The organism is Paraclostridium sp., assembly GCF_051657365.1.
Classification (GTDB): Bacteria; Bacillota; Clostridia; order Peptostreptococcales; family Peptostreptococcaceae; genus Paraclostridium.
Genome location: NZ_JBOFKN010000023.1, coordinates 1 through 88,570, shown reverse-complemented (window position 1 = coordinate 88,570; position 88,570 = coordinate 1). Strand labels below are relative to the sequence as shown.

The following is an 88,570-nucleotide window of genomic DNA, read 5'->3' as shown; positions in this document are numbered from 1 at the left end:
GTTTTTAATTCTATTTTGAGTATTATATTTTTTATATGTTGTATGAATTGTTATATCTTTTTTTATTATTTCTATATATGTAATTTCTTTTATATCTATCTTATGAGTTATTCCATTTTCTTTAATCATTATGAAGTTTTCTCTTCTTTTTATAATATCTGAGACACAACTCAAAATATTTTCTTTTAAATCTTCATAGCTTACTGGCTTAAGTAAGTATCTGTATGCTCTAACTTTATAACCATCTTGTATATGTTCTAATAATGAAGTTATAAAAATAATTTCAGATATTTTATTTTGTTCCCTAATTTTTTTAGCTAAATCCATTCCATTTAATTTATTCATTTGTATATCCAAAAAATATATATCAATTCCTTCTAAGTTAGCTTCTAAAGCTTCTTCTCCCGAACTAAAGTCAAAGACTTCAACATTATTAGATATTTCCTTGAATATTTTAGATATGAAATTATTTAATTTATTTCTTTGTAAATCATCATCCTCACAAATAACTATCCTATACAAACACTCGCCCCCTTACTTTTTTAACAATGTTAATTCAACTTTGTTAATATTACCATAAAATACCACAAATCCACAATCTTTGTGTTATTAAAAAACAAAGGGGTACCGTTTTGGTACCCCCCCTTGTTTTTTAATAATTTTCATGACTATTTTTTTGTATCATTAAAAATAATTGTAGCCTTGAATAAATCCCCTTCTACGTCTATTTTTATTTTACCACCTTGAACTTTCACCAAATTATTAACTATACTTAACCCTAATCCATATCCTTCACTATGTCGTGATTTATCACCTTTTACAAATCTATTTGTTAATGTATTTTCATTTGTATCTATCTCATATTTGCATACATTTTTAAAGTTTAGCTCTACCTTGTCATCTTTATTTTCTAAATCTATATAAACTCTTGTACCCTCTAATGAATACTTAATTATGTTATCTAATAAATTTTCAAAAATTCTAGTTGTTTTATCTTTATCTAAATTAAGTATTATGTTTTCTTCTTCTATATTAAGCCTTAAATCAAGATTACTTTCTTCTATCCTATCTTTGAAGTTTTCTATAGTATTTTCTAGTAAATTTCCTATATACAAACTTTCCTTATTCACTACAATTACTTCTTCATCTGAATTTATAATATCATTCATATTTTTTATAAGAGAATTTAATCTATGAGTTTTATTTTTTAATATGTTTATTTGATCTATTTTTTCTTCTTCATTTAGTTTCTCAGTTTTTAATATATAAGTTGAATTTATTATGGATGTTAAAGGGGTTTTTAGGTCATGAGATAAATTAGTTATTAACTGAGATTTACTATTTATACTTATATTTTCACTTAAAGTAGCTTCTTCTAATTTAAATAATAATAACTTTAACCTATTCGTTATTGCTATATATCTAGTTCCAAAGAATAACTCAACTCCATCATCTATTTCTAAAAATTCGTTTATATCTATTTGTTTAATATTTTCTTCATCTACATTTTCAGTAACATTTTCTAAAGTTGCTTTTATCATAGATAAACTTATTTTACTGCCAATTATTTTTAATATTAGTCTTACTATATTTAAAAATAATACAGATATAAATATCATGCTTCTAAAACTATCCCCATCTAAATATCCTATATATCCAAATACAAGCATTAAATTTCCAATTAATGATATCCATTTTTTCACTATATATTTTGAATATATAGCTGTTTTACTATCATCATCTTCTTCTACCTTTAATCTATACCAATATACAGACCTAGCTAATACCATTATTAAACTTATTCCTAAAACTAAACATATACAACCTCCAATTAACCACATAAAGTTAGAAAAAATAATAGAATAAGTTAAATAAAACATGTTATCATTAGCAACCATGCTTATAAAGAATATCAAAAGTAATATATACCACCATGCTTTTTGTATAAGTAATGGTTTTGTAAGTGCTAATCTAATTTTTAAATCTTCTTCATCAAATATATTGTATTTATCATTTGATTTGTATAAAAATGCTTCAAACATATTCGCCACCTACTCTTTAAGACTTTCTATATTTTTAAATTTCATTTCCACTTTAAACATATCCCCATCTATAACAATATCTACTTTACCACTTTGAAGTTCAGCCAAACTACAAGCTATAAAAATTCCCATCTGCTTTTTATTACCACTACTTAAATTTTGCAAAAATTGTTTTGTGCTTATATTTAATTCTTCCCTAGATATATTTATAAGTTTTATAAAAACTTCATCCTTTTCTTTGTAAAGTTTCACATGTACCCTACTATTTTCTTTTGAATATTTAACTATATTGTCTAATAGTATTTCAAAAATTCTCCACATCTTTTGCCCATCGCAATTTATATATGTTTTTTCTTCTTCTATATCGCTTTTTATAATTAATTTACTATCAGCAAATCTACCTTCATATTCTGCTATTGATTGTTTCAATATGTTTTTTATATCTAGTTTTTCCATTTCTATATCTATGTCATTATTTACAGCTTTTGATAATTCAAATAATTCTTCTATGTTGTGTTTTAATAAATTAGATTTTTCTTCTAAATTATTTATAATTTCATAATCAAAGGTTTTCTCTAGCTCATTAGTATTTTTTACAATTTCTGATACAGGCTCTTTTAAGTTTTTAGCGACTCCTAAAATCAATTCATTAGTCATATTTTTATTAGTTTTTTCTTTGATTTTACTATCATATATATACTTAGAAACTTTATCTAAATGTTTCATTATTCTATTTCTATCTTTACCTAGTATGGCACTTCTTCCATCATATCCACCTTGTATTTGTTCAAATATATCTAAAGTATCTTCAGACATTTGAGTTATTTGATGTATTTCTTGAAAAAGTGCTATATCTCTTATCCCATTTATAAAATTTTCTGCCATAAGTGCAATAGTTATTATAATCATACTTATTGTTATAGCTAAGAATTTATCATAGCCTAAAAGAAATGTACTCAAAATTATTATACCTACTAATACGTATATTATTTTTTTTATTAATTTTGCCTTATTAAATACCTCTGCAAACTTATCTTCTTTTAATTTTGTCGAATTTATATCCAATTCCCCACACCACCTTTAAATATATTGGTTCTTTAGGATTAATTTCTATTTTTTCCCTAATCCTTCTAATGTGAACCATCACTGTATCCGTATTTATACAATAATCATTCCATATTTTTTCATATATATCTTCTGCTGAAAAAACCTTACCTGCATTTCTCATAAGTAATTCTAATATTTTATATTCCATAGGCGTTATTTTTTTCAAAACACCATCAACTTCTAGTTCTTTGCTATTTGTATCAAGCTTAATCCCTCCTATTGCAACAACTTCTTCACTTTCTTTGTTTTCATAATTACCTAAGTTAACATACCTTCTTAACTGTGATTTTACCCTAGCTACTAGCTCTAATGGATAAAATGGTTTAGTGATATAATCATCTGCTCCAATATTTAAGCCTAGTATTTTGTCACTATACTCAGACTTAGCGCTAAGAATAATTATAGGAATATTTTTATCTTCCCTAATCCTCATAGTAGCTTCTATTCCATCCATATTTGGCATCATGATATCCATTAAAATTAAATGAATTTCTTCCCTTTCAACAATATCTAAAGCTTCCTTTCCATCATAAGCTTTGAATACCTTTATCCCCTCATGTCTTAAGTATCTCTCTATCGCATCAGGAATTTCTTTTTCATCATCAACAACTAAAACGCTATATTCACTCATAAATTCCTCCCCAATAGTTAGCTATAAACTTATATTAGCATATAAATCTTACAATTCACTTTGCTCAATTCTTAAATTTTTCTAAACAAATTAATTTAAATCTTATCAAACTTTAAAACTCTTATTTTAAATACTTTTATGCTACTTTATAATACAAAAAAGCCCTTGATTTCTCAAGGGCTTGTATCTACTTCAGTACATATTTTAATATTGCTAATCCCCATAGATGTAATGGGTAAAATACGTAGAATAAATATTTACTAAATTTATTATTTAAACCTCTTTCTCCATTGTATAAAAGTATCAATGGAACAGCTAATATAAACAAGAAATCACAGTTAAGCGGTAACATTAACATAGCTTCTTTCATTGAAGGATATGGCAAATAAGTAAAAAGCAAGAATGATATAACTGATAATATTATATATCCAATAACTAGTTTTTTATTATTACCTCTAAAGAAGTATGTTACTAATATAAATGGTATTACTGCCATACCCCCTTCTGTAAATGGTGCTAATGGAATTAATATTATTGCTGCTAATAATATAATTAATTTTTTAGCAAAATGCTTTTGCTTACTATATTCTATTAAATTTATAATAGTAAGTCCTAATGCTAGCGTTAAAAATATATTATTATTAACTACTACCTCTTTTGATTTAAGTGCCATATTTATCAACGTATCTCCAACTTGCATAAATACAGCCCATCCAATTAATCTCAAATTATATTTTAATTTATTTCTAGTATGAAAAAGTCCCTCTACCACTAAAAACGCAAATATAGGTGATACTACTCTCGATACCGGGTGAACCCACATTGGAAATACATGTGGGAAAAACTCTCTTAAATGGTCAAACAACATAACTATAAGTGCAAATACTTTAAGTTCAAATGCATTAATTTTCTTCATAAAAAATACCTCCTGTTTTTTAGTACTAAGTCATTTTAACTTAAATTCAAAAACAGAGGTATTTAATTACCTTACACCTATATTACAATTTCGTAATGTGATTATAAAGTTATATATATTAATTTTTATTAACACTCAACATTAATTTTATTGCCTAATTCCATTCCTTTTAAAGCTTGATTTGTTTTCTTTGCATAAAATACTGTTAATATTACTGTAAAGAAATCTGATACAGCTTGAGTAAGTAAAACTCCATCCATCCCTAGTAACTTTGGAAGTATTATAATAATTGGCAAAAAGAAAATACCTTGTCTAGCTGTTCCAACTATTAAAGCCTCTTTAGGCATACCTAGAGATTGATACAATACTGCATATAATTGAGTAAACCCTAAGAAAGGATATAATAATAATGTAGCTCTAAGTGTTTTAGCTCCTATATCTATAACAGCTGGGTCATTACTAAATAGTTGTATAGCTTGTGGTGCAAATACCATTAAAGTTATAGTAGCTAATGTTGAAAATATTGTAGTTCTTTTTATAGATATTTTTATAGCTTCTCTTAATTTTTCATATTTCTTTGCTCCATAATTGTAACTAGCAATAGGCTGGAATCCTTGATTATACCCTAATACAACAAACATTACCAATGAAGATAACTTTAAGGCTATACCAAATGAAGCTATTAATTCATCTCCATAGGGCTTTGACGCTATATTTAAAAGTCCCATAGATATACTTATTAGAGCCTGTGTTAAGAAAGTAGCCGTGCCAACTGAAACTACTTCACTATATATTTTCTTTGAAAATTTAAATTTCTTAATTTCTACTTTTAAGTAACTCTTCTTTGTTATAAAATATGATAATAACAATGCAACTGATACAAATTGACTAAATACTGTAGCTACAGAAGCTCCAACTACTCCCATATTAAAGTTAAACATCAATATTGGATCTAGTACTATATTTATAACTGCACCTAAAGCTACTGCTGTTGCGCTCAATCTTGTATTTCCTTCTGACCTTACTATATTTGCAAGAGTTGGCATCATTATAGGTAAACTCGCACCTATAGCGATAGGTTTTGCATATTCAAGAGCATATGGCATTACGCTATCTGTTGCACCTAATAATCTTAATATTGGTTCTAAAAATATTAGTATCAATATAGTAAATACAAATCCAATTAATATAGAAGATATTATAGCCGTTGATGCTACTTCATCTGCGCTATCTTTATCTTTAGACCCTAAAAGCCTTGCGATATATGATGAAGACCCTACTCCTATCATTTGCCCTACTGCATTTATTAAAATAAATAAAGGAAATACTACTGATACCGCAGCCATTGCCAATGTATCATTTAGCATGCCTATAAACCCAGTATCCACTATGTTATATATTGCACTTATTAAACTGGCTATAATTCCTGGTATTGCAAATTTCCATATTACTTTACCTATATTGTCATCATCCATTATACTTGATGTATCTATAATTTTATTCATTCAATCACACTCCTTAGTTAATAACATCATATTAATATGATATCAAAACCATGGAGTTATCGTTAATATGTATATCTTATTACTAGTTATAACTAAAACTTATAACAACTCACCTGTTTTTTACATTATCTAAAAAAACTTCCAAAAATAATTTTGCTTCTTCAGATAATTGTTCTTTTTTCCTTTTCACCCATCCTATAGAGAATTCTACATTTTCATTTTCAAGGGGTATAGCCTTTACTCCTCTTATTCTTTCAATTTGATTAAATCCTGATCCAATTACATATGCATTAGTTTGTAACACAAATTGAATTATAGTTTCCTTGTCATTTAGATATATAGTTCTATCTTTGTTAGAAAACCCTAGTGAATCTAATTCTATGCTGTATGTAAGTGCATTTATAGGTTCTTCTGATAAATGTACACATATATAATCATTTAATTCTTCTGGCTTTACAGATTGATTATTATATAAAGGATTATTTTCTCCTACATAAATATATAACTTATCTTTTAATATAGGATTAAATTCTAGCTTTTTAGCTTCTATTACATTTTTCCATACTCTTTCTTGCATATTAGAAATAGCAAATATTCCGATTTCTGATTTCATACTAGCTACATCATCTATTACTTTTTCTTTGTAAGTTTCTTTTATTGATATTTTTATTTTATTTGCATCAATCTTTTTATATAATTCACTCAAAACAATACCTAAATCAAATAATTTACCACTAGATATTTCTAATGTAAATGCTTTTTCCTCTGATAAATTTGAATATATATTTTCTATATTATCAACCTGGCTTATTATATACTTTGCATAAACCAAGAAATCTTTTCCTTCTTTAGTTAACTCTACACCTCTATTTGTTCTATTAAATATCTTTATATTAAATTCCTGTTCTAAGCTCATTATTGCATTGCTTAAATTAGGTTGTGATAAAAATAAATTTTTAGAAGCTTTATTCATAGACCCTGTTTCTGCTACTTCTATTAAATACCTTAATTGATTAAGTTGCAAAATATAACCTCCATTATTTTTAAATATTTTTTATAGTTTACCACATTTTGTGTATTTGTATAAAAAAAGAGCTTATAAAAGCTCTTAATCTTCATCTGTAAAATTATTATTAAATCTCATTTTAGCTATTCTAAGCATTTCCCCTAAATTGTACCCTTTTAGCTTACATCCACACTTTGGACAGTATTCTAGTTTTTTAGAAACTACTGCCCTACAACTAGCCTCAGGACATCTTACTTTTTCAGTTACTTTACCAACATCAAGTCCACATCTTGGACAAATAGTTCCTGGTCTATTTGAAACTTCCTTTCCACATCTTGGACATTTTATCACAATTACCCCTCCCCATAAATAATATAAGAGTTGATACTATATACTATGGTAAATTCTATATTTGTGATATATGTTTATATAAAAAAATACACTTTCTATTTTCATAGAAAGTGTATTTTAAATTAATATTTATTTAAGAGTTACTAATCCATCTTCTGCTACTATCTTTTGCCCTTCTTCACTTAATATAAAATCTACAAACTTTTTACCATTTTCTGTTAATGAAACTTCTTTGTATACTAGTAAGAATGGTCTAGATAATTTATAGTCTCCGCTCTTAGCATTAGCTGGTGTAGGATCTACTCCATCTACTTTAACTGAACTTATGCTATCATCTAAGTAACTAAATGATGTGTATCCTATTGCATTTTCATTTCCCGCTACTGTTGATTTTATATTTCCATTTCCATCACTTATTTGAGCTTCTTTTGTTAATTGTGTTGAGTCATATCCAACTATTTCTTGGAATGCATCTCTAGTTCCTGATCCATCTTCTCTTGAAACTACTACTATAGGTGCATCTTTACCTCCCACATCTTTCCAGTTAGTTATTTTACCTGTATATATATCTTTTATCTGATCCATTGTAAGAGATTTTACTTCATTATTTTTATGAGTTATTATTCCTATTCCATCAACTGCTACTTTAGTTTCTTTAAGTCCTGCACTTTTTTCTTCATCTTTTAAATCTCTAGATGCCATTCCTATTTCTGCTACTCCATTTATTGCATCTTTTATTCCTGCTGATGATCCTAATTGATTTATTTCTACCGATACTTTCGAATCTACTGATTTATATGCTTCTGCTTCTTTTTCAATTAATGGTCCTACTGAAGTAGATCCTGATATTGATATTTTAGCTGAATCTCCTCCAGAATCTTTTGATCCACATCCTACTGCTAATGCTCCTACCATTATCGTACTTGCTAATAAAACCCCTATCTTTTTCTTAAACATAAAAGTACCTCCGCCTTTGGATAATTTCATTATTATTTTCCCATTTTTACTATTTTTTATTCTTTTGTTTGAATCTTCTTTATATTTTAATAATAATGCTTTTATGTTAAATCCAAATTAGGTTCGTGTTAACTACAAGTAAATAACATTAAGATTATGTAAAAAAGGATATCTCAAAATATAAGTCTCTTGAGATATCCTTTTAAATTTATTTTAAGTTTTTATTTATTGTTTTTTATTGCTGCTTGAGCTGCAGAAAGTCTAGCAATAGGTACTCTGTAAGGTGAACAAGATACATAATTTAATCCAGTCTTGTAACAGAACTCTATAGAAGATGGTTCTCCTCCATGTTCTCCACATATACCTAATTTAAGGTTTGGCTTAACACTTCTACCTAACTTAGCTGCCATTTGAACTAATTTACCAACTCCATTTTGATCTAGAACTTGGAATGGATCTTTTTCTAAGATTTCACTATTTACATAATCCCCTAAGAATTTGTTAGCATCATCTCTTGAATATCCAAAAGTCATTTGAGTTAAATCGTTAGTTCCAAAACTGAAGAAGTCAGCTTCTGTAGCTATTTCATCAGCTGTTAAGCAAGCTCTAGGTACTTCTATCATAGTTCCTACAGTGTAATCTACTTTAACTCCTGATTTTTCTAATTCTTCATTTATAACAGCTATAACATTTTCTTTTATAGTTTTTAATTCCTTAACTTCACCTACTAAAGGTATCATTATTTCAGGATTAACTTCTACACCACTTTCTTTGGCTGCTATAGCACCTTGTATTATAGCCTTAGCTTGCATCATAGCTATTTCTGGATAAGTTATAGCAAGTCTACAACCTCTATGTCCAAGCATTGGGTTTAATTCTTGTAAATCAACTATTCTTTTTCTTATTTCTTTAACTTCTATGCCCATAGTGTTTGCTAAAGCTTCTATAGCTTCATCATCATGAGGTAAGAATTCATGTAGTGGTGGATCTAGTAATCTTATGTTAACACTTCTTCCATCCATTACTTTAAATATTTCTGTAAAGTCTTCTCTTTGCATTGGTAGTAATTTTTCAAGAGCTACTAATCTTTGATCTACTGTTCTTGATAATATCATTTCTCTAACTGCTGGTATTCTATCTTCGTCAAAGAACATATGCTCAGTTCTGCAAAGTCCTATTCCTTCTGCTCCAAATTTTATAGCAACGCCTGCATCTCTTGGAGTATCAGCATTAGTTCTAACTTGTAGAGTCTTGTACTTATCTACCCATTTCATAAGAGTTTCAAAGTTACCTGTAAGTGCAACATCAGTTTTTTCTATTTCTCCTAAGTATACATATCCTGTCGAACCATCTAAAGATATATAATCTCCTTCTTTTATAACTAATCCATCTACAGTTACTTCTTTGTAGTATTCATCTACTTTTATTTCTCCACATCCAGCTACACAACATTTACCCATACCTCTAGCAACAACCGCTGCATGAGATGTCATACCACCTCTAGCTGTAAGTATACCCTCAGCTACAACCATACCTTCTATATCTTCAGGTGATGTCTCTAATCTTACAAGTATAACTTCTTCACCTTTTTCAGCAGCTTTAACTACATCATTAGCATTGAAATACACCTTACCACAACTAGCACCAGGAGATGCTGGTAATCCTTTAGCTATAAGCTTAGCATTTTTTAAAGAAGTTTCTTCAAAGTTTGGATGTAATAACTGATCTAATTGATTAGGTTCAATTCTCATAATAGCTTCTTTTTCATCTATTATATTTTCTTCAACTAAATCAACTGCAATATTTATAGCAGCTTGAGCAGTTCTTTTCCCGTTTCTTGTTTGAAGTATATATAACTTTTCATTTTCTATAGTAAACTCTATATCTTGCATATCTTTATAATGATTTTCAAGTATATGAGTTATCTTTACAAATTCATCATATATAGCTGGCATAGCTACCTGTAATGTTTCTATATCTTGAGGAGTTCTAATACCTGCAACAACATCTTCACCTTGTGCATTTATTAAATACTCACCGAATAATTTATTTTCTCCAGTAGAAGGATTTCTAGTAAACGCAACCCCAGTCCCACTAGTTTCTCCCATATTACCAAAGACCATAGATTGTATATTAACAGCAGTTCCTAAGTTATGAGGTATATCATTTAACTTACGATATATATTAGCTCTTGGATTATTCCAAGACTTAAATACAGCCTTTATAGCTAACATTAACTGCTCCTTAGGATCTTCAGGGAAGTTTTGTCTTAATTCTTTTTTGTATATCTTCTTATATTCCTCAACTACAACCTTTAAATCATCAGTAGTAAGGTCAGTATCAAACTTATGACCTTTCTCTTCCTTAATTCTATCTAACACATTCTCAAACTTATACTTTGGAACATCCATAGCAACATCTGAAAACATCTGTATAAATCTTCTATAACTATCATAAGCAAATCTTTCATTTTGAGTATTACTAGCTAAAGCCTTAACAGAAGTATCATTTAAACCTAAGTTTAAAATAGTATCCATCATCCCAGGCATTGAGAAAACAGCACCTGAACGAACAGATAATAATAAAGGATTTTCGCTACAACCTAACTTCTTACCTAAAGAAGCCTCTAACTCAACTAACTTTTCTTCAATTTGCATATTTATAACTTCACTTATACTCTCATTGTTCACATAATAATCATTACACGCTTCAGTACTAATAGTAAACCCTGGAGGCACTGGTAAGCCTATCTTAGTCATCTCGGCTAAATTAGCACCCTTACCACCTAAAAGACTTTTCATTTCCTTTGAACCCTCACTAAAACTATAAACAAACTTACTCATGAAAAACTCCTCCTAAATATAATTTTTTAGATACAATACATACTGTATATTGTATTCACGCCTAAATATTTTGTTATACCTAAAAATCTATAAATAAAATAATACCTAAAACTCCTAGTTATTACTTTCTAAATGCATAGTTAAACGTTTTTTGTCCATCTAACTTATCCCACAAAATCTTAATCTGACTTAAACTTTTAGATTGATGTAAATTTATTTGTTGAAGTAAGACTTAAAGACCGCTCTTTTTAGGTCTTTGTCTGGATGAAACAAGTAAATTTACATCAATCTCCGTTGAGACAAATAAGATTTACACTACACATCGAAAGTTTTTTGATTATTTTTCCGATGTGCACTAAAATCCTATTTATCACTGTCTTTAAATATTTTAAGACCATTTTCTCTCATTATATCCATTATAATTCCAGCAGTTTCCTCTATAGCTTTATTAGAAACATCTATAACAGGACACCCTACTTTTTTCATAATCTTATCAGAATAATCTAATTCCTGAAGTATTCTATCAAATTTAGCATAATTAGCATTACTTGATAATCCTAAAGACTTTAATCTTTCTTGTCTTATCTGATTTAACTTCTCTGGAGTATTAGTAAGACCAATTATTTTCTTTTGATTTATCTCAAATACCTCTTTAGGTATTGGAATTTCTGGAACTAAAGGTACATTTGCAACCTTTATATTTTTATTAGCAAGATACATACTAAGTGGTGTCTTAGAAGTTCTTGATATACCTAATAAAACTACATCAGCTTGTAATATTCCTCTTTGATCTTTTCCATCATCATACTTAACTGCAAACTCAATTGCCTCTACTCTCTTAAAGTAGCTTTCATCTAACTTTCTTATAATACCTGGTTCTCTCTTTGGCTTAACACCAATCTTATTAGTTATTTGCTTTAATATAGGTGTCATTAAGTCTACACAACTTAAATTTTCCTTAGCACAATAATCTTCTGTAAATGTTAAAAGCTCTTTCTCAACTAATGTATATATAACTATTGCATCTTCTTCTTTAGCACTTTTTAATATTTCATCTAAAAAGTTAACATCTATAACATAAGGAAATCTTCTTATCTCATAGTCATCATTTAATTTAAATTGTGATAATGCAGCTTTTGTAACTTGCTGCGCTGTCTCCCCTACTGAGTCTGATATTACATATATGATTAAATTCTCCATATACTCCTCCTTAATTATCTGCTATTTCTAAAAATAATTTTGTTATATTAGTTTTAGAAATTCTACCCACAACCTTATTTATTATTTTATTATCCCTTTTTATCTCTTCTACAACTGGAATTGAATCTACTTCATGTTCTATTATTCTCTTTGCTGCTAAAACAACAGTATCTTCAAGTGTAACAGTTACAACATTAGGTGTTCTTGTCATAATCATACCTACTGGTATTTTATTTATATCTCCTCCACCTATAGTTACTTTTAGTAAATCTTTTCTAGAAACTATTCCGCATAACTCTTCACTATTGTCTATTATAAATATACTACCTACATCAGATAAAAATATGTTAACTATAGTATCGTACACATTAGTATCTTGAGTTACCATAATTGGCATACTCATTATATCCGCTACTGTTTTATTCTTTATTGTATCTCCTAATAAATTAACTTTGTCTAACCCTGAATAAAAGTACCCAACCTTTGGTCTTGCATCTAGTACTCCGGTCATAGTTAAAATAGCTAAATCTGATCTTAATGTAGCTCTAGTTACATTAAGTATTGATGCTATATTCTCACTTGTTATAGGCTCATTTTCTTTGACTATATCAACTATCTTTAGTTGTCTGTTATTAAGTTGAATAATAACCACACTCCTTTTTATTGTGATATACTATTAATCCGTTTTTCTTTATATAGTATATTATATATTTTTTATAGTATAATGTAAATACAAAAACTAAAAACCGAGGAAAAATTCCCTCGGTCATTTAAACAGATTACTTATATACTATCTTAGATAGGTCACAAATATTTAACATTGTGTCATATATTTGCTTTAATATAGCTAATCTATTATTCTTTATAGCCTCGTCCTTGTCCATTATCATAACAGAGTCAAACATACAGTCTATTGCTGGTCTTAATGATGCAAATGCATCAAGTCCTTTAGTATATTCCTTCTCCGCTAATAGATATTCAACATTCGAACGCGTTTCTTGGAATTGTTGATATAAATTAAATTCAGCTTCTTCTCTCATTAAGCTTATATTAACTTTATCAGTTTCAGCTTTTTGAGCTAATGTTGCAACTCTGTTAAATGCTGTTAGCATTTCAACTAATTCATCTTTATCTATCCAAGAGTTTAGAGCTACTGCTCTAGCATGCATATCAGCTATATCATCTATCTTAGAGCTTAATACTGCATCTATAACATCGTATCTTATTCCTAAGTCTCTGAATAAATTCTTTATTCTATCTTTGAAGAATTCCATTATTTGTTTCTTAACTTCATTCTTATCAAATTCTATGAATGAATAGTTATCTAGAGTTAATTCTACAAGTTCACCTAAACTTATATCTAGATTATTATCCATTAATATATTTATTATTCCTAAAGCTTGACGTCTAAGTGCATAAGGGTCTTGAGAACCTGTTGGTTGTATTCCTATTGCAAAGAATCCAGCTATAGAGTCTAACTTATCTGCTATAGATAGTACAACTCCTGATTTAGTTTTAGGAAGTATATCTCCTGCAAATCTTGGTAGGTAATGTTCAAATATAGCATCAGCTATATTTTCATTTTCTCCACTTACTTTTGCATATTCTCTTCCCATTACACCTTGAAGTTCTGTAAATTCAAATACCATACCTGTAACTAAGTCTGCTTTACATAACTCAGCTGCACGAACTGTATCTTCTTTTATAGCTTCTTCATTTAATTTATCTAAAATATCGCTAGCTAATTTTTCTATTCTTAAAGATTTATCATATACTGTTCCAAGTTTAGCTTGGAATACAACAGTCTTTAATTTTTCTATGTAACTTTCTAAAGGCTTTTTAGTATCTTCTTTGTAGAAGAATAAAGCATCTGCAAGTCTAGCTTCTAGAACTTTTTCATTCCCTGCTTTAACATTGTCTATTCTATGGCTATCACCATTTCTAACAGCTATAAAGTTTGGAAGTAATTTACCATCTTTTAAAACTGGGAAGTATCTTTGATGTTGCTTCATAGGAGTTATTACAACTTCTTTTGGAAGCTTAGCATAATCTTCATCAAACTCTCCATAGAAAGCTGTTGGATATTCTACTAAATGAGTTACTTCTTCAAGTAATTCTTCATCAAATTCTATTTCTCCACCTAAAGATTTAGCAACTTCTTCACATTGTTTCTTTATAAGTGCTTTTCTCTCATCTTGGTTTAGTATTACAAAGTTTTCTTCTAACTTAGCTAAGTATTCATCTAAAGAATTAACTTCAAATTCACTTTGCCCTAAGAATCTATGTCCTTTAGTAACATTAGATGATACTATTCCTTCTAGTTCTATATTAAGTAGTGAATCATTTAATATACAAACCATCCATCTTATAGGTCTTATAAATCTCATGTTCTTTCCACCCCAACGCATAGCCTTAGGGAATGTCATAGATTTTATAACCTCTGGAAGTATAGTTGTTAAAACTTCGCTAGTTAATTTACCTTCTTGCTTTATTTTACCGAAAGCATACTCTTCTTTGCCAACTTGCTTAAAGTATAAATCTTCTTCTTTTATACCTTTGCTTTTCATAAATCCTAAAAGTGGCTTAGTGAAGTTTCCATCAGCATCAACAGCTATTCTTTTAGCAGGACCTTTTAGCTCTTCTTCTAAGTCAGATTGTCTTTCACATATATTCTCAACTATAACAGTTAATCTTCTTGGTGTAGAGTATACATTAACACCATCAAAAGTTATTCTGTTTTCGTTAAATGCTTTAACTACATTAGTTTTTAATTGTTCCATTGCTGAGTTTACATATCTTGCTGGTAATTCCTCAACACCTATTTCAAATAAAAGGTAATTATTCATTATCTGTCACCTTCCTTTAAAAGTGGGTATCCCATTTCTTTTCTTAATTCTACATAAGCTTTAGCTACTGTTCTAGCCATGTTTCTAACTCTACTTATAAATGAAGCTCTTTGGCTTACACCTATAGCTCCTCTAGCATCTAGAGTATTAAACGTATGAGAACATTTTAACACGTAATCATATGCTGGAGTTATTAAGCCTTTTTCCATAAGTTTTAAAGCTTCTTTTTCATATACATCAAATAAGTTAAATAGTAAATCTGCATCACACTCTTCAAATGCATATACAGAGTTTTCATATTCTGCTCTTTGGAATACTTCTCCATATGTAATTTCGTCATTCCATTTTAAATCATATACACTTTCAACTTCTTGAATATACATTGCTAATCTTTCTAGACCATATGTTATTTCTCCAGTTTCAAGTTCACACTCTATACCACCAACTTGTTGGAAGTAAGTAAACTGAGTTATTTCCATACCATCTAGCCACACTTCCCATCCAAGTCCCCAGGCACCAACTGCTGTTGCTTCCCAGTTATCTTCAACGAATCTTATATCGTGTGCTCTTGTATCTATTCCTATAGCTTCTAAGCTTCCTAGGTATAACTCTTGTATATTATCTGGAGATGGCTTTAATATAACTTGGAATTGGTGATGTTGATATAATCTGTTAGGATTCTCACCATATCTACCATCTGCCGGTCTTCTAGACGGTTCTACATAACATACTTTCCAAGGCTCTGGTCCTAAAGATCTAAGGAATGTATTTGGGTTCATTGTTCCTGCACCTTTTTCTACATCATAAGGTTGCATCATTATACATCCTTGCTTAGCCCAGTATCCTTGTAATGTTAGTATCATATTTTGAAAATTCATACGAATACCTCCTATATTAAAAACAAAGCCTTTCGCACTATACGAAAGGCCATTAAATGGTTATTTTCTAACTTTTAGAATATCAAACTCTTTTGGTTTTGTCAATACACTTAAACATAGCATTGTCAACACTTTGATTAGAATTTAGGTGTGTCATCGTTTTCTTCTTGTATTAACTCATCAGTTATATCTTTTTCATCTTTTTTATTGTCTTTTACTACTTCTGTAACTTCCTTCGCAGTACTTGTTAACATATTTTTTAACATATTTAATTTTTCTTCGTTTAATTCTCCTAAATCAACAACTGTTTTATCTTCTTCGTTTTCAACTTTTATATTAAATTTACCTATTACAGCTGCTGAAAGACCTACTAATGTTACTAATGGTCCTAGTGCTAACCCAACTACTCCAACTGTTAGAGGTATGTTCATTATTGTTTTATTATCTTTTTCAACTATTATTCTTATTACATTACTTCTTTTTAACATTTCTTTTAGTTGACACTTTAATTCTTCTGCATCTTTTCCAATTGCATTTTCCATTTTAGCTTTAGCTTTAGTTTTTACTTTTGCAGCTTTTTTATTTTGTTCTAAATATATTATTGCATCTAATATATTTCCATCGCTAACAACTAATGCTTCCTTAGCTTGTGCATAGCTTGCACTTGGAACTCTTTCTAATACTTGATCTATTTTTTCTAATGTTATATCAATCATTGATATCAGCTCCCTTATTATTTTCTAGTCCCTGTAATAAGTGTAATGATTTTGTATTTGCGTTGTCAACGTAAACTTGAATATATACTTTTAAAATTTTGCTTAATTCGTTAACTATATATTTAGATACTTTTGCTTTACTACAAGTTAATATATCATTTTTAAATATATAATCCATAAGCTTTATAGTTGTGCTGTCTATTTTAAAATTATATACATGATTTTCTTTACACTTTTCACATAGTATTCCACCTTCGTCAACATTAAATACACTATTTTTAAGATTAGCATCGTTGCAGTTGACACATTTGTTTACTATAGGTTTAAAACCTGTATAATCTAAAAACTTTAGTTCAAAAGCTTTAGTTATATATTCCTTATCTACATCAGGTTGTGTATATAAATAAAGAGTTTGTGCTAATAAAACAAATAATCTATTGTTAGTTTGATTTTCATATATAGACCCATCTACTAAACCTGTTATATATGTAGCATATGAAAAAGCTTCTATATCATAGGCTATATTATAAAAACTTTTAATTGTTTCACTTTGACTTACTCTATACATATTACCTTGTTTTTTTAAGGTAAAGTTTGAGTAAGAAAAAACTTGAGAAGAAGATAGTAAGGCGCTTTTATTTCTTTTAGCTCCTTTTGCTATAGCTGATATCTTCCCAAGTTTTCTAGTAAATATAGTTAGTATTAAATCACTTTCTTTATATCTTGTTGATCGTAGTACTATCCCCTGGGTGTTCAAAATTATCATAGTCGATTTCTATCTCCCTATTTATATTATTGCTCTCACTTACATTGATGCTGTTTTTTAAGTATAGATATGCTTCTATACTTCCAGTTCTTTTAAAAACTTCCCAACACAAATTGTTCATTTTTAAAAACCCCCTTCTTACTCTTATATTATATTTTTAGTAAGAAAGGGGGAAATAATGCATTAAGTTGTTAGACAATTTTTGACAATATAATAGTTGTCGTTAAAAAATAAATCGTCATCCCAATTATATCAAGGGCTGTAGCTATTAATGGAGCCGACACGATCGACGGATCTACATCCATTTTTTTAAATAACATAGGCATTGATGAACCTATCATAGCCCCAATTATCATATTTATAAATAAAGATAAAGAAACTATTAAAACTATATTTATATCCTTGACAAAAACATAAGTTGCTATACCTATAATTAAACTGCAAATTATTCCTGTAAATACACCAACTAATCCTTCTAATAAAACATTCTTAAAATTTAAGTTTTTATTAGATAATGCCATTACTGTAAGTGCTGACGCTTGTGTACCTATATTTCCACTCATACCTGTTACTAAAGGCACGAAATACATTAACGGGAAGTATTTTGAGTCAATTACATAATCAAAACTTGATAATATAAGTGTTGCTAAAAAACCACCGATTAAAGTTACTATAAGCCATGGTATTCTAGCCTTAAATGAAGATATAACTTGATCTTTTGGATCTACGTTAGTTTGTTCTATAATATCTCTTTCTTGTTCTGAAGTTCCAGCAAATTTATACATATCTTCACTAGCTTCTTCTTCTATAACATCAATTACATCATCAACCGTTATAATCCCCTTTAGGATTTCATCTCTACTTACAACCGGAATTGCTATTAAGTCGTATTTAGAAACCAATTTAACGGCTTTTTCTCTATCTTCATCTACGTATACAGATATTATATTTTCACTCATTAAATCTTCTACTATACTATCATCTCTTGATATTATAAGCTCTCTTAATGATAATACACCTACTAATTTTTCAGAGTTGTCTACTACATAGATATAATATATAGTTTCTGCATCTATTGCATGTTCTCTCATATAATCTATGGCTTGTTTAGCAGTCATATCTTTATTTATAGATATATAACCTGTAGTCATTATCCCACCTGCTGATTCTTCTTCGTATATAAGAAGTTCTTTAACATCTTGGGCATCTTCTTGATTTAGTAAATTTATTATCTCTTCTCTTTCATTTTCTTCTAGTTCAGCTAAAATATCTGCCATATCATCTAGTGACATCATTTCTAATATATTAGCTTTATGCTCTGCATTTAACTTAGATAGCATATGCTTGAAAAACTCAGAGTCAGTTTCATCAAGTATTGATGCTGCCATATCTATTGGCAGTATTTCAAATAATTTTATTTGATTTTCATCATCTAGTCTTTCTAGAATATCAAAAATATCTCTATTGTGATATTCTTCCATTAGTTCTCTTAATTCTAATATTTTATTATTTTCTATTAAATCTTCTACTTGATTTAATAAGTATTTGGAATGCTCGTCTTTCCTATCCATAAAACCCACCTTTTATTATTTATCAGTATAGCCAAAGTTATTTATAAAGCTTTGTAAGTTTCTCCAGTTTTGTTTAACTTTAACCCATACTTGAAGGTTAATTTGAGACCCTAATAATAGCTCTATTTCTTCTCTAGCTGATTTACCTATACCTTTTAACTTTCTACCATTTTTACCTATTATTATACCTTTGTGTGAATCTCTTTCACAGTATATAACAGCTGATATATCTATTATATCTCTATCTGGTCTTTTTTTCATTCTTTCTATTTCTACAGCAACACCATGAGGTATTTCATCATGAACATAGTGAAGTACTTTTTCTCTTATAAGTTCAGATATTAAAACTCTCTCTGGTTGGTCTGTTATCATGTACTCAGGGAAGTATTGAGGTCCTTCTTCTAAGTATCCTGCTATTACTTTTAATAATCTATCTGTATTTTTTCCTTTTAATGCTGATATTGGCACTACTGCTTCAAACATATTCTCAGCATCATACATTTTCATTAAGTCAAATAATTCTTCTTCACTTAACATATCTATTTTATTTAATACTAATATCTTAGGAGTTTTTATACCTCTTAAGCTTTCTATTATCATTCTGTCTCCTGGTCCTATTTTCTTAGACTCATCAACAACGTATAAAACTACATCTACATTTTTAAATGCATCTGTTGCTGATTTAACCATGAACTCACCTAATTTATTTTTAGGTTTGTGTATACCTGGTGTATCTAAAAATACCATCTGACATTCTTTATCTGTGTAAACTGCTTGAATAGTATTTCTTGTAGTTTGAGGTTTATCACTCATTATTGCGATTTTTTCTCCTACAAAGTTATTCATAAGAGTAGATTTCCCAACATTTGGTCTACCTACTATACTAACAAATCCTGATTTAAACATTCTAATTCCTCTTTTCAATTTGTCTTTTGTGTTTTTGATTTTATTTATTTAAAGTCACTACCTGAGAAATAATGTGGAACTAATTGAGCTATAGTATGTTCCTGTATGTCTCCTTTTGAGTATCCAGTTATTATTCTTATATTTGGGCCAAACTCAATTATTACTTGCCTACATATTGCGCATGGGTATGTAGGTTCATTTTTTTCTGAGTTAGTACTAGCTATTGCTATGGCTTCTATATCTTTGTGTCCTTCAGAGATAGACTTAAATATTGCAGTTCTCTCTGCACAGTTCGTACCTGAAAAAGATGCACATTCTATATTACATCCTGTAAATACTTTTCCACTCTTAGTTAAAAGTGCAGCACCAACTTTAAAGTTTGAGTATGGTGAGTAAGAATTTTCTCTTGCTTTTTCTGCTATTTCTAATAGTTCTTTATTATTCATCTATTTACCCCTCCATTAAAGACACTGTGTATCTTGATATTTTAAGTAGTACATTACATTATACCAAAATAGAAATAAAGAAAAAAGTATATTTCTATTTAGTTTCAAAAAAAGCGGGAATAAATTTCCCACTTCTTAATACTGAGCTATCTGTAAAACAAGCATAGCCACTAAAATTCCTAATAAAGCCCCTGCTATAGTTTCCCAAAAAGTATGTATCTTTCCTTCTATCCTACTTTGTGCTACTAACCCTGCCATTAAATATGCAAGTGTTGATGCAACAACTCTTTCAGTCATAAAAGTTACAAGAGTAGCAAGTGCAAAAGCAAGAGCTGAATGTCCACTTGGCATTCCTCCTTGCATAGGCGTTCCTGTTGCAGTTAGTGACTTAACTACTACTACGGCTATTAAAACTAATACTATACATATAAGTGTAACATGTATTGGAGATTTTCTAATGGCAAAGAATACTGGCTCTCCCATAGCTTCTAGTTTATCATAAAATAATAAATATCCAACTACACAAGCATTTAAACTAGCTATTAGAACTCCTCCAGCTGCAACATCTTTTGCTATTTTAGCTAGTGGATGATAAGTATCTGTTATCATATCTACAGATTTTTCTATAGCTGTATTAAACATCTCAGATATTACTACTAAGCTTATTGTAAGAAGTAAAATCATCATTTCAAATTTATTAAAGTCACAAAACAAACTAAATGTAAGAATTACTGCTGCTACAAAGTAATGTATCTTCATATTTCTTTCATGTTTAAAGGTATATAATATTCCCGCAATAGCTGCATTGAACGCTTTTATTATACCTTGCTTAGATTTTTTTTTACCCATAAATTTACTCCCTTGTTATATTAAGCTTGTTTAATACATCTTCTTCTCTTTTTCTCATGTCTTTAGTATTTTCTTCTGTATCATGATCATACCCTAATAAGTGGAACATACTATGACATACTAAGAAACATACTTCTCTTTCAAAACTATGATTATATTCTTCACTTTGTTCTAAAGCTCTCTCTAATGATATGACTATATCTCCTAAAGATTCTTCTTCCATTTCAACATCAAATTCATCTGTTAAAAGTGGAAAAGATAAAACATCAGTTGCTCTGTCTACTCCTCTGTATTCTCTATTTAACTCATGTATCTCTTCATTATCAACAAAAGATAAGCTTACCTCATAGTTATCTTCATATCCTTCATAATATAGACTTTCTACTATTATGTCATGAATTTTTCCTAAAAGCTCTTCACTTACTTTTAATTTATCTTGTCTATCGTCTAATATAATTTCCATAATATATATCCTACTTTCTTCTTATGTTTTCATTTTTGTCAAACGTCTCATTTAATTATACCTTTTCTATTGTTCCTTTGTATCCTTATCTTTTTCATTTTTATCTTTATTTATATCCTTAAATTCATTTCTTATGTCATTTATGGGTCTTTTCTCCGGATTTGAAGGAATTGGCTGTGCTTCTTTTTCTTTTTTTTCATTTTCTTGTCTAATTAATTCTTCTGCTTCTGATTTACTTAAAGGATGTACCTTAGCTATATTTTCTAGAGTATCTACAGTTACTGTATATTCAAGTACACCTTTTTTTACTTTGTGTTGATGTTTAACATCTTTGTATCTTGCATCTACAGGAATTTTATATTCTAAGTCTTTAAGTGCCTTTTCCTTTAAATCTTCTTTGACTTGTTCTTTATCTTTTTTAACTTCTTTTATATTAACCTCATTAAAAACACTAGCTTGTATCTTTATTGGGAAAGTGTAATTGCCTATTTTAAGTTCATAGTTTTTATTTTCTATTTCATAATTTTTAAAATCTATATTTCGTCTTAACGTATATTTTTTATCATAAAAACTAAGTGAGTATACTGTCTTTTTATTCCCCGTTTTTATTTTTGTTTGTTCTATGTAATTTGCGCTTTGTTTTGACTCGTAATAAGTTACTGCCCAAACCTCTGGTATGGACTTTGTATTAGCTCCAGAAACCAACACATCCCCTTCTCTTACTATATCTCCCACATTACTTACTTGATTGCCACTTCTTGGTATTACCTTATTTATTATACCATTTTTTTTAGCAATTATATTACAATAATTCGTTTCTTTTTTCTCTGTCAACGATTCATCTTTTTTAGTTACTGTAACAAATATATTTGTTCCTTTAACATTTATAGATATATATGCAATATCTTCAAACTCACTCATTATATGGTCTCTGACTTCTTTTCGCTCTATACTTTTTTTATAAACCCCAGGTTTAACTCCAGCCTCTCCAAGTTCTTTCCTTAGCGCCCCTTTATCAATCCCTTCAGGCGCTTGTATATATACATCTGTCACAAATAAAGATGTGCTCATTAATAAGAACAATGAAATTATAGCACAAATCCACATTCCTTTGTGTTTATATACGCGCCTAGCAATAAATGGAATCCCCATATTTTGTTTTACCTTAACATCATATTTACTATTTCTATATATATTTTTTAAAATTTTAATATCTTTTTTATCTACCTTAAACTCAAGTTTAGCATTAGATAGTCTTTTAACTTCATATACATTTACTTTGTTTCTTATCAGGGTATTTAAAAATATCTCCGTATTTATACCCTCTACAGTTATCACATAGTATCCCCTAATATAACTTATCAAAAGTCGCTCCCCCTTACGTAGTGTACTCTACACTATATATAATTCCTTTTATTCCTATTTCTGTATCTGTAATGTATTTTAGATATAGTTTATCTCCACTTATTTTTATAGTGCTTATCTTTGTTTTTATTTTAATTAAGTTTACATCATATTCAAGAATAGATTTATAGTTTTCTATACTTATGAATGTATTGCTCAAAATAGTTACTGTTGGTTGATTTACCTGTAAATCAGTTGGAACCTCCATCATACTCATACCCCCTTAATATATTCTATGTACTTTTATAATTTTAATTACTTGTATTAATGCTTGAGTCCTATATAATACTATGTACTAAATATAAATTTGGGGACCTTTTCTTAATAAAAAAATAAAGCCAAGCTGGCTTTTATTTTTTATTATCTATTTATCGACCATACTACGTAATTTAAGAAGAAGGCATAAAACAACCAAGCTAAGTATGGTAAATTCAAATAAGCTGCTCTTTTATCAATTTTAGCAAATTTAATTATCATTGCTGTAACCACTAATATCATAAGCCCTATAACAACCAACGAAGTAAATCTAAGTCCTAAACCAAAGAACAGTATAGACCATATAAAGTTTAATCCTAATTGTAACCAGTAGTAAAACATAGCATCTCTAACTTTAAGGCTGTTTGACCCTTTTTTAGAAATTAGGTATGCTGATATCCCCATAAGTATATACAGTATAGTCCAAACTATTGGAAATATGTATGCCGGTGGGAAAAAACCTGGTTTTATTAATTCTGCATAATACACGCTTGAATCTGTTTTGCTTAAAAACTGTGCTATAGCGTTACTTGAAAAACCTAATATAAGCGGTATTAAAACACTTACTATAAAGTTTTTTACATCCTTCGTAGATATAATCAATTAATTCACCCTTTCCTCATCCTCTATTTAGTTTATAAATATGTACATACTTTAAATATTATTCCTATTTTTTTGGACAAAGCAAAAAGCCTAGATCTATTGATCTAGGCTTCTCTATCTATTGTAAGTTAGATTTAACTAACTCATTTATCATTTTTCCGTCAGCTACACCTTTTGTTTTAGGCTTTATAGCTGCCATGATTTTTCCCATATCTTTCATAGAAGTAGCTCCTACTTCAGATATAGTTTCTTTGACTATCTCATTTAATTCTTCTTTGCTCAGCTGTCGAGGTAGGTATTCCATTAATACGCTAATCTCAGCTTCGGCTTCTTGAACTAAATCATCTCTTGATGCTTTCGCAAATTCAGTCATTGCATCTCTACGTTGCTTTAACTGTTTTGTTATTACGTCGATAATCTCGTCGTCACCAAGTTCTGTTCTAGTGTCAACTTCGCGCTGTTTGATTTCAGCTCTTATTAATGTAACAACAGATTTTTTTACTTTATCTTTGTTTTTCATAGCAAGTTTTAAGTCTTCTTGCAACTTTGCTTTAAGGGACATCTCCCTTCACCTCTTATCTACAAAAATTATTTCTTAGCGTTTTTTCTTCTTGCAGCTTCAGCTTTTTTCTTACGTCTTACGCTTGGCTTATCATAGTGTTCTCTTTTTCTTACTTCAGACATTATGCCAGACATTGCACATGAACGCTTAAATCTTCTTAAAGCGCTGTCTAATGTTTCATTTTCTCTTACTCTTACTTCTGACATTCTTCTTCCCTCCCTCCGATAGCGCAAATTATGCTGGGACTGTAACTCGATTATATCTGCACAATATGCATTACAACCTCACACTTTGTTTATTATAAACTAATATTTTTATTTTTTCAAGTATTTTTATGAATAATACTTGTAAAAATTTTATTTATATAAACTTAATTCTCAGCATCATACCAATCTAGTTTTTTTCCAGCTAGTACATGGTAGTGTATATGCTTAACTTCTTGGCATCCATCACTTCCACAATTATTTATTATTCTAAAACCAGTCTTATCATATCCTTTTTCTTTTACTATTTTATTAATAACATTATGAATATGTGCAATTATTTCCATGTTATCTTCATCTATATCTATTATAGATTCATAGTGTTTTTTAGGTATCACCAAAACATGAAGTGGTGCGACTGGGTTTATATCATTAAAAGCTAAGACTTTATCATCTTCATAAACTTTATTTGATGGAATTTCTCCATTTATTATCTTACAAAATATACAACTCATAATTAACACCTCCTATCTATAAGAGTTATTATTTCTACATATTATACTAAAATTCCTTCTACATATTCATCTTTTACATCAGATATTTTAGTTTTTAATATTTGGCCATGTATATCTTCATTACTTTCTACAACTACACGTATATAATTAGGTGTTAATCCTTCATATTTATTGTCTGATATGTTTTGTTCAAATAAAACTTCAAACTCTTCACCTATAAACTTCGTTGCAAAGTTAGAGAAGTTTTTCTTGTTTAAAGCTATTAATTTATCACTTCTTAATTGCTTCATTTGAGGATCTATTTGGTTTTCCATAGTAGCAGCTGGAGTTCCTTTTCTTGGTGAATACTTAAATATATGCATTTGTGAAAGTTCTATATCACTTAAAAATTCATAAGTTTTATTGAATTCATCATTAGTTTCTCCAGGGAATCCTACTATTACATCTGTAGTTATTGCCACTTTAGGCATTTTTTCTCTTAATTTATCAACTATTTCCTTATATTCTTTTGTAGTATATCTTCTGTTCATTCTATTTAAAGTTTCATCACATCCACTTTGAAGTGATAAATGATAGTGAGGACATACTTTTGGCATTTTAGAAACTGTATCTATAAATTCATCAGTCATTAATATAGGCTCAACTGAACTTAATCTTATTCTTTCAACACCATCTATTTCATTTATAGCTTTTATAACACTCAATAAGTTTATATCAGCATTAGCTACATCTTTTCCGTAAGATGCAACGTGTATACCTGTTAAAACCATCTCTTTATAGCCATTAGCAACTAATTTTTTAGCTTCACTAACAACACTTTCTAAATCTCTACTTCTTACTTTACCACCTCTAGCATAAGGGATTATACAGTAAGAACAGAATCTATCACACCCATCTTGTATTTTCATAAATGCTCTAGTTCTTCCGTTAGCTTGATTTATTTCTATTTCTTCAAAAGCTCTAACTTTCATTATGTCATCAACTGTACTTGCTTTTTTAGAAGCATCTAGTTTTTTAATTTCCTCAACTATTTGTCTTCTTTCGTTAGTACCCATAACTAAGTTTACTTCTTCTATTTCAAGTATCTCCTCTGGAGAAACTTGAGAATAACATCCAACAACTGCTATTATTGCATCTGGATTTTTCTTTTTCATTCTTCTTATATATTGACGTGATTTTCTATCACTCATATGTGTTACTGTACAAGTATTTATAACATAAACATCAGCAAACTCTTCGCTGTCTACTTGAGTGTATCCATCTTTTTTAAACATCTCAAGCATAGCTTCTGTTTCATATTGATTTACTTTACATCCTAAAGTATAAAAAGCTACCTTTTTCACTACTGATTTCCTCCTAAGTCGCTTAATTCGTATAACACTATAGAAGACGCTACAAGAGACGCCGTTTCAGTTCTTAATATCCTAGGTCCAAGAGAAACTGATTGTCCTCCTATTTCCTCTATAGCCTCGATTTCAGTATCTTCAAATCCACCTTCTGGACCTACAAAAATACCAACGTTATTTATATCTACACCTTTTATGGCTTGTTTAATCGATTTTGTTCTTTCATTTTCATATGGTGCTATATTAAAGTCATTTTCGCTCATATCAGCTAAAGCTTCTTTAAAAGTTAAAACACCTCTTAATGTAGGAATTTTACCACGTTTACTTTGCTTTGCAGCTTCGTAGATTATTCTTTCCCATCTTTCTATTTTTTTATCTTCCTTTTTGTCATCAACTTTAACTACTGTTCTTTTAGTTTGAACTAATATTATTTCGTCAACTCCAACTTCAGTTAATTTTTGAAGTATCATTTCCATTTTAGGACCTTTTGGAAGACCTTGATATACCTTTATTTTTAAATCCGATTCTCTTTTTATATCAACACGCTCTAATATATCAAGTTCAACTTGTGATTTATCTATATTAGTTATTTCGCATATATATTCATTGTTGTCATTATCACATATTTCTAATTCTTCTCCAATTCTACATCTTAAAACCTTAGAAATATGTTTTACATCTTCACCTTCTATAATACATTTGTTGTTTTCAAGGTTCACATTTTTCTTTTCTACAAAAAATCTATCCATAAATTACACCTACTTTGCTATTTTAGATACTATAGCGTTCCACTCACCTAAAGATTCTACATGTACTATTTCAAGTCCATTTTCAGTTAAAGCTTCTTTAACTTCATCTACTTTAGCGTGTATTATTCCTGATGATATGAATATTGCATCATCTTTCATAAATTGCTTTATATCTTTAGCTAATAATTTTATTATGTCAGCTATTATATTAGCTACTACTATATCAGCTTTATCTGTTACAACTTCCATTAAATTTCCGTGAAGTGCACGTACACTTCCTTCTACTTTGTTTAATTCTATATTTTCCTTAGATACTTTTACAGCAACTTCATCTAAGTCAACTGCTAATACATCTTTAGCTCCCAGCTTTGCAGCAGCTATACCAAGTATTCCACTTCCACAACCTATATCAAATACTTTAGATTCTGGTTTAACGTATTTTTCTAGCTCTCTTATACACATACTTGTAGTTTCATGTGTACCTGTTCCAAATGCCATACCTGGGTCTAATTCTATTATTAAATCAGTGTCAGCTGCTTCATATTCTTCCCAAGTTGGTTTTACTACTATTTTTTCACCTATTTTAGTTGGCTTGTAGTAGTTTTTCCACTCATTAGCCCAATCTTCTTCATCTACTTGAGAAAGCTCTACTATAGCTTCTCCTACATCTATTCCGAACTCTTTTAAACCTTCTATTTTTTCTTTTATTAAATTGATGTCATCCGTAACATCTCTTTCTTCTGTTATATAAGTTTTTATTATAACTCCATCATATCCACTATTGAATATTTCTTCTTCAACGAAATCCCAATCGTAATCATGTTTCTTTTGGAATTTAAAATCCTTAGGGTCTTCTATAGATACCCCACCTACATTTTGTTCATATAATATATTAGTTATGGCTTCAACTGCTTCAGTTGTTGTTTTAATAGTTATTTCTGCCCATTTCATTTATGTACACGCTCCTTTTAAAATTCCTGTTTTTCGTAAATTTTATTATATCATATTTAGTATTGTCTTTTAAAATAATCTTTTATACTTTTACACACTATTTATGTGATTAGTTTTTTATATTTATTCTATTTCATGTTTAAATTACTATTGATTTAACATTTTATAGAAATTTTTAATAATTAAATAAAATAAAGGAACTACCTCAAAATATATAACTCGTCGTTAATATATTTTGAAATAGTCCCTTATTTATCAAACTAGGTTGAGGAATTATTTATAATTATAGCACTTGTAGTTGCTGTTATGATTGCAATATTCATAGCTTGATTTATATCATCTATTATTGTATTTATTATAAAACTATTTATATCTAGTTTTTTTGTATATTCGGATATTATAATAATTGCACATATCATATTTCTATAGTTTTCGCCTAAAGAAAAATTGCCATAAGATTTATGTTGTTTTAAATCATTAGATAGTTCTTTAATTTTTTCAATTATATATCCTACATCATTTAATTCAAGAAGTGCCATTATTCCTATTAATGGATATCCAAATTCATGAAGCTTACATTTTTTTATTTCTAATTCTTTTTTTATGTATATACAATTATCCCACACTGTTTTTTTATGTGTATAAGCAAGTATTTGTGCTAAACTTTGTAGGGTATTACTTCTATGAAATCCATTTTTATTTAAATATTCATATGCATCTTCCATATTTTTCAAATCTTCTTCAATATTTGTTGAATTTATAGCCATTGTACATGCACTCATATAATCATCTACAGAAGTTAAAAATGGATGATTTTGTCTCATAGATTCGTATATATATTTCATTTTTCCAATACATTCATCTATATTTATTCTGTTTTTATTTTCAAATATAGTATTTGCAACTAATGCTAAGCAGTCTCCTGAGTAAAATTTATTTTGTTTTAGTTTTTTGTGAATTTCTAAGATTTCTTCTAGGCTTGATTTTGGGTTAGGTTGAAGTGATAATATTATAGCTGTATTTACTGAACTATTACCTCTAAAATCTGAAAATATAGAGGTGTTGTCTCTTATTAGATCTATGCATTCATTTACTAATTTAACATTTATCTCTTTATCTTTTAAGGTGTAGGTAAGCGCACAGCCATGTAGTATTATTCCCATCCAGGATGCCGCTTTAACTTTTTTTAATGATTCGTAATTCTTAGTTAAAAGGTTCACTTTATACTCCATAGCTATCCTCCCATCGAATTTAATTCATATTTTTATTTTATTATATTTTGGTTGTATCTTCCCATTATAATTTCATCTATATATTGTCCATCTTTTATAGCTGAATATTTTTTAAGACCTTCTTTTTCAAATCCTAATGATTCATATAATTTTATAGCTTTTATATTATCTGGGTACACACCTAATTCTACTCTAACTAACATAAGCCAATTATCTGCTAAATCTAATAGTTCTTCCATTAATTTAGTGCCTATGCCTTTACCTTGATATTCTGAGTGTATGCTTATTCCAACACTTGCACTATGTCTAATTCTTGGCGACACATTTACATTTAAAGATGCTACTCCTACTACTTTTTTATCACTATTTTCTATTATTTCTGCTACTATTATATGGCTGTTTGTATCTAAGTTTTCTGTTATTCTTTTAGTTCTCTCTAATCTTTCTGAGCTTATTGCTAGTGTATTTTCTTTTACACCTTTCATTCTTCTTATTTCATTTATAGCTTCTGAATCTTCTATTTTTACTGGTCTTATTATTAGTTCCATAGTATCCCCCCATTTTTCTATTGTTTTATTATAATTCTAGTTTATATTTTAATTATTTTCTTTGGATTGTTAAAAATTTATATATAATTTTTTTTATATTTGTTTATATAACAAAAGGGAGTCCCAAAACGGAACTCCCTATATTTAAATAATTATTTTTATTTTACTTTTTATTTTTAACCATATCTTTTAATATTGGTGTACGCTTTTCTATATTAAAATATAAATTTCTAATTTTTCTACTTAAAAATTTATTATAAAGAATACTTGTTACAATAGCTATTATGTATGATCCTAGTACATGCTGTGCATAATGATGTCCCACATATACTCTGGAAATTCCAATTAATATCGATAAACATATTGATACTATTCCAAGAACTCTACTGTATGCATTTAAACCTAGAGCTATACTCATACTAGCTAGTGAATGATCACTTGGAAATGATGAATTTGCTTTGTGTGGGTATAATACAGCAGTTGTATCATCTTTTACAAAAGGTCTCGGTGCATACCATATATTCCCTATTATTGCAGATAAAATCATATTTAACATTGTAAATATTACTGTATTTACTGCTACTTCTCTTGCTTTCTTGTTTTTATTTACAATACCAAAAATATACAATACTACTACTCCAAGTGCTAATATTATAGGTAGCTGTTTTGAACTAAAAAGCATTATATTGTCTAGTATAGTACTTTTTCCTGCTAATCCGTTTATTGAATAAAATACTATGTCCCAAAAACTCATAGTTTTTGCCTCCCTTGTTGCTAAATAATTATTTTTTAATATTATATATACAACAACTCTTTGTCAATATTAATGCTTAATTTTCATTGTAAAAATATTGTAACGTGGTAAAAAATTTTATAAAATTTTATAATTTGGATAAAAAGTTTCACAGCTTCCAGTTCTTGTATTTATTTTTATTTCTTTAGCTTTGCATTCTTTATTATTATTGTATTCACAGTTCTTAGCAGTGCATCTTACTTCTACAGTTTCTGCAAGATATGCTTGTAATTGACTTGTAAAGTTATTGTTTTCACCTTTTTCATAATTTTTACATCTCGCTTCTGATGTTGTCATAGCTGATGGGTTTCCTACTAAAATCCTCCCTGCTTGACACTTCAAATTACTATTATACTTACATTTATCTGCATAACAACTTAATAATTTTTCTTCCATGGCAATCTCCTTTACTTTTTCTATTATGATTACCATGTATACTTTCCTATATACTAACGTCTTTATATAAATCTCCCGCTAATTTCGTTAATATTTCTTTATTAATAACTCTATATCCAACATTATCTTTATCTAAAACCCCTTTTTTACATAAACCATTTAAAGTTCTTAATAAATGCCTATAACTACTCCCTAAAAGTTCTGCTATGTTGATTAAGTTCTCATCAAATTCTACATATTCTTTAGGGTTTTTTCCTTTCATAGAAACTAAAGATTCGTTTATATAACTAGCTAATCTATTTTCAAGTGGATAAAGTAAGTTTATAGAGCTATTCATACTTATTACAGAAAGTTTTTCTGCCAAACTCTCACAAGTAAACTTTAAAAATCTACTATCTTTAGTTAGTTCTTCTCGAGCTTTTTCCATAGAAATAACTAAACAATAACAATCACTCAATGCTTGAATCGTACCTGAAGCAGCTTGATTTTTTACAATCTCTATATCTCCAATTACTTGAAGTGGTTTATAAAAGCTTAAAAGCAAGGTTCTTCCATTTGGCAATGTTTTGAATACTTTAGCCTTTCCTTCTATAAGAAATATAAAATAATCCATATTTTCTCCTTCTCTGCATATATACTCATTTCTTTTAAACTCGAACAGTTTTATGTGCTTTTTTATATCTTTATTTAAAAAACGGTTCATTTTAAGTTCATTGTAATAACGTTCTATAACAAATAAGTCTTCTATTTTTTTCACTTTATCTTGTCCTTCCACTTTATAGTTGTTTATTATATTTTTCATTTTACATATTAAGGTGACATATGTCATTCTTTCTATTAATTATTTATGGTATTTTATTAATTATTCTAGGGAAAGGGCGTATTAATAATGAATTATATTATTTCAATTTTTACAGGTGCATTGCTAGCCTTAATGGTTTCTTTAAATGGTACTGTTGGAGAAGCTTCTGGTAATTATGCTTCAAGCGTAATAATACATATTATAGGACTTCTTGGAATTGTAGTAGTTCTTATAATAACAAAATCAAAAATTAAAGATTTAAAGAATATACCTTTTTATATGTACTTTGGAGGGCTTATAGGAGTTTTAACAGTTATATTTAGTAATTCAAGTTTTTCTAAATTAGGTGTTTCCCTAACTTCGGCTCTTTGTTTACTTGGTCAATTAATTACATCCATAATAATAGATCATTTTGGATACTTTGACTTTCCAGTAGTTAAGTTTAATAAGAAAAAAATAATAGGACTTAGCATCATTATATTAGGTATATTTTTGATGACTATACAATAAGGAGGATATCATGTTTTATATAATTATTGCAGTTTTATCTGGAGTTACAATTGTTACTTCTAGGTCTATAAATTTTGTTTTAGCTGAGAAAATAGGTATGTATCAAAGTACATTTTTTAATTATGTATTTGGGCTTATTGGTTCGTTTTTATTGTTATTATTAAGTGGTGAAACTTTTCAACTTTTTAGTACTCAGTCTTATGATGCTACATGGTTTGCTTATACTGGAGGGCTTATTGGTGTTGTAGTTGTTACTTTATCTTCATTTTTATCTTCTAAGGTTTCATCTTTTTACTTAACACTTTTATTATTTGTAGGACAACTGTTTACTGGAATTTTAATAGATTATATAGCTAATGGTTATATTTCTATATATCAAGTAATTGGAGGTATCTTAGTAGTTATTGGTCTTGGATATAACCTTTTTATAGACAATGCAAAACAAGACAGTGTTAATTAACCATACCACTGTCTTGTTTAGGTGTTAATATATATGAAACTTATTCGTATCACAACTTTCAAAAATCTCTTGAAGTTTAGCTATTCTCCTTGAGTCGTCAAAACTTGTATAAAAATAGTTATTTTATATTTACTTAAAACTGTTCATTATCAAAAAACATTTTGGTATCACAGTATTTTCCTTCACTATCTTTTAAGCTAAACTTAGCTATAAGTTGTTCTAGCATTTGAGCTTGACTTGATAATTCTTCACTTGCAGCAGCACTTTCTTCAGCAGTAGCTGAGTTAGTTTGTACAACTACAGATATTTGTTCTACACCAGTGTTTACTTGACTTATATTTTCTGCTTGTTCATTACTTGCATCTGCTATTTTTTGTATAACATCAGCTGATTGCTTAGCACTATCTACAACTTCTTCAAGAGATTTTGCAGTTTCTGAAACTATTACAGTCCCATTTTCTATAGCTTTAAGTGCCTTTTCAATTAACTCAGCTGTATGTTTTGCACTTTCAGCAGATTTTGCAGCAAGGTTTCTAACTTCATCTGCAACTACTGCAAATCCTTTACCAGCTTCACCTGCACGAGCTGCTTCTACAGCTGCATTAAGAGCTAATATGTTTGTCTGGAATGCTATGTCATCAATATTTTTAATTATATTTCCTATCTCATTTGATGTATTACTTATTTCGTTCATAGCAAAAATCATTTCATCCATTTGTTTTTTCCCTTTATCAGTTGCAACGCTTGATTTTACAGATATAGCTTTTGCTCTTACTGCATTTTGAGCAGTCTGTTGTATTTGTTCAGAAACTTCACTTATAGTTGCTGAAAGTTCTTGTACTGAACTTGCTTGTTCTGTTGCTCCTTGCGAAAGCATTTGTGCTCCCTCTGCTACTTGAGTTGACCCTATTGAAACTTGTTCACCTGCAAGATTTATTTGAGATAATGTACTGTTTAAGCCATCCACTATTTTGTCTACTGATATTAACATAGGTTCAAAATCATTTATAAATAAAGATCTTAACTTTTCACAATCCATATTAACATTTAAGTTTCCATCACTTATTTCAGCTAGTACATTTGTTAATGCATTTATCATGTCTCTAAAGTCAGTAACAATCTTGCCTGTTGCATCTGCCACTAATCCAATTTCATTGTCTTCATCTACCTTAGGAATTTCTGAATTTAAATCTCCTTCAGCTAGTTTTTTAAGTCTTTCACTACATTCCTTTAGTGGATTTCCTATTTTATTAGCAAATCTAAATGCTCCAATAAATGCTACTATAGTAAATAGTATAGATATTATAAATGTTATTAAAATTGAACTATACATTTGACCTAAGAAATCACCTTTATTTATCATTATACCCATACCCCAGTTATTACTATTTTTTACTGGAGCATAGCCTAGTATCCAATCTTCACCTTGCGATTTAACATGTGAATATCCTGTTTCACCTGAAATAAGTTTTTTATCTATTTCTGCATATGATTTTAATTCTGGATTCGACTCTGAATCTTTTATAGTATTTTCTACCCCTACAAGGCTAGCATCTTCATCTGCAATAGTTGTTCCTTCATGATCTATAAGATATGCGTAACTATTTTCACTTATTTTTATATTTTTAACTATATCATTTAAGAAGTCTTTGTCTGTATCAAAAGTTACGATACCAACTACCTTGCTACCTTGCACTCCATTTTCCCAAATAGGTGCTGCAACTACAAGTGTAAGTTCTCCTGTTACTTTACTTTTAACAGGGCTTCCCATATATGCTTTTCCACTCATAGCTATTTTAAAATAATCTCTTCCTGAGTAGTCTTTTCCACTAAATAAGTCTTTTCCACTTGCATCTATTATTTGACCTAGTGATAGTCCATATAACTTTTCTTGTCTTGTTATTATATTTTTCTTTTCTTCTACGCTTATTTTAGGATCTGAAAGTTCCTTTATAATACCCGTTTGAATTGCTGCATTTTTTACATTTGTTAACTTTTGAGAAACAGTATCCGCTGCTTGTTTTGTAGTTTCTACTGCTGTTTTTGATAAAATTTCATTAGAGGTTTTATAGTTTAGATAACTTGTTATTACTCCTAAAGATAAACAACAAACTACTGCAAAACATACCATAGTTAAAGTAAGTTGATTTTTTATGCTTTTACTTTTGTTTTTGTCTTTGCTCTTATGTCCTAATTTAAATTTCATGCTTTATTTATCTCCCGTTATTTTTTCTATTAAGTTATGATTTACAAGCCTATTTATTAAAACAACCTCCTTTACTAAAAATTTTAATCACTAAATTAGCCTGCTTTTTTAAATAATAAATTTTTATAACTGACTAACTTAAAAGTCCCTATAGCTTTGCATAACCGCATCAAATCGGATTTGCTTATTTAATTGTGTTATTAGGAACTAAACTATTAATTTGTATGTACTAATATTTTTTAATACATCCTATTTAATACGACATAAACTTAAATAACAGAAGTTAAAATTCGGTAAAATTTTACATAATCCAATCTAAATTATCTTTTTTTATAATTTAATTTTATTTTTACATAAGTCAAACTTTTGTTTTAATATTTCACTTTCAAATATTAAATCTAAGTATCTATCATCACACATCCTAAAACAAAACTTTTTATTTTTATTTATTATTAAGTATGTATCCATTTTTTTTATATTAGATTTTATATCAAATATATGTATTGACCTTGAAGTTACTTCACCCTTTATAATCATAACTAAGATTTAGATATGGAGGTAATGTAATGGAAGGAAATATATTAGGAACTGGTAAAATTTCAAAACTATTTATTAAATTTTCAATTCCAGCTATAATTGCAATGGTAATAGCTGGAATGCAGACTGTAGTAGATGGAATATTTGTAGGAAACTTCATAGGCTCAAATGCAATGGCTAGTATTAGTTTAGGGAGTCCATATATTCAATTTGTAATAGGTTTTTCAATGCTAATTAGTGTTGGTGCTTTAAGCTTTATGGGTAGAAGCCTTGGTGAAGGTAATAAAAAATTAACACAAGATATATTCAAAACATCATTTGTATTGCTAAGCATAGGAGCTATTTTTTTTACAATAATAGGAATTGTATTTAGTAAAAATATAGGTTTAGCTCTTGGTGCAAATGATATCTTAATAAATGATGTTTCATCATATATTAAAACAATTTCAATATGTATATTGCCAATGGCTCTAGCCTTTTTAATAGGTTTTGCAGATAGACTTGTTGAAAAACCTGATTTATACTTTAAGGGAATGCTTGTAAGTTTAATAATAAATATAACTTTAAATTATTTATTAATTAAAAAACTACAACTAGGTATACAAGGTGCAGCTCTTGCAACTGGCTTATCGTATTCATCAGTTTTTATAATAGTTTTATCTCCAATGATAAAAAAATCTAATGTTATAAATTTATTTGTAGGAAAGTTCAATAAAAAAACTATAATTCCTATTTTATACAACGGTTCATCTGAAGCAATGTCTGCTTTAGCTACAGTTGTGTCTGCCTATCTATTTAATAGTGCTTTTATAAAAATAGCTGGTGAATCTGGTGTTGCTGCTTTTACAAGCATTAACTATATTTCACAGTTTGGAGTTCTAATTATATTTGGAATTGCAGATGGTATAACTTCTATAATAAGTTATAATTATGGAGCACAATATTTTGATAGAGTAAAATCAATACTTCTACTATCATTAAAAATATCTTTTGTGATATGTATAGCTACATTTTTAGTATTATTCTTCTTTAGTAAAAATTTAGTAACTTTATTTGTAGCTTCAGATAAGTTCGTACTCGACTTAGCTATAAATGGTTCAAAATTATATGCCTTTGCATTTATCTTAAATGGTTTTAACATAATATGTTCTTCATATTTTACAGCAATCGGTTATGCTAAAGAATCTATAATAATAGCTCTAAATAGAGGTTTAATATTTATAATTCTAGGAATTACAGTAATACCTAGAATATTGGGTATGAATGGAGTATGGTTAACTGTGCCATTTGCAGAAATTGCTACATTCATTATCTCTTTCTATTTAATGAATAAGTATAAGTTGCCATGCAATAAATCTTGTAAACAATCTTTAGAATACTAATATGCAAATTTAAAAAGTTCAAAATACATTGGAATTTAAGTTTCAATGTATTTTAAGTTATATAAAATACTATAAAAAGGGGTGATTAAATTGAGACTTTCTATTGGAGAAGTTAGTAAAATTTTTGGCATAAGTAGAGAAACCTTAAGATATTATGATAAGATAGGTATTTTAAGTCCTGAAGTTAATCCAGATAATGGTTATAGATATTACTTATTTAAGCATTTAGAAAAATTAAGCCTAATTCTTGGAATAAAACTTTTAGGTATATCCTTATCTGATATAAGAAATACCATAGATAGTGAAGATATAAACGAATACAAAAGTCTAGTAATTCGCCAAGAAGAAATACTTAAAATTAAAAAAAACGAATTACAACAACTAGAAAATCATCTTAATAAAAGCAAGCATATATTAGATATAATAACAAGTTTTAATAATGAATATGATTTTAAAAACCTTAAAATCAAAGAAAAAAATTATAATTTATATGCTCTTGACATGAAAAACATATTAAATTCAAATTTATATAAAACTGATAATTTAACTTTGGAAAAAGAGTTAACTAATTTAAGTGAACAAACTTATGTATATATTCACAACATACTAGAAAACACATATGTAGAAGATGATGAGGATATTATTTTCATCACAGAAAATAATCAAAATACAAATTTAATAAAAAAATATTTTAATGATAATACTATAAAATCCTTGCGTAAAAATATAAATGGTAAAATTTTATCCGTTAATTTTTATGGAACAATAAAAGAAATAAATGAGTATATACTCTTACTTAATAAATATTTTAAATGTCCTAAAAATAATAGTGCTTATGTTACCTATGAATTTTATTTACCTAAAAAAATTGAAGATGTAATGTATTTTGTTAATATCAACTTGCAAATTTAGATATTAACAAAATAGTTTTAATTCCTAGAGATTACTAATAAAGTAGGGAGTTCCAAAACGGTACCCCCTACTTTATTAATAATTTAGATATCTACTTTTGTTACAGTTATCACACTTTCATTTTCAATTAATGAACTTACAACTTCATTTATACCTATTAACTTAGATTTACTTAAAGTATATATACATTCATTATCTGAAACAACTTCTATACTTTCAACCCTTAGGTTATATTCATCTATAGATTCTTTAATTTCTTTTATAGCTTCACTTTTTGATTTATACTTAACTTTTAACATTATAGTACTAGCCTTTATTATAAATTTATCTTCTATTTTCTTTAATAATACAAGAACTATTATTATACTAAGCCCACCAATTAGGCTTATTCTATAAAACCCTATACCTATTGCTATTCCTATACATGCAACAGACCATATTGATGCTGCTGTAGTTAACCCTCTTACAGAACCTTTTGTTTTAATTATCGTTCCTGCTCCTAAAAATCCTATACCAGATATTACTTGCCCAATAAATCTTCCATCATTTATTTTTATAGCTCCTGCAAGTTCTGGAGTTTTCGTTATTTCACTTACAGCTAGTTGTCCTAGTTCTATTTGGATAAGCCCTGCAATAGTAGCTCCCAAGCATACTAAAGCATGGGTTCTAAATCCTGCTGATACATTTTCACGCTCTCTGTTGTATCCTATTGTTCCTCCAATAAGTATTGCTAATAAAATCCTTATAATTATGTCCTGTATATTCATAAATTTGCTCCAATCCATAATTTATTCTTTATTTAAATTTTAATATTTTATATATACCCTCACTTAAAAACTACTATCATTTACTTACTCAATAAAAAAACCGCATCATTTATTTATGATACGGTTTTTATTTACATTAGTTTATCATTTTCCATAATTATTGGTTTTGATGCTCCATTATCTGCACTATTTACATCTAATCTATCCATTAAATATTTTTTCACTTCTTCTTTATCTTTAAACTTAGATGCTTGATATGGTAAAGATAGACCATATTTTTCAATAAATAAGAACCCGTCTTTCTCTTTTACTAAAACACCTGCATGTCCTACAAATACACTACTATCTTCTGGGGCATGTAAAAATGCATTTATCATCGATACTGTAGGATTATCTATAAATGATATCTTTCTTTTTTTCCACTCAGTTATTATTGCTTCTGAGTGCTTTTTTACATCCTTTGAATTTTCAACTGGAATAGCTCCATATAAATTTACAAATTTATCAGCATCTTCTTTATTAAATACACTAATAGGATTATTTTCTATTGCATCTAAATCAAACATTAAAGTTGAATTATCATTTTTAAACTTTCCTTCTGATTTAAACAAATCTTTAAAAAGTGTAAATGCAGTCAATCTACAATTAAAATCCGTATAATTTAATTTGTTATAATCCCAAATTTCACCTAAGTAACCTTCATCATACGGTACTTGTTGTGTTTTTATAGAAGTAAACCCATCCACTGAAGTTTTCAACTTATTTATATTTGATTTATCATTATAACTTTCAACCAATTTAATAAAATAATCAGCTTGTTTTTTATCTATTTTGTTATTTACTAATGTATAATTTATTTCATTTTGAGTTTTTTTATCTATTAAATTTGAATAAGTAAGTTTTTTATTTTCTTCTTTATCATTTTTATCTATATTAGTATTTGAACATCCTGTAATCATTAATACTCCCGATATAATTACGGGCATAAGCTTTTTTATCATCTGTAATCCTCCACAATAGTTTATAATAACTTGTCGACATATTTAGTATAAACTATGGGATTAAGAGCTTTCAATGTATTTATAATTACAAATTTGATATAAGTTTTTTTAATTTTTTTAAAACTTTTTAGACATATATTTTTACAAAATCTATTTAAATGATTTTTTATATAAATACAATTCTCTCAATTTATCTAATTCATTTTTATCTAATCCATATTCAGCCTTAAAATATTTTTCATATGTAGTATATTTATTTTTTATTGAATTTAAACTAGCTTCTATAAATGATTCCTTAACACCTAATATCCCCTCAATCATTTTTTTAGTTTCTTCATCTTTTATATAATCTTTACAAGCTTCCATTATTTTTTTATTAAGTTTTTCTCTATTGTTATTGCTTTCTAAATAATCTTTTATAACTATTTTCTCATCTACATTAAGTGCAAGTAAAATCAATGCAGATCCAACTCCAGTTCTATCTTTTCCTGCTGTGCAGTGTTGAAGTATAGCTGTATTGTCAGGATTTTTAAATAAATTAAATAGTTCTTTATATGCAGGATTATCTAAAGGCATAGTTTCATATCCTTGTCTAAGTAATTCTTCAGGATTAATATCTGTTTTATTTCCCTCTAATATTCCTTCAACATAAGTTGTCATATCTAAGTTGTCATTTCCATTAATATTCATGCCTGATATATTAATATCTTCAACTGATTTAACTTGAACATCAGGATTTTTTAAAACTTCATCTTTTGATCTGTAATCTAGTACATATTTTATTCCTAAAGTCTCAAAATATTTTAAATCATCATCTTTAAGCTGGGAAAGATCTTCTGATCTATAAAATAATCCCCACTTAACAAATCTACCATCCTTTGTTTCGTATCCACCTAAATCCCTAAAATTACTAAAGTTATTTAAAGGCACTACTCTTTCTGCCAAAATAATTTCTTCATTTTTAGATTTCACTTTATAAAAAGTTCTATTTTTAGGATTTGGATCTGTAAATTCAATTTTATTAGAATTTGTAAAATCCATTAAAAATGTATCTGTATTTTTTAAATTGTCCTTATAAAATACTTTCCCACTTTCAACTATATTATTTAATTGTATTATTATCTTATTATCTTTTTCTCTGATTATTTCACCTTTTAGTTCTTCCATTTTTATTACTCCTTTCAAATTTCAATTCTAATATTTATCTTAGAAATCAATATTCGTTGAGTAAATTTAAAATACTTCTTATAGTTAAAATTAAGTTTTTAACTACAAGAAATACTTTAACTTTTTGCTAATACTTATTTTCTCAACGTTTATTTTATACCCTCCTATAACTGTATATAACATTTTGTAATCCATAGTTTTCGCTGTTTTATTTATTAATTTTATTTAGTTGATTGTTAATTTGTTTATTTATATATCTAATTTTATATTTAAATGTATTAAACACCACAATGTAAACTATAATAAAGTTTAATGTAAAGTAAAATTTACCCATAAAACCTTCAGGCATCCATCCTATACAATAAGCTATTGGAAAATATATTATAATCATACATACAAAGTTTACAACAACTTGTTTTAATAAGCTCCAGCTATCAATAGAAAAAACAACACTCAATCCTATACAATAAAACCCTATAAACGCAGAAGTTAATAACTGCATGAAAAACTGATTTGTAGTAGTTTCAAATACATAAATTCCATTTGATAATAAACTTATGGAAAATACTACTTGTCCAATAAATACTCCTACAGGTATACCTGTAAAAACTCCTCTAGTTATAAATTTTTTAATATATTTATTCATTTTAAAAACCTCCATTTTTTAAATAATCTTTTATTTTTGATATGTATCTCCTTGATACAGTCTCTTTCTTATCATTTATAAAGTTCATAGTTAAATTACCATTAAAGTGCATATCTATGTTTCTAACTTTTTTAATATTAACTACTGCAAACTTTGAAACCCTTATAAAGGATGTATTTTTAAAGTTTTCTTCTATTTCATATAATCTTTCATCTACCTCATATCTACAATCTTTGGTTTCAACAAATACTTTTTGATTTTCACTATAAAAAATATATATTTCATTTACATCTACTATATATATCTTCTTTTCCTTTTTACCAAGAACATATTTAGCTTTTTTAGATTTTAACTTTTCTAAAATTTCCAAGGTCTCTTCATCCATATCAGGAGACCTTACTATCACTTGAATTTCTTTGTACTTGTTATCAATATCAACGTCAATTTTCACAACCCTCATCCTCCCTGTTTGTCTTAATTATACAAGATAAGATTTTTCTATTATATAGAATCTATCTAACAGGTTTATTTTCAGCACTAAAAGGTATTATTTTAAATATAAAAATAAGGGGAGTACCAAAACGGTACTCCCCCATACTATTAACTCAAAATAATTAAATTTTTCTCTCTCATACTACTAAAAACTTTCTTAGAAGTAATTGCTATTACACTACAAATTAAAGCTGTTCCAAATACAATTACATGTGGATTACCTTTAAGTATTTCAAATAAATATCCATATATAATTTGCCCAATAGGTTGCGAACACATTGTCATAGCTAAACAAAATGAAATAACTTTTCCGATTAAAATATTTGGTGTTTCACTTTGTATAAAAGTTAGAACCTGAATACTAAACATAGTTGATGTTAACATTATTAAAAAACAGCACGCTGTAATAACAATATAAGAAATCATAGGAGAAACTCCAATCATAAGTACAAATCCCATAGGAATTAAAGCTAGTACTGCCATCAATAATATTCTATGGCTATAATAAATCTTAATTTTATTTACTAAAACCCCAGTCATAATCCCGCCACATAATCCCCCAAACGCTAGCATACCTTGAGTTATTCCATAGGCTTGACTTGGCATATTTAAAATTTTAGTAATAATTACTGGGATTCCAATAATTATCATAGATGTCAAAAATAAATTGAAGAAAGAGATTATTATAATTGTCTTGAAAATTACTGGTTTATCTTTAAATATAAAACTTATACTAGTTTTAAAATCTTCTTTTACAATAGAAATTGCGCTATCTTTAGTTTCTCTCTTTGTATAAGGTATGTTTATAAACACTTCCATAACAGCAGATATAAAAAAGCAAATCATACTAGCTATTAAAATAGGTTTAAGTCCATAAAACCCATAGCAAATACCACCTATTACAGGACCTAATAATCCCGCAAGTGAATTAACTTGATTTATAATCGCATTTCCTGGTAACAAATTTTCTTTATCTACTAAAAGAGGTATGCTAGCTTGAACAGTAGGTTGATAAGCTCCTTGTATTCCATATAAAGCCATTAATGTAACTATTAGCATAAACACTAAGTTGAATTTTCCAATAGAAAGTGTAAAAACAATAATTAGTAAAGCTGTTAAAAAATCTAAAAATACCATAATATTTCTTTTGTTAGCTCTATCCGCAATAATTCCACCAAAAGGAGTTACTGCAATCATTGGAATTAAGGAACAAGCAGATACTGCTCCAAATAAAGCTGCAGAATTGGTAGTATCTAGAAGATACAGTGGCAATGCAAATCTTAAGATTGAATTTCCAAATATAGAAATTATTTGACCTATTATCATTAAAGTAAAATCTTTATTAAAAAGTTTTGTTTTATTATTCATTTTCTAACCCCCATATATTTTTTATAATCCCTTTTGTTTTAGATACATTCATCCGGTATGTAAAAGATTAAAATTAAACTGCCTCCAAGGGCAGTATTTCATACTACAAATATTTTTACTTATTCTCCATTTCTATAATAGATCTATATTTTTCTATTACCTCAAGAATACTATCATCTAGTACAGGAACTCCTAAATCAGATAATAATTTTCTTAAAAATATAAATTTATTTTTAAGTTCTTCTTTCGTTGAATTGAATATCGCTGGATTTATCCATATATTCATTAAAAGCATAAAAGTCTCTGCAAGTTCTTTTGGATGTTCACTTACTATAGACCCATCTTCTATACCTTCTCTAATCATAGGTTCTACAAGTTGAGGAACAACTTCATCTATTGTACTATATAGCTGTTGAGTTAAAAATCTAGGATTTTTCATTAAATTAGGTGCAGCCTCTGCCAATTTTTCTTGCCCTGGATTTTTCAAAGAAATAAGAAGTATTTTATTAAGTTTCTCTAATCCTGTATAATCACTAGAATTTTTTATTTCTAAAAGATGATTATCAGATGAAGCATAAAGTCTTGGTATAACAGCTTCTATAATTTCTTCTTTTGATTTAAAGTGATGATAAATTGCTCCTTTGCTTAAATCGCCTAAATCATCTACTATATCCTGAATAGTAGTATTATCATATCCTTTTTTTAAAAATAGATCCATTGATGTATCGAGAATACGGTTTATTGTAATCTCCGGATTTTTATTTCTTGCCATTTCAATTCTCCTTTACATACTTTCGTTCGGTATGTAATGATCGTAGCATTCATTTTTTCAGTTGTCAACAAAAACGTATTCCTATTTTATAATTAAAAACAATGCGAATCAAAAATATTTCATAATCTTCGCAATGAATTTAAATTATATGTAAATTACCTAGGTAAATTTTCCATATATTATTTTGTACTAAAATCTTAATTACTTCTTACTAAATCTAGTTGCATAACCACATTTTCTACATAAATCTTCAACAGCTCTTCTTCTAGAAAATCCATCATATATATTAGTTGCTCTTTTTTCTTCTAATATTGATTTAAAAGATTTTTCAAATATGTTTCCAAGTGGTATATTCCCATCGCTATCTAAACAACAAGGCACTACCGTTCCATCAGCTAAAACACCTATTTGATTTCTAAGTCCATGGCAGAAAACATCTTCTCCCATACTCGCTATTTCAATATCTGGCCACTCAAATTTTTCTGCCATATTTAAATAAACTTTGTCCTTAAGCTTAATCTTATTAACTTCTTGAAGTTTTTCTCCTAAAGAAAAATCTAGATTTAAATTTTTTTCTAACATTTTTAAAATATCGCTATTTAATCCATTAGCTCCCTTTAAATCTTCATTATCCATATTCCATAATCTTATAGAACAAATTATATTTTTACTTTCACTAGCTTTATTAACAAATTCAGTAACATTATTTATATATTCTTCAAGCTCTCCATTTTTTTCATTTGCTTCAAAGCTGTGAAGTGATATATTAACTTGTCTAAGAGATTTGGAATTAAGTAATTTATCTGAGTTTTGATTTAACAAAGTTCCATTTGTAGTTAAATTAACCTGCAAATCATTCTTAGCACTTTCTTTTAAAAAATGTTCTATATTTTCATTAAGTAATGGCTCACCCATTAAGTGAAAATATATTTGCTCAGTAAAAGGCTTAATTTCAGCTATTATATGGTTAAATTCACCTTTATCCATAAACTTATATTTTCGCTTAGTTTTTGGACAAAAATCACAACTTAAATTACATACATTTGTTATTTCTATATATACTTTTTTAAATCTTTTCATTTTTATTTCCTGCTTTCTGTCTATATGTTAACCTTAGGTGTCTGACTATTTAAAAGCAAAGAAAAAAGCACCCATCTAGAAAAGATCAGTGCTTAATGCTTAAGATTAAATACATTTTATATAATCTTAAAATAAGTTTTCTAAGGATACTTAGCGTTGACGTACTAAGCATTTTTCATTGATATAATTATTATATCCTATTTTTATAAATCCATGTTGTTTAATATTTTCTTAAGTTCTCTTAACTCATCATTACTTAAAGTTAATCCCTTACCCATCTTTTGATGATCAGCATCCCAATCTCTTATATCAAACTTAGCTGGTCTGTCATTCCAACTTACTAAATTTAACTCTTTTGTCCATCCATTTCCAGACTCTGAAATCACTCCACAATTTTCTTGTATATCAAATTTTATACCTGCCATATCCTTCACCTCTTGTTATTTTCCTGTATATAATTCAAACCTATAATTTTGATTAGTTACATTATCTTCTCTACCATCTTCAACTTTTTCCTTAAACATTTCAAGCGGTCTTACATACATATCGTAAGGAGGATACAACATCTGATATGATACCAGCTCCTCGCCAGTTTCTGAATGTTTCACTATACTATGTACATAATATAAATTTCCTTTAAAATGTCTATATGGTCTTTGTACTTCTATTTCTCGACTCATTAAAACACCTCTTTTATAATTTATTCAACATATATTTTATACCCATTTTACATGTATCTATCTGATATATTATACAACATTTTACATATTAATTCTTATAATAATGATAATTTAATTCCCCTTAACTATTTATCTAAATTTTTAAATATATTTTCTTTATTTACATATTCCCATTTTCCATTATAGCCTTTGCTCTTTGCTCCTAATTGGAAATGTAGCATTGATATTCCTAAATCTATTTCTTCGAATCCATGATTTTCTTTTGTTGTATAAGCTTTTACTTTATTATCTTTAAATGAATATCCAACAGGTTGCTTATTTACCGCAGATGGAGCTTTTATAACTGAATTTATACCTTCCTTAACCCAATCTGGTACTTCTACATCTTTTTCAATTAAAATTTCATCAAAACTTTTTCTACCTTTATTTAATCTACTTATAAACTTTTCTCTAAAACTTTTGCTATCCTCAGTATACCCAATAGCTATAACACAAACTAATTCTTCATCTTCATTTATATTTATATACTTTTCACATTCTTTTTTATCATAAGTACCACCTAACCAACAAGTTCCTAAGTTTATATCAGTAGCTTCTAAAACTACCATTTCACCATAATATCCAATCTTATTTTTAAAGTTTTCAATATTTTTATTTCCAACCAATGCAATACATGAACTTAATCCTTTTATCATTCCATAAGATGCTGAAAATCCTTTAAAAAGCTGTGAGCAATCTTGTAATAATTGAAGATTTAACCCACTTTCTGTATTTATATTTTTTATTAAATTATTAATAAGCTGTACACTTTGTTTATCTAATGGTTGTTGATTATATGTTCTTCTTGATACTCTATACTTTTCGGATTCTATCCATTGTTCCTTAATTTCCATAAAAGCACCTCCATATGAACTTATTATTTCATATATTTTTCTATACAATCTAATTTATTTACTAAGTCATCAAATTCCTTTAAGTATTTTAAGTACTCATCTTTATCGATATTAATATTACATGCCAAGTTTTGTGGAATATTTTTAGCTTTATCCTCTAGTTCTAGCCCCTTTTGAGTAATAGCTAAACAAATTTTTCTATCATCGTTTTTATCTTTTACTCTTTCTAAATATCCTTGATCTTCAAGCTTACTTATAATAGGAGTTAGTGTACCTGTTTTCATTTTCAACTTACAACTTAAATCCTTAAAAGATATTTTATTATCTTCCCATAAAACCATCATAGTCAAATACTGGGGATATGTTAAATCTATTTTTTTTAATAATGGCCCATATATTCTAACTATACTCTTTGATGCTGAGTATATCTTAAAGCAAAGTTGATTTTCTAATTTTAAATTTGAATTCATATTACTTCCTCCTATTTTTCCAACTTACTAATTTTATTTTATAACTGCATAACTTTTTTCTCTTTCAAAGCAACTAAACTCTCTGGAGTATGAGTTGATAAATATACAGTTTTATTTTCTTTTACAAACTCTCTAACATTTTCTAAAGTCGCTTTTGCTAAATCTTTATCTTCAAGCACTACTGAAAGTGCATTTTTTCTAAGTGCCTCATCTGTATAAGTTACATCTCCATGGAACATATAATGTAATCCTTCATGTTCTAATATAGCCAAAGAATTTCCTTTTGTATGTCCATAAGCTGGTATCATATATATTTCTTCAGCTATTTTTTGACTTTGATTAAAGTTTTTATATTGCCCATCTTCAAAGTTAACTCTAACTATATTATCCCCATCTAAATTCATTGTATCTGCTTCTATTTGTGATATATACACTTTAGCATGTTCAAATAATCTAAGTTCTCCTGTGTGATCTGGGTGTTTATGTGTAACTATAACTTTATCTATATCTTTTGGTTCATAACCTGCTTTTTTAAGTGCATCTACAAAATTATTAACTTTTTCCCCAGTATATATCATTTGATCTGGCTTTTTAGACATATCTGGTGTTTCAACTGGAACTCCTGTATCCACTAGTATAACTTCTTTACCTGTATCTATCAAATAATTTTGAAGACTTGATTTATAAAGTTTATTTTGATCTAAATTTTCTTTTTCTATTGACCCTCCAAAAGCAAATACTTCTTTCATATATCCATTTTTATAAAATTCTAATGCTGTTATTTTCATTTTTAATATCCTCCAATAATTTTTATATTTTATATCGTATACGATTAATCTTATACGATTATTTTACATTCAAACTTTTAATATGTCAATGCTAAATTTAATTTAATTTCTAACTTTTATTTTTTCATATAAAAAAGGAGCTATCTCTACTACTAAGACAGCTCCTTTTTTTATATAAATTATTTATTACTAGAGTATATAGCTCCACCAATTAATTCTTCTTCTTTTTCTAAATATGCTCCAACTTTTGGATTTATTGCTTTAAAGAACATATTTATAAAGTTTAATAGTATAAAGAATACCACATATGTTGCTATAAATATCTCTATATTTCCTAGCAATTCAAATATATTTCCTAATTTTGCATATCCTATTGCTCCAAAATATGTTGATAATTTAAAAGCTGCTAGTGTTGCAATTGCTAATGGGAATGTAAATGATGCATATGCTGGTTTAAATCCTTCTTTGAAAAGTTTTAATATATATCCATAAACAACTACTAAAAGTATTAATCCAGTTACTATTAACCAAGTTAACATATATATATTTGGATTTGGATCTATAGTTAATATACCAACTACTCCAAGTGGCGCTGGTGAGCAAACTATACCAACAGTAGGTAATTTTTTATCATCTAATATCTCGCTTTTAAATACTATATAAAGAACTACCGGTAAAAGTATTGTATAGAATATGAAACCAAACATAAGCATGAAATATGCTATTGATGGAATTATTCCTCCCATACCTTTACTTGCTACACTTCCTGTTATCATACCTGTATATACGATAAAGCAAGTTGGCATTATATTGTTAAAATTCTTTTCTTTAATTCTTATTACTGTATAATATACTACAATCGCATAATGATATACTACTGCCCCTAACCATAATGCACTACATACAGTTGGAAATTGTGGGTAGAAGAACCCAGAAACTAACCAAGTTACCATACCTAAAGTTGGATAAAATGTTCCTGTAACCGGATCTTTTAATTCTTTTAACATAACCTTTGGAAATCTTATAAATCTCATTAGCATTAATGAAAGCATTATTACTGCTATAGCTATTGAAATTGGTTTTAGATACCCGATATCCTTAATCAACCAACAATTGCTAAGTGTTATAAATGCCAAACACGTACCACTAATTCCTATGTGTAAATTTTCAAGTTTGTCTAGATATTTATTCATAAAATCACTCCTTAATTCATCATTTTAATTTATACTTAATTTTTAACTTCGATCTTGTTTATGTTTATACTATACCACCATTTTCATCAATTCGTTTATTTGTCTTTTTCATATCAACCATTTATAAAATAAATGATTATAGTTGTAACCATTCATTTTACTTATATTCAAATTATTTATATACTTAATAAATTTTTTAAAATATATTGCAAAATCCTTGTATAATTCTAAATCAATATGTAATTTGTGCAAAATTAAAAGAGTATAGGTTAAATGAATTTCATTTAATCTATACTCTTTTAATTAATTTATTTATTATTTATACGCTTTTAATTTTTATGATTTTTCTGTGGTATGAAATTACCAACTATACCTCCAACTATTGCTGGAACTATCCAGTTAAATCCTAAATTAGCAAAAGGTAATTTATGTATAATCGATATATTAATTCCCATGCTATCAATAACTGTAAGTATACTTATTATTAAAGCTACATACGTTGCCCCTTTAAATGCATTATCATTTTTAATTTGTTTATTAAATAATGTCATTAATACTAATACTATTGTAGCAGGGTAAATAACTGTTAATATTGGTGCTGAGAATTCTATTATTGTACTTACTCCAAAGTTTGCTATTACTGCACTAAATATACACACTCCAACTACTATAGTTTCATATTTCACTTTTCCATTAGACATTTTGGTAAAATATTGAGCAGTTGCTGAAACAAGACCTATTGAAGTTGTTAAACAAGCTAATGCTACTATTAAAGCTAACACTATTTTTCCTGGTTGCCCTAATAGCTGTTCTGTTATGTTTACTATTAATGCTGTTTGATTTATATCGGCTGGGTTTAAACCCTCAAATTGATGTGCGACTGTAGATCCTAGATATGCAAGTCCTCCATATACTATAAATAAAGCTACTGCTGCAACAAGTCCTGCTTGAAGTGTTAACTTTACTTTTTCTGATTCTTTTTTATAACCTTTTTCTCCAAGTGATATTATTACTACAGCTGACAGTGCTATTGCACCTAATGGATCCATTGTTTGATATCCTTGAGATATTCCTTCTGCAAATATACTCTCTATCATAGGTGGTTGATTTAAATCTCCAAGTGGAGATATAATTCCCATAATAATTAGAAATATTAATGCCACTAATAATGCTGGCGTTAAATATTGACCTATAATATCTACAACTTTAGATGGCTTTATTGTAAGTATAAGTGTTAAACCAAAGAATATTACTGAAAACAATATTGGGCTAAATCCACCAATAATAGGTGCTACACCCATTTCAAACGTTGTTGCTCCTGTTCTAGGTATTGCTAAAAGTGGCCCTAAACAAATCATAATTGACGTCGCCAATATTTTAGATAACGTTTTCCCACTTCTCGATAAAACGGCGCTTATATCACCTTGACATTTGGCTGCTGCTAATATTGCTAGCAATGCTAATCCAACATCTGCTATAACAAATCCGGTAAATCCTAACATCCATTGATTCCCTGATACTACACCTAAATATGGTGGAAATATTAAATTTCCGGCACCAAAGAACATGGCAAATAAGGCAAATCCTACAACTACAGTATCTAGATATTGTTTTTTCATATAATCCTCCTGTAATAATTTGGTAAGTATTTCCTATTTTCAAATTATTATATACGAACATCATTATATAAGTCAACATTTTTCGACAAAGTTTAACCTAGTTTTAACATTTACTCATTACTATTAATTCGTATAATACTTTACTATTTTTCTGAATTTGTTTAATATAATAAACTTTGTATATCACCTATACTTATCTTAATAAAACAAATGGAGGTGATTTAAATGGCAGTTTCAGAAACTAAAAACCCATCTACTTTAAAACTTAAATTCGATTGTGGATTAGATGACAATGGAAAAACTATAGTTAAAAACAGATCTTATTCTAATGTTAAGTCAGATGCAAATGCTCAAGATAGTAAAATAGTTGTAACTGATACTAAAGACTACTACTTAGTAGTATAATACAGTGTATATTCTTCCAAAGGATGGTACACACTTTATTTTACAAACCCGATATATTTTAAAGATAATCACTTTTTATTTTGTCATTGAAATATTCACTTATATTTATAATTAATTTTTAACGTAATACATCTTTTATAAGTTCTTTCTAATTGGTATCCATACTTCAAATTTTGAATTCATTGGGTCTTGATTTAAATATAGTTCAATATCCGGCGCATCTGCATATTCATATCCTGATGTTGGCAACCATTCTGTAATTTTTTGTTAGTCTTCGATTTCTTATATATTCAGATATAGGTGTGCCTGCTATATATGAAAACATCCTTTGAAAATGGTATGTTGTGCAACAAGCTATTTTAGCTGCTTCTTCATATTTAATTTTCCCGTCTAGATTACCTTCAATATATTGTAGTGCTTCATTTAGTTTTTCTAACCATTCCATTTAGCTATCTCCTTATAAATAATAGTATAATAAATCATAAATTTAAAAACCTCTCATTTGATGCACAGATATGAGAGGTTTTTATCCAAATTATAGCATATTATATTTGTTTAATATAGCAAATCCCGGTGCTTCTTACTTATGATACTCTTCACCTTTTCATATTCTAAAAAATAAAATTTCAAAATATCACTTTTTTCAAATTTCAAACCATTATAACTTCCTTATCATTAAAAAATGGCGAGTCCCAAAATGGTACCCCCCATAATAATCTTGTTATATATATCTCTTTCTTTCAATCATAACTTTAATCTTAAATACACAATAAATAACAAATGATATAACTGGTAAACAAATAATATATATTAAATTATCATAAATAAAATTTGAGACAGTTGCATCTACATAAACTTGAGGATCTACTACATTTCCATATTTATCTAATATCCCATTTGCACCTAGCCCCATAGAACTTGAGGCAGTTTTCATCCATGGATTCATTTTAGTATCAGCAATTTGATAAACTAACTTTGAAAGCATCTTATCAACATGTGTATTTTTATTTCCTTCCTCCATATCTGCCACAAACACTTCTACATTATTTACATTTTTATATTCTTTCTTCTCTAAAAGTAATCTAAGATCCTCTTTATACTCATCTATATTAGTCATATCATGCTTAGAAGCCAATTTTGTAAAATCTGTTTTTATATGATTGCTTATTGAGTTATAGTGTTTCTCTGTCATATATAAATATCCAAATGAAAGTAAACCTAAGATAAATGTACCTATAGTTATATTTCTAAATACCTTAGCTAGTATATCACTCTTTGACTTATTTTTCTTTAATGTTTTATGTAACTCATCTAACATTTCACTTCCACCATCAAATTTTTCAATCGCTTTTTTTGATGCCTCTTCCTCATCATAACCCAAAGCTATAAATTCCTCTGCTGATAATATTAAATGTTCACTTAGCTCTTCTTTTAATTCTAACACTTCTATTCTTTTATCGTTTTTATATAATGAATCTATGTAATTACTAATCCTTACATATCTATTTATTTCTTCCATTGTTCTCTCTCCCATCTAAAAACTGATCTATAATATTTTTCACAAAATTCCACTCTTGCGCTTTTATATCCAATGCTTCTACTCCCAATTTTGTTATTTTATAGTACTTACGTCTATTTCCAGGTCCATTATTACTTTGCCAGTAAGACTCTATTAACCCCTTCCCTTCAAGTCTTTTAAGTGAAATATACATAGTTCCATCTTTTAACTCAAACATAGTTTTATCTAATACTATTTTTGCTATTTCAAATCCATAAGAATCATTTTTTTCTAGTATTGCTAAAATCAATGTATCAATATGACCTTTTAAGACTTCTTTGTTTAACTCCATTTTTTCACCACCTTAAATTAACAAACCTCGTAATGCAAGTATTATTTTTAAACCAACCCTCGTATTACAAGTATTAAAATTCAAACTATCCATATATTTTAATTTTAAAAAGAATATAAGTCTTGAAATAACTAAATTTGAATACTTATATTCTTTTTAATTTTTTTAATATACTTCTTATATTTTTTTAAATTTATGTTGTGGTCTTCCAACTTTTCCATACTCCACAAATTTTTCTAAATACCCTTCCTTCTCCATATACTCCAAATATCTTCTAACCGTAACCCTTGCTACCTTTATTCTTTCTGACATCTCTTCAGCAGTAAAATATTCATTATCCCCTTTTTCAATTTCTTTCCATATAGATTTATAAGTATACTTATTAAAACCTTTTGCAAGTCCTTCATCTTTTTGACTTACCTCACAATTTGAAATTAACTTATCTAATTCACTTTGTTCAATTTCTTCCATCTTTTCAAACTCATAATATCTTTCCTTAAACTGAATAAGCGACTCTTTAAATCTATCAAAATCAAATGGCTTTATTAAATAATCTATAGCTCCATATCTAAAAGCTTCTTGAACTCTTTCTATTGTCTTGTCTGCCGTAATTAGTATTACATCAATACCAATCTCTTCATTTCGTAACCACTTTAAAAGATCAATTCCATTTTCATTTGGTAAAAACACATCTAACAATATTAAATCTGGTTTCTTTTCCTCGATAAATTTTTTTGCTTCAGATAAATTACCTACTGCTTTATACAAATTAAAACTATCAACTCTTTTTAAAAATCTCGAGTTAATTTGTCTTACCATAGGATCATCTTCAATAATCATTACTTCAATCAAACTACTCACTCCTTACCATAGGTATAGTAATATCCCAAATAACACCTTTTTCTACCTTCATTTCAATAGTTCCATTAGCATCATCTACTATTTGTTTTACAATGTACATGCCATGTCCCCGCTCACCTTCTTTAGTTGTAAATCCTTGTTCATAAATTTTGTCTATGTGTTCTGCTTTGATACCAGGACCATTATCCTTAACTTTTATTTTAAGATACTTAGTTTGTTGTTCTATTTTTATATAAATTTCTCCATCTCCATCATTACTAACTGCATCTAAAGAATTTTCTACTAAGTTGCCTATTATAGATACAATTTCTTCAGAATTCATAAACTGGGGAAGCTTTGTAATCATAGAATCTTCGTCTATTTTAAATTTAACTCTATTTTCTTCAGCTTTATTATATTTTGAAAATAGTATTGCTGATAAATATGAATCTTTTATATTTTTAGTTAAAATACTACTTATTTTATTTCTACTTTTAGCTACATCCGATATAAATTGTACAGCTTCATCATATTCTTCAAGTTGTATTAATCCTGTAATAGTATGTAATTTATTCATAAACTCATGGTTCTGAGCTCTTAATGACCATGCCATCTTTTTAACTCCTGTAAGTTCTTCTGCTAATTTTGTCAATTCTGTTTTATCCCTAAAAGTAGCAATAGCTCCTACGATTTTGCCTCTATCAATTATAGGTATTCTATTAGTCATTATTACCGTATTGTTTATTCTTTGTTCTTTTTCAAATTCACCTTTTCCTGTTTCTAATACTTTAAGTAATCGTGTAGTTGGGAAAAACTCAGCTATATCTGTTCCTATAATTTCATTTTTATCAACTTTATTTCCATAGTGTAATATATTTAATGCTGAGTCATTTATTATTGTAATTTTACCTTTATTATCAATAGCTACTAGCCCTTCATAAACTGCATCTATAATTCCAGTTTTTTCATTATAAAGCCTTGTTATTTCTTCTGGTTCAAGTCCTAGTAAAATATTTTTTATATTTTTCGCCAATAAAAATGCACCTATAATTCCTACTGTCAATCCACCTAATGCTGTTAAAATTATATATACTATTGCCATATGCTTTGTCTCTCCGATACTCTGTAAAAGTGTACCTACACAGACAAAACCTATTTCTTTTTTAGTTTGTGTATCGTAAATTGGTATAAAAGCTCTTAGAGATTTTCCAAGAGTTCCCGTAGCTTCAGAGATGTATGTATCTCCTTGTTTGACTACTCTTCCTTCATCTCCACCAACAAATTTTTGACCTATCATATTTGAATTAGGGTGAGAATACCTCGTTCCATCATTATCAACTACTATTATATATTCAATTTCATCTAAATTTTTAAGTTGTTTATCAATATATGGCCCAATCTCTTTGTTTGGGTCTTTTTTATTTAGTCCATCTATGACAGGTTTTGAATTTGCAACCATTTCAGCTACATTCATAACATTAGTTTTTGCTGTGCTTTCAATATTTTTATTCATCCAAGAGGCAACAAAAAAAATGATTATGGATATTGATATAAATACTACTGTAATAATTAGTATGGTAAGTTTAGTTTGCAATTTCATCTTTTTTCTCATATTTATCACCTCAATTTTTATATGTTAACATATATCTTTTATAATCAAAAAATTAAAAAACACGGACCTATGAAAGACTATGCATACGGATAGAAATATAAATATAGGAAACCTTTGCCCATTCCCTATTATATAGTACTTCTCTCACATTTGTCTTCCATTTTTCCGTGTTTTCTACCTTTTACCCCAGTTTAGCTTTATCAGGCCACAACCTGGCTATCTATTTTTTTCATTTGTCTCTTTTTAGCAAGTTTAAATACATAAGAAACAATAAATGGACAAACTATAGCAGATACTACACATGATGCTGCAACTTGTGCTGTTGCTACTGTTGCTATAGCTGCTACTGTTGGATCTATTGCTGTAACTGCTGCCGGAGTTGCTACTGCATTTCCAGCTGTTGAGCCTGTAGCTAGTCCAATTATAGGCTCTTCTTTAAATAATTTAAGTAATACATAAGCTCCTATTCCTGTTAAAGAAGCTATTATACCTAATAATATTCCTGGCCCTCCTGCAGTTACAATAGTTTCTAAGTTCATTCCAGCTCCTAATGGGAATGAGAAAAATGGTATTAATAATAACTTACTACTTCCAAGGAAAGTTCTCATATCTGAGTCTAAATTTCCTAAAATCATACCTATGATTATTGGAATCATTACTGCCACAAGCGACATAATAGGAATTTGAGCAAGTCCTGATGCTCCTAGTGCAACTAATGTGAAAAATGGACCATCTTTTAAAGATAACAAAGCATATGCACCTACATCAGTTTCATCTCCGTATTGTGAAGCAAGAGATGCATATAAACCCCCGTTGCAATTTGTTAGCGCTGAAAGGATAGCTAATGGTGATAATCCTAAAACTCCAGCAGGTCCAAAAACTTTACCTACAAATATACCGATTCCTGCACCTACTATAAATTTACCTGTAATTAATATTGCACCTTTTTTTAATGCCTTTGGTGCTAACTTAAAGTTTATTTGGGAACCGATTAAAAACATAAAACAAGCTAAAATTGTTGATGATGCCTTTGGCCCAAATAATGCAGTTGTAAAACCACCAATTTTTAAAACTTCAGGGAAAAATGTATTAACTAATACTCCTAAGAAAAGGGGAACAACCATCATCCCCCCTGGAATTCTATCTAACGTCTTTTTAATTGGAATTTGCATATTGATTTCCTCCCATTATATATTTATATTCTAGCTACTCCACTTTCAATTGCAGCTTTTTTTATAGCCTCAGCTACATTATTTGCAACAGTTCTATCTAATGCATATGGAATTACATTGTTTTCATTTAAATCTTCATCTTTTATCATAGAAGCTATAGCATAAGCTGCAGCTATTTTCATTTCTTCATTTATCTCTTTTGCTCTAACATCTAACGCTCCTCTAAATATTCCTGGGAAAGCTAATACATTATTTACTTGATTTGGAAAATCTGAACGACCAGTTCCTATGACTCTTGCCCCTGCTTCTTTAGCTTCATCTGGCATAATCTCTGGAGTTGGATTTGCCATAGCAAAGAATATAGAATCTTTGTTCATAGATCTTACCATATCCTTTGATATAATCCCTGGAGCAGATACTCCTATAAATACATCAGCTCCCACTAAAGCATCAGATAAGTTTCCTTTTATATTATCTGGATTTGTGATTTCTGCTAATTTCACTTTGGCATCATCAACATTTTCTATTCCTCTGTAAAGAATTCCTACTTTGTCACAAACAATTAAATTTTTAACTCCAGAAGATAATAATAATTTTGATATAGCTGTTCCTGCTGCTCCAGCACCATTTACAACTACCTTAATATCTTCTATTTTCTTTTTAACTACTTTTAATGCATTTATAATACCTGCTAAAACAACAATTGCTGTTCCGTGTTGATCATCATGGAATACTGGTATATCAAGTTCTTTTTTTAACTTTTCTTCAACTTCAAAACATCTAGGAGCCCCTATATCTTCTATATTTATTCCGCCAAATCCAGGAGATATAAGTTTAACCGTTCTTACTATTTCATCTACGTATTTTGTATCTATACAAATAGGAAATGCATCTACTCCTGCGAATTCTTTAAATAGTATTGATTTACCTTCCATAACTGGAAGTCCTGCTTTTGCTCCTATATCTCCTAATCCAAGAACTGCTGATCCATCTGTTACTACTGCAACTAAATTACCCTTCGATGTGTATTTGTATACGTTTTCCTCATTCTCATGGATTTTTCTGCAAGGTTCTGCAACACCTGGTGTATATGCTAAACTTAAATCATCTCTTGTTTCAACTTTTATTTTACTTGTAACTTCAATTTTTCCAACTTTATCCTCGTGTAATTTTAAACTTTCTTCAAAATAATTCATATATATCATCCTTCCTTTTTGTTAGTTATTTTTTATGATTTTATAATATCAAGTATTTTTATATATTAAAATATTTGGAAAGTTTAAAATAAATTTTGGTTATAAAGAATATTTTGACATTATATTAACATGCTCTTTTATATTCAATATAATAATAAAAAAATGTAGATGTTGAAATAACTTAGCTTCAACACCTACATTTTTTTAATTTACACTATTTATTTTTTGTAGCTTTCTAATATTCTAATATAATGATTAGCTTCTCTTAAAACATGATCTGCAAGTAATGGAAGTATTATAGCTCTCACCTTACAACTAGCAATTCCTTTTACTCCTGCTTCTTTAAATTTTTTTAATTGCATAGTCTTATCCAAAGTTTCATCAGTTACACTTGCTATTGTTGCATCATTCATTTTTATTGATTTCTCTAAAAGTTCCTCAAAATCCTCTGCAAATTCATCTGCTGTTTCAATCAACTTACTTTCAGATGGGTCTAACAGTCCTCTCATAAACAAAGCGTGTTCCATCATTATCTGATCCCAAAACAACTCAGTTTCTTTATGTTTTTCAGAACCAATATCAACTCTATTTTCAAGATTATCTACTAATGATAAATATAGCTTTGCTTCTCTAATCATATGCTCTATAAGCAGTGGATAATTTGATGTAAATAAATTGCATGATAGCACCCCATTTAATAGCTTCTCCTTAAAGCTAATAATCCCCTTTAGAAGTACCTTAGCATTACTATTAAGTTCCTTTATATAATCAGTTAATTTCAAACTAACTTTAGGATCTTTTACACTATTAAGCTTAGCTTCTAGTGTTGTTATATTTTGATTTATATCTATCCCTGTTAAGTTCTGAGTTTTTGCTTCTGCACCTGCTGTATAATTTGTAAAAATCTCGCCAGATTCTAAAACCTCAGGTCTAATTATTCCATTACTAGCACTGACTGTATAAGATAATAATTTTTCAAATTCTCTTTTATAATGATCTGCTTCTAACTCTAATTTTGAGTCTTTAGTCATAAACCCAGTTTCTAAAAAAAGAGAGTGTTCTTTCATTATTCTTGCAAAAAATAGATGTAGTTCAAGTGATAAAATCACATATTTTTGATCATTAATCATAACTTCCTCCTAAAAAACATTTTACCGTATACTATGCAATTAAATTTTAATCAGTGAACAAAAAAGCAGTTTAGGAATATCCCAAACTGCTTTTTACTAGTTTTTATAATCATATTTATATGTATTTGTATTTTTGTCCATAAAGTCTAAGTAACTTTCTTTAGTGAAAGTAGGCTTAAAGTTATTTATAACATCCTTTGCTATTTTAGCATCATCAACTAATAAATCTATTAAAGTCATTGCCATAGCTTTTGCAGGAATTATATAAGCTAAATCTTCATCACTTATATAATAATCTTTAGTATGTAAACTACCACTTACTCCGCCTATCCAAGGGTGAATACAAGGTATTATCTGAGATATATCGCCAAAGTCAGTAGACCCTGCTGTTTTTATAACATCTACTACACAATCTTCATTTCCACCAACTAGTTCAACATAGTTTTTCTTAAATACAGCATCCATATTATTATCAGAATCTAACGGAAGGTATCCTATAGTATCTTCTATTATAACTTCTCCACCTAAAGTCATTGCTGCTGCATGAAGAGATCTGTTTACCTTTTCATTAGCATCAATCATAGCTTCTACAGTTGCTGCTCTTACCATAGCTTCTATTGTAACCTTTGATGGGACTACATTAACTATATCTCCACCATGATTTATTATAGTACTTATTCTGACCTTATCTTCATCTTTAAAAGTTTCTCTTTGAGCATTTATATTGTTATTTGCTAAACTTGCCATATTCAAAGCATTTATTCCTTCATTAGGAGCTATCCCTGCATGAGATGCTCTTCCTATGAAAGTAGCATGCTTACTTACAAATCCATTTGTATAAGATTTTATAACACAATTTTTATTATCATCAAAGTTTAAAGCATGGAATTGCATTGCCATATCAACATCATCTAATGTTCCTCTATATAACAACTCTTGCTTTCCACCTACATACTTTATCTCATTTTTTTCTTGTAAGCTTTTTCTAAACTCTAGGTCTATACATTCTTCTGATGGTACTGCCATAAAATCTATTTTCCCATCTAAATGCTCTAATACTCCTGAATTTATTATACCTACTGCACAACCTAACATACCTGCTACTTGTATATTATGACCACAACAATGAATATTTCCTATTTCATTTGCATCTTTATGATCTGGACAAACTACTGAATCAAGCTCTCCCATAACTGCAATTTTAGGCCCATTTTTATGAGTATTTAAAGATGTCATACATCCCGTTACCGCTATATTATCAACTACCTCTACTCCTAAGCTTTTTAAAAAGTCTGAAGCTGTTTTTGTTGATTTAACTTCCTTATATCCAAGCTCTGGAGTTTCATATATACTTCTCCCAGCCTCAATTATCTTGTCTTTGTTTTTATCTATCTCTGCTAAAACTATTTTTTTAAGTTCTTGTATATCCATATTATCCACCTTATTCTATAAAGCCATTATGTTATAAACTATTTTAGTCGCATCATACAGTTCATCTACATTTACATATTCATTTACTGTATGAACATCATACATCCCTAAACTTATTATCGCACTTTGGTACCCTAAATTTGCCATTATATTAGCATCACTTCCTCCACCTATAACCATAGGCTTTGGCTCGATTCCAACTTTCTTAGTAGCTTCTTCAACTAACTTAAATACATTACTATCCAAACTTAACTCAAAACTTGGATATGCATTTACATTCTCAAAATCGCAAGTTGTATTCATATCTTTAGCTGCATCTTCACAACACTTTTTCATATGAGATATTTCTTCTTCTAATCTTTCAGGTATATGACTTCTTATCTCAGCAGTAAAACTAACCTCATCCGTTACTATATTAGTAGCTCCCCCACCTTCAATTCTTCCTATATTAGAAGTAGTCATTTCATCAATTCTACCTATATGCATTTGGCTTATAGCATTAGAAGCTGCCACAATTGCATTTATACCTTTCTCTGGCTCTATTCCTGCATGTGCCTTCTTACCATAGAAAGTAACCTTAATATTTTCTTGAGCTGGAGCCTTATAAGCAATAACACCAGTAGCCCCGCCTGCATCTAAAATTACAACATCCTTACAAGGAAGATTCTCAGGATTAAAATTCTTGGCACCTAACATACCTGCTTCTTCACAAACAGTAAACAATAAATATATATCTCTATGAGGAACCCTATCCTCCATAACACACTCAAGGGCTTCTAAAATAGCTGCAATACCAGCCTTATCATCAGCGCCTAAAGTTGTAGTCTTATCCGTTTCTATTATATTCCCCTTAACAACCGGCTTAACCCCTAAACAAGGAGCAACCTGATCCATATGAGCTGCAAAACACACTGGATTCTCACTATCCTCACCCTTTATATAAGCAACAATATTGCCTGCATTCCCGCCAAACTTATCACCAGCATCATCCATCTTAACGTCGATACCTCTATCAGTTAAATAACTCACCAACCAATTAGCCATCTCTATCTCTTGATTAGATGGACTATCAACCTTAACCATATCTATAAAATTATTTACTAATCTTTCTTTAGATAACATAAACATACACCCCTCTAATATATTCTTTTACTTCACTTCTCCACAAAGCACTTAAACTTGGCTTAGGCGAAGGATAGATATATAAGTTTTAGCGACATTTAAAGCATCTTTCCAGCTTTTGTCGCAAAACTTATATATCTATCCGAGCCGCCCCCAACTTAAGCCGCTTTACCATTTTTAGCTTCTTCTTTTTCGTTTATTTTTTTACCGATTAATATAGTTCCAAATACAGCCGTTAAAATAACTAAGTATGAAGGACTTCCGCTACCTGGCATAAAGTCAAATATACCATTTTTTAATAAGAAGTTCATTGGCACAGCGATTAAAGCTGCAACTATTGCAAACTTAGGCTTCATTATAGCAAACTGACCAAACACCGCTCCGAATAGTGCTGGTAATATTAAATCAAACGCCGCCGTTATTTGAGGAGGTAATACAGATAATATTGCTTGTCCAAATACAACCCCTACTGATAATATAACTATATTTACTATTATAGAAACTGCTATTCCTATAGTAGATATTACTGATCCTTTTTCTGTTCCTGGCTCTACATCTGCTGCTTCCTGAGCTACCATTGCACATGGAACTCTCATATTTGATGTATTTCCTGATATAAATGTCATATATGTCCCTGGTATTCCAAGTATAGGGAAATAAGCTATTGGTTCAACTACATAAAACGCTCCACTAACACTTATCTGTGATATTGTTCCTGCTATTATTGCTGCTATCGGAGGCATATATCCAAATATTCCCGATACTACTACTACTGGTGCAAAACATAATATAATTCCTAATAATAAAGTTCCTTTCCCCCACTTAGTGATACTTGGTATGTACTTTTTCGAATAGTAATTATTGTTACTCATGTATTTCCCCTCCTTATATTACATTTATTAATACTGTTCCGATTATCATTCCTGAGAACATTGATATTGATAATGCCCATTCTTTTATCCATTGTATATTTTTATCTTTTGCAATTTTAGATAGTCCCATCATAACCACACATCCAATTATTGTAGCTACTGCCGCTGGTGATGTGAAAGTTACTGAACCTTCTCCTGTTATAAAGTTTCCTGATGCTAAGTAAGCAAATGCTCCAAGCATTGCACAAGCTGATATTATTGGTACTAGTTTTTCATTTCCGCTTGATAATAAGTGATTAACTTTATCCATTTTATCAGTGAATAATAATGTGAATACTAACCATCCTAAAGAACCTAAAACCATTACCCACACTGCACAAGCAAATACCATTGGGTCCATTCCAGCTCCAAGTTTTGCTCCCATAGCTTCTGCACCAAATCCTGCTGCCATAAGCTCATAGTTAACTGATCCTATAAATGAAAGTCTCATCCAAGAAATTGGTCCACCCATTGAAACTAGTAAAGATATCATACCAACTAATATAACTATTGATGGTCCTATTGATGATATGGCACTACTTTTTATAGCTGCCTTAACTTGTTTATCTTGAATTCCCATTTCTTTTGCTGCTACTAATGATTTTCTAAAAAATACTATAGATTGTACTATAACTACTGTTACAGCAAGTCCTGCAGCTAACCACATTAGTGGATGGTTCGCCATTTTTAAATAATCTGCTTCAAATACACTTCTTAAATTATCCATTATAATTCCTCCTTTGTTTTAAAACGTTTTCATAATTATTTTTTCATTATTGACAAGTCCGTAATATGTCCTTAATTGAATAATATAATATTTGTAGAATGTTGTCAATATATAAAAGAAACATTTTCCTCATTTTTTACTTAACGTTAATTTAAGGTTAGTATTTTATAATCTATGTATATTTCAAATTACATTTAGTTAATAAATCTATTTTTGAATGTATCTTATCTGACAGGAGGTCTAATTTTATGCTGTTCTTATTTTTTATAGCCGTTATTGTAGTATCTGCCTATTTCTATGCTTCTACAAAAGAGCTCCAAATAGCTGATTATGAAATGTTGGATAGATCTTTTTAAATTTAAAAAGTAGTATTTTAAAGCTAAAACTATGCTTTAAAATACTACTTAATTATTAAAATAATATTTCTATTAAATTCTTTGGTCTTCCTGCACCTTTGCTACTTTCTTTTGCATGAACTTTTCCAAGCTCTGCCGCAGTTATTTTTTGAAGTATCCGTCTAGCACTTCTATCACTTAAATCTAAGTACCCTGCTAATTCTTTTGAATCATAGATATTGCTACCTCTAATTTCATTTATTCCCATTATTTTAGAAATAGTTTCGCAACTTAACCCTGTCTTCTCAGATATTTCTAAAATCCCTTTATCATTAGGTATTATACAATAACTAAGCTCATTTTCTAAACCTAGTGGACCTGTAAGATTTTCATCTTCATCTATTGAGTATATATATGATTCCCCTGAATCCAGACCTCTATCTAGGGCTTTATGAGCATTTATTTCTGCTTTAAATGCAGTAGCTCCAAAACCTATTCCTATATTTAAATCAAATCCTAGTGTTTTAATTTCCTTTTGTAAATTTAATAGTTTTTCATAGTTACTATTTTTATTTACAGACCCCTTATTGCTAAAAATAATATATTCATTACGCCCAAATGGGAATACAGCTCCATTTATACTTCGTACATATGATATTATATGTTTATCTATATCCGTTTTCTTTATCATGTTTGAATAATAACTTTCTATGTTGTTAGAAGCATTGCCAAAGTTAAAAATTTCAACTGCTATTTGAGAGTATTCAGCTTTATTAATGGCAAATTGATTTATAACTTCATCATAAGATACTTTAACTAAAGACTTCGTTGGCTTAAGTAATATTATAGGATAACCTTTGTCTTTTAATTGATTGTATATATTCATAAATCCAGTGATCATAATATTTATCTTCCCACTTATAAATAAATCCATGTGCCAAGCTAAATATTCATCTTCATTTATGTCTGTTGAAAATGGTAAACAATATATATTCTCATGATTTATACCAAACTCTTCAACTACATCTTTAACCATATCATCTTCAACTACATCTATACTAAATTTATCTATGTCCTTTTTTAAATTACGAATTTCCCAAAATGCTTTTAGTATACTTGTATCACTTCTATTTACAAATGAATGAGGCTTTTTTATATCATATTTTTTCTTTATTTCTTCATAAACTCCACACCCAGTTAATATTATCCCATCACATTCACATTCACATTGTTCTATTAACTCTACTGATTCTACTATCTTTTCTTTTGTATATAATTTAGTTTCTAAACTACTATCTATATCTTTTAAATTATTTTCTATTCTTATAGCCGAATCTAGTGGTCCAAGAATTCCTATTATCACACAATCACGTCCCCACTACTTTTATTTTAAGTTTATTTTGTAATATACATATTATACTATTTTATTATAATAATACAATTTGTTATTATTCATTAAATTTTTCATCTTGATACTTTTCATATTCAATTGACCATGTTTCTAATGCTGTTAATACTGGTAAAAATTTCACCCCAATTTCTGTTAATGAATATTCAACTTTAGGAGGTATCTGGTTGTATGATTTTCTAGATATCACTCCATATTCTTCTAAGCTTTTTAATTGCTTTGATAAAGTCGCCTGAGTCATATCCGGTAGTTTTCTATGTAACTCTCCAAATCTAAGAATTTCATTACTTAATAAATATATGATTAACATATTCCATTTCCCACTTACAATCTTTTGAACTTTAGCAAATGGGCAATCTTGATAAGTTTCATTACCATATCTTTGCATTTTATCCCTCCTATACTATCATTTATGATAGTATCTATATTTAAATATTGTACTTTTTTTAAATATTGTACTATGTTATATTGGATAAATCAATTAATATAAATTAAAAGGAGATTCTATTATGAAAATTGCAGTATTTGGTGCGACAGGCGGAATTGGAAAATTCATTACAAGTCACGCTCTAAAAAAAGGCTACAAAGTCAATGCATATGTTCGTAATCCAGAAAAATTAAAAATTACACACGAAAATTTGAATATATTTGTAGGGCAAGTATCAGACTACCAAAAAATAAAAGAGACTATTAATGGCTGTGATGCAGTAGTTATATCTCTTGGTATTTCTATGAAATTTGGAATTGAAGATACATCTTCAATTGAAGCACATAAAAATATTATACGTGCAATGGAGGAAACAAATGTAGGAAGGCTAATTGATTGGTCAACTCCAAGTATAAGTTTTTCAAAAGATACACGTTCATTTATTACGATTGTGCCTGGTATTATGGCTTCAATTATGCTTCCAAAAGCAAAAAAAGTTCTTTTAGAAGTAAATGCATTAGTGGTAAATTCTAATTTGGATTGGACAATAGTTAGATTTATGGCTCCCAAAAATACTCCCTTCACTGGTAATGTAAAAGTGGGATTTGGTGATGTAAAAATGAAGTTCAATATCTCTAGAGAAGATATAGCTTATTTTATGGTTAATCAAATTGAAAGTAATCAATATATTCACTCTATGCCAATCATAGGTAGTTAATTAATCAAAATTTATATAACCTTAAATTTCAACAATAAAAAAAGGAGCATATGCTCCTTTAAACAGCTTCACTAGCTTCTTTACTTAACATTGATACTATTTCACATAAAGAATGTACTTCATAAGTTGGTTTTACATCCCCACAATCATTATTTAAAGGATTAAACCATATACAATCAATCCCAAAGTTATTAGCCCCTTTAATATCAGATGCTAAACTATCACCTATCATTAATGTTTCTTCTTTGTTCATAAAATCATATTTATCAAAAATTATTTCAAAGAACTTTGAATTAGGCTTCTCAACGCCCATTTCCTCTGAAATAAATACATCGTCAAATAAGTCTACTAATCTTGAATCTTTAAGTCTTTGTTTTTGCGTTTGCCCTATTCCATTAGTTCCTGCGAATATTTTATAACCTTTTATTTTTAAGTCCATTAAAATTTCCATAGCCTTAGGTATTGTTTTATGCCCTTTGTTTAAACAATTTTGGTATTCACTTTCTACCACTTCACCTTGAACATTGTGTCCATATAAAGCAAAAAACTCTTCAAATCTTTTAGTTAAAGCTTCTTCCTTTTTTATAGAACCTTGTTCTATTTGACTCCAAAATCTTCTGTTAATAGTTTTATATTCATTTATTGTTTTTTCATCAAATGGAATATTATATTTTTCAAAAATTACTTCTAAAGATTTTCTCTCATTATCTTGAAAATCTAATAAAGTATCATCTAAATCGAATATTAAATATTTATACTGTCTCATACTTTCACCTCTATATACTATAATACTCTATTTTATTTTAAAATAATATGTTATATATAAAATTTAAAATTTTCCCATAAAATTAGAATGCTTAAAAGTACCCCCCCTAATTTTCTATGAAGCCTTTTGCTCTTTGTTGTATTCTCCTTTTACTTCATCTTTGTTACCTGAATTCTTTTTAATTGAAATACCTATAAGAGCTATAATTCCCGCTAAAATAGCCATAACTATTACTATTATAAATATTCTTTGCATAGATGCATTCATCCCTCTAGTTATAATATCCATAATTTGATGTATTTGACTATTACTTAAATCAGATTTATTAATTGGATTAGCATTTAATCTCATAGTAGTTTCATTAATTTTTCCCAATATTTCATGAACTGAATATTTACCAAATTGGTTAGAAAAATCTGCTATAAAGTATTTAGCAATTCCAATATTTATTCCAGATATTAATAAAGATCCAATAACAGCTGTACTAAGTGATGATGCTAAATTATTTACAGTTGTTATCATACCTGAACCTTGATTTGAAAGTTTTTTATCAATAGATGATAATGCAATATTACTAGTGAGAGTAAGTGAGCACCCTATTCCCATTCCTAAAAATAACATAGCTGGCAATATTTTAATTCCACTTACTGTTCCCCCTCCATTGAATATAAAATACATATATACCCCACCTAACAATATAGACATTGCGCCTGTACAAATAATATATCTTTGATCAAATTTGCTTATTAATTTAACTACAAACATAGATGTTATAAGTAAAGTAATAGATAGTGGCATAATTGTCATACCTGTTTTTAATGCATCATATTTTAATACACTTTGAAGGTAAATTGGTGTAACAAACATTATCCCAGCAAGAGATATTTGTATGCATGCATTGATAATTAATACCACATCAAAGTTTCTACATTTAAATATATCTATATCAATTAATGCTTGTCTATTATTATTTTTAGCTATCTTTAGCCATAAAATAAATATACCTAAAAATAATAATCCAGTTAATATAAGTACAATAGATATTGAAATTGAGCCTTTAGATAATGTTATAAATCCAAAACTAAAAGCTTTTTTTGATATAATCCATCCATATGTTTTAGATTGCAAAGCTCCTCCTACTATACTAATTAGTGCTATTGCTGAAATTAAACTTCCTAAAAAATCAAACTTAGCATCTTTATTTGCTTGTTCGCAATCTATTTCATTTATAGCCTTAAAGTTCATTAAAATATAAACTACTATAAGCGCTTCAATAGCAAAAACATAACGCCATGAGAAGTAAGTTGTTATAATACCTCCAAATATAGGGCCTATTGCAAGCGCTACTGATGACATAGCTGTGTATATAGACATTGCGACTACTCTATCCTTACCTTTATATGCAGATGTAATTAAAGCCAATGCAGTCGGCATCATAAGTGCGGCTGCTACCCCTTCAATCAATGCCCATCCTATAAATAACATCCCTACATTTTGACTAATTGAAGCTGTTAAAGTCCCCACTCCATATAATACAGCTCCAAATGTAAAAGCTTTTTTAGCACCTATAATATCTGCAATCTTTGCACCTGGCAACATGCAAATAGCCATAATTAATGTGTATGAAGCCATAATCAACTGTATTGTACTAATATCTGTATGTAAGTCATTAACCAGGTTAGATATAGATACATTCATAGCTGTAGAATCAATAACCATTATAAATGACGCCATAGCAATTATAGTAAGCGCTCTCCATTTTTTCTTCAAAATACCAACCTCCTAATTTAATTTCACTTTTATATATACCTATTTTAGTTAGATTTAAAACAATACGGTTAGCAGCTTAGTGATTATTAAATGTATAAATTTATTTTCTAAAGCAAAAAAGTGCTAACTTTAGTCAGCACTTTTTTAGCAACAATTATTACTTCTAACTTCTACTGGTACAATTTTATCTAAATCTGTACCCTTACAACACATTTTTATAAAGCCTCTACCAACTCGCTCTCCTACAAACGTAGTACAAAAGCATCCATCTCCGAAACTAAGTGCTGGACTAAAACTAAGATTACCCAAGCTGTAATCAGATAATTCAAATTCTATTATAGGATTTTTAATAGGATGACCATTGCCATCTACCAAAATTCCAAATATCATTTGCTTACATCCACACATAACTTCTACCTTGTATGGAAACATAAGCTTCAAACAAACAGGTTTAGGCCCTTGAGGCTTACACTCTGGCTTCTTTTTCTTTTTTCGACCTCTATAATCATCTTCATCTATTACCATATCATCACTACCTGAATTTATCTTATCTAATATAAACTCATGTAAATCTTCTTCGCAAGTTATATATTTTCCATCTATAACAAAATTAAAATTCCCCATATCAGCCTCACCTCATAACATATTTAGAGTACTATATATTATGCCTAGTAAGTTAAAATGGTTCACTCCATTTTCCACACACAAAAAGAGACTATATTTAGTCCTAGCAAAGGGTTAATATATAAGTTGCAGCTACATTTGCGCGCATCTTTTTAGCGTGCATGAAGCAAAACTTATATATTAACCCTGAGCGCCCTAAATACAGTCTCTTTTATCTATTTCCCTTTAAAGAAATCTTCTATTTTTTGCCCAAAAGTCTTCTTTTTTTCGTGAACTTCATCTCCACAAGACTCAGCAAAAGCTTTTAAAAGTTCTTTTTGTTTATCATTTAATTTCTTAGGAATCTCAACTACAACCTTAACATATTGGTCACCTCTAGAGTTTCCTCTCATTTTTGGTATACCTTTTTCTCTTAATCTAAATACAGTTCCAGTTTGAGTTCCAGCTGGTATGTTATACATTACCTTACCATCTAAAGTAGGTACTTCTATTTCATCACCAAGTGCTGCTTGAACAAATGTTATAGGTAATTCAAAGTAAACATCAAATCCATCTCTAGTGAACAATTCATGAGCTCTTACATTTACTATAATGTATAAATCTCCTCTTGGTCCACCTTTAGCACCTAAGTCACCTTGACCTGTTAATTTTATTATTTGTCCATCATCTATACCTGCTGGTATATCAACTTCTATAGTTTTAGTTTTTCTAACTTTACCACTTCCACCACACTTAGTACATGGAGATTCAAATACTTCTCCTTCACCGTTACATGTAGAACATACTCTTGAACTCATTATGTTTCCAAATGGAGTTCTTTGTGCAGTTCTAACTTCTCCTTCACCATTACATGTTGGACAAGTTTTCTTAGAAGTTCCAGGTTTAGCTCCTGTACCATGACATTCACTACACTCTTCTGTTCTATTTATCTTAACAGATTTTTTAACTCCAAATGCAGCTTCTTCAAATGATATATTTACAGTTTGTTTTATATCAGCTCCACGTTCAGGACCTCTTCTTCTTGGTCTTCCGCCTCCGCCGAAGCCTCCACCAAACATATCTCCGAATATATCACCAAATATATCTTCAAATCCGCCAGCTCCACCACCGAAGCCTCCGAATCCACCTTGTCCACCGAAACCGCCGTTTGCGCCTTCATGTCCAAATTGATCATAATTAGCTCTCTTTGTTTCATCTGATAATACTTCATATGCTTCATTTGCTTCTTTAAACTTTGCTTCAGCCTCTGCATCATCCGGATTTCTATCTGGATGGTACTGCATAGCAAGTTTTCTATATGCTTTTTTTAACGTTTGTGCATCAGCACCTTTATCAACGCCTAACACCTCGTAATAGTCTCTTTTAGCCACGCTTGCCACCACCTTTGTAATACATAACAATAGCTTGTAGACATCTACAAGCTATTATTAATTTTATATATTTATTATATACAAGTATAAATGTTTTTTAAATACTATTTTTGATCATCAACTTCTCTAAAATCAGCATCTACTACATTGTCATCTTGTTTAGTTTCTTCTTGACCTTGAGCTTGACCTTCAGCTCCAGCTTGTTGATACATTTGTTCAGCTATTTTGTGGAATTTGTTGTTTAACTCTTCCATAGCTTTATTTAATTCTTCAGCTGTAACATTTTCTTTTTCTTTTAATTCTTTTAATTTTACTATTTCAGCTTCTACTTCACTCTTAGCAGCAGGTTCTACTTTATCTCCTGCATCAGCTAAAGTTTTTTCCATTTGGTATATAGTAGCTTCTGTTTGGTTTACAGCTTCTATTTTATCTTTCTTTTCTTTATCAGCTTCAGCATTCATTTCAGCTTCTTTAACTTTTTGTTGTATTTCATCTTCACTTAAGTTAGTTCCTGAAGTTATAGTTACTTTTTGCTCTTTTCCAGTTCCTAAATCTTTAGCTGTAACATGAACTATACCATTAGCATCTATATCGAAAGTAACTTCTATTTGAGGTATTCCTCTTGGAGCTGGTGGTATATCAGTTAATTGGAATCTACCTAAAGTAGTGTTGTCGTAAGACATACTTCTTTCACCTTGTAAAACATGTATATCAACAGCAGTTTGGTTATCTGCAGCAGTTGAGAATACTTGAGATTTCTTAGTTGGTATAGTAGTATTTCTTTCTATTATTTTAGTCATTACGTTACCCATAGTTTCAATTCCTAAAGATAATGGAGTAACATCTAAAAGTAATAAGTCTTTAACATCTCCAGCTAAAACTCCACCTTGTATAGCAGCACCTGCAGCAACACATTCGTCTGGGTTTATACCTTTGTGAGGTTCTTTTCCTATGAATTTCTTAACAGCTTCTTGAACAGCTGGTATTCTTGTAGATCCACCTACTAATAATACATCATCTATATCAGAAGTTGAAAGTCCAGCATCTTGTAATGCTCTTCTAGTTGGTTCCATAGTTTTTTCTACTAATCCAGCAGTTAATTCATCAAATTTAGCTCTTGATAAATCTATGTTCATATGTTTTGGACCTTCAGCTGTAGCTGTTATGAAAGGTAAGTTTATGTTAGTACTCATTGTTGATGATAATTCTTTTTTAGCTTTCTCAGCAGCTTCTTTTAATCTTTGAAGAGCCATCTTATCATTTCTTAAGTCTACACCTTCAGCTTTTTTGAATTCTTCAGCTAAGTAATCTATTATAACTTGGTCAAAGTCATCTCCACCTAATCTGTTGTTACCAGCAGTAGCTAAAACTTCGAAAGTTCCATCTCCTATTTCAAGAACAGATACGTCAAAAGTACCTCCACCTAAGTCAAATACTAATATTTTCTTTTCTTGATCTAATTTATCCATACCATAAGCTAGTGCAGCAGCAGTTGGCTCGTTTATTATTCTCTTAACATCAAGTCCTGCTATTCTACCTGCATCTTTAGTTGCTTGTCTTTGAGCATCTGTGAAGTATGCTGGAACTGTTATAACAGCTTCAGTTACAGGTTGCCCTAAGTAGCTTTCTGCATCAGCTTTTAATTTTTGTAATATTATAGCTGATATTTCTTGTGGACTATAATCTTTTCCATCTATGTCAACTTTGTAGTCTGTTCCCATGTGAGTTTTTATAGATATTATTGTTCTATCTGCATTAGTTACTGCTTGTCTTTTTGCAGGCTCTCCTACTATTCTTTCTCCATCTTTTGTAAATGCAACTACTGATGGAGTAGTTCTCATTCCTTCACTGTTTGGTATTATTTGAGGTTCTCCACCTTCTAATACTGCAACACAAGAGTTTGTTGTTCCTAAGTCAATTCCTATTATTTTTCCCATTTTAATAGCCTCCTCGAATTTTATATGTTAATTGATTTTAATCAATTTAAATTTTATATTTTATATTAACAAGATACTTTAACCATTGCAGGTCTTAATGTCTTTGTATTTAATTTATACCCTTTTTGTAAAACCATAACCACTTGATTAGCATCAACTCCATCTACTGGTTCTTGCATAACCGCTAAGTGTAGGTTTGGATCAAATTCTTGACCTTCAGCTTTTATTTCTTCTAGTCCGAATTTTTCAAATGTAGCTTTTAATTGTTTTTGAACCATGTCTATACCTTTATACATACTATCTTCTTTATCAGTACAAGCATCCATAGCTCTTTCCATATTATCCATAACTGGTATTAACTCATTTAATATTTTTTCATTAGCAAATATGCCCATAGTTTCTTTCTCTTGTTGAGTTCTTCTTCTATAGTTTGCATATTCTGCTTGAAGTCTTTGAAGAGTATCTGTAAGTTCTTCTATTTTTTCTTCTTTGTTGTCAGATTCTAAGCTTTCTTTAGCTTCAGTTGCTTCCTCTATAGCCTCTTCAATAGTTTCTTCAACTTCCTCTGATGTATTATCGTTTATTTCTTCTTGTAATTCTTCTTGCTTATTATTTTCCAAAACTTACACCCCTAACTATTTTTTGTTTAGTAGTAGTCCCATATAGTTAAGTATTGAATATACTTTTGCATAATCCATTCTAGTTGGACCAATTAAACTAATTTTTCCTACTACATCTTTATCTATATTGTAAGTTGCAGTTATAATACTACAATCTTGAGCTACCTCGCAGTCATTGTCACTACCTATAATTATATTTAGGTTTTCTTTTTGAATTCCTTTTGATTTTAGCATATTAGATATATTCTCTTTTTCCTCTAACATAGTTAAAAATGTTTTTGCTCTAACTACATCGCTAAACTCAGGAAAATTAAAAATATTAGTTGCTCCACTTAATGACATTGATGTATTGTTTTCTTCAATGCCAAGATTTAATGAATCTATAAGCTTATCTATTATCAAAGAGTTTTCTGTAATTTCATATTTTATGTAATTTAAAAACTCTTCATCAATCTCAGATATATTTTTACCCGAGAGCTTTCTAGTAAGTTTATCAGAAATCAAATTAAGCTTAGCTTGATCAATTTGTATGTTAGTTGAAAGAGTAGTATTTTTAATATCACCTTTTTCAGTAACTATAACTAAAACTATACTTTTTTCATCTAATCCAACTAATTGAATATGTTTTATATTTTGTAAGTTTGATACATTTTTAGTAACAGCTATTGTTGTATAATTTGTTAACTTTGATATTAACTTAGATGTTTCATGTATCAAATCATTCATATAATTCATGTTATGATTTATTGATTCTTCAATTAAGTTCTTTTCAATATTATCTAACTCATATTCTTTCATAAGCGAATCAACATAAAGTTTATATCCTTTTTCTGAAGGAATTCTTCCTGAGGAGGTATGAGGTTGTATTAAATATCCTAATTCTTCTAAGTCAGCCATTTCATTTCTTATAGTAGCTGCACTTACGCCCAACTCATACTTTTTAGAAAGAGTTCTAGATCCTACAGCTTCTGCAGTATCTATATAGTCTTTGACTATAGCTTTGAGGATATCTAATTTTCTTTCATTTAACTCCGTCATAATCAAAACCCTCCTCTTTTGTTAGCACTCATTATGTTGGAGTGCTAAAAGATTATATATATTTTATATCACTTTAAATTTTCTTTGTCAACACTTTTTAATTAATTTATAAACTCTATAAAAACACTATTTGATATTTCTCTTCCCTTTTGAGTTAAAGAAACGTTGGAATCTTCCATCTTTATAAGCTTATTAGCTATTAATTTTTCTAAAGCATTTTTATATAGATCTTTAAAATCAATTTTAAACCTTTTTTCAAATATATCTAAACTTATTCCTTCATTCATTCTAAGCCCCATAAAAATAAATTCTTCTATCTTATCTTTATCACTTAATTTATTTTCTTCATTTATAGGCTTTAAATTTTGGTTTAGTTTGTTATTATACTCGTTTAAATCTTCTACATTCGAATATCTTGTATCTTCTATATACCCAGATGCTCCAGGCCCTAACCCTAGATAGTTATCACACTTCCAATAGATAATATTGTGTTTACATTCTTTTTCATATTTTGAATAATTAGATATTTCGTACTGATTATAGCCATTATCTTTTAATGTATTTATTGTGTAATTATACATTTCTATATCTGTATCTTCATCAAGAAGATTAAACTCATTATTTTCATACATATCATAAAGCTTGGTACCCTCTTCTAATATAAGAGAATATGCCGATATATGTGACGGATTTAATTTTATAATCTTATCTAAAGTATCTTTCCATTCTTCTTCTTTTTGGTTTGGAAGAGCATACATTAAGTCTATATTTATATTTTCAAAACCTATGTCTATAGCATCATAGTAGTTTTTCTCAAACTCTTCATATGTATGTATTCTTCCTATAGATTTAAGATGATAATTTTGTGTAGCTTGAAGACCAATACTCAATCTGTTTATGCCTATTTTTTTCATAGCTTCTAGCTTTTCTTTATTTATTGTTCCCGGATTGCATTCTATAGTTATTTCAGCATCCTCTTTTATATTGAAATTTTCATACATTTTACTCATAAGTCTTTTTAATTCATCAACTTTTAAAATACTTGGTGTTCCGCCTCCAAGAAATACTGTATCAAAAGACTTGTCCTTAAATTTGTCTTTATATAAAAGCATCTCTCTTTCTATATTTATTAAGTAATCTTCTTTTTCATTACTTTTAATTTTGTACGAGTTAAAATCACAGTAATAACATTTTTGCGCACAAAAAGGCACATGTATATATAGTCCTAACATAAGTTCTCCTTTGTATTAAATATCATTGTTTATATTATACCTTAATTTATATATATCCTAATCTCCTAATTAAACTTTTCTATTTTTATACTCATCTTATTTAATTTTAGTATAAAAAAAAGAGATAGTATTAAAATACTATCTCTTTCATATATTAATTAGTTATTATTTTTCTTTGTCATTACTGAGTAAACAGGTAATCCTATAGCTGTTACTATTAATCCACCTACTGCTATTACAGTATTGTTCATTAATTGGTTAACTATAACGAATAATCCACCAGCTATTGCTATTAATGGTATTATTGGATATAAAGGTACTCTGTAAGGTCTCTCTAAGTTTGGTTGATCTTTTCTTAACTTCATTACACCTACGAAAGTTAATACGTAGAATACCCATATTATGAATATTGTTAAGTCAGTTAATAAGTTGAATTGACCAGTTAAAGCATATAAACAAGCAAGTATTGCCATTAATAATATAGCGTTCGCTGGAACTCCACCGTTGTTTAACTTAGATAATGTTTTGCTTCCTGGTAATGTTCCTTCACAAGCTAATGCATATGTTATTCTTGGTCCAGTTAATAAGTATCCATTTAATCCACCAAATACTGATATTAATATACCACCAGTTACTAATTTACCACCTATTGGTCCAAATATCTTCTCTGCAACTAATGCTGCTGGAGCACTTACTTGTGCCATTTGATCTGCTGGTACAACCCATAAATAAGCTAAGTTTATAACTACATAAACTGCCATAACTATTGATAAACCACCAACTATTGCTTTAGGTAAGTCTTTACCTGGGTTTTTCATTTCCCCTGCTATAGCTCCAACATTTATCCATCCATCATATGCGAATAATGCTGCTATTAAAACTTGTCCTAAAACTGTTCCAAATGATAAGTCTTCTCCTATGAATGGAGTAGTTATAGAGTTATCTCCTGATCCATTTATAAATCCAAATACTATTATAAGGGCTAATGGTATTAATTTACATACAGTCGCTACTGTTTGTATTGTTCCACCTAATTTAGATCCTATTGTGTTTATTATTGCTAAAAATAATATAATTCCTAATGCTATTGGCAATACAACTGCCATATTTGTTTCGCTTTGTCCTATTAATGTAGCTGCCTGTTGTGCAAATATTACACCTAGTGCTGCTGCTGTAGCTGGGAAGAATAACACCGCTTGCATCCACCCTGTTAAGAATCCTAATCTGTCTCCATATATCTCTTTGATATATATCATCATTCCACCAGTCTTTGGTATTGCTGCTGAAACCTCAGCTGCTGTAAGTCCTGCTGCTATTGTTATAACACCAGCTATAATCCAAGCTAACATACCTAATCCTGGAGCTCCACCTGTTGCTGAATATATAGCTTGAGGCTTAAAGAATACCCCTCCACCTATAACCATACCAACAACTGTAGAAAGAGCTGCTGAAAAACCTAACGTCTTTTGAAGTCCTTTGTTGCTCATCGTTTTCCTCCTTATATTTCTGCGTTATTAAAATGTCCAATATGAATATTACTACATTTTTTCTTAAATAACAATACATTTCGACACTTTTATTTTTTTTTTTATATTATAGTTATAATTCTTCTTTATTTTATTTTTTATGATAACAATTTGCTAATTATTTATTAAGCATTTATTGGTTTTCGACCTTATTTTCATAAGATTCTAACAATTTTATATTTAATAAAAAATAAATAATAAAAGTCCACTTATAGATATCATACAAGTGGACTTTTATTATTTATTTTATCGCACCATATATTTTACATAATGGAACTAAATATATCAGAGAATTTTTTATATCTAAAAACCATCCAACATCATAGTCTAGATGTATTACGGTGCATTTGTTATCCCCTGTGGGTATAGGTTCATTTATACCACATACTCCTAATTTAAATACTCTATCCTCATATATCGGCTGTAGATATTTATCTTTAAAATAATCTATGAAACTATTCTTACAACAGCAATTTTCATCACATGGTGTTTCTAAGCTTAATAAATGATAATAATTTTTATTTAATATATTTATTATACTTTGATAATCCGATGCAGGATTTATAGCTACAGCATTCAAAAACTCCAAGCACAGTTCTATATTTACTGTTTCAACACCATTTTCTTCTTTAATTAAAGATATTAAATTTGGATATAAACTTTCTTTTAGCACAGATTTACTTAAACTCAAATCAGAAGCGTAATATACATCTAATAATTTCTCTGAGTCTACTAAATCTAAGTCTATTAATTGATTTATAATACATATAGCTTTTTTAAGTCCACATGTACAACAACAATCATTTGAGTTATTCAACTATAATCACACCCTTATTATTTTAGATAATTTATATTAAAGGAAACTTATCTAAAGTTATACCAGTTATTTCACATAAAGATAAAACATAATACGTTGTACTTGCTGTAGGATCTGTTATAACATTTTTAGCCCATAAAGTATCTGGATTTATAGCTAATATATCAGTTATTTTAAAGCTATTTGTGCTAGTAGATATTATAGCTGCATTAACCTTAGGTGGTGTTTGTAAAAATTCTCTTGTTTTTAGTAAATATTCTAATATTCCATTTTTACAACAACATGATTTTGGAGATACATATCTCACTTTATTAAATCTATTAGTTATATCTGTATCTTTAAAATTACAACTAGTGTTAGTGGTATCTATTGTAAATTCAAATCCATTTATTTTGCATATATTTAAGTATGTCAAATCTTCTTTTGTATCATCTGTATATATAGGTACTATATCTGGTGTAATATATAATATGTCAGTTATAGTGTTAGGTATGATTTTAATTGTTCCCCCAACATCAAAGGTTGGTAATGCAGGGTAATATTTTATTTCTTTGAAACATTGAGTAGTTGATAAAAAATCTTGATAAAACAAATCTAGTGCACATATTATTCCATCTTTACAACAACAGTCATCTTTTTTAGGGTATGGAGGTGTACAGCAGCCATTATTTTGATTCATATAAAAGTCTCCTTTCTATTTTTTAAGATTATGCAATTGGAGTGAATTTTGCTATTTTACAAGTAGGTATTCCCAAGTATACTTTAGCTGTATTATCGTAGAATATAGCTATATCAGAGTCAACTGCTGCTAAAGTTACTCCATTTATAGCTCCAAGACCTGTCAAAGTTCCTGATGATGATAATAATGTGTCTTTTATTATTAAGTTATACCCTATTCCTAAGCCATGTAAATAAAGTGCTTCTCCCATTCCTGGTCCGCAGTCGCAACAGCAATTACATTTAGGTGTATAGTAAAACTCCGTTCTAAGATCATTTAAAATAGTATCTGTAGTTGTTATTTTAAATTTAAATTTTATTACAGATATAGCACATAAAGATACTCTATCAAGACCAAACTTTACTAAATCATTATTTATAGATATAGTTGAAATTAAGTTACTAGTAGCTGTATTAGCTACATACAGTAATGCTGGTGGAACAATACAATCAGCATTTATTATATCTGAAGGTATTATATCGCCATATATACATATGCTATCAGTTGGATTATCTATGCTCAAAGATTTTTTATATAAATAGTCTAATAATTTTTTCACTCCATCTTTACAACAACAATCATCACCATCTCTTCCACTTGCTTCTACACTTACATTCACACTACTATTATTTCCTGTAGCGCTTCCACCTTGAGATGTACTTCCTTCTACATTTGGACAAAATGAGTTACTAGTATTTATTGGATTGTAACCTGGTGAACATGATGAATAGTCATATCCTCCACAACCACAAGAACATCCTGAAGAGCTTCCACAAGTGCTACAACATGCACCATAATTTGAATCATAAGCCATATTAACATCTCCTTATTTATAATATTTCGTGAATTTTGGATCACATATTTTCGAATTATAATTAGAACTACTATTACATTCACATGGACAATCATTCTTTTTACAGCTATAATTGCTCGATGTTGTACACACAGTGCAATTTATTATATTTTGTGAAGCTATATGAAGCACTAATTGAGCCAATTCAGAAACTTCACACTCTAATTTATTTATATCTTCAGTTAATGAACAAAGTAAACATTCTAGTATATCGCATTTACATTCTCTATGAGAATTTATTAGACATTCTATATTATTCAGTTTTGATATTATAGTTGCCATTATTTCTAATACTTCTATCAAAGAACAAAGAACTTTTGATACTAAACAACAATCCTTACTACATAAACATTTCAACTGACATAATAAATTTTTAATATTTCTCAATATACATTTAAATCTATCTAATTGTAGTAGATATGCATAACTTTTATTGCAGCTAGCATCATCTTCTATTTGACAAACAATACATATAAGCTTATCTATTAAATTATCACAATAATTTTTATTACAATCACAATCATAACAACTGCAATCTTCATCTATTAACAAACAAGCTACTTCTTTTATTAAACTATATTCATTTTTACAACAGCTACAATTACAAAATATATTAAACTTAATTTTATTCAATTCATTATATATAAATCTCAAACTGTCAATACAAATCATATTTTTACTCCTTTACTATTATATTTAAAGAACAAGCCCTATTTAGGGCTTGCCCCTTGAATTAAGAATTATTTACATCCTTTGTTGCAATTACAACCACAACCTCCACCTGGTCTAGGTCTATTTCCATAGCCATCGTTCATCATATTAGGAGGACACACAGGTCTAACTTTTTTAGGTGCACATGGTGCAACATAGCAAGGTGTACATTGTTGTAAGTTACAAGTTGCAAATCCTATAACTATAGCATTTAATTCGTTTACTAATCTTTCAAGTTCGCATAAATCATTTACAAAGTCACAAGCCATACAATCAAAGAATGCAACAACTATACTATTTGCATTAGCACTTGTTCTATCACAGTCAGCATAATAAACTAAAGTTGCAGATTTAGACACTGCAGATATTAACTTAGTCAATATTTGTAATAATAAGCACAAGAAATCTCCTAGTATTTCTGGACAAGTTTCATTACATACTATACAATCTAATCTATCTCTTAAAGATTTACATAAACAAGCAAATCTTTCAAATTGAGATGCTAGTCCATGTCCTAATCCCGTAACTTTTTTTGATATACAATCTAATGTATCACAAAGTATTTGAATAAGACCTGGATTTGAACCTCCACTGTCAACTAATAATAAATTTCTTATACTTTGCCAGCTACTACAATCAAATAGTGCTGCATTAGAATCATCACTAAACGGTATACAAACTCCTGTACCATCTTTTATTTGTGTATAAGCTGTATTAGCATTTGCTAATATGTTAGTATTAATTATAGATAATAATCCAGTTGATACATATTCTAAATTCCCTATATATTCACTTATAAATTTACAATCAAACATTTTTAAAACACTCCCTATTTTTTTTATTTTTTAGCGAGATTTGAATCTCAATATATATATATGGTCATAAACCAAATAATGCTACAAAAAAACCAATAAATTTTTTAAATAAATTGATAACTTTTGTTGGTTAAACAGCATATACATGCAATATATGCTTATTAGGGGTGAATATATCTATGAAAAGTAAATGTGACAGCAATAAAATGTTATGCCCTGTAAATATAGACAGAATATATGATTTTAGTAAGGCAATAAACAAACTTAGTTCTAATATACCAATTAAGTTTGATATTTGTTGTGATTGTTGCCTTCCTTGTGATTCTAAAATAGAAATAATAGAGACTAATTTTCAATATAATTTATGCAAAGTAAAAAAAAGTATATTACTAAATGGATATGAGGTTACTGAAGTATCTAAGAATTTGCAAGATATAATTTATCTTGAAGATAAATATATAAATTTAGCTGATAACAGTTGTGAAGAGTTAATTTTGACTGTAGCCGAACATATAAAAGCTGACTTTGAAATTAAAGTTCATATAAAAGGTTTTGCATATATAGGTAATTGTAAAAAAATATGTTTCGAGGCTTTTGGAGAAGGTGTTGATAAAATAGACAATATAATTATCAGCAATGCTCGAGTTCCAAATTTCATAAATAGCATAGAATCATTTTATCTCAAATTAAAAAATGAAATTATAGGTCTAGCAAGTCCAGACTATATTTTTTTCTCTCCAATTTATAACTATGATTCTAATATTGAAAATTTATTGGCAAACATATTTGTTAATTATTGCATAAATATTGATTTAACAACTCTGTCTTCATGTAGTTTAAATTTGCTTTGTCAAAAATAATAAAACTTTCTATATTTACACAACAAAACTTTAAATAAAAAATAGATGTATTACCTTTTAGGTAATACATCTATTTTTTTTAACTATCTAATTTTAATACAGACATGAATGCCTTTTGCGGAACTTCAACAGATCCTATTTGTCTCATACGTTTCTTACCTTCTTTTTGCTTTTCAAGAAGTTTCTTCTTACGAGATATATCTCCACCGTAACACTTAGCAAGAACGTCTTTTCTAAGTGCACTTATAGTTTCTCTAGCCATTACCTTATTACCAACTGCAGCCTGTATAGGTACTGGGAATTGGTGTCTCGGTATTTCACCTTTTAGTTTTTCACACATTGACTTACCTCTTGAGTAAGCTTTGCTTTCATGAACTATGAAGCTAAGTGCGTCAACTTGTTCTTTATTTATTAATATATCCAGTTTTACAAGTTTAGAAGGAACATAATCCTTTAACTCGTAATCTAGTGATCCATATCCTCTTGTTCTAGACTTTAGAGCATCAAAGAAATCATAAACAACTTCATTTAATGGAAGATCATAGTGAAGCATAACTCTCTTATCATCTATATATTCCATATTTATCATGTCTCCACGTCTTTCTTGACAAAGCTCCATAACAGTACCTACATAATCCTTAGGAACTATTATATCACCTTTAACCATAGGCTCTTCTATCATTTGTATCTCATCACGCTCTGGTAAGTTTGCTGGATTTTGTACCATAACTAATTCTCCATCAGTTTTTGTTACCTTATATATAACAGATGGTGCTGTAGTTATTATGTCTAAATCGAATTCTCTTTCTAATCTTTCTTGGATTATTTCCATATGTAATAGTCCTAAGAATCCACATCTAAATCCAAATCCTAATGCAGCTGAACTTTCAGCTTCAAACTCAAGAGCTGCATCATTAACTTGTAGTTTTTCTAGTGCATCTCTTACGTTTTCGTACTTTTCTCCTTCTCCTGGGTAAATACCACAGTAAACCATTGGAGTTGCCTTCTTGTATCCTGGCATTGGTTCATCAGTTGGATTATCAGCATCAGTGATTGTATCACCAACACAACAACTTCTTATATCTTTTATACTCGCTGCAATGTATCCAACATCTCCAGCGCTTAACTCGTCTAATTCTCTTTGTCCTGGAGCCATAACACCAACTTCAGTTACTTCGAACTTTTTGTTAGTGTTCATCATCTTTATAGTCATACCTTTTTTAACAGTACCACCAAATACTCTTACATAAGCTACAACACCTTTATATGCATCATAGTATGAGTCAAATATTAAAGCCTTTAAAGGAGCTTCTTTATCCCCTGTAGGAGCTGGTACGTTTTTAACTATAGCTTCTAATACATCTTCTATATTTAATCCACTCTTAGCTGATATAAGTGGAGCTTCACTTGCATCAAGCCCTATTATATCTTCTATTTCTGTTTTTATCTCATCCGGTCTTGCACTAGGTAAGTCTATCTTATTTATAACTGGTAATATCTCTAAATCTTGATCTATTGCTAAGTAAACATTTGCTAATGTTTGAGCTTCAACACCTTGTGCTGCATCTACTACAAGTAAAGCTCCTTCACAGGCTGCTAAACTTCTTGAAACTTCATAGTTAAAGTCTACGTGTCCTGGAGTATCTATTAAGTTTAAGAAATACTCTTGTCCATCCTTAGCCTTATAAACTAATCTAATATTTTGAAGCTTTATAGTGATTCCTCTTTCTCTTTCAAGATCCATGTTGTCTAATAACTGATCTTTCATTTCTCTGTCACTAACAAGCCCAGTATGTTGGATTAATCTATCTGCTAAGGTAGACTTACCATGGTCTATATGTGCGATTATACTAAAATTTCTCGTTCTACTTTGTTTGCTGTCCACCTTTATTCCTCCTTTTATTATTTATCATAACTTTTATTTTATAATATATCCGCCATTATGTAAATATTGATACTACAATTTAAAGTTGTATTGGTAAAAATAATATTAGGGTTATCAAAATGATAACCCTAATTTATCTTAAATTATTAAGTTTACTTAACTTCTCTTCTAGGTCTTTAACGCTTTTTTGAACAGAATTTCCTAGGTTATTTATAAATACTTCTATATTATACTTGTCAACTTCACCTAGCATAAGATTAGCTTCTTTATCTACTAAAAATACACATCCAGCCATTATGCATACCATAGTTATTATAAATACCATTCTACAAATAGGTTTTATAGCCTTTTTCTTATTTTTTTCCTCTATTTTTCGATCTGCACGACTCATAGATTAGACCTATATGCCTTTTTGCTTAAAAAACTCGTCTATAATTTCTGCTATATATTTAGTAGAGGCTTTTGCTTCTTCTGTCGTATTCATTTGACCTCCTACTTCTATTAAAAGAGGATTGTCTGATTTATATTGATTATATCTACCATTAGATTTTGGTACTATTGGTTTAGTTATTCCTGGATACTTACTTTCAGCAAAATCAGTTATTTCTTGTGCTAACTTTAAATTTTGCTCATAGTTTTCACTTTTTTCACCTACTACAAATAAAAACTTAGCTACATTTTCTCCATTTATATTAGTAGTACATGCATCATGAAATTTCTTTTCATCCGCCTCAGTTTCTAGCTTTCTACCATCTCTATGTAAATCTATGATCACATCTAAACTGTCATATTTAGCTTGCATAGTTTCTATAGTTTTTAAACTTCTTCCATACGCTCCTACAAATTCTGGAAGGTCATGATATGTAGTGTTATGTACTACAGCTCTTCCTCTTTTACTTAATTCCTTTGTAAGTACTGATCCTATTTCTAAAGTTGAATTTGCTTTATCATCTGAGTGATAATTTCCTGTTGGATTGTTTGCATATGTTTCTCCTCCATGTGTGTGATATATAAGTATTTCTGGTTGTTCTTTCGTAACCAATACATTGTCCACATATTGAGAACTTGAAACTGCTACTTCATTTGAATTTTGTTTAGTTGGAACATTTTCTTCTCCAACATAAGCCTTTATAAATTCATCTTCTTTTTTACTTGATTTATCCTTATTTTTATCTTTTTTTTCAGATTTATCTTTTTTGTCTTCATCATCATTGTTAGTAGTTTCTTTAGTTTCATTTTCTTCTTTAGGTTGTTCTAATTTGGTTTCTGGATAACTAGTATTTATAAGAAAATTCAAAAGCTTCTCATCTTCTAAGGCATACGAGGTTTTTACACATACCGCAAATGCTATGGAAGTTATAAGACCTAAGCTTATAAGTTTTTTTGATAACATACTATCTCCTCCTTAATTTAGAGTTCTTCCTGGATGCAATGATCTATTAAGTCCTTCGCTTATAATTATGGCTAAATTTTCTATAGTTTCATCGATATCCTTTGGAGTAACTATCAGATTTTTATCATATGGCTCTAATGAGTCTTTTATAAGATGGTATTTTTCATCTTCTTTTAATTGCTTTAACATATTATAGAATTCTTCACTTTCTTTTGATTGCTCCATTAAATTATCAATAGCAAGGTCTAATACATCGCTAGTAAGTGTGGCTGCATCAACAACTGTAGGTACTCCTATAGCTATTACATCAACACCCAAATATTCTTTATTTAAAGCTTTTCTTTTGTTTCCAACTCCTCCACCAGGAGATATGCCAGCTGTTGAAATTTGAATTGTAGAATTTACTCTCTCCATTTTTCTAGAAGCTAGTGCATCTATAGCTATAACTCTATCTGGTTTTATAGTATCTACTATAGCTTTTACTATTTCACTAGTTTCAATACCTGTAATTCCCATAACCCCAGGACTAAGCCCTGCAACTTCTGTGAAATCATCATCATAGTCTTTATTATAATTTTTAAAAATATGTCTAGTTACTAATGTTTTTGAAACTGCCTTAGGTCCTAGTGCATCTGATGTTATATTCCAATTTCCAAGTCCAATAACTAAAGTTTTTTTAGTTTTATCAGTTCCAAGTATATCAATAAGTTCATCTTTTAAATAATTTGTAACCTGCTCTCTAGACTCATCATCATCATACTTCATTAATTTGCTTTCTATTGTAGTATAAATTCCTATACCTTTATTCATAATTTCAGCACCTTGATCATCTAAAACTTCAACCTTAGTTACAATACAATCCTCTAACTCTTTTGTATCTATTTTAACTCCAGGGATGTTACTGGCATCATTGCCTTGTTCGTATATTTCTCTAGCCTCTAGTGCTAAATCTGTTCTCAAGCTTATCATAAAACTTCCTCCAAATTAAAAGTTTAAATTAAATCATACTAAAGATTGTTAACAAATTTTATAATTTTATAACCAAATAAAGTTAATTTAAATTTTTTTAGAATAATTAATTTGTATGTTGTAAAATATCTTGATATGGGTTATAATCTAAAAAGTCAAATGGAAAGATATTTAAAAAGTTAATAATAATTATCCTTGATTTTTAGATTTATTTCTGTTAAAATCTAATATGTTGACGATGAATAATATAAACTACTCACGAGGGGGTGAACCGGATGGCAAACATAAAATCAGCAAAGAAAAGAATAAAAGTTATCGAGAAGAAAACTGCTTTAAATAGAGCTAGAAAATCTCAATTAAAAACTGCAATAAGAAAGTTTGAAGAAGCTGTTACTGCAGGAAATAGAGAAGAGGCTGTTGCTAGATTCCAATACGCTCAAAAGAGAATATCTCAAGTAGCTTCTAAAGGAACTATACACAAAAACGCTGCAGCTAGAAAAGTAGCTAGATTAGCTCAAAAATTAAACGGAATGAACGCTTAATTGTCCGTTTATAATAGATATTGACCCTTGATTTTATCAGGGGTCTTTTTCTATGCAAAAAATAAAAGAACTATTAAAAATAATTTACTTCGAACCAAGCGAAGTGTAAATATATAATTGCATATTTACACCGAGCCCCACAGGAAGTAACCTTTTTTTTAACAGTTCTTTTATTGACAATACTTACTTACTAATATTTCTAATGCTAGAGTATCTTTCATTAGTCCATTTTTAATCTTAAAATCACTCTCTAATACGAAATTCAACATATCTACTACTACTTCATCAGAAAACAATCTACCTTGCTTTAGCGCCTTTGTAACTACAAAAGAATGAGCCCCAACTTTTTCTGAAATAACTTTAGCTGAATATCCTTGAACTTGAAGTTGTCTAGCTTGCATAACAAGTTTAAATTGTTTAGAAACCATAGCAAATATACCAAGCACTGATTCACCTTCTAAAATCATATCCGTAGCTATCTTCATAGCATGAGATGAATTTTTATTTCCTATCTCATCAATTAACTTAAATATATCATTTTCTACTTTCTTCTGAGACAATTTGTCAATAATAGGTTTAGTGACATTATTACCCTTACCTACAAAAGAACTTATTTTATTAACTTCATTTTCTAAATCAGATAAAGTTTTTTCACTATTTTTATCTCGATATCCTTCTTGTTCTATAAAATACATCACTTCGGAATCATTAATAAGTACTTCACTTTTCTTAAACTTATTTTTAATCCATTTAAATAAATCCATATCACTTAACTTATCACAGTGATTTACTATCCCGACCTTATTAATCTTTTTAACTAAACTCTTTCTTTTATCTACATCTCCATAAACTACAAACACGATAACTGTAGTACTTGGAATTTTATCTAAATAATCTATAAGTTCAGCTTCATCACTATCCGAGAAATTCTTTTTCTTGCCCTTTAAAAGTTCAAAATCTTTTATTATTAAAATCTTTCTCTCGTCCATAAAAGGAAGTGTCTCAGCATTGCTTAAAACCTGGTCTAGTGTTAATTCTTTTCCATCAAGGATATCCATATTAAAATCTATCATGCTCTCATTTAAACTGTTTTTACAAGTTTTAATTGCATTTTCTAATAAATAAAATTCTCTTCCATAGAAAAGATATACACTTTTAAATTCGTTGTTGTTCATGCTTCTGATGATATCCTTGTAATTCATGCTTTTGCTCCTTTACCGTCTTTATTTCTTTATATATCATATATATTACTATTACAATGTAATACATAATTACAATTAAATTATTAACCTCTTCAAATTCAATATAACTAAAACTTAAATTATATAAAAATTCTAAAGTATTATTTATAATATCTATTATAAGGCTGTTTATTATAACCATAAATTTAGATAATGTCAAACTTATTGGGAAAATTAAAGCACTTATAATGCTTAAATATATAATAATACTCAAAAAAGGCACAACTAATACATTACTAATCACAGAAACCAAAGATATATTCTTAAAATGAAAATACACTAAAGGTAAAGTAAGTAT

96 protein-coding genes are annotated in these 88,570 nt (G+C 28.8%); 8 read left to right on the top strand and 88 right to left on the bottom strand.

Annotated elements, in window-relative coordinates; genetic code table 11:
- From ACRCYC_RS01630 to ACRCYC_RS01455, 36 genes are all read right to left on the bottom strand, one after another.
- On the bottom strand, positions 1-522 hold a 522-nt coding region (locus ACRCYC_RS01630), incomplete at its 3' end, for a LytR/AlgR family response regulator transcription factor (protein ID WP_438617452.1).
- A gap of 146 nt (positions 523-668) precedes the next feature.
- Entirely contained in the window at positions 669-2,042 is a 1,374-nt protein-coding gene (locus ACRCYC_RS01625) for a sensor histidine kinase (protein WP_438617451.1), read from the bottom strand.
- A gap of 9 nt (positions 2,043-2,051) precedes the next feature.
- Positions 2,052-3,107 (bottom strand): sensor histidine kinase, encoded by a 1,056-nt coding sequence (locus ACRCYC_RS01620; protein ID WP_438617450.1) that lies wholly within the window; start codon positions 3,105-3,107, stop codon positions 2,052-2,054.
- Positions 3,073-3,780: a response regulator transcription factor gene (locus ACRCYC_RS01615; protein WP_438617449.1), complete on the bottom strand. Its 708-nt coding sequence runs from the start codon at positions 3,778-3,780 to the stop codon at positions 3,073-3,075. The genes ACRCYC_RS01620 and ACRCYC_RS01615 overlap by 35 nt, the downstream gene beginning before the upstream one ends.
- Before the next feature lie 187 nt (positions 3,781-3,967).
- A complete protein-coding gene (locus tag ACRCYC_RS01610) occupies positions 3,968-4,696 on the bottom strand; it encodes a TraX family protein (protein WP_438617448.1) in 729 nt (242 codons plus the stop codon).
- Positions 4,697-4,824: 128 nt separating this feature from the next.
- Complete coding sequence (locus ACRCYC_RS01605) at positions 4,825-6,201, bottom strand: MATE family efflux transporter (RefSeq protein WP_438617447.1); 1,377 nt, start codon at positions 6,199-6,201, stop codon at positions 4,825-4,827.
- Between the two features lie 109 nt (positions 6,202-6,310).
- A complete protein-coding gene (locus ACRCYC_RS01600; RefSeq protein WP_438617446.1) occupies positions 6,311-7,225 on the bottom strand; it encodes a LysR family transcriptional regulator in 915 nt (304 codons plus the stop codon).
- Between the two features lie 84 nt (positions 7,226-7,309).
- Positions 7,310-7,558: a hypothetical protein gene (locus ACRCYC_RS01595; protein ID WP_438617445.1), complete on the bottom strand. Its 249-nt coding sequence runs from the start codon at positions 7,556-7,558 to the stop codon at positions 7,310-7,312.
- Between the two features lie 129 nt (positions 7,559-7,687).
- On the bottom strand, positions 7,688-8,515 hold the full coding sequence (locus ACRCYC_RS01590; protein WP_438617444.1) for a phosphate ABC transporter substrate-binding protein: 828 nt from the start codon (positions 8,513-8,515) through the stop codon (positions 7,688-7,690).
- A 221-nt stretch (positions 8,516-8,736) separates the two neighbouring features.
- Positions 8,737-11,358, bottom strand: a complete 2,622-nt coding sequence (gene ppdK / locus ACRCYC_RS01585) for a pyruvate, phosphate dikinase (protein WP_438617443.1) — start codon at positions 11,356-11,358, stop codon at positions 8,737-8,739.
- A gap of 363 nt (positions 11,359-11,721) precedes the next feature.
- Positions 11,722-12,558, bottom strand: coding sequence for a pyruvate, water dikinase regulatory protein (locus tag ACRCYC_RS01580; RefSeq protein WP_438617442.1), 837 nt, complete (start codon positions 12,556-12,558; stop codon positions 11,722-11,724).
- Positions 12,559-12,568: 10 nt separating this feature from the next.
- Positions 12,569-13,210, bottom strand: coding sequence for a helix-turn-helix transcriptional regulator (locus ACRCYC_RS01575; protein ID WP_438617441.1), 642 nt, complete (start codon positions 13,208-13,210; stop codon positions 12,569-12,571).
- A 127-nt stretch (positions 13,211-13,337) separates the two neighbouring features.
- Positions 13,338-15,404 carry a glycine--tRNA ligase subunit beta gene (gene glyS, locus ACRCYC_RS01570; protein WP_438617440.1) on the bottom strand — a complete coding sequence of 689 codons (2,067 nt, stop codon included), beginning with the start codon at positions 15,402-15,404 and terminating at the stop codon, positions 13,338-13,340.
- Positions 15,404-16,282 (bottom strand): glycine--tRNA ligase subunit alpha, encoded by an 879-nt coding sequence (gene glyQ / locus ACRCYC_RS01565; RefSeq protein WP_438617439.1) that lies wholly within the window; start codon positions 16,280-16,282, stop codon positions 15,404-15,406. The genes glyS and glyQ overlap by 1 nt, the downstream gene beginning before the upstream one ends.
- A 137-nt stretch (positions 16,283-16,419) precedes the next feature.
- Positions 16,420-16,998, bottom strand: coding sequence for a DUF4342 domain-containing protein (locus tag ACRCYC_RS01560; RefSeq protein WP_438617438.1), 579 nt, complete (start codon positions 16,996-16,998; stop codon positions 16,420-16,422).
- Positions 16,991-17,764 carry a DNA repair protein RecO gene (recO, locus tag ACRCYC_RS01555; protein WP_438617437.1) on the bottom strand — a complete coding sequence of 258 codons (774 nt, stop codon included), beginning with the start codon at positions 17,762-17,764 and terminating at the stop codon, positions 16,991-16,993. Before recO ends, ACRCYC_RS01560 begins: the two co-directional genes overlap by 8 nt.
- Positions 17,715-17,885 carry a YqzL family protein gene (locus tag ACRCYC_RS01550; RefSeq protein ID WP_438617436.1) on the bottom strand — a complete coding sequence of 57 codons (171 nt, stop codon included), beginning with the start codon at positions 17,883-17,885 and terminating at the stop codon, positions 17,715-17,717. Before ACRCYC_RS01550 ends, recO begins: the two co-directional genes overlap by 50 nt.
- 70 nt (positions 17,886-17,955) lie before the next feature.
- Positions 17,956-19,335, bottom strand: coding sequence for a magnesium transporter (gene mgtE / locus ACRCYC_RS01545; protein WP_438617435.1), 1,380 nt, complete (start codon positions 19,333-19,335; stop codon positions 17,956-17,958).
- Positions 19,336-19,350: 15 nt separating this feature from the next.
- Positions 19,351-20,241, bottom strand: coding sequence for a GTPase Era (gene era, locus ACRCYC_RS01540; RefSeq protein ID WP_438617433.1), 891 nt, complete (start codon positions 20,239-20,241; stop codon positions 19,351-19,353).
- A 44-nt stretch (positions 20,242-20,285) separates the two neighbouring features.
- Complete coding sequence (gene cdd, locus ACRCYC_RS01535; protein WP_438617432.1) at positions 20,286-20,687, bottom strand: cytidine deaminase; 402 nt, start codon at positions 20,685-20,687, stop codon at positions 20,286-20,288.
- Between the two features lie 135 nt (positions 20,688-20,822).
- Positions 20,823-21,536, bottom strand: a complete 714-nt coding sequence (locus ACRCYC_RS01530; protein WP_438617431.1) for a diacylglycerol kinase — start codon at positions 21,534-21,536, stop codon at positions 20,823-20,825.
- A 4-nt stretch (positions 21,537-21,540) separates the two neighbouring features.
- Positions 21,541-21,999 carry an rRNA maturation RNase YbeY gene (ybeY, locus tag ACRCYC_RS01525; RefSeq protein ID WP_438617430.1) on the bottom strand — a complete coding sequence of 153 codons (459 nt, stop codon included), beginning with the start codon at positions 21,997-21,999 and terminating at the stop codon, positions 21,541-21,543.
- A 66-nt stretch (positions 22,000-22,065) separates the two neighbouring features.
- Positions 22,066-23,364 (bottom strand): sporulation protein YqfD, encoded by a 1,299-nt coding sequence (gene yqfD, locus ACRCYC_RS01520; protein ID WP_438617429.1) that lies wholly within the window; start codon positions 23,362-23,364, stop codon positions 22,066-22,068.
- Between the two features lie 13 nt (positions 23,365-23,377).
- The gene (locus ACRCYC_RS01515; RefSeq protein ID WP_438617428.1) at positions 23,378-23,614 is read right to left on the bottom strand and encodes a YabP/YqfC family sporulation protein; all 237 of its coding nucleotides are present in this window, start codon (positions 23,612-23,614) and stop codon (positions 23,378-23,380) included.
- A 149-nt stretch (positions 23,615-23,763) separates the two neighbouring features.
- Positions 23,764-24,261, bottom strand: a complete 498-nt coding sequence (locus tag ACRCYC_RS01510; protein ID WP_438617427.1) for a TspO/MBR family protein — start codon at positions 24,259-24,261, stop codon at positions 23,764-23,766.
- 118 nt (positions 24,262-24,379) lie between these two features.
- Positions 24,380-24,823: a GatB/YqeY domain-containing protein gene (locus ACRCYC_RS01505; protein ID WP_438617426.1), complete on the bottom strand. Its 444-nt coding sequence runs from the start codon at positions 24,821-24,823 to the stop codon at positions 24,380-24,382.
- A 26-nt stretch (positions 24,824-24,849) separates the two neighbouring features.
- A complete protein-coding gene (gene rpsU / locus ACRCYC_RS01500; protein ID WP_021125460.1) occupies positions 24,850-25,029 on the bottom strand; it encodes a 30S ribosomal protein S21 in 180 nt (59 codons plus the stop codon).
- A 164-nt stretch (positions 25,030-25,193) separates the two neighbouring features.
- Entirely contained in the window at positions 25,194-25,541 is a 348-nt protein-coding gene (locus ACRCYC_RS01495; RefSeq protein ID WP_438617424.1) for a histidine triad nucleotide-binding protein, read from the bottom strand.
- 41 nt (positions 25,542-25,582) lie between these two features.
- Positions 25,583-26,884 (bottom strand): tRNA (N(6)-L-threonylcarbamoyladenosine(37)-C(2))-methylthiotransferase MtaB, encoded by a 1,302-nt coding sequence (gene mtaB, locus ACRCYC_RS01490; RefSeq protein ID WP_438617423.1) that lies wholly within the window; start codon positions 26,882-26,884, stop codon positions 25,583-25,585.
- A complete protein-coding gene (locus ACRCYC_RS01485) occupies positions 26,884-27,636 on the bottom strand; it encodes a 16S rRNA (uracil(1498)-N(3))-methyltransferase (RefSeq protein WP_438617422.1) in 753 nt (250 codons plus the stop codon). Before ACRCYC_RS01485 ends, mtaB begins: the two co-directional genes overlap by 1 nt.
- A gap of 9 nt (positions 27,637-27,645) precedes the next feature.
- Entirely contained in the window at positions 27,646-28,587 is a 942-nt protein-coding gene (prmA, locus tag ACRCYC_RS01480) for a 50S ribosomal protein L11 methyltransferase (protein ID WP_438617421.1), read from the bottom strand.
- A 260-nt stretch (positions 28,588-28,847) separates the two neighbouring features.
- Positions 28,848-29,819: a DUF4003 family protein gene (locus tag ACRCYC_RS01475; RefSeq protein ID WP_438617420.1), complete on the bottom strand. Its 972-nt coding sequence runs from the start codon at positions 29,817-29,819 to the stop codon at positions 28,848-28,850.
- A 32-nt stretch (positions 29,820-29,851) separates the two neighbouring features.
- On the bottom strand, positions 29,852-30,367 hold the full coding sequence (locus ACRCYC_RS01470; RefSeq protein WP_438617419.1) for a GNAT family N-acetyltransferase: 516 nt from the start codon (positions 30,365-30,367) through the stop codon (positions 29,852-29,854).
- Positions 30,368-30,530: 163 nt separating this feature from the next.
- Positions 30,531-31,121, bottom strand: coding sequence for a phosphatase PAP2 family protein (locus ACRCYC_RS01465; RefSeq protein ID WP_438617418.1), 591 nt, complete (start codon positions 31,119-31,121; stop codon positions 30,531-30,533).
- A gap of 117 nt (positions 31,122-31,238) precedes the next feature.
- Positions 31,239-31,556, bottom strand: coding sequence for a DUF1540 domain-containing protein (locus ACRCYC_RS01460; RefSeq protein WP_438617417.1), 318 nt, complete (start codon positions 31,554-31,556; stop codon positions 31,239-31,241).
- Positions 31,557-31,602: 46 nt separating this feature from the next.
- Positions 31,603-32,358, bottom strand: a complete 756-nt coding sequence (locus tag ACRCYC_RS01455) for a cyclic nucleotide-binding domain-containing protein (RefSeq protein ID WP_438617416.1) — start codon at positions 32,356-32,358, stop codon at positions 31,603-31,605.
- Positions 32,359-32,445: 87 nt separating this feature from the next.
- Between ACRCYC_RS01455 and ACRCYC_RS01450 the strand changes: the two genes are divergently transcribed.
- Both ACRCYC_RS01450 and ACRCYC_RS01445 read left to right on the top strand, forming a co-directional pair.
- Positions 32,446-32,868: a DMT family transporter gene (locus tag ACRCYC_RS01450; protein ID WP_438617415.1), complete on the top strand. Its 423-nt coding sequence runs from the start codon at positions 32,446-32,448 to the stop codon at positions 32,866-32,868.
- A 10-nt stretch (positions 32,869-32,878) separates the two neighbouring features.
- Positions 32,879-33,328, top strand: a complete 450-nt coding sequence (locus tag ACRCYC_RS01445; RefSeq protein WP_438617413.1) for a DMT family transporter — start codon at positions 32,879-32,881, stop codon at positions 33,326-33,328.
- A gap of 133 nt (positions 33,329-33,461) precedes the next feature.
- Here ACRCYC_RS01445 and ACRCYC_RS01440 read toward each other — a convergent pair whose 3' ends face one another.
- Together ACRCYC_RS01440 and ACRCYC_RS01435 are read right to left on the bottom strand one after the other, a co-directional pair.
- Complete coding sequence (locus ACRCYC_RS01440) at positions 33,462-35,534, bottom strand: methyl-accepting chemotaxis protein (RefSeq protein WP_438617412.1); 2,073 nt, start codon at positions 35,532-35,534, stop codon at positions 33,462-33,464.
- A 330-nt stretch (positions 35,535-35,864) separates the two neighbouring features.
- Positions 35,865-36,071, bottom strand: coding sequence for a hypothetical protein (locus ACRCYC_RS01435; protein ID WP_438617411.1), 207 nt, complete (start codon positions 36,069-36,071; stop codon positions 35,865-35,867).
- Between the two features lie 29 nt (positions 36,072-36,100).
- Here ACRCYC_RS01435 and ACRCYC_RS01430 point away from each other — a divergent pair, with 29 nt between their 5' ends.
- Together ACRCYC_RS01430 and ACRCYC_RS01425 are read left to right on the top strand one after the other, a co-directional pair.
- Positions 36,101-37,453 (top strand): MATE family efflux transporter, encoded by a 1,353-nt coding sequence (locus ACRCYC_RS01430; protein ID WP_438617410.1) that lies wholly within the window; start codon positions 36,101-36,103, stop codon positions 37,451-37,453.
- Positions 37,454-37,543: 90 nt separating this feature from the next.
- Positions 37,544-38,365, top strand: coding sequence for a MerR family DNA-binding transcriptional regulator (locus tag ACRCYC_RS01425; protein WP_438617409.1), 822 nt, complete (start codon positions 37,544-37,546; stop codon positions 38,363-38,365).
- 83 nt (positions 38,366-38,448) lie between these two features.
- Here ACRCYC_RS01425 and ACRCYC_RS01420 read toward each other — a convergent pair whose 3' ends face one another.
- The 15 genes from ACRCYC_RS01420 to brnQ all read right to left on the bottom strand — a co-directional run bounded on the left by ACRCYC_RS01420 (position 38,449) and on the right by brnQ (position 51,301).
- Positions 38,449-39,132: an MgtC/SapB family protein gene (locus ACRCYC_RS01420; RefSeq protein ID WP_438617408.1), complete on the bottom strand. Its 684-nt coding sequence runs from the start codon at positions 39,130-39,132 to the stop codon at positions 38,449-38,451.
- A 131-nt stretch (positions 39,133-39,263) separates the two neighbouring features.
- Positions 39,264-40,133 carry a DUF4300 family protein gene (locus ACRCYC_RS01415; RefSeq protein ID WP_438617407.1) on the bottom strand — a complete coding sequence of 290 codons (870 nt, stop codon included), beginning with the start codon at positions 40,131-40,133 and terminating at the stop codon, positions 39,264-39,266.
- A 150-nt stretch (positions 40,134-40,283) separates the two neighbouring features.
- The gene (locus ACRCYC_RS01410) at positions 40,284-41,300 is read right to left on the bottom strand and encodes a tyrosine-protein phosphatase (protein ID WP_438617406.1); all 1,017 of its coding nucleotides are present in this window, start codon (positions 41,298-41,300) and stop codon (positions 40,284-40,286) included.
- 208 nt (positions 41,301-41,508) lie between these two features.
- Positions 41,509-41,946, bottom strand: coding sequence for a DUF3021 domain-containing protein (locus ACRCYC_RS01405; protein WP_438617405.1), 438 nt, complete (start codon positions 41,944-41,946; stop codon positions 41,509-41,511).
- Between the two features lies 1 nt (position 41,947).
- A complete protein-coding gene (locus ACRCYC_RS01400; RefSeq protein WP_438617404.1) occupies positions 41,948-42,397 on the bottom strand; it encodes a LytTR family DNA-binding domain-containing protein in 450 nt (149 codons plus the stop codon).
- Positions 42,398-42,546: 149 nt separating this feature from the next.
- Positions 42,547-43,806, bottom strand: coding sequence for an MFS transporter (locus tag ACRCYC_RS01395; RefSeq protein WP_438617403.1), 1,260 nt, complete (start codon positions 43,804-43,806; stop codon positions 42,547-42,549).
- A gap of 115 nt (positions 43,807-43,921) precedes the next feature.
- A complete protein-coding gene (locus ACRCYC_RS01390) occupies positions 43,922-44,578 on the bottom strand; it encodes a TetR/AcrR family transcriptional regulator (protein ID WP_438617402.1) in 657 nt (218 codons plus the stop codon).
- A gap of 201 nt (positions 44,579-44,779) precedes the next feature.
- On the bottom strand, positions 44,780-45,658 hold the full coding sequence (locus tag ACRCYC_RS01385; protein WP_438617401.1) for a radical SAM/SPASM domain-containing protein: 879 nt from the start codon (positions 45,656-45,658) through the stop codon (positions 44,780-44,782).
- Positions 45,659-45,861: 203 nt separating this feature from the next.
- Positions 45,862-46,083 carry a YdbC family protein gene (locus ACRCYC_RS01380; RefSeq protein WP_438617400.1) on the bottom strand — a complete coding sequence of 74 codons (222 nt, stop codon included), beginning with the start codon at positions 46,081-46,083 and terminating at the stop codon, positions 45,862-45,864.
- A gap of 15 nt (positions 46,084-46,098) precedes the next feature.
- On the bottom strand, positions 46,099-46,338 hold the full coding sequence (locus tag ACRCYC_RS01375) for a DUF1653 domain-containing protein (RefSeq protein ID WP_438617399.1): 240 nt from the start codon (positions 46,336-46,338) through the stop codon (positions 46,099-46,101).
- Positions 46,339-46,463: 125 nt separating this feature from the next.
- Positions 46,464-47,231: a nitroreductase family protein gene (locus tag ACRCYC_RS01370; RefSeq protein ID WP_438617398.1), complete on the bottom strand. Its 768-nt coding sequence runs from the start codon at positions 47,229-47,231 to the stop codon at positions 46,464-46,466.
- 23 nt (positions 47,232-47,254) lie between these two features.
- A complete protein-coding gene (locus tag ACRCYC_RS01365; RefSeq protein WP_438617397.1) occupies positions 47,255-47,701 on the bottom strand; it encodes a MarR family winged helix-turn-helix transcriptional regulator in 447 nt (148 codons plus the stop codon).
- A 38-nt stretch (positions 47,702-47,739) separates the two neighbouring features.
- Complete coding sequence (locus tag ACRCYC_RS01360) at positions 47,740-48,489, bottom strand: MBL fold metallo-hydrolase (RefSeq protein ID WP_438617396.1); 750 nt, start codon at positions 48,487-48,489, stop codon at positions 47,740-47,742.
- Positions 48,490-48,668: 179 nt separating this feature from the next.
- Positions 48,669-49,682: a TDT family transporter gene (locus ACRCYC_RS01355; RefSeq protein ID WP_438617395.1), complete on the bottom strand. Its 1,014-nt coding sequence runs from the start codon at positions 49,680-49,682 to the stop codon at positions 48,669-48,671.
- Between the two features lie 329 nt (positions 49,683-50,011).
- Positions 50,012-51,301, bottom strand: a complete 1,290-nt coding sequence (brnQ, locus tag ACRCYC_RS01350; protein WP_438617394.1) for a branched-chain amino acid transport system II carrier protein — start codon at positions 51,299-51,301, stop codon at positions 50,012-50,014.
- Positions 51,302-51,526: 225 nt separating this feature from the next.
- On the opposite strand from brnQ, the gene ACRCYC_RS01345 reads away from it, so the two are divergent.
- The gene (locus ACRCYC_RS01345; protein ID WP_438617393.1) at positions 51,527-51,706 is read left to right on the top strand and encodes a DUF1659 domain-containing protein; all 180 of its coding nucleotides are present in this window, start codon (positions 51,527-51,529) and stop codon (positions 51,704-51,706) included.
- A 135-nt stretch (positions 51,707-51,841) separates the two neighbouring features.
- Here the strand turns inward: ACRCYC_RS01345 and ACRCYC_RS01340 are convergent, their stop codons facing one another.
- The 15 genes from ACRCYC_RS01340 to ACRCYC_RS01270 all read right to left on the bottom strand — a co-directional run bounded on the left by ACRCYC_RS01340 (position 51,842) and on the right by ACRCYC_RS01270 (position 65,828).
- Positions 51,842-51,955 carry a GyrI-like domain-containing protein gene (locus ACRCYC_RS01340; RefSeq protein WP_438617392.1) on the bottom strand — a complete coding sequence of 38 codons (114 nt, stop codon included), beginning with the start codon at positions 51,953-51,955 and terminating at the stop codon, positions 51,842-51,844.
- Positions 51,936-52,151: a hypothetical protein gene (locus tag ACRCYC_RS01335; protein ID WP_438617391.1), complete on the bottom strand. Its 216-nt coding sequence runs from the start codon at positions 52,149-52,151 to the stop codon at positions 51,936-51,938. The genes ACRCYC_RS01340 and ACRCYC_RS01335 overlap by 20 nt, the downstream gene beginning before the upstream one ends.
- A gap of 276 nt (positions 52,152-52,427) precedes the next feature.
- Complete coding sequence (locus ACRCYC_RS01330) at positions 52,428-53,225, bottom strand: permease prefix domain 1-containing protein (protein WP_438617390.1); 798 nt, start codon at positions 53,223-53,225, stop codon at positions 52,428-52,430.
- Entirely contained in the window at positions 53,209-53,556 is a 348-nt protein-coding gene (locus ACRCYC_RS01325; protein ID WP_438617389.1) for a PadR family transcriptional regulator, read from the bottom strand. The genes ACRCYC_RS01330 and ACRCYC_RS01325 overlap by 17 nt, the downstream gene beginning before the upstream one ends.
- Positions 53,557-53,733: 177 nt before the next feature.
- On the bottom strand, positions 53,734-54,408 hold the full coding sequence (locus tag ACRCYC_RS01320; RefSeq protein WP_438617388.1) for a response regulator: 675 nt from the start codon (positions 54,406-54,408) through the stop codon (positions 53,734-53,736).
- Position 54,409: 1 nt separating this feature from the next.
- On the bottom strand, positions 54,410-56,008 hold the full coding sequence (locus ACRCYC_RS01315; protein ID WP_438617387.1) for an ATP-binding protein: 1,599 nt from the start codon (positions 56,006-56,008) through the stop codon (positions 54,410-54,412).
- Positions 56,009-56,208: 200 nt separating this feature from the next.
- The gene (locus tag ACRCYC_RS01310) at positions 56,209-57,180 is read right to left on the bottom strand and encodes a 2-keto-3-deoxygluconate permease (RefSeq protein ID WP_438617386.1); all 972 of its coding nucleotides are present in this window, start codon (positions 57,178-57,180) and stop codon (positions 56,209-56,211) included.
- Between the two features lie 23 nt (positions 57,181-57,203).
- On the bottom strand, positions 57,204-58,376 hold the full coding sequence (locus tag ACRCYC_RS01305) for an NAD(P)-dependent malic enzyme (protein ID WP_438617385.1): 1,173 nt from the start codon (positions 58,374-58,376) through the stop codon (positions 57,204-57,206).
- Between the two features lie 218 nt (positions 58,377-58,594).
- The gene (locus ACRCYC_RS01300) at positions 58,595-59,506 is read right to left on the bottom strand and encodes a DUF2935 domain-containing protein (RefSeq protein ID WP_438617384.1); all 912 of its coding nucleotides are present in this window, start codon (positions 59,504-59,506) and stop codon (positions 58,595-58,597) included.
- Positions 59,507-59,602: 96 nt separating this feature from the next.
- Positions 59,603-60,937 (bottom strand): amidohydrolase, encoded by a 1,335-nt coding sequence (locus tag ACRCYC_RS01295; RefSeq protein WP_438617382.1) that lies wholly within the window; start codon positions 60,935-60,937, stop codon positions 59,603-59,605.
- A gap of 15 nt (positions 60,938-60,952) precedes the next feature.
- The gene (locus tag ACRCYC_RS01290) at positions 60,953-62,059 is read right to left on the bottom strand and encodes a M20/M25/M40 family metallo-hydrolase (RefSeq protein ID WP_438617381.1); all 1,107 of its coding nucleotides are present in this window, start codon (positions 62,057-62,059) and stop codon (positions 60,953-60,955) included.
- A gap of 158 nt (positions 62,060-62,217) precedes the next feature.
- On the bottom strand, positions 62,218-62,931 hold the full coding sequence (locus tag ACRCYC_RS01285; RefSeq protein ID WP_438617380.1) for a hypothetical protein: 714 nt from the start codon (positions 62,929-62,931) through the stop codon (positions 62,218-62,220).
- A gap of 13 nt (positions 62,932-62,944) precedes the next feature.
- Entirely contained in the window at positions 62,945-63,697 is a 753-nt protein-coding gene (locus ACRCYC_RS01280; protein ID WP_438617379.1) for a DUF5058 family protein, read from the bottom strand.
- A gap of 411 nt (positions 63,698-64,108) precedes the next feature.
- Entirely contained in the window at positions 64,109-65,395 is a 1,287-nt protein-coding gene (locus tag ACRCYC_RS01275; RefSeq protein WP_438617378.1) for a transcriptional regulator, read from the bottom strand.
- 85 nt (positions 65,396-65,480) lie between these two features.
- A complete protein-coding gene (locus tag ACRCYC_RS01270) occupies positions 65,481-65,828 on the bottom strand; it encodes a winged helix-turn-helix transcriptional regulator (protein ID WP_438617377.1) in 348 nt (115 codons plus the stop codon).
- A 121-nt stretch (positions 65,829-65,949) separates the two neighbouring features.
- Here ACRCYC_RS01270 and ACRCYC_RS01265 point away from each other — a divergent pair, with 121 nt between their 5' ends.
- The gene (locus ACRCYC_RS01265; RefSeq protein WP_438617376.1) at positions 65,950-66,585 is read left to right on the top strand and encodes an NAD(P)-dependent oxidoreductase; all 636 of its coding nucleotides are present in this window, start codon (positions 65,950-65,952) and stop codon (positions 66,583-66,585) included.
- A gap of 58 nt (positions 66,586-66,643) precedes the next feature.
- Here ACRCYC_RS01265 and ACRCYC_RS01260 read toward each other — a convergent pair whose 3' ends face one another.
- From ACRCYC_RS01260 to ACRCYC_RS01195, 14 genes are all read right to left on the bottom strand, one after another.
- Entirely contained in the window at positions 66,644-67,351 is a 708-nt protein-coding gene (locus tag ACRCYC_RS01260; RefSeq protein ID WP_438617375.1) for a YjjG family noncanonical pyrimidine nucleotidase, read from the bottom strand.
- A 114-nt stretch (positions 67,352-67,465) separates the two neighbouring features.
- Positions 67,466-69,121 carry an MFS transporter gene (locus ACRCYC_RS01255; RefSeq protein WP_438617374.1) on the bottom strand — a complete coding sequence of 552 codons (1,656 nt, stop codon included), beginning with the start codon at positions 69,119-69,121 and terminating at the stop codon, positions 67,466-67,468.
- 144 nt (positions 69,122-69,265) lie between these two features.
- Positions 69,266-69,745 carry a hypothetical protein gene (locus tag ACRCYC_RS01250; RefSeq protein WP_438617373.1) on the bottom strand — a complete coding sequence of 160 codons (480 nt, stop codon included), beginning with the start codon at positions 69,743-69,745 and terminating at the stop codon, positions 69,266-69,268.
- A 215-nt stretch (positions 69,746-69,960) separates the two neighbouring features.
- Positions 69,961-71,115, bottom strand: a complete 1,155-nt coding sequence (gene dnaJ / locus ACRCYC_RS01245; protein ID WP_438617372.1) for a molecular chaperone DnaJ — start codon at positions 71,113-71,115, stop codon at positions 69,961-69,963.
- Between the two features lie 104 nt (positions 71,116-71,219).
- Entirely contained in the window at positions 71,220-73,052 is a 1,833-nt protein-coding gene (gene dnaK / locus ACRCYC_RS01240; protein WP_438617371.1) for a molecular chaperone DnaK, read from the bottom strand.
- 65 nt (positions 73,053-73,117) lie between these two features.
- Positions 73,118-73,672 carry a nucleotide exchange factor GrpE gene (gene grpE, locus ACRCYC_RS01235; protein ID WP_438617370.1) on the bottom strand — a complete coding sequence of 185 codons (555 nt, stop codon included), beginning with the start codon at positions 73,670-73,672 and terminating at the stop codon, positions 73,118-73,120.
- A 15-nt stretch (positions 73,673-73,687) separates the two neighbouring features.
- Entirely contained in the window at positions 73,688-74,710 is a 1,023-nt protein-coding gene (gene hrcA, locus ACRCYC_RS01230) for a heat-inducible transcriptional repressor HrcA (protein WP_438617368.1), read from the bottom strand.
- A gap of 101 nt (positions 74,711-74,811) precedes the next feature.
- Positions 74,812-75,942: a radical SAM family heme chaperone HemW gene (gene hemW, locus ACRCYC_RS01225; protein WP_438617367.1), complete on the bottom strand. Its 1,131-nt coding sequence runs from the start codon at positions 75,940-75,942 to the stop codon at positions 74,812-74,814.
- Between the two features lie 158 nt (positions 75,943-76,100).
- Positions 76,101-77,429, bottom strand: coding sequence for an APC family permease (locus tag ACRCYC_RS01220; RefSeq protein ID WP_438617366.1), 1,329 nt, complete (start codon positions 77,427-77,429; stop codon positions 76,101-76,103).
- 280 nt (positions 77,430-77,709) lie between these two features.
- Positions 77,710-78,285 (bottom strand): hypothetical protein, encoded by a 576-nt coding sequence (locus ACRCYC_RS01215; protein WP_438617365.1) that lies wholly within the window; start codon positions 78,283-78,285, stop codon positions 77,710-77,712.
- A 31-nt stretch (positions 78,286-78,316) separates the two neighbouring features.
- Entirely contained in the window at positions 78,317-78,964 is a 648-nt protein-coding gene (locus ACRCYC_RS01210) for a hypothetical protein (protein WP_438617364.1), read from the bottom strand.
- 28 nt (positions 78,965-78,992) lie between these two features.
- On the bottom strand, positions 78,993-79,817 hold the full coding sequence (locus ACRCYC_RS01205; RefSeq protein ID WP_438617363.1) for a hypothetical protein: 825 nt from the start codon (positions 79,815-79,817) through the stop codon (positions 78,993-78,995).
- A 12-nt stretch (positions 79,818-79,829) separates the two neighbouring features.
- Positions 79,830-80,528: a hypothetical protein gene (locus ACRCYC_RS01200; RefSeq protein WP_438617362.1), complete on the bottom strand. Its 699-nt coding sequence runs from the start codon at positions 80,526-80,528 to the stop codon at positions 79,830-79,832.
- 68 nt (positions 80,529-80,596) lie between these two features.
- A complete protein-coding gene (locus tag ACRCYC_RS01195) occupies positions 80,597-81,382 on the bottom strand; it encodes a hypothetical protein (protein WP_438617361.1) in 786 nt (261 codons plus the stop codon).
- A gap of 179 nt (positions 81,383-81,561) precedes the next feature.
- Here ACRCYC_RS01195 and ACRCYC_RS01190 point away from each other — a divergent pair, with 179 nt between their 5' ends.
- Entirely contained in the window at positions 81,562-82,242 is a 681-nt protein-coding gene (locus ACRCYC_RS01190; protein WP_438617360.1) for a hypothetical protein, read from the top strand.
- A 79-nt stretch (positions 82,243-82,321) separates the two neighbouring features.
- Here the strand turns inward: ACRCYC_RS01190 and lepA are convergent, their stop codons facing one another.
- From lepA to gpr, 4 genes are all read right to left on the bottom strand, one after another.
- Positions 82,322-84,127, bottom strand: coding sequence for a translation elongation factor 4 (gene lepA / locus ACRCYC_RS01185; protein ID WP_438617359.1), 1,806 nt, complete (start codon positions 84,125-84,127; stop codon positions 82,322-82,324).
- 133 nt (positions 84,128-84,260) lie between these two features.
- Entirely contained in the window at positions 84,261-84,518 is a 258-nt protein-coding gene (locus ACRCYC_RS01180; RefSeq protein WP_438617358.1) for a hypothetical protein, read from the bottom strand.
- Positions 84,519-84,527: 9 nt separating this feature from the next.
- A complete protein-coding gene (gene spoIIP, locus ACRCYC_RS01175) occupies positions 84,528-85,520 on the bottom strand; it encodes a stage II sporulation protein P (RefSeq protein ID WP_438617357.1) in 993 nt (330 codons plus the stop codon).
- 12 nt (positions 85,521-85,532) lie between these two features.
- Positions 85,533-86,489: a GPR endopeptidase gene (gene gpr / locus ACRCYC_RS01170; RefSeq protein WP_438617356.1), complete on the bottom strand. Its 957-nt coding sequence runs from the start codon at positions 86,487-86,489 to the stop codon at positions 85,533-85,535.
- Between the two features lie 275 nt (positions 86,490-86,764).
- Between gpr and rpsT the strand changes: the two genes are divergently transcribed.
- Positions 86,765-87,031 (top strand): 30S ribosomal protein S20, encoded by a 267-nt coding sequence (rpsT, locus tag ACRCYC_RS01165; protein ID WP_438617355.1) that lies wholly within the window; start codon positions 86,765-86,767, stop codon positions 87,029-87,031.
- A 170-nt stretch (positions 87,032-87,201) separates the two neighbouring features.
- Here rpsT and holA read toward each other — a convergent pair whose 3' ends face one another.
- Together holA and ACRCYC_RS01155 are read right to left on the bottom strand one after the other, a co-directional pair.
- The gene (gene holA / locus ACRCYC_RS01160; protein ID WP_438617354.1) at positions 87,202-88,233 is read right to left on the bottom strand and encodes a DNA polymerase III subunit delta; all 1,032 of its coding nucleotides are present in this window, start codon (positions 88,231-88,233) and stop codon (positions 87,202-87,204) included.
- Positions 88,187-88,570 (bottom strand): ComEC/Rec2 family competence protein (locus ACRCYC_RS01155; RefSeq protein ID WP_438617353.1); only part of this gene is annotated, 384 nt, incomplete at its 5' end. The genes holA and ACRCYC_RS01155, both read right to left, overlap by 47 nt.

What these genes read in the sequence shown, in the direction of transcription:
- ACRCYC_RS01625 (WP_438617451.1), bottom strand. Translation starts at nt 2,042, where the DNA reads ATGTTTGAAGCATTTTTATACAAATCAAATGATAAATACAATATATTT.
- ACRCYC_RS01615 (WP_438617449.1), bottom strand. Translation starts at nt 3,780, where the DNA reads ATGAGTGAATATAGCGTTTTAGTTGTTGATGATGAAAAAGAAATTCCT.
- ACRCYC_RS01610 (WP_438617448.1), bottom strand. Translation starts at nt 4,696, where the DNA reads ATGAAGAAAATTAATGCATTTGAACTTAAAGTATTTGCACTTATAGTT.
- ACRCYC_RS01605 (WP_438617447.1), bottom strand. Translation starts at nt 6,201, where the DNA reads ATGAATAAAATTATAGATACATCAAGTATAATGGATGATGACAATATA.
- ACRCYC_RS01590 (WP_438617444.1), bottom strand. Translation starts at nt 8,515, where the DNA reads ATGTTTAAGAAAAAGATAGGGGTTTTATTAGCAAGTACGATAATGGTA.
- ppdK (WP_438617443.1), bottom strand. Translation starts at nt 11,358, where the DNA reads ATGAGTAAGTTTGTTTATAGTTTTAGTGAGGGTTCAAAGGAAATGAAA.
- ACRCYC_RS01580 (WP_438617442.1), bottom strand. Translation starts at nt 12,558, where the DNA reads ATGGAGAATTTAATCATATATGTAATATCAGACTCAGTAGGGGAGACA.
- glyS (WP_438617440.1), bottom strand. Translation starts at nt 15,404, where the DNA reads ATGAATAATTACCTTTTATTTGAAATAGGTGTTGAGGAATTACCAGCA.
- glyQ (WP_438617439.1), bottom strand. Translation starts at nt 16,282, where the DNA reads ATGAATTTTCAAAATATGATACTAACATTACAAGGATACTGGGCTAAG.
- ACRCYC_RS01560 (WP_438617438.1), bottom strand. Translation starts at nt 16,998, where the DNA reads ATGATTGATATAACATTAGAAAAAATAGATCAAGTATTAGAAAGAGTT.
- recO (WP_438617437.1), bottom strand. Translation starts at nt 17,764, where the DNA reads ATGATAATTTTGAACACCCAGGGGATAGTACTACGATCAACAAGATAT.
- ACRCYC_RS01550 (WP_438617436.1), bottom strand. Translation starts at nt 17,885, where the DNA reads ATGAACAATTTGTGTTGGGAAGTTTTTAAAAGAACTGGAAGTATAGAA.
- mgtE (WP_438617435.1), bottom strand. Translation starts at nt 19,335, where the DNA reads ATGGATAGGAAAGACGAGCATTCCAAATACTTATTAAATCAAGTAGAA.
- era (WP_438617433.1), bottom strand. Translation starts at nt 20,241, where the DNA reads ATGTTTAAATCAGGATTTGTTAGTATAGTAGGTAGACCAAATGTTGGG.
- cdd (WP_438617432.1), bottom strand. Translation starts at nt 20,687, where the DNA reads ATGAATAATAAAGAACTATTAGAAATAGCAGAAAAAGCAAGAGAAAAT.
- ACRCYC_RS01530 (WP_438617431.1), bottom strand. Translation starts at nt 21,536, where the DNA reads ATGGGTAAAAAAAAATCTAAGCAAGGTATAATAAAAGCGTTCAATGCA.
- ybeY (WP_438617430.1), bottom strand. Translation starts at nt 21,999, where the DNA reads ATGGAAATTATATTAGACGATAGACAAGATAAATTAAAAGTAAGTGAA.
- ACRCYC_RS01515 (WP_438617428.1), bottom strand. Translation starts at nt 23,614, where the DNA reads ATGATGGAGGTTCCAACTGATTTACAGGTAAATCAACCAACAGTAACT.
- ACRCYC_RS01505 (WP_438617426.1), bottom strand. Translation starts at nt 24,823, where the DNA reads ATGTCCCTTAAAGCAAAGTTGCAAGAAGACTTAAAACTTGCTATGAAA.
- rpsU (WP_021125460.1), bottom strand. Translation starts at nt 25,029, where the DNA reads ATGTCAGAAGTAAGAGTAAGAGAAAATGAAACATTAGACAGCGCTTTA.
- ACRCYC_RS01495 (WP_438617424.1), bottom strand. Translation starts at nt 25,541, where the DNA reads ATGAGTTGTATATTTTGTAAGATAATAAATGGAGAAATTCCATCAAAT.
- ACRCYC_RS01485 (WP_438617422.1), bottom strand. Translation starts at nt 27,636, where the DNA reads ATGGATAGATTTTTTGTAGAAAAGAAAAATGTGAACCTTGAAAACAAC.
- prmA (WP_438617421.1), bottom strand. Translation starts at nt 28,587, where the DNA reads ATGAAATGGGCAGAAATAACTATTAAAACAACAACTGAAGCAGTTGAA.
- ACRCYC_RS01475 (WP_438617420.1), bottom strand. Translation starts at nt 29,819, where the DNA reads ATGGAGTATAAAGTGAACCTTTTAACTAAGAATTACGAATCATTAAAA.
- ACRCYC_RS01470 (WP_438617419.1), bottom strand. Translation starts at nt 30,367, where the DNA reads ATGGAACTAATAATAAGACCAGTAAAAATAGAAGATTCAGAAGCTATA.
- ACRCYC_RS01465 (WP_438617418.1), bottom strand. Translation starts at nt 31,121, where the DNA reads ATGAGTTTTTGGGACATAGTATTTTATTCAATAAACGGATTAGCAGGA.
- ACRCYC_RS01460 (WP_438617417.1), bottom strand. Translation starts at nt 31,556, where the DNA reads ATGGAAGAAAAATTATTAAGTTGTTATGCAGATAAATGTAAGTATAAT.
- ACRCYC_RS01455 (WP_438617416.1), bottom strand. Translation starts at nt 32,358, where the DNA reads ATGAAAAATATAATAAACAACTATAAAGTGGAAGGACAAGATAAAGTG.
- ACRCYC_RS01450 (WP_438617415.1), top strand. Translation starts at nt 32,446, where the DNA reads ATGAATTATATTATTTCAATTTTTACAGGTGCATTGCTAGCCTTAATG.
- ACRCYC_RS01445 (WP_438617413.1), top strand. Translation starts at nt 32,879, where the DNA reads ATGTTTTATATAATTATTGCAGTTTTATCTGGAGTTACAATTGTTACT.
- ACRCYC_RS01440 (WP_438617412.1), bottom strand. Translation starts at nt 35,534, where the DNA reads ATGAAATTTAAATTAGGACATAAGAGCAAAGACAAAAACAAAAGTAAA.
- ACRCYC_RS01435 (WP_438617411.1), bottom strand. Translation starts at nt 36,071, where the DNA reads ATGATTATAAAGGGTGAAGTAACTTCAAGGTCAATACATATATTTGAT.
- ACRCYC_RS01430 (WP_438617410.1), top strand. Translation starts at nt 36,101, where the DNA reads ATGGAAGGAAATATATTAGGAACTGGTAAAATTTCAAAACTATTTATT.
- ACRCYC_RS01420 (WP_438617408.1), bottom strand. Translation starts at nt 39,132, where the DNA reads ATGAATATACAGGACATAATTATAAGGATTTTATTAGCAATACTTATT.
- ACRCYC_RS01415 (WP_438617407.1), bottom strand. Translation starts at nt 40,133, where the DNA reads ATGATAAAAAAGCTTATGCCCGTAATTATATCGGGAGTATTAATGATT.
- ACRCYC_RS01410 (WP_438617406.1), bottom strand. Translation starts at nt 41,300, where the DNA reads ATGGAAGAACTAAAAGGTGAAATAATCAGAGAAAAAGATAATAAGATA.
- ACRCYC_RS01405 (WP_438617405.1), bottom strand. Translation starts at nt 41,946, where the DNA reads ATGAATAAATATATTAAAAAATTTATAACTAGAGGAGTTTTTACAGGT.
- ACRCYC_RS01395 (WP_438617403.1), bottom strand. Translation starts at nt 43,806, where the DNA reads ATGAATAATAAAACAAAACTTTTTAATAAAGATTTTACTTTAATGATA.
- ACRCYC_RS01390 (WP_438617402.1), bottom strand. Translation starts at nt 44,578, where the DNA reads ATGGCAAGAAATAAAAATCCGGAGATTACAATAAACCGTATTCTCGAT.
- ACRCYC_RS01385 (WP_438617401.1), bottom strand. Translation starts at nt 45,658, where the DNA reads ATGAAAAGATTTAAAAAAGTATATATAGAAATAACAAATGTATGTAAT.
- ACRCYC_RS01380 (WP_438617400.1), bottom strand. Translation starts at nt 46,083, where the DNA reads ATGGCAGGTATAAAATTTGATATACAAGAAAATTGTGGAGTGATTTCA.
- ACRCYC_RS01375 (WP_438617399.1), bottom strand. Translation starts at nt 46,338, where the DNA reads ATGAGTCGAGAAATAGAAGTACAAAGACCATATAGACATTTTAAAGGA.
- ACRCYC_RS01370 (WP_438617398.1), bottom strand. Translation starts at nt 47,231, where the DNA reads ATGGAAATTAAGGAACAATGGATAGAATCCGAAAAGTATAGAGTATCA.
- ACRCYC_RS01365 (WP_438617397.1), bottom strand. Translation starts at nt 47,701, where the DNA reads ATGAATTCAAATTTAAAATTAGAAAATCAACTTTGCTTTAAGATATAC.
- ACRCYC_RS01360 (WP_438617396.1), bottom strand. Translation starts at nt 48,489, where the DNA reads ATGAAAATAACAGCATTAGAATTTTATAAAAATGGATATATGAAAGAA.
- ACRCYC_RS01355 (WP_438617395.1), bottom strand. Translation starts at nt 49,682, where the DNA reads ATGAATAAATATCTAGACAAACTTGAAAATTTACACATAGGAATTAGT.
- brnQ (WP_438617394.1), bottom strand. Translation starts at nt 51,301, where the DNA reads ATGAAAAAACAATATCTAGATACTGTAGTTGTAGGATTTGCCTTATTT.
- ACRCYC_RS01345 (WP_438617393.1), top strand. Translation starts at nt 51,527, where the DNA reads ATGGCAGTTTCAGAAACTAAAAACCCATCTACTTTAAAACTTAAATTC.
- ACRCYC_RS01335 (WP_438617391.1), bottom strand. Translation starts at nt 52,151, where the DNA reads ATGGAATGGTTAGAAAAACTAAATGAAGCACTACAATATATTGAAGGT.
- ACRCYC_RS01330 (WP_438617390.1), bottom strand. Translation starts at nt 53,225, where the DNA reads ATGGAAGAAATAAATAGATATGTAAGGATTAGTAATTACATAGATTCA.
- ACRCYC_RS01325 (WP_438617389.1), bottom strand. Translation starts at nt 53,556, where the DNA reads ATGGAGTTAAACAAAGAAGTCTTAAAAGGTCATATTGATACATTGATT.
- ACRCYC_RS01315 (WP_438617387.1), bottom strand. Translation starts at nt 56,008, where the DNA reads ATGAGAAAAAAGATGAAATTGCAAACTAAACTTACCATACTAATTATT.
- ACRCYC_RS01310 (WP_438617386.1), bottom strand. Translation starts at nt 57,180, where the DNA reads ATGCAAATTCCAATTAAAAAGACGTTAGATAGAATTCCAGGGGGGATG.
- ACRCYC_RS01305 (WP_438617385.1), bottom strand. Translation starts at nt 58,376, where the DNA reads ATGAATTATTTTGAAGAAAGTTTAAAATTACACGAGGATAAAGTTGGA.
- ACRCYC_RS01300 (WP_438617384.1), bottom strand. Translation starts at nt 59,506, where the DNA reads ATGATTAATGATCAAAAATATGTGATTTTATCACTTGAACTACATCTA.
- ACRCYC_RS01295 (WP_438617382.1), bottom strand. Translation starts at nt 60,937, where the DNA reads ATGGATATACAAGAACTTAAAAAAATAGTTTTAGCAGAGATAGATAAA.
- ACRCYC_RS01290 (WP_438617381.1), bottom strand. Translation starts at nt 62,059, where the DNA reads ATGTTATCTAAAGAAAGATTAGTAAATAATTTTATAGATATGGTTAAG.
- ACRCYC_RS01285 (WP_438617380.1), bottom strand. Translation starts at nt 62,931, where the DNA reads ATGAGTAACAATAATTACTATTCGAAAAAGTACATACCAAGTATCACT.
- ACRCYC_RS01280 (WP_438617379.1), bottom strand. Translation starts at nt 63,697, where the DNA reads ATGGATAATTTAAGAAGTGTATTTGAAGCAGATTATTTAAAAATGGCG.
- ACRCYC_RS01270 (WP_438617377.1), bottom strand. Translation starts at nt 65,828, where the DNA reads ATGCAAAGATATGGTAATGAAACTTATCAAGATTGCCCATTTGCTAAA.
- ACRCYC_RS01265 (WP_438617376.1), top strand. Translation starts at nt 65,950, where the DNA reads ATGAAAATTGCAGTATTTGGTGCGACAGGCGGAATTGGAAAATTCATT.
- ACRCYC_RS01260 (WP_438617375.1), bottom strand. Translation starts at nt 67,351, where the DNA reads ATGAGACAGTATAAATATTTAATATTCGATTTAGATGATACTTTATTA.
- ACRCYC_RS01250 (WP_438617373.1), bottom strand. Translation starts at nt 69,745, where the DNA reads ATGGGGAATTTTAATTTTGTTATAGATGGAAAATATATAACTTGCGAA.
- dnaK (WP_438617371.1), bottom strand. Translation starts at nt 73,052, where the DNA reads ATGGGAAAAATAATAGGAATTGACTTAGGAACAACAAACTCTTGTGTT.
- hrcA (WP_438617368.1), bottom strand. Translation starts at nt 74,710, where the DNA reads ATGACGGAGTTAAATGAAAGAAAATTAGATATCCTCAAAGCTATAGTC.
- hemW (WP_438617367.1), bottom strand. Translation starts at nt 75,942, where the DNA reads ATGTTAGGACTATATATACATGTGCCTTTTTGTGCGCAAAAATGTTAT.
- ACRCYC_RS01220 (WP_438617366.1), bottom strand. Translation starts at nt 77,429, where the DNA reads ATGAGCAACAAAGGACTTCAAAAGACGTTAGGTTTTTCAGCAGCTCTT.
- ACRCYC_RS01210 (WP_438617364.1), bottom strand. Translation starts at nt 78,964, where the DNA reads ATGAATCAAAATAATGGCTGCTGTACACCTCCATACCCTAAAAAAGAT.
- ACRCYC_RS01205 (WP_438617363.1), bottom strand. Translation starts at nt 79,817, where the DNA reads ATGGCTTATGATTCAAATTATGGTGCATGTTGTAGCACTTGTGGAAGC.
- ACRCYC_RS01200 (WP_438617362.1), bottom strand. Translation starts at nt 80,528, where the DNA reads ATGATTTGTATTGACAGTTTGAGATTTATATATAATGAATTGAATAAA.
- ACRCYC_RS01195 (WP_438617361.1), bottom strand. Translation starts at nt 81,382, where the DNA reads ATGTTTGATTGTAAATTTATAAGTGAATATATAGGGAATTTAGAATAT.
- ACRCYC_RS01190 (WP_438617360.1), top strand. Translation starts at nt 81,562, where the DNA reads ATGAAAAGTAAATGTGACAGCAATAAAATGTTATGCCCTGTAAATATA.
- ACRCYC_RS01180 (WP_438617358.1), bottom strand. Translation starts at nt 84,518, where the DNA reads ATGAGTCGTGCAGATCGAAAAATAGAGGAAAAAAATAAGAAAAAGGCT.
- spoIIP (WP_438617357.1), bottom strand. Translation starts at nt 85,520, where the DNA reads ATGTTATCAAAAAAACTTATAAGCTTAGGTCTTATAACTTCCATAGCA.
- gpr (WP_438617356.1), bottom strand. Translation starts at nt 86,489, where the DNA reads ATGATAAGCTTGAGAACAGATTTAGCACTAGAGGCTAGAGAAATATAC.
- rpsT (WP_438617355.1), top strand. Translation starts at nt 86,765, where the DNA reads ATGGCAAACATAAAATCAGCAAAGAAAAGAATAAAAGTTATCGAGAAG.
- holA (WP_438617354.1), bottom strand. Translation starts at nt 88,233, where the DNA reads ATGAATTACAAGGATATCATCAGAAGCATGAACAACAACGAATTTAAA.